Origin of the sequence: Exiguobacterium sp. s146 (assembly GCF_018618415.1) — a bacterium.
Lineage (GTDB): Bacteria > Bacillota > Bacilli > Exiguobacteriales > Exiguobacteriaceae > Exiguobacterium.
Map to the genome: position 1 here is coordinate 1 of NZ_JACSMA010000006.1, position 90,852 is coordinate 90,852.

Below are 90,852 nucleotides of genomic sequence, written 5' to 3' on the forward strand. Positions count from 1 at the left end.
CTCTTGAAAATGACGAAGCTTGCGCTTCATTCAAAAATTGTAAAACTTATTTTTGCCTCATCGTTCAGTTTTCAAAGTTCGTCTGCCGCGCTTGGCGACTAAATGATAATAACATTTATCGTTATTGTGTGTCAACCACTTTGTTCACATAGTTGTAAGCATCGCTGGCAACAGAGATAACTATAGCATCCCCTTCTACCAGATGGCAAGCATTATTCTAAAAAAACTTTAATTTTTTTCCATCCTCTCCATTTTAATTCTTTGGTTTCGAGAAGGGCATTATTCCCTGTTGGCGAATACACATTAGTACCAACGTAAAGAAGGTGACACCCGATGCTTCAACTGCAGCCAAAGAAACGATCGAACCTGCGCATATGGGCAGGAACCCAGTATTACACACTAAAACGCCAGGCTCAATGGATAACGGACGGGAAACAGTATACTACTCAACGAAACACCAAACCGTTGCCTCATCTCATCCAGGAGCACCGCACCCCACTCTACCGAAGATTACGCGACGTCGATCTCGAGATGCAACAGAATAAAGTCATCAACCTCAACATCGCCATCAAACAGTTAAACGGCATCATCGTCTCTCCGAACGAAGTCCTCTCCTATTGGAAAACCATTGGACGACCAACCAAGCGAAAAGGCTATGTGGACGGAATGATTTTGCATTACGGCAAGGTCACGACTGGAACCGGGGGCGGATTATGTCAATTATCCAACTTGATTTATTGGATCACACTCCATAGCCCCCTCACCGTGACCGAGCGTTACCGCCACAGTTATGATGTCTTCCCAGATTCACGAAGAGATCAACCATTCGGGAGTGGGGCCACATGCTCCTACAACTATTTAGACCTTCAAATCACCAATCAGACTGCACAGACGTTTCAACTCCTTCTATATATAGAGGGGGATTATCTCGTCGGGCAATGGCGGTCCAATATTCCACCAACCGTTCAATATAAGATATATGAAGAAAACCATCACTTCACGAATGAATGGTGGGGCGGAACCGTTCGGCATAATCAAATATTCAGAAGCGTGCTCTCGCAAGATGGCACGTTCATCCGAAATGAGTTCATCACAGAAAACCATGCCTTAACTATGTACGACCCCTTCTTGCCAGAAAACACCGCATACAAAAAAGCCGACTCATAAACCGAGTCGGCTTTCGTTTCATTACGCGTGTGGCAAGAATATAAAGTAAGCCAAGAAGATGACCAACATACCGTACATGATTGGGTGAATCTCTTTCGTCTTCCCTTTCGCAATCATCATGAGCGGATACAAGATGAACCCGAGCCCAATCCCCGTCGCAATCGACGAAGTGAGCGGCATCATCAGAATCGTCATGAATGAGGGAATCGCGATTTCTAACTTTCTCCAGTCGATATCGAGCAATGCTGAAGCCATGAGCACTCCAACAATAATCAATGCCGGGGCTGTGACTGCCGATGTAACGACTGCCAAGAGCGGTGAGAAGAAGAGCGCCAATCCGAAGAACAAACCTGCGAATACAGCTGTCAATCCCGAACGACCACCGGCCGCTACACCTGCTGACGATTCAACATATGACGTCGCAGTCGATGTTCCAAAGATTGCACCTGCCACTGTTGCTGTCGAGTCAGCCATGAGCGCCTTGCTGGCACGTGGTACTTTGTTGTCCTTCATAATCCCCGCTTGACGAGCCACCGCTACGAGCGTACCCGCTGTATCAAAGAAGTCAATGAAGAAGAACGTCAAGATGACGACTAGCATTTGGACCGTGAAGACTTCCGAGAAGTTAATGAACGCTTGTCCGAACGTCGATGACATGCTCGGCGGTGCCGAAATAATGTCCGAGATAGCAGTCGGTGTCGGTACAAGATTGAAGATCATACCGACGATTGCTGTAAGAAGCATACCGATAAAGATGCCGCCTTTAATGTTTCGAACCATTAACAAGGCTGTCACGACAAGACCGAATACCGAAAGGAGTGTCGTCCCTGTTCCGAGTGAACCGAGACCGACGAGCGTCGCTTCGTTGGCGACGACGATACCCGCATTTTTTAAACCGATGAAGGCGATAAAGAAACCAATCCCTGCCGCGACCGCCATTTTGAGTGGTCCTGGAATTGCGTTGACGACTGTCTCACGAATCCCAGACAGTGTTAACACGATAAAGAACAAACCAGAAACGAGAACACCTGATAGTGCCGTCTGCCATGGAATCCCCATGCCAAGGACTACACTGTAAGCGAAAAAGGCGTTAAGTCCCATACCCGGCGCAATCGCAATCGGATAGTTAGCGAACAAGCCCATCATAAGAGAGCCGACGAGTGCAACGAGGCCTGTTGCCACGAAGACAGCACCCGTATCCATACCAGCTTCCCCTAATACGTTCGGGTTAACGAACAAGATGTAAGCCATCGCTAGAAACGTAGTGAACCCTGCGACCAATTCCGTTTTGACGTTTGTTCCAAGCTCATTCAATTGGAAGTAACGTTCAATCCGACTTCCTGATGGTTGGTGATTTGGTTCTTGCTTGAGCTGTGTGCTCATTGATTTTCCTCCTTGGCTCGCCGTAAAACGAGAAAAGGTCCCCGATTGATAACCGGAGACCCCACGCGAAACATACAGGGACATACGTCCCCGGTCTATGTCTCGCCGTAGTGAAATCATTTAAGGTGATTTCGTAGAGACTCTCGGGCCATATTCCCGATATTATACGGCAAAATAATTTTTAATTGTTCGGATATGATAAGAACGTTTTTATCTTAACAACGGCGAAATTGAATGTCAACAGAAATAACGGATTTTAATCAATTGTATTGCTTTAATGTTCGGATTTACCAAATAAAAACAGAGGGGATGGTTCCCCTCTGTTGGTTATTCCCACTCGATTGTCGCTGGTGGTTTCGATGTGATGTCGTACAGGACGCGGTTGACGTGACTGACTTCGTTGACGATGCGAACTGAGATTTTCTCGAGTACATCCCATGGAATGCGAGCCCAATCTGACGTCATCCCGTCAATCGATGTGACGGCACGGACGCCGACCGCATAGTCATACGTCCGCTCGTCGCCCATGACACCAACTGAACGAATCGGTGTAAGCACTGTGAAGTATTGCCAAATGTCACGTTCGAGACCGGCTTTCTTCACTTCTTCGCGTAGGATTGCATCTGACTCACGCACGATTTCGAGTTTTTCTTCAGTGATTTCGCCGAGGACACGAATGCCAAGACCTGGTCCCGGGAACGGTTGACGCCAAACGATATAGTCCGGTAACCCGAGTTCAGTCCCGAGTTCACGTACTTCATCTTTAAAGAGCGTGTTAAGCGGCTCAATCAATTTGAAGTTCATGTCTTCCGGCAGTCCACCGACGTTATGGTGCGACTTGATCGTTTGAGCCGTATCCGTCCCACTCTCGATGATATCCGTATAAAGCGTACCTTGGGCGAGAAAATCCATGTCCACAAGTTTCGACGCTTCTTCGTCAAACACGTAGATGAACTCGTTGCCGATGATTTTACGCTTTTGTTCCGGGTCTGAAACGCCGGCGAGTTTCGCCATGAAACGATCACGCGCGTCAATCTTGATGACTTTCATGTTGAAGCCGTCTGCGAACGTCTTCATAACGCTGTCCGCTTCGTTTTTACGGAGCAAACCGTGATCGACGAACATACACGTCAACTGGTCGCCGATGGCGCGATGAACGAGCGCTGCGACAACCGACGAATCGACGCCGCCTGACAACGCGCAAAGAACTTGCTTGTCGCCGACAATCTCGCGAATCTTCTCGACTTCGATGTCGATAAAGTTCTCCATCGACCATTCACCTTTGGCACCACACACTTCATAGATGAAGTTTTTCAAGATGTCGTTACCATACTCAGAGTGACGGACTTCCGGATGGTACTGGACGCCGTACATTTTGAGGTCGTCACTCTTAATCGAAGCGACCGGACATGACGGGTTCGTCCCATCGACGATAAATCCTGGTGGAGCTTCCATGACGAGGTCGCCGTGGCTCATCCACACCGTATGTTCTACTGGGAGACCCTTATAAAGAGCCGACGCTTCCGGTGTCGAGAAGAGAGTCGCTTTTCCGTACTCACGATGCGCCGCTCGTTCGACCCGTCCACCGAAGTGATGTGTCATGAGCTGCATGCCGTAGCAGATTCCGAAAATCGGAATGCCAAGTTCGAAAATTTCTGGGTCACAGCGATAAGCGCCTTCCGCGTACACACTGTTCGGTCCACCCGAGAAAATAATACCGGCCGGAGCCAGTTCACGAATCTCAGCAGCGGTCATCTTGTGGGAATGAAGCTCACTATATACACCAAGGTCACGCACGCGACGTGTGATCAACTGGTTGTACTGGCCTCCAAAGTCGAGCACCAAAATCATCTCTTGTTCTATTTTCACAAAACCTCCACCTTTCTGCCTTCTTCTCAAAAAAAGAGCGAGCTTCTCCTACGGATTCACCAAACCGAAGAAGAAGCACGCCCTTTTCTGTGTATACGAAACGTGCTCCTTCATAGTCGGTCCATTTACGGTGGTCCGGTAGAGACTCTCGCGCCAATTCGCGAGTATATACGAAGGAATGCTGTTCAATTATCTAACTAATGCGTCTATCTTACTGTATGCATCCACCTACTTCAACTCATAATTCGACGAATCATGATTTTCCAATATTCTTTATATTTTGAATTCGGCGTTTTTTCAGCATAGATACTTTGTTCAAACAATCGGGTCAATCTCGTCATTTCCGTTGATTCATAATACGCATCGACCTCTGCAGCGAGTTCGGATGGCGTGCGTCCGTCGACTTTGAAACCTGCTCCACGAAGCCGTTTGACCAAATAGCGATGCATGGCGACGAGTCGATTTTCGTTCAATGGACGCCGTGTCCACCAGAGCATCATGACGAAGCGTTCAATCGATTTGTGGTTCCATACAAGAATGGCGACCGTAAAGACAATCACAATCCAGCCCCACACCGGCATATTCCAGTTTTCCGTCGCCGGCTCTCCTGAAGTCACATCATCGAGTGCCAGCTCTTCTTGTGGACGGTTCGTCGGCTCGTCGTCTTGCGACGCTTGTGGATCGTTGGCCGCTGGATCTTCTGCGTTCGCTTCATCCTCTGTCTCGACTTGAAGCAAGTTGGCATCCGAGAAACTGATGGTCGCCTCGAGCGGGACCCAGCCTGCTCCCTCGACGAAGTATTCCACCCAAGAGTGGGCATGGCGGTTTCGGATGGTGTACTCTTCTTCCCCTTGGATAATCCCGCGTGCATCACCCATCGTGAAGCCTTTAACCCAACGCGTCGGGACCCCGCTCGCCCGAAGAAGGACGGCAGCCGAGGTCGAGAAGTTGTCGCAGTAGCCAATTAATGTATCGAACAGAAATTGATCGACGTAATCCGTATCACCTTCCGGGACGGCCACATCTTCCGTGTTGTATTGGAAATCCCCAGATCGGAAGTAGGTTTGAACTGCTTGCGCCTGGTCATACGGCGTCTCGCTGTCGCCCGTGATATCGGCCGACAAGTCTCGGACACGTTCGGGAAGCGAGTCCGGTAATTGTAGGTACGCCTGTCGCTCTTCTTCCGTCAATGTCGTTACCGGTTCATTCAACGCCAGTTGTTCCTCTGTGAAGGAAGGGACACTGTAACGAAGTTGAATCGTCTGAGGAGTCGTTTGTCCGTCATTGTCGAACACGATTTTCCCGGATGGTCGGATGTGGATCGTCTCATTCGGAAACGGTTCTTCGATATTCCCGACTCGGAACTGAGTGCCGTTTTCCGTCTCGGTCGCCTGCGGATACTCTCCGCCATACGGGACGAACGTCTGGCGCCGGTCAAATCGGAGCAATGCCTGTTCCGGCGTCGTATCGACAGCTTGATCGACAAGTTGCCCACGGTTATATTCGGAATCGAGGACCGGGGACTCGACCCAACCTTTCCCCGTATAAATCTCTTTTGATTCGATGCGCCAATAGCGTGCCGGCACTCCACGGGCGATGAAGACGATGCCGTCGTCTTGCTCAAACGGTCCACCGAGTTGTTCATCGTTCACCCCATAGCCGACACGGCCGCTGCCTGAACCTTCATCGTTCACCGCGTTTTGGAAACTCGTCGTCAAACGGTCGGACCAATCGCCTTCGAGCGTCGGGGACACGCTGGCGAGCGCCAACACGACTGAGGCGAGGAGCGCGATGCTGACATAGCGGACGAGCGACTTGCTCGGGCTTTTCGCCAAGTCGGTGACGAAGAGCAACAGAAGCGACGCTAAAATCGCCAGTAAAATCTTCCCTTCCCCGTCATAAAGCGTCCATGTGTCAAAGTAAGCCATCAATCCGAGCGTCGAGACGATCATCCCAAGTACGAAGCCGTAGCTCGGACACGTGCGCCCGACAAGAATAGCGAACAGCACCCCGATCAGCGCCATCGCCGAGAAGAAAATCGCTTCTTCCGGCAAAGCCCCGCTCAGTACCCCGCTCAAATCGTCTAACCAAAGACCGAACCAATCTAGAATACTCCCGTGGTACACGTATAAGACGATAAAGAAGTTGAAGACGACCACGCCGATAAAACCATACCAAGGCAATAAGCTCGCAAACATCGGAACGAGAAGCAGGAACAAGAACGGCCAGTTAACATCAAATGTCGTACTGCCCACAATCGGCTCGACCCAAAATGACAACAAGTAGGCGGCAAGCGCCGTATAGACGATTCGTTTCAACCATGCCGTCATGTCGTCACCTCGTTCGCCGTGTACAAGTGGTAGCTGCCTTGTGTCTCATTCATGACCTCACGCACCCATTTCGTCTCGAGCGGGCTAATCAAAATTAAGTTCCCCACTTCTTGCGGTAAGTTGCGTTTGACCCGTTCAACGAGGCGTCCTTCTGGTTCCGGTGTAGCCGTCAGCAAGTAATGACCGACTTCGGCGCTTTGGTCCGGCAAATGGAATAGACGGACCTGCTCTTCGATGACATACAGTTCGAACGGCAGATTTTTCCGCTCGAGCTGTCGGATGGCACCGACGAGAAGCGACAACGAACGTTCGAACGCTTCTTCATGTCCGGCCATGGTCGACGGGACGAAGACGAGCGACAGTTTCTTCTCCTGTTCTTGGTCGAACGTTTTCGTCATCAAGTTCCCACGTCGAGCCGATGCTTTCCAATCGATTCGACCGATGCGGTCACCGGCCGCATACTCACGGACACCGCTCGTCGTATTGGCGACCTCGGTATATATCCGCGTGCGACGATACTGTTCACCTCGACCTCCGACTTGTTCGTCACGCGGCAAGTCGAACGGAAGTTCAGCAGGCGAGACTTCGACGACCGTCTCGAGCCGCAACGTCCGTTTGCGGTCAAACAGGCCGAACACGTCTCTCACGTGAAGGACCGTCCGATCGAACACGTGAATACCGCGGCGAATTTGCTCGATTTCATAATGGACCGTCTCCGTCCGTCGAAAGAAGCGGTCGACCGGGGTAACAATGACGTCCGTCGATGATGCAAGTCGCAGTGGCGGTGTCTCCTCCAACGTGACGACCCCGATGAGAAACGGGTATTTGCGCTCCACTTGCAGTTCTACGTCCATCGTTTGGCCCGAGACGAGCCGTTTCGTCGTCACACGTCGTGACACGTTCGCGGCTGTGACCGGATAAACCATGAAAATCGTCCAATAGGCGGCCAGGACAAAAAATGACCACCAGAGCGTCGACGCGACGATACTGCCTTCAATCCGGGCGAATGCGTAAAGTCCGAATGCCGCCGCCCACACAAGGAACAGCTTCATCCAATTTTTCATACTTCTTTGACCTCACGATCCATCGGTACCGGGAGTGAGTCGAGCCAGCCTTTGACGAGCTGTTCAGCCGTCTTGCCTTTATATCGCGCTTCGGCCGTCAATAGGATCCGATGGCCGAGCACACTGCCGGCGAGCGCCTTCACGTCATCCGGCAACACGAAGTCGCGGTCGTGGATATAAGCCCACGCTTGTGCCCCTTTCATTAAAGCGAGCGTCGCCCGTGGGCTGCCCCCGAGATACGTATTTGGGTCGTTGCGCGTCTCGTGAATCAAACGGACGATATATTGTTTGACGGCACTCGAGACGTGGACGTCACGCACTTCCCGTTGCATCTGTTCGACTTCTTGCTTCGTGATGACACTTTGCAACGCCTCGAGCGGTTCCGCCTTTTCAAATCGTGTCAGCAGCGCAATCTCTTCATTGAAAGACGGATAGCCCATCTCGATTTTAAGGAGGAATCGGTCCAGTTGCGCTTCTGGGAGCGGATACGTCCCTTCATGCTCGATCGGGTTTTGCGTCGCCATGACGAAAAACGGGGACGGCAAGATTTTAACTTCCCCGTCTACGGTCACGCTACGTTCCGCCATCGCCTCAAGCAGGGCCGATTGCGTTTTCGGAGAGGTTCGGTTGATTTCATCGGCCAAGACGATATTGCCCATCAATGGGCCTGGCCGATATTCGAACTCTTTCGTCTTTTGGTTGTACATCGAGATTCCGGTCAAATCAGACGGTAACATGTCCGGCGTGAACTGGACCCGTTTGAAATCCAAATCGATGGCTCGACTGAACGTCCGGACGAGCATCGTCTTCCCGACACCCGGGACATCTTCTAACAACACGTGCCCTCCGGCAAGTAAAGCAGTCAAACTTTTTGCGATGACATCTTCTTTTCCGACAATCACCGTCTCAATGGCATTGATAATCGATTGAATGGCTGGACGATATGACATAGCCGACTCCCCTTTTTTTCTCTGATCGCTGACGCGTTAGAAATTAGAATGTTCTGACTTTATTGTGACACATTCCGACTCTCGTGTGAAAGAAAACCATCATGCCAATGGGCTTTCCGTTCTTTACCCGAAAAAAGACGCCTTGTCTCCGATATGAGCAGGCGCCATTGCATTTATTTTGGGCGTTCGATTTCGAACGATTCGCCGAGCGTCGCGTAGAAGTTACCAGCGAGTCGACTCACCGGCCCCAAACGTTCGGCCTCGATACGTCCGGCTTCATAAAGCACCGGGTCAACGTGAAACCGAACGACTCGCGCAATCAATAAGTCGGCCGTCACTTTTCCGTCATGCTCGATCGGGACATGGTGATGCAGTTTACACTCCATCCGAATTTTGGCTTCATGCACACCAGGCGTCTCGATGACATCACTCGGAGCGGTCGTGAACGTCGTGCGCTCGAGCTCACTTTCCGTCGGTCCTAAATTGGCCGCCGTCTCGTTGATGAGCGCGACGTTCGTCTCGTCGACGATATGGATGACGAGTTCTTCGGTCGTTACCGCATTACGGGCCGTATCTTTCATGACACCGTTCTTCCGTTGAACCGACACCGATAACAGTGGCGGCTCGGACGACACGATGTTGAAGTAACTAAATGGCGCAGCATTAATCGTCTCGCCGTTTCGGGTCGTCACAAATGCGATCGGTCGTGGTACGACACTTCCAATTAGAAATTTGTACGTGTCTCGCTCGGTTAACGCGGATGGTTCAATCGATAGCATAATAGCACCTCTTCCTTAGTCATTCCTTCCCTTTCAAACTAGCCTTTCCACTTCATCCCTGTCAATCAGAAGCATATTTGAATGTGTAGGATACGGAAATCTCGGGTATAACCGTCTAGATATCACATTTAAATAGAGAATCTTTAAGAACACCTTATCTGAGCAATTCGGTGTTCATCAGATTTATCTTTCTGTATATTGCCGTTATACGACGATGGAATTGGAGATGGTTTTTAGTTAAGGAAGGAAGTAGAGAGTATTATGAGCAAGTGGGTTGAACAATTGAACAGTCGTCAAATTCTCGGCATCCTATATGGAGTCTGTATCGCCAGTCTCTTTTTAACGGCGATCGGCGCATGGTTCGTTCGGGACGATAACGTGTCACCGACCGAACTTCTGACATTGCGTTGGATTTGGATGACCGGGCTAGTCATGTTTATCACTGCTATTTTATTAATTGGACGTCCTATGATTACACGAATGATCAGTCAAAACGAAAAGATGCATGCAAAGCAAACGGAGATGCAAGCCGTCCTCGAGGCGTCAAAACAAAATGAGATAAAACTACAGTACCGGAACGAGTTGATTGAAGTGCTCGCTTCCAAGGAGTCATTACTCGACTATTCGGCCGTCATCGAAAAGATTGTCTGGCTGACCGAAGCCGAGTTCGGGGCTGTACTGCTCGTCAAAGACAATGAAATCACGTCTGTCGTACCGAAAGGGATGACCGCTGAGCAACAAGAAGATTTGAAAGTACAGTCGCTCTTGCTCAAGCGCGTGATGATTTCGCGCACGCTTGAGGCGAGTTCGAAAAAGGTGGCCGATCAGCTTCACGGTTACCCGCACTATATCCACGAGACGGTCATTCCAGTAAAAGATCCGTCAGACGGGACGATGATGGGTTGCTTGTATTTGGCCTGTTACGATGAACCGTTCGATGCGAGTGAAACATCCGAGTTGAACGCGTTCGCGAACCAGTTAGCGATTTCACTTTTACGGACGCGACTTTACCGCCAGATGCAACAAGACCGGAAAGAGACGGCACAACTTATCAACTCGGTGCGCGAAGCGATTCTTTATTTTAACTATGAAGAAGACACGATTGTCGGTAACCGCGCCTTTATCCGCATGTTCGGTGAACTTCAATTCGAATACGCAGGCTACGAGGAACTGACGACGTTATCGATCGACATCGAACAGTTTGCCGAACGCGTTGACCAACAAGATCTCTTCATCAGTTATATCAAACGCGTCTTCGACCAAGAGCCACCGGAAGACGGCTTGTCGATTTCAATGGACCAAGGCGATTGTTTCCTCCAAGTCTATGCCGAGAGTATCTACCGAGATAGGAAGATTCACGGCACGATGCTCGTCTTGCGCGACGTGACAGCCGAGACTGAAATCGACCGCATGAAATCAGAACTTGTCTCGACAGTCTCTCACGAATTGAGAACGCCACTGTCATCCATCTACGGATTCACAGAGTTGATGCTCGAGCGTGACTTGAAAGAGAGTCGTCGCGAATTGTACTTGAAGACGATTCATGATGAGGCGAAACGTCTTTCCTACTTAGTAAACGACTTCCTCGACCTTCAAAAAATGGAGGCTGGAAAGCAGACGTTTGAGTGGGAGACGGTTGATTTGCTCGAACTCGCTCGTGATAGTCTCAACTTTTATCAAGAGACGACCGACACGCATCACCTATATTTAGATGCTGATGTAGGACAAGACTTTAAAATCGAAGCCGACTTGGAAGGGATGCGGCAGTTGCTCGGTAATTTACTCAGCAACGCCATCAAGTATTCACCAGAAGGCGGTAACGTTCTCGTATCACTGGAACGATTGGAAGGTCAAGTCGTTATGAAAGTCCGGGATAACGGGATGGGAATTCCGTCATCGGCGCTACCGAACTTGTTCGGCAAGTTTTACCGGGTCGACAATTCAGACCGACGTAAAATCGGAGGGACAGGGCTTGGTCTCGCCATCTGTAAAGAAATCGCGAAAGCGCATGACGGACATTTACACGTTGAATCGATTTACGGGGAAGGTAGCACATTCATCTGCGAATTGCCGATGTCAAAAGAAGCAATTCATCAATGAACACGACCGGAGTCGTTCCGGTCGTGTTTTTTACGCAGAAGGCTCTATTTTTTGCAGGAATGTTTTGGCATAATCTAGAAAAAGAGTGAGAAGGTAACGTCGATGCACCCTTCTTATTTTTCTCACAGGCTAATTTCAGAAAAAGAGCTATACTAGTAAGGAAGAGACAGACAAGATTGGAGGTCATGAAGTTGGATCACCGCGACCCACCGTTTTCAGAACTAGGCGACTTTAAACAATGGGGACGTTTTGATATAAACGTGCCACTTCAAGGCGGGCAAGCTGAACTACAAGCTGCCGTATCGATTGTTCGACATCATATTCCTTTGCGGTTGGGTGGGTTTTATATCATCGCAAGTGAGGATGGGATTTTGCGAAGCGGGTCACATGATGCCAATTTGCAAAAACATATCATTCACCTGCTCCAACAAGTTCAAACGGGCCACGTGGAAGACGAAGCATTGATGAACGAACCGATTTGGACGATTCATTATTTCACCACTCCATAAATGACAAGAGACGATTCGGGCGTCTCTTTTTTTGTGCAAAAAAAGAACGCCTGTGGAGGCGTTAATCTGCTTGGGAGCGTATAGATATAACTTTTTCGTAATATTCGGTAGCAAGTTTATATTTACCATTTTCTCTAAGTTCACGCGCCAGCCAAAGAGCATATTTTTCAATATAAACGTAATCGTCGTAGAGTTCGAAATATTGAACTGCCTTTTTTAACGTGTTAATCAATTTGACTTTATCTTGTTCTTGATAACAGTTTTTATAGATTTCAAAATGATGATCAAATTCTTCTAAACCTTCTTTATCGCCTTTTAATTCATACCCCTTGTGGAGCCAATTTAATATTTCACGTTTATCATTATAATTCGTGTAGCCCTCGATTAAAGACAGTACGCTAAATAGTTTACTTTTAACTTCAATCTTATATTCAAAACTGCGCATAAAGTACTCGAGTGCTTTTTCTTGGTCTCCGAGAGAAGAATAAACTTCCCCCATATTGTTGTAAAGCATACCATTATAGTTTTTTAAATCTGTTGCACTTATAACCTTTACTGCCCGTTGATAGTAGGAAAGCGCTTCTGAGAACCTCTTTCTCCGCTTGTGTGATAACCCAATTAACAAATGACATTCTACAATTCGTTCTAAATAAAAGTGATCTTGAAAATAATCAAGACCGATTTTGACATTTTCAATAGCCTGTAAGTAATCTGCACATCTATAATAAAGTCCGCCCATAATATACCGCATATCAGCGACTTCCCAGTCAGGAATTCCTGTATTGATCATTTGTTCGTTCAATCGTTCCAAAGCCTCTAAACCTGCTTCTTTTTCATTTGCTTGAAATAATTTAAGACATTTTAGCAAGTCATATCTGAGCATGTTATCACGGTCTAACTGATCTTCTATCCACCCGATTTCTGTAAAATATCTACCTTCTCTACCTGGCATTACGTCAAATCTAGCTAGGACTAGTAATAAACAAATGTATACTTCCTTTGATTGATTCACCACTTGGTTAGAAAGATATTTCTCCACTTCTTTTTGTTTGTCTATATCTTTCCTAGTTAAAATTGCTTCTTTTAGTAGCCCTTGAATTTCCAATCTCACTTTCTCTATTTGTTCACTTAAGTCATAGTAGAGTGGAACATCAATACTTAACCTCTCAAATATCATTTCTAGTACTTCTTCACTAGGAGAAGTTTGATTGTTTTCGATTTTGCTCAAATAAGAAATCGAACAAACTCCTCTGGCTAGTACCGATTGCTTCATATTCCTACGCATCCGCTCGATTTTTATTAAGTTACCGTAGTTATATTCCATCTTATGCGATAGCCCCTTCGTCCTAATATCCAATGGTTTTTTATATAATTTTTAGCGGAAGTGCAAGTAATCAGGAAACTTTATCTAGAAATCCATTAAAAAACGTGTTTCTCGGCTCCGATTTTCCCAATCAACAACAGTTCGATGGGCGTATTATTCATGATAAGATTTAACTATAAACAGCTAATAACAATGTGATTATTAGGTATAAGGAATCAGCTCAAGTATTTCCAATAAATAATTCATTTATTATGGAGGTGAATACGACAATGGGGAAATTAAATTTTTTGCTCGCTGAAGATTACATTAAACCTAAAATCTATTTTCAATCTAAACAAACACCTACATTTAATGCATCTTATTCGTACGCTGATCGCAATCAGTTTGAGGGGTTAGAGCATTTGACCCAATTGTTATTTTCATCTAAAGGATTCATTATTAATGCATTTCAAATCGATTATTATCAAACTTTGCCACAATTAATTGCCAGAACTCTAAAAGAAAATCGTTCTTACAAAAAACTATACATTCTTGGACCTGAACTGTCTCTCTCTATTCTAAAGCGCAGTTCAAAAACCGTCTATGAGAAACACTTTCAAGAATTTGGATATATCAATGTGGAACGAGAATTTCAAGGAGTTGTTCGCCAATGCTTAGCTTTATTGCAAGAAGGTCATATCTTATATATTCTTCCGGAAGCATCGATTTGCTGGCGACCAGAAACTTTTCAATCATTAGAGAACCAACTTTCTCCTCTATGTAGCACATTACTCAGTCAAGAAGCACATGTTCCAATCTTATCCTCTTCTACCAAAGAAGGATCTGATAAAGTCGTGTTACATGAACCGAATGTACCACAACAATATGTAGGAGATTTGGAGTCACGTGTTTACCAACAATCAGAATCGGTATATAATTTACTAGAATCTCCAGTTTCTGACTACTGAGTATCATCATACTAGGAATTGAAGCTTTCAACACAATATTATTTTTTAACGGAGGGATTCAGCATGAAAAAGATTACAGGTCTATTATTCATCGTAGCAGCAGTTTTATTACTTGGCAGCTCGATCAAACCAATGGGCGAAGAACTACCACGCCTCGGAAAATTTGATGTACAAATTCAACCATTCGGCGAAGAACTCCCACGTCTAGGTAAACTTACAGTACCAGTAAAGCAATTTGGTGAAGAATTACCTCGTCTTGGAAAAGTAGAAAGTACAATCAAACCGCTTGGCGAAGAACTTCCACGCCTCGGATAATTTTTTCGAAAGAGACGCCCTCGTGCGTCTCTTTTTTATTTCCGAAACCCTGGAAATAATCCTATCGAAAAAAAGTCAAACAATTTACATATTAACCTCCATTTTTTTCTTGTTTCCTTATATAATAACGAAGACATGATGACGATTTCATTTCACAGCTACTTCACCCAACTATGAATAAAGGAGCGGATCTCGATTGAACCAAACGAAATCATCTTGGAACTTGAAACTGTTGCTTAGCTCTTCCCTTGTCATTGGTGGCATGGCCGTCGCCCCATTCGACTTGACGCCGACCGGTTTCGAATCGAGCCGAGTCGAAGCTGCATCTACATACACGACGACCGCTAACTTGAACCTTCGCTTGAGTGCCGCTACGTGGAGTCCGATCCTCTTGACGATCCCAAACGGGGCGACCGTCAAATATGTCAGCACGTACGGCTCTTGGTATAAAGTCAGCTATGGGGGCAAGACTGGCTACGTCGCTTCACAATACGTGAAAGTCTCGACTGCCTCGACGATGACGCCGAGCTCAGCCTCATACTATAAAACGACAGTCAATTTGAACATGCGCTTAACGGCTGCCTCATGGAGCACGGTTTTGACGACAATCCCGAACGGCGCCACAGTGAAATACGTCAGTCGTTACGGCTCTTGGTATAAAGTCAGTTATAACGGAAAGACTGGGTACGTCGCTTCGCAATACTTAACTGCTACGGGAGCCCCGACTACGACGACTTCTACCACGTCATACCAAACGACGGTCAACTTGAACATGCGTTTGACGGCAGCCTCATGGAGTACGGTCTTGATGACCATCCCGAACGGTTCCACTGTTAAGTACGTCAGCAAGTACGGCTCGTGGTATAAGGTCAGTTACGGCGGGAAGACGGGCTACGTCGCTTCCGAATACTTGAAGCCAGCCACAACGACGACACCGACGACCTCCACCGGTACAGGCCGGACGATTGTCATCGATGCCGGACATGGCGGGAATGACCCCGGTGCTGTGTACGGATCAGTGTACGAAAAAGTTATCGCTTTCGATATCGCCGCACGTCTCGCGAGTACGCTCTCGAATACATATGGCTATAACGCACGGATGACACGCTCGAACGATGTCTACTTGTCGCTCGCACAACGCGTCGAATTGACAAAATCGTATAAAGGTAGCGCCTTCGTCAGCATTCATAACAACTCGTCGACGAACACATCTTACCATGGTCATGAAGTTCTCGTCCCGACTGGTGAAAGTTATACGACGAACCCATACATCTCGGCCAGCCGCAGTTTAGGCGCCGCCATCAACCGTGAGCTCGGTGTCCGCATCCCAACGATTCGTAACCGTGGCGTGAAATACCAAAACGTTTATGTCGTCGGCAAGAACAGCGTTCCATCAACTCTTGTCGAATATGGTTTCATCAGCAACTCGAACGACCGCTCGCACTTGACGAGCACGACATACCGGCAACGGATGGCAGATGCCACCGCTTCTGGGATTCATCAATTCATGAGCACTTATAAATAAGCAAGAGACCTGATCGCATGCGATCAGGTCTCTTTTTCACTGGCGGGGCAACGCCAAATCTTATGATGCGCCCCAGGCCCCCAATAGTGCTCAATCGTTACGAGCGGCGGACCGAGTTGCTTCTCCCAATAGGCTTGTGACGTCGGAAAGCCGGCATCTAAATAAAACGCCGCTTGACCATTTTCCACGAGCTGCCGTCTCAAGTTGTCAATCAGAAAACGACCGACACCTTGTCGTTGGGCCCCGGGAGACACATACATACATCCGATTTCAGGAACGTCCGGTTCGATGTCGACGTGGGCGGTAATGATGTCGTTCGGAGGTAAAATCGCGGCCGTCCCTACGATGACGTCGTCTTGAATCACCACGAAAATTTGAACGGTCTCGTCCTCGAAACTGTCTTGGACGGTCGTATTCAGCCGCCCTACTTCCTCATCCAACAAATCGGCATCCTCAAACTGTTCTCGCCGAATCAAATCACTCAGACTCTCCATAAACAGCCGTTGGAGCGACTTTACATCTTCACGTTCGAGCGGGCGAAAGTTCAATCTGTCCACTTCCCTCTGGTCCTGAATGATACGTGCTAGTCTTTACCCGCGTCCGGTTCTGGCGTAACGTTCGGTTGATGCGATCCTTCCACCGCTTCAAGCTGCTCCAGATGATCATACCCGAGATGTCCGTGTGTCTGCCAGATCAGGACGATTGCGGTCGTGACAAGCAACAACGTCAAATGGAGAAAACCAATCGGGAACACGCCTGGATCCATCAACGGAATGAGTGCGAATGAAACATTGAACATCGTATGAAGCAAGAAGACGGACCACAAATTCATCGTTGTGACATTATAGAGCCAGGAGATGATAAACGTGAAGGCGAGAATCGCCATCGCATATGCCCAAAAAGGAATCAGCGCTTGCCCGGTCCCGCCCATGAAAAAGAGCGGAGTATGCCAGACGGTCCATATCCCTCCTACAAACAGGCTCGCCTTGATTGGTGTCGTCTTTAATTGAAACGCATCGAGCAAATAGCCGCGCCACCCGTACTCTTCTTGAATCGTCCCGCCTATGAACAACATGTAAACGAAGATCGGCAAGATAAGCCACGTACGCTCAAACAGCAAGGCACCTTCTCCATCGGACCACCAGTAGGCAATCAGGAAAATCATAGGGAGGAACAACAGACCGAATGCATAAAATCTGCCGGCCATCCGCCACTCGAAGCCTCGCTTCCATAACGTGATGACGCCTGCCCAACCGTTCTCACGGAACGCCATATAACTACCGGCAAGACTTGGACCGAACGCTCCAATCAGCACAATCGCCTCAATTGGCAACCGGGTCCCGATATATAGTCCCCACCACGCCAGCCATGAGAACCCGAACGCGATGAGGAGAAATAACATGATGTCTTTCTTTGTCGGAATCAATCGTCTCTCCTCCTTCTATCCGTAGTTTACCCGCTTTCCGAACGACTTCCCTATTTCATACAAAAAATATTTTCACTGTGGGAAGCAAAATGATAGATAGACTTTTGTTTTCCAAGGTATAATTGAAATTACAACAAAAATAACATTTCAGAGCGAGGTATATATGGAACCAGTCGTTGAACACTCGATGAGTCACAACCTGTTTCTTGTGATCCTATCCTATCTGATTGCCGCCGTTTCCGCTTACGCCGCCATCGAACTGGCGCGACGTGTCAATTCAGCGAACCGTTCCGTCCAAAACGTCTGGATTGTCGCTGGTGGCGCGACGCTCGGTCTCGGTATTTGGTCGATGCACTTTATCGCCATGTTGGCCCATGAGGTATTGCGACCGATCACCTATTCGGTCCCACTTGTCTTATTATCTGTCGTCATTGCCATGGCCGGCTGTATGTTCGGCTTCTTGATTGTCTCCCGTCGCACGACCCGTCCGGCTCTGATCGGTGCAGGTTTTGTCATGGGAGGCAGTATCGCCAGTATGCATTACGTCGGAATGGCCGCGCTCCAAGGCGTCACGACTTCCTACAATCCATGGTTGGCGGCGCTATCAATTTTGATTGCGTTCGCTGCATCGCTCGTCGCCCTATGGATTGGGTTCTTTTCGAAGTACACGCAGAAAAAGATGCACATCGAATTGAAAGTGTTCTTCTCCCTCTTGATGGGTGTCGCCATCTTCGGGATGCATTTCGTCGGCATGTTAGCGGCGACGTTCACGTTCGTCGAGACAGACGGACCGTTCGCGAATGCGATTGAGCCTTCGTTACTCGCATGGCTCGTGAGCGCGATCACGATTCTCTTGTTCGCCATCTTCTTCTTATCACTCACGATTGACCGTCATTTGCGCAGACGGGACTTCATTCAAGCAACGATTCTTGACTCAACGACAGATGCGGTCGTCACGACGACAAAAGATGGAATGATTCAATATGCGAACACAGCGTTTTATCGCTTGTTCGACCAAGTCGAGAAGGATGCTTTCTTCCAAGACTTTCATCCGTCACTCACCATCAATCAACCATTTTATGAACCGAGACGCGTCGATCTCGGTGACCAAACGATTGAAGTGACGAACTATCCGCTTAAAGGGGAAACGATGGACCAGGTACTTTGGTTCATGCGCGACGTCTCAGAAACGATCGCCTCACAGCGCCTCGTCGAACATATGGCGTATCACGATACGCTCACGAATTTGCCGAACCGGCATAAACTTGAACGGATTTTGGCCGAACATATTCAAATCCAAGATCCGGTTGCTTGCCTCTACATCGACATCGACCGTTGGCGTTTCTTGAGCGATATGCTTGGACATCACGGCTCGGACGAACTGACGATGCAAATCGCCGAGCGTCTGCAAGTGACGATTCACCCGGATGATATTTTGACACGCGTTGGTTCATCCGAGTTTATCATCTTGCTGTTCGACAAGCGGAGCACGCTTGCCAAACAAAAAGCCGAGAAGTGTATCAAAGCGATCTCGCAACCTTTCAATATCGATGGGACGACTGTCGAACTAACGATGAGCGCCGGCATCAGCCATTATCCGAACGATACGACATCGGCCGAGGAGCTTGTGCAGTACGCTCGGCTCGCCGTCCACGAATCGAAACGTACTGGGAAGAACCAAATCAAAGAATTCGAAGACGAGTCGAAACATCAAATCCTGCGCACCGTCGAAATCGAGAAGGCACTCGCACAGGCGCTCGACCGGAATGAGTTTTCACTCGTGTACCAGCCGAAAGTGTCACTGACGCAGAACCGGCTCGATGGCGTCGAGGCGCTTCTCCGTTGGAACAACCGCGAGCTCGGTCACGTTCCACCGGACGACTTCATTCCGATCGCAGAGAACACCGGCCTGATTCACCTGATCGGCAGTTGGGTCATGCGTGAGTCGTGCCGGGCCTGGGTCCGCTGGAAGAAATCCGGCGTAAAACCGTTCATGCTTTCGGTCAACGTCTCCCCGCTCCAGTTCGCTCGGGAAGATTTCGTCGAGTCGCTTCAGGCCATCTTGGATGAGACCGGCATGGACCCGATGTTCCTCGAGCTCGAGGTGACGGAGTCGTCGATGCTCTCATACGAAGAATCGACACGGGAGAAACTTACCCAGCTCCATCAGTTCGGGATTTTAATCTCACTCGACGATTTCGGGACCGGCTACTCATCGTTCCGTCAATTGCGTGAACTTCCGGTCCAAGTGTTAAAAATCGATCGCTCGTTCATCGTCAACTTGTTCACGGATCGCAACCAAGAAGCCATCGTCCGCTCGATGATTCAACTCGGTCATAATCTAGGCATGAAAGTGCTCATGGAAGGTGTCGAGACGTCGGATCAGCTCGAATGGTTACTGAACGAACAGTGTGATTACGTCCAAGGCTATTACTTCAGTCGTCCACTTCTGGAAAAGGACGTCGTGAAACATGTCAAATCGGTCACAACGTACATCGAGTTCGGAAAAACACGCGCTTAATCAGACTGTAGCCCCTGCGCTACAGTCTTTTTTGTATGCAAAAATTCTCCCATGCCACTTAGGCACAGGAGAATTGGTTTACGAGACTTGCGCTTTCTCTTGCTCGCGAATCAACTGGTATTGTTCGAGGATCAGCTTCGTCAGTGTATCCCCCTCATGCAACTGAAGGTATTTCTCCACTGTCGAGACGATGCCATCCTCTTCAATCGAGAGGTAGAGTTCAGAAGATTCTGAATCATCAGGGTTGTAATAGGTCAAGGCAGCGGCAATTCCATAGGCCAGTTCATTCGGTTCGATGCCGTTATCGATAAGTTCACGGGCCGGTTTGACGAGCCGGTCACTCGGTCCGAGCTTGCGGATCGGGGAACGGGCGACGCGCGACACTTCATCTTTCAACTTCGGATTCTCGAACCGTTTGATGATCTTTTGAATGTATCGGCTATGTTCTTTCGCTTCAAATCCATATTTTTCGAGCAAGAGCCAACCGGTCTCATACAATGCCCCTTGGACGACTTGGCGGACGCGGCGGTCTTTAAGCGCCTCGTCAATCGTTTCTTTCCCGAACAAGGAACCGATGTACGACGCGATGGCGTGACCCGTGTTGACCGTGAACAGCTTCCGCTCGATGTATGGACCAATCTCGTCGACCCACGTCACACCTTGAAGCGGGGGCCGCTCGGCCAATCCTGTCGTCTCGATGACCCACTCGTAAAACGTCTCGACCTCGACGAACAGTGGATCTGCGTGTTGCTGGAGCGGGACAATCCGGTCGACGGCCGCGTTCGGGAACGAGACGTTCGCCGTCCCGACACCGCCCGATGTCTCGATTGCTTGATGGAGTGATGCGCTACCGCCAATCATATTCTCGCAAGCGATCACATACACCGGGGCATACGTCTCACGGTCACGGAGTCCTTCGCTGATGAGTGGTGCGACTTTCGGGAGAAGCGTCGGTCCGACCGCCGTCGTGACGAGATCGGCCTCCGCGATGAGCGCGATGACGCGCTCCGGGTCAGTCAAACTATTGACGCCGCGAACCCGGTCGACGACGACGTTGTCGACGCCTTCTTCGGCAAATCCGACTTCATAGAACCGCTTGTCTTCTAATGCTTGGATGACCGTATCGTTAATATCGACGAACGTGACTTCGTAGCCGCTCTGATTGAGCAACAACCCGATAAAGCCCCGTCCGATATTCCCTGCCCCAAAATGTACAGCTTTCATTACGCCACCTCTTCCATGAATAGCGACAAAATCTCTTCTTTCGTCTTCGCCTGCACGAGGCGCTCGACGTTATCTTCATCTGAGCAGATGATCGCGATTTGGGACAGGAGTTCCAAATGTTCGTCATCCACCCCGGCAATCCCGATGACCAATTTCGCCGTCTGGCCACCAAAGTCGACGCCTTCCGGCACTTGGAGGATAGAAATCCCCGTCTTTTGAACGGCGGATTTCGCTTCCTCAGTCCCGTGCGGAATCGCGACGTGGTTCCCGATATACACGCTCGAGAGCGCTTGTCGTTCGTGCATCGCTTGAACGTAAGCCGGCGACACGCAGCCGGCTGCTTCTAACACGTGACCGGCCGCGTCAATCGCTTCGGCCGACGTGTTGAACGATTGGTTGAGTCGAATCATCTCTGTCTGAATGAATGGCATTTTAGTTCCTCCTATACCTTAACCCTTGTCTCTGTCTGCTTCTGTTATGAGATTTTGCTACGTTCGGCTTTAATTTCTTCAATCAATTGATCGTAATAGTCCGCGTTCAAGAAGTTCGTGACCGAACGATGAATCGCATCCGGCACTTGTGCCTCGGCCCGGTCCGTCAAATCCTCATGGGTGATGACGAATTGGGCATCTTTCGGCAATTGGCTGATCGATGTGTTCGTGACTTTGATTGGCAAGTTCGCCTTGTTCACTTTATTGCGAAGCACTGACGCGCCCATCGCACTCGAACCCATCCCGGCGTCACAAGCGAAGATGATGTGATCGACTTTGTCGAGACGGTCGTGGACGAGAGCCGACGCATACGACTGCTTGCCTTTCATCGCGCTGACGTTTTGCGTCGCTTCTTCGAGTGACACTTCTTCAGCTGCGCTTGATTTCAAGATGACGCTCGCCACAGCGAACGTGACCGCTGCGGACAAGAGAATCCCCGCAATCAATCCAACGTAAGAACCGCGTGACGCCATCGCGAGAATCGCGAAGATACTACCTGGTGACGCTGGTGCGACGAGACCGACATCGAACAAGACGAATGTGAAGACCCCGGTTGCGCCCCCTGCAATCATTGCAAGAATCAAGATCGGTTTCATCAAAACGTATGGGAAGTAAATCTCGTGAATCCCACCGAGGAAGTGAATGATGGCTGCCCCTGGTGCTGTACGTTTGGCCGCACCTTTGGCAAATACCATATACGCGAGCAGTAAACCAAGACCTGGTCCTGGGTTTGCTTCAAGTAAGAACAAGACCGATTTCCCGGCGTCCGCCACTTGATCGACACCAAGCGGGCTCAAAATCCCATGGTTAATGGCGTTGTTCAAGAACAAGATTTTCGCTGGCTCGATGAATAGACTTGCGATCGGCAACAATTTCGCGCCGACAATCCAGTCGACACCGGCTGCCATGACTTTATCGAGGCCGCTCATGATTGGACCGAACACCTCGAAGCCACCAATCATGAGAAGACCACCGATGATTCCGACCGAGAAGTTGTTGACGAGCATTTCAAATCCAGCTTTGACTTTGCCTTCGATGAGACGATCAAACTGTTTAATGACATATCCGCCGAGTGGACCCATGATCATCGCACCGAGGAACATCGGAATGTCCGTCCCGACGATGACCCCCATCGTGGCGAGCACCCCGACGACTCCGCCTCGTACGTCGTGAATCAACTTACCGCCGGTGAACCCGATTAAGAGCGGTAACAGATACGTGATCGTCGGACCGACGAGTTCGGCTAATTTTTCATTCGGCCACCAACCTGTTGGAATGAAGAGAGCTGTGATAATCCCCCAGGCAATGAAGGCACCGATGTTCGGCATGACCATCCCGCTCAGGAAACTCCCGAACCGTTGTACTTTGACCCGGACACCGCCCGGGCTTGCTTGCGCATTCGCCATGTATAAAACCTCCAGTCGTTAATTGTGAAAGGTAGATTGTTGTCGTGTAGCTAACCGGTTTGTGCTCTACACCTGTATTGTAGTCTCAGCGTAAGCGCTTTCTCAATTCAATCCAGTTCATACTTTGGCAACATTTCGTGCCAAATAAAAAAATGACCACGGCGGGTCATTTTTCGTGCAACGTCTCTTGAATCAGTTTCTTCATACATTCATGGAGCAACAGACGCAGTTGTTGCGTTGAACCGGTACTATATACCTTCATATGTTGTTCGCTCTCAATCAACGATCCGCTGACGGCACTGAGGAACTGGAGCTCGACATCTTCCGCCTCTTCCGGTGCGAGCAGGACGAGCAGACGTGACACCGGCTCAGTCGATTGATCCATCATCAGAAGTGGAATCGACTGTTTCAAATCGAACGCGAACACACTCGCCCGCTCGATTGACGCATGACGTCCGTGGAATAACGCCAGCTTCGTGCCCGGAATCCCGAGACCGGCCACTTCATGACGCCGGAGCAATCGGGCCGATAACTGGATGCCGCTCTGGACGAGACCCCGTTCTTCGAGGTGTGTCCCGATATCGAGCAAGATATCTTCCAATCGGTCGCTATTATCGAGCGTGACGAGGTCGAACTGCCGGTCCATCCGTTCAAACGTCTCGACGAGGGCACCGAGCTCGTTGAAGTCGAGCATCGTCGAATGACTCTTCCCTTTCGTCTGGAACGACTGGGGGAGCGACAACAGCAAATGACGGACGCGTTGCACTTCCTCGTTCGTCAACAACGGATTGACGATAAGCGTCGGCACCGACAGCGGTGGCAACGGGACGGTCGATAGGATGACGTCATAGTCGTCGAGTCGATGCTGCTCGAGCCCGAACAACGAGGAGTTGACGACGTCTTGCATCTCTGGAAACTCCTGCTTCACCCGGTTGACGAGCATCTTCGAGGAACCGAGACCGGCCGAACAGACGACGAGAGCCCGATATTCCCGGCGCCGGACCGGTTTGACAAGCGCGGCGGCGAAATGCATCGCCCAAAAAACGGTCTCTTCTTCCATGAACGTGTTCGTCCCGAAGACGATATCGGCCGCCTGTTGGATGGCCGATCGTAAATGCGGATAGTCACGGTCGATGTGAGGACGGACCGTGTCCGTATCGGGAAGTGCCTGGGTGTTCATGCTCGATAGGATGTGGGCAAGGAGCCCTTTCTCGAGCGCGGCATCGTCCGTGAAGGCGAACCGGTGGATGAGCGAGACGTGATGAATCAATTTATGGACGCGAATCTGCATGACCCAGCGCTCTTCTTCATCTTCTTTCATTTGTTCTTTTAATGACCGAAGCCGATTCGCTTCCTCGGCGAACCAGACCCGCTCCGCCATCGAGAACGGTGTCCCGAGCGCCGTCTCCATATCGAGCGCGACTTTCAAATAATCGTCCGAGCGCCCTTTCGTGTAAATCTCTAGGAAAAAGCCGGCGTCCAGACGGGCTTGTTGCACGCCATAGGCGAACGTCACCCGCATGATCGTCCGGTCGTCCATCCGTTCATACGGATGTTCCTTTAGATAGTCATAACCGTCACGGAGCGCCTCGAGCATGACATCACACGGAACGGTCTTTAAAAACGCCGGGATATAGTCATCCTCCCCGCGCACGAAGCGATAGAATGCGAGCGTGTCCCAATGGGCGAGAAGCGCATTGATCATCAGCTTCCGCTTCTCGGCTTCAAGGCCGAGCACTCGGGCCCCGACCCCTTTCTTCCGCTCGACTTCAAGATGATACTCGTCGAACCAACGATCGAGTTTCTCAAGGTCTTGTGTGAGCGTGCTCGGGGAGACGTGCATCTGTTTCGCGACCGCCTGCAGTTTGAGCGTGTCTTTTTCAAACAGAAGCCGCCAGGCGAGCTCGAAGATGCGGTCCTCCGCCGTCGGAATCGCCTCGGCCGACAAAATCAAGTCTTCGCGCAGCTGTTGCTTCGCATCGGAACGACCGATGAGACTGAGACCGTGCCCGCGCTGCCAAGCGAGTTCCAATTCGAACTCGCGCAAGACGCCCTCTAGCAGTTGACGCTCCCGTTGAATCGTCCGCTCAGACAAATTGACCGCTTGCGCGATTTCTGCGAGCGGTGTCGACGTCTCCGTTGCCAATAGATGTAGTAAAATCGAGCGCTCCCGGGCGCTCCACTCATGTTTCATATCCATTCACCCATTCCTCGACGAGTTGTCGATATTCCGTGAGCGATAACATGTGTCTGACCGAGCGAACGTGCGCGGTCGGATGATCGATCGTCGCTGTCCCGGCTTGATAGATAATCCAATCGACGTCTTCTGGGACGTCCCGAGGCGTGCCGTGTTGAATCACACACGACAATTTTCCCGAACACGCCTCGGCAAACAGTTTCGCTGCCATCGCGCTCGTGACGAACCCGCATGGACAAGCAATATATACGTTCATGTCAGACCTTCTTTCATCGCTTATCTTTATCTAACCATACGATGCAACCGCTTACTCTACCTACTATTTTGCTTGTTGGCAAAGATATCGGCAAGCAGTAAAAAGCACCTCTCTGTTTTAGAGAGGTGCTTAGCAATCAATCAGCTTATTCGACCGTCACCGATTTCGCCAAGTTGCGCGGCTTATCGACGTCACAGCCACGCGCGAGCGCGGCATAATACGCCATGAGTTGAACCGGTAGCACCGTGATGAGCGGCGCGAGAATCGGTTCGACGTGCGGCAGGATGAACTCGTCATTCTCATGCTCGACGCCTTGCATCGAGATGATACATGCGTTCGCACCGCGGGCGACGACTTCTTTGACGTTGCCGCGGATGTTCAAGTTCGTCTTCGGTTGCGAGATGAGCGCGATGACCGGCGTACCATCTTCAATCAAGGCGATCGAGCCGTGTTTGAGTTCTCCGCCCGGATACCCTTCCGCTTGGATGTACGAAATCTCTTTTACCTTGAGCGCGCCTTCGAGACAGACCGACGCATCAAGTCCACGTCCGATGAAGAACGTGTTCGGTGTCGTCTTCAAGTAACGGTCCGCCAAATCTTCGAACAGCTCTTTTTGCGACATGATCGAGTCCATGATTGTCGCGACACGCGCGAGTTCTGGCATCAACTCGAACGGCAATTCTTTCCCGTTCGCGCGGGCGATGTCATAGGCGAGAATCGCGAGCACGGCGATTTGGGCCGTGTATGCTTTCGTCGATGCGACTGCGATTTCTGGACCGGCATGGAGGAGCATCGTCTCGTTCGCTTCACGTGAGAGTGTCGAACCTGGTACGTTCGTCATCGTCAGTGCCTTATAGCCGCGCTTCTTCACTTCAACGAGGACGGCTCGGCTGTCGGCCGTCTCTCCAGACTGCGACAAGAAGACGAAGAGCGGACGTGAACTTAAGAGCGGCATGTTGTAGCCGAATTCCGATGAGACGTGGACCTCGGTCGGGATGCCGGCAATCCGCTCAAGGATGTCTTTTCCGACGAGCCCGGCGTTATAGCTCGTGCCACAGGCGACGATGTAGATGCGGTCGGCTTGCGAGACGAGCGAGCGCACGCCTTCCGTGAGTTCGATGTCACCGTTCTCGTTCTGGTAGTGCTGGATGATGTTGCGGATGACGGCCGGTTGCTCGTCCATCTCCTTCAACATGTAATGCGCGTACGTGCCCTTCTCGATGTCTGACGCATCGATCTCGGCCGTGTACGGCGCACGCTTGAGCACGTCTCTGTCGAGTGTCTTAATCGTCGCCGACTCGCGTGTCAAGATGACGATCTCGCCGTCGTGGAGCTCGAGGTACTGGTCCGTCACCTGGAGCATCGCCATCGCGTCAGACGCCACGACATTGAACGTGCCGTCGCCGAGTCCGACGAGGAGTGGTGACTTGTTTTTGCCGATATAGAGGCGTTCTTTATCTTCCGAGTCGATCATCGCGATCGCGTACGAGCCGTGGAGCTCAGACAACGTCTTGCGGAACGCCGCCTCGACGTCGCCGAGTTCGACGAAGTTCTTCTCCATCAACTGGACGATGACTTCCGTGTCCGTCTCAGAGAGGAACGGCACATCAAGTGTCGCCTTGATCTGCTCGTCGTTCTCGATGACACCGTTGTGGACGAGCGTGAAGCGACCCGTCGTGCTCTGGTGCGGGTGGGCGTTCGGTACGCTCGGTACCCCGTGTGTCGCCCAACGTGTATGACCGATACCGATAGCCCCTTCCGCTTCGTCCGGTACGATGTCACGAAGTGCGGCAATCCGGCCGACTTCCTTGAACACATGGACATCCTCACCGACGAGCGCGATGCCGGCCGAGTCATAGCCTCGATATTCGAGCTTCTCGAGCCCTTTCAATAAAATCTCTTTCGTTCCAACTTGACCAATCATTCCTACAATTCCACACATACAAAAATCTCCTCTATATTCGATTTCTCGAAAAAGGAAACGGGCTTTTTAGAGTGCTGTCAATGTGCTCTCGTTTGTCCGTCCGGTCACCCGAACGTTTTAAAAGAACACTTTTAGTCGTGACAGGCGACTAGAGAGCATCCGCCGAAATTTCGATCACCCTCGTCCTCGTCAACTCCGCAGAGTTCTGGCGCTTTTGTTTCATATCCAGCCGTTTCTCCAGATACCCCTTCATGCTAGCGGTTCTAGATGTAAACGAATAGTGATTTTGTCACAACGTGCTTCAATACTTTTTTACTGTTCATGTAAAAGTCACCACTTTCACTAAAAAGCTACTTTTTTTGAACAGGCTTGTCCCGGCGAGCTCGTTCGGGCATGATGGAAGTATCTATTAGATGGAGTGGAGGAATGGCTATGAATATCGTCTTTCTCGTCATCGGCATCATCTTATCGACCGCATCGAAATGGCTACAATTTGAAGGACAGAGTGAGATTGGGGATTTACTTGTGTTCCCCGCTGCTTCGTTTTTGGCGCTCGCGCTCATGTTCAGCTTCCCGTTCTTTAAAGAGTGGTGGGACGACCCATCGCTCCGTCCGAAAGCGTATCGCTTTGTCGGGTTGGCTACTGCAGGCGTGTTGTCCTTTCAACTGTTCGCCTGGCTCGTCTTTGGACAAGGGGAATGGCTCGGGGCGCTGTTTCTCGTTCCGTTCTTGGTTTGTCTCTACTTCGTCATCCGTACGTTCAAATAAAACAGGGGAAGCGCTCAAGCGCTCCCCCGTTTTTATGTGATGTCGAAGTCGACGAAAAACCCATAGTGATCACTCGGCAACACGTCAGTGACGGACGTCTTGCCAAACATGTCCACGTTTGAGATGAGCGGGACATCTTCGACACAACGCAACAATATCCAATCATAGCGCGCTGGTTGTTTCAGCAAGGCATCCTGCTTCAAATACGGGTTATGTACATAGTCCAGTGTCGGCTCATCCCCACCACGATGACACGTAGCGACATCGATCCAACGATACTCAGTCAAGTAACGATGAATCTTCGAACGTGGGTCGTCATTGAAGTCCCCGCATAACAGTTCGTAGCGTACTCCTTCCCCGATCCATTCGCGAACCGCCTGGATTTGCGCCTCCCGGATGTCCGGCGACCGCCAATTCAGATGGACGTTCGTCAACCCGAACGCGTGCTCTTCCACTTGAAACGTCACCCGCATCGCACAGTAGTTCGCTTCTTCGACATCGTGGTGCCAAATCGCATCATGCGTATCGAGCGGAATGTTGCTTAAGATTGCGAGTCCTTCATCGGGTGAGTCCGGATAGGCGAGAAACACGCAATTTCGATAACCCGTCTCGTTGGCGATCTGCTTGGCTACACTGATGCCTCGCTCCCCGTCCATATAGGTTTTGACTTCTTGAAGCGCTAGCACATCGGCGTCAATCGCCTTCACCGTCGCACAGATCGATGCAATCCGCTCGGACCAACATGTCGGATTGTTCCAGATGTTGAACGTGGCAATCCTCATGCTCGTTCCCCTTCTCTGCTCTCACGCCGCAATAAAAACTGTTCGCTTTCTTGAAACTGTCGAATCGTCCGGTTCAACTCACCGCCCGTGTTGTCTACATAGTAGCGGTCCGGTGCACCCGAGCTTAAAAACTCGTTCCGTAATATGATGACCCGCTCCCCCATCTGTGAATCCGCCGGTCGGTGCTGATCGCGTTGGACGTGAACGTCTTGATCCGCCCATAAGATGACGTAGCGCACCTCGATGCCTTGCTCGATCCAGTGCGCCGTGTAGCGCTGCACGTCTTTCCAAAAAGCGACCCAATCCACGACGACGTCATAACCGGCCTCCACAAAGTTCTCGGTCAAGGCGACGATGTTTCTCCACACCAGGTCGTTCGCTTGCTCTGACTCCCACGGTCTTTCACGACCCGAGACCGCCATATGACTGATGTCGTCACCCGACACGTAGGCACTTTTCTTCATATCTTGAGCGAGCCGTCGCGCCGTTGTCGACTTTCCGACGCCAGCAGGTCCCGATATAATCCATACTTTTCTTGCCATCCGTACTTCCCCTTTCATATAGAAGAGGAAGCCCCTAAGCGCTCCCCCACTTTTGTTCTTCTTGCAATTCGGCTTCCGTGACATAATTGTCATCGAGTTGAACCATGTGCCGCTCGTACAGACGATGCTCGAGAATAGCAAGTACGTAAGCTCCTAGCCCAATCAAAGCGAACGTTTGAAGTGAAATCAAATCCGTGAACAATGCGTAAACCCACACTAGGAAGAATGGTAGCGTCACAAGCCCAAAGATGGAGTTGAGATGGATGAGCCGCTTTGCTGCTTCCGACTTTAAAAACTGCTTTTTGATGTTCTCACGTAGCCACATCTTGCGAAAATCGGGCAGCCCCGCCGCGACGCTGAGAAATATGACTGTCATTGGTGATAGCCAATTGTATTCTAATGAGAAAAAGAGAAGCGCGGCCAACACTGCTGACAAGAATACTTGTGTGGAATGCTTTCTCTGGTCGAACGCCGTCAATTCACGCATTTGGCTCCGTTTATCCATGACTTTGCTCCTTCTCGATGTCGCGGGCTTCGCGAATCAGTTTTAAATCTTCTCCCGTCAAATAATGACCGTCATGCTTTTGGATGATGCGGTCGAGCCATCTGCCGAAAAAGGCAGCTCCCCAAAAAAAGGCTTGCGACAACAAGAACGCCTGGAACGTCTGCGGTTGTGTCGTATCATAGAATACGACGATCCCGTAATATCCGATCGCACTAAACCCAATCAAATAAATCGTGAACCGCAGCGTGAGCAGCTTTCGTGCTGTTTCGTTTTTCACGAACCGAAGCCACATGAGGAATCGAGTCGTTTCGATGCTGAGCAACATAGCAAAAATCGCTACTAAGAACACTAGGAAAAACGAATCGGGCATGTCCCAGTACGATGCGTAAACGAGCATCCCAACGATTGCAGAGACAACGAAGACACCAAAGCCCCAACCGGTCCACTTTTCAAATCGAAGGATCGTATCAATTTGTTGTTTTGATTGTGGTGACAGTTCCATTCAACTCATCCTCTCGATGACTTCATCATATGTCGGTATATCGGGATCATATTGTTTCAATTGACGCGCAATGATGCGGGAACGATATTTTTCAGTCAAGCCCCAAACCCCAAATAGAAATCCAATTCCAAATCCAAGCGACTCCGTTGTGAGCAAGGTCGTCATGAACGTACCCATCAGTATTGCGCTAATCCACGTGTCCGCGTATTCGACTTGCAACCACCGTAAGCTTTTCGGATGCGTCGAGAAGTGCCGAAGGAGGCGGTATTGTGTATGCCCCATGAAAATCAGAAACAGCGCCACGGACCACATTAAAGGAATCAACAACATCTTTTCGAATAGAAGGGCCACAATCGTAAATAGGATATAGAGGACTAGTACTGGTACACCGATTCGTCGGATTCGCTTCACCCATCGGACTTCTTGTTGAATCTGATTCTCCATCCGCTCACCCCCTCAGCTGTTCATATGTAGGACGCCACACATCCTCTTCTTTCATCCGCTTCTCGATTCGCATCGTCAGCCATCCGGCCACGCCCACAATCAGAACTCCACCGATATATGCTGTATTCGACTCTAGCAGCTTCTCCCCATTGATGGCGATAAAAAAGGCGACCGTATTCAAGCAGTCACTTCCGATTTGTCGGCGATAGAGATGTGACAATTGCGGATTCAACGTCCGCCGCATCCGGTAACGCTTGACGTACATCACATTGATGGGGACGAGCATAAGCCCCGTATAAACGATGCCCCAATCCAAACTGTCCGTCCATATCGTGACGGGAATCACGATGACGAGAAACACGCCTAAAATCCCAAAAATCAGTTGGTGGAATGCGCGAAACCAGGCGCGCTCCGCCTCTACTCGACGATTCTTCATTTCACTTCCTCCAACTCAAGGGCGCGTAACATCGGGTCATGAGCCTGTAGCGCCCGGTTCAAACGACGCGACACGACCTCGGCAATCACTCCCCAGATAACGACGGCGAACGCCCAATAGAGGTTGTCTCGACTAAAGATCAAGAGACCGCCGACCATGATAATAAGTACGCTCGTGTTCACGATGTCGTATCCTAACTGCCAGCGGAGCATCTTTTTAGCGACAGGATTGACCAGAAACGACCGTCTCATCCGATATTTCGCCACGTCCGAGACGAGCAGGGCGATTCCGACGAGACCGAGCGGGACAGTCATCCACGTCGTCTGTCCAACGAACATCAACGCGAACGTCAGGATGACCACCACCAATAAGACGTACCCGATGCGTGTATGCCGTTGCTTCCATTCTCGTTCCCGTTCCATTCGAACTGATTGTGCCATATCCTTCTCCTCCTCAACTCTTCTCCTTTTCTATACGAAACCCTTTCAAATTTGTTTCGCCATTTTCAAGGATTCTCTTCACAATCGTTCGACGTTTTTCAACAAATGCCGAAGGATTGTCGTCCATCAATCTATAATTTCTGATATACTGATGGCGTATTCATACCTACAAATTTTGTTGCGAAAGGTGCAGAAAATCATGGGTCCAAAGTATAAGCAAGTCGCTGAACAGATTGAGACGGATATTATGAATCACGTCTATCAACATACGAACAAGCTCCTCACCGAGGAGGAATACGCCACGAAATACGGCGTCAGCCGCAACACGATCCGAAAAGCGATCGAGATTCTTGTCAATAAAGGCTACGTCTATCAAGTGCAAGGGAGCGGTGTCTTCGTCCGTGACCATTATATGAGCGATTATGTGAACCTCGAGAAGTTGCAAGGTCTCACGAGTGACTTCAGTGGACGGAAAGTCGAGACGTGCGTCCTAGATTTCGAATTGACGACAGCGAACGATGAAGTGGCCGAGCGGATGAAGTGTGATATCGGCACACCTGTCTATTACGTCAAACGCCTTCGTCTCGTCGATGACCATCCGTTCTCGGTCGAGGATTCGTATTTCCGGAAAGACCTTGTCGTCTATCTCGATCGGAACATCACCGAGAAGTCGATTTACAACTACTTCCGCAACGACCAAAAACTCGCCATTGGTTTCGCCGATCGTGTCATTTACGCCGACTTTTTGAACGCAGAAGATGCCAAACTACTCGGGTTGAACGAAAACGATCCGGCCCTCCTCGTCGACAACACCGTCTATTTGACGAACGGTCAAATCTTCGACGTATCGCGCTCGACACATCATTTCCGCCATGTGAAGATGCTCAAAGTCTCAAACATCAAGTCCTAAACGCGCTCGAGAGATTGTTCTCGTGTGCGTTTTTTTATGTTCGCATTTCGGGCAAAAGAAAGGGTTTATATGTAAGCGGTATCGTACTACTATCATCTTGTAGAATTTATACCTATGAATTTTGGTTATCCGTACAAAAAGGAGAGATAATATGGTTTCTGAAACAATTGAAATTACTCCCGAAGATATCTTCGGTTTAATCGTCCTTTCAGGCGACGCGAAAGCAAGCTACCATCATGCGATGCTGTTGATGCAAGAAGGCAAAGCAGAAGAAGCGGCTGAAGCGGTCAAAGCTGCTGACGCGACATTAAAAGAAGCACACGCCATCCAGACGAAATTCGTCACACTCGAGGCACAAGGGAAAACGGCTACGGTCGGAGTCCTCATGGTGCTCATGTCAGTCATGTGGTGGTGTGGAATTCACGGTACTGCCATCCTCAGGGGGATTATGGGACCACTCCTTACAGCAAACGCGCTTTAAAACCAAGTGCTCATCGATGCGGGTGAAACACTCGTGGCCGGTGAGAACGCGAAAATCGTTACCATCCAATTCCTCGATTTCTTCACGAAGTTCGGTGGATCAGGAATCACAATCGGTTTCATCATCGCGACACTCATCGTCGCCCGTTCGGCTCACTTGAAGCAACTCGGTAAGCTCTCGCTTGCACCAAGTCTCTTCAACATCAACGAGCCGGTCATCTTCGGGATGCCGATTGTGTTCAACCCGATCATGTTCGTACCGTTCGTCATCGTTCCTGCCATCGCATCGTTCATGGTGTACTTCTCAATCCTTTGGGGCTGAGTCGACCCGTTCAACGCGCTTCAAGTGCCATGGACGACACCACCGATTATCTCTGGTTTCTTAATCGGCGGATGGCGTGCAGCGCTCTTGGAGATCGTGACAATCGCGATGGCCGTTGCCGTCTACCTCCCGTTCGTTCGCATGCAAGACCGCGTCTCGTACGGTGAAGAATTGAAAGCACAAGAAGACGAAGACAAAGCGTCAGCCTAAGCAAATAACGACAGCCCTTCTCAGCGATGAGAAGGGCTGTTATATTTAGGAAAATGAGTATGAGAGTTGGTACATAGATGAAACGAAACTATACGGTTGCGTTCTGCTTACTGATGAGCGCCTCGTTCCTTGCCGGTATCGCCTTCGAATCTGTCATCCCGTTCGTGTTCGGAGTCGCCTTTCTGTTCGCAGCTGGCATTCAAGCCAGAAAAGAAATCATTCATTAACAAGCTGCCAGCCTATTCATAGCGCTGGCTGCTTTTTCGGTTACAACTCTCGGATCGGGTATGCGTCGGCGATTGCCTGTAAACCTTCTAAAAAGCGCGCCACATGGTCCACAGACGTCCCAAACGTGAACGCAAGCTCCTCAGACTCACCTTCAAGCGGATGCTCTAGATGGCCTCGTACGTCCACTTCGTCCCCATCCCCATCCCTTCTCGTCACCGTCAAGCTGACGAACGGTTCTGTCGGCTCAAACTCAACTTCGGATACGTCACCCGCTACGAATGACTCGAACACTCCTATGTAGTGAGCTACGAGCAGGCTGTCGAGCATGACGTCATCGAACGTGATGCGATGGTCCGGCATATGGAGCCCGACCCAATTTCGATGCCAGGCCGCGTCATGGACGTTGTCAGCGTCCGGATAGGCATACGCGTAGCTCTCAATCGTCACATCACATGACTCGTCACGCGACATCAGTTTGGCGATAGCCATCGTTATCCGTCCTTCCTTAGCGAATAACCGTCAATCTCCTGCAGACGCATCCGTTTCTGATCGACGGCCGCGTGGACGATAACGGTCACCCCTGGGTTGAGTTCCATCATTTTCTTGATTTTCGTCAAGTCGTCCCCTTTAATCTCGACGGGCAAGATGAACTCCCCTTCCTTCAAGTGAATGAACTTGATCTTACCTTTGTCGTCATAGCCTGTCACTTCGTACGTCGCGTATTCACGTTTCATCAACATCTCCCCTTCTTCCGAATCAATCTCCACACCGAGATCACAAATTTCCCGTTCCCGTTCAATCCGTTTGTCCCGTTCCATCAGTCCTCTCACGCCTAAAAAAGAAGAGAACAACACAATAAAGATCATGAGGACATTCGAATAGACAAACCCATAGAGCAAACCGTACATGAACCAGCACAGCAACGACATCATCATAAGCGTGGTCGTCTTACCCTGTTCCCTCTCTTGATCCGTTCTATGGTGTGACGCCATCATCCGTCCTCCTCTCCATATTTCATACGTTCCCCGCTTGAATCGGTTCCACACAAAAAATCCATCCCTGTAGCGGCAGGGATGGATTCATCTTACGCCTCGACGCTATCCGCGTGTTTGGCTTTATGGTCCGCAATGACGCCGGCGTACCATTCCGCGCTGTTTTTCCAGACGCTGTGGAGACCCCATGTTGGAAGGACGTAAGAGAAGACTTGTGTCTCCACTTCTTTGCCCTCTTCTTTCACTTTGATCGGCTTCGACATCCCTTCGAACCAAGATGGTGACCATTCTGGAGCGAGTGCCGTGTATTGTTTCTCACGAAGCTCCTTCGCGTAGTCCATGTAGTTGATCTTGTCTTCTGTCAAGACGAGTTCGTTCTTGTCGTTTACCCATGCTTCTGGGTTCGCGCCTTGTGAGAACCAACGAATCGCGCCTTCGTCCGGGAACATTTTGTAGCCTTTTTGCTTCATCTTCTCTGCAACTTCGAAGACGCCGTCCATCGAGCTCATCATGTTGCCGATTTCAGCCGGATCGTCCGTACCGAGCACTTCTTTCGCTAAGCTACGTTTGTAGTAGACGCCACCTGGTGTCGTTTGCCACGAAAGCGCGCACGTTGCCATCTTTATCTTTCCCGAGGTCGAAGACGTAAGGGATGTAATCGTTTGAGATATCGTCGACGTTATAAGGCTCCTCTGAAAGGTTTTCCCAGTATCCTGCGTCAACCCATTGCTTGAGGAACGCGATTTCTCCTGTGAAGACATCCGGTGCCCCAACGCCGCTTTCAAGTGCCGGCTTAAGTTTTGTCGGATAGTCCGCGATTGGAACGATTGTCAATTCAACCTTAACGCCGTTCTGCTATTCGTATGTTTTGATTGGCTCTTTAAGCTCGTCCGTGAACGACCAAACTTTAAGTACGTCGTCTTTGCTTGATGATTCTGAAGATCCTTCGTCGTTTGAGCATGCGCCCAAGACGCCGACTGATAGTGCTCCGATAGAGAGTAAGCTAACGAATTTTTTACGCATGTGTGAAAAATCCTTTATAAGTGTTTTGTAGAAAGCGTTTGCAAGAAGAGGTAAATATTTGTCGAAAGCACTTTCGAAATTGTTCAAATAAAATATCGAAAGCGGTTTCGATTTAGGGTGAATGATTTTCGAAATCGCTCTCTTCTCTCCAGTCCGCTGAAGCTAACAGAGCGACTTCGAAAGATCATCGTGACTTGTTTACTTTTTGACCGGCGCGCAGGACGCCCGTTCAATCAAGCGGACCGGGATGACGCGTCGTTCCGTGCGTCGTTCCGTGCGTCGTTCTTTGGCCGTCATCTGTTCAATCAACAGTTCGGCCGCCGCTTCCCCGATTTCGTCTGTATCTTGACGAATCGTTGTCAGCTTCGGTGTGATGTACTTGATCATCTCGATATCATCATACCCGATGACCGAGATGTCCTCTGGAACCCGGAGACCATGTTCATGGACGGCTTCGATGGCCCCTATGGCCATTTGATCGCCTGCGACGAAGACAGCCGTAGGTGGAGATGAAAGCTGTAGCAGTTGCTCCATCGCTTGTTTACCTTCTTCGACCGAGAAGAACCCCGCGTTCACCAAATATCCTGGTTGAATCGGTAAATCGAGCGCGTGCATAGCGAGCTCATACCCTTTCACCCGGGCCGCCCCAGCGTCAATCGACGAATCTCCGGCGATGTGAGCGATGGCGCGATGGCCTAACTCATACAAGTAGTTCACAGCCATGCGAGCACCTTCCGTGTTGTCCGAGTAGACGACGCTACAGTTGGCGCTGTCCATGTCGACGACGACGAACGGGATGTCGCTTTGCATGAGCTCTTGGACTTGCTCATCCATCCGGTCCGAGCAAATGACGACGATGCCGTCGACCGCTCGATGTTTAAAGTGCTCGAGATAACTCATGTCACGATTGCGGAGGTTCCGTGAGGCGAAGATTAAATCATAGCCATGTTCCTCGGTGGCGTGACGGAAACTTTCGATGATGCCGTTGAAGAATGGATGCTTCATTCCGACTTCGTTCGCTTCTGAGAACATGACCCCGATCGCCCACGATCTTTTCGTCGATAACGACTGCGCGTGTGCGTTCGGCAAGTAGTCCATCTCAGCGGCAGCTTGTAATATTTTGGCTCTCGTCTTTTCACTGACGTCCTTATAGTTGTTCAACGCTTTGGACACGGTTGTGATCGAAAAGCCCGTCTTTTTCGCTAAATCATAAATCGTACCCATGTCAGTCTCCTCTTCCCGAAAGCGCTTTCGGTAACTTGATTGTAGCGCATGAATTTGTAGGAATCAATTCTTTTTCGTGGAATATTTTGAGATTTCTATTCGTAAAGTGTTTCTTCTATATTACTGCATCCAAACACTTTTTGTCGTCAGTGTGTCCGTGTATACAACCAAACGAGATTCGTAAATTTCTGGACTTCTGTCTCCCCCGTCACCCCTTTGAACAACCGTTGGAACGGTTTGAGCAATTGTTCGATAACGATTTTACGGAGACGGTCTTGATGCAGCTCATACGTGATCGCCTCAAACAAATCCGCTTGTTCTTCGGTCATCTTGACGTGTGCATGAATCCGTTCCGCCATCTCAATCAACTCGTCTTTCGTGACGAGGTTTTTATCCGTCGTGCCACGCATCTGGTCGACCGTGACCGGATTTAAAATATGCTCGTTCGTCTCGACCATGCGAGCTGCCATCTGCTCGACGTAGGCGTACAAGTTCCGAATCAGTTTTTGAATCGAATAGGCCGTGTTCGTGATGCGGAGCGTGAACAGGATGTGTTGCAACATCCCGTTGAAGAGCACGGTCAACTCGACCGAATACGGACGAATCTCCTCCCCGATAATCTCAGTCAAACGCATGGCGAGCCACTCAATCTCATAGACACGGTGCTGCAAGACGAGCTTCTTCAGTTCGGGCTCGTTCGCCGACATGATCGACTCGAACAAAGCGTGGAGATTCCGCTCTTCATTCAATTGAATGAGAATCGAAATTTGCTCGATAAAGACGTCTTTGTCCCGCTTGTCCCGTCCCATCTGCATCTCGATGCGGCGTTGCCCGGCATCATAGCGCAAGTTTTCGAGGATGTTGGCGACACAGTCCGTCTTCGAGGCAAAGTAATTGTAGAACGTGCCTTTCGAGATGTTCGCCCGCTCAATGATTTCTTGGACCGACGTCTGTTGCACCCCGTTCTCAATGAAGAGGTTCATGGCGACATCGGCGACTTTTCGTTTCTTATCTTTCATATCATTTCCTGCTCCGTTCTGTTTCATTTATAGATTCAGTATATCATTTTGAACTGATAGTACAAAATGGTTGATTTATTTATACGACGGGTATAAAATCATCACATCGACACTTACTAGTATATAACTATTCAGAACATAAAGGAGCAACTCGTATGAAACCAGAATTCCAAAAGAAACCGCCATATCTCATGCTCGCGGTCCTCTTTGCGGGGGCGTTCATCGCCTTCTTGAACAACTCATTATTGAACGTCGCGCTCCCATCAATCATGGTCGATTTGGAGATTGCCGACTACTCGACCGTCCAATGGCTCGCGACGGGCTTCATGCTCGTGACAGGTGTCCTCGTCCCTGCATCCGCCTACTTAATCACTCGGTTCTCAAACCGAAGCCTCTTCATCACCTCGATGGCGATTTTCGCTGTGGGGACGGCCATTGCCGCTTTCTCACCAAACTTCGGGATGTTACTCACGGGTCGGATGATTCAAGCGGTCGGTGCCTCGACGATGGGTCCACTCTTGATGAACGTCATGCTCGTCAGTTTTCCACGTGAAAAGCGTGGAACGGCGATGGGCATCTTCGGGCTCGTCATGATCTCAGCACCAGCCATCGGGCCGACGCTCTCTGGTTATATCGTCGAGTATTATGACTGGCGCGTCTTGTTCGAGATGATTCTCCCGCTCGCCATCATCGGGCTCGGTCTTGCCATCTGGAAAGCCGAGAACGTCATGGTCCAAAACAAGGACCAATCACTCGACTATCTATCACTCGTCTTGTCGACAATCGGTTTTGGTGGCGTCTTGTACGGTGTCAGCTCAGCGAGTTCAGACGGTTGGGACAACCCGATCGTCTTGGCAACGATGATCGTCGGATTCGTCGCATTGATCGCCTTCGTCATCCGTCAGCTCAACATGGAGAAGCCGCTGCTCGACCTTCGGGCATACAAATACCCGATGTTCGCGCTCGCCTCAATCATCGCGATGGTCAACGCCGTCGCCATGTTCTCGGGGATGATTTTGACACCTGCCTACGTCCAGAGCGTTCGCGGCATCTCGCCGCTCGACTCAGGGCTCATGCTGTTACCGGGTGCCATCATCATGGGAATCATGTCCCCAATCACTGGGAAACTGTTCGATAAATTCGGACCGAAGTTGCTCTCAATCACGGGTCTTACGATCACAGCCATCTCGACGTACATGCTCGCCAACGTCCAACTCGACTCGACGTATACGTATATCGTCTTGACGTACACGCTCCGCATGTTCGGGATGTCGATGGTGATGATGCCGATCATGACGAACGGTCTCAACCAGTTACCGACGAGCCTCAACCCGCACGGAACGGCCATCAATAACACGGCCCAACAAGTGTCGGGTGCAATCGGGACAGCCGTACTTGTCACAATCATGAACTCGGTGACACGGACGGAAGCCGAATCGCTCATGACCGGCGTCGACCCAGCTACACTCACCGAGAGTGCGATGGGCGCGTTGACGCAGCAAGCGCTCCTGTCTGGAATTCAGTATTCGTTCTACGTCGCGCTCGGGATGAACATTTTGGCGCTCGTCCTCGCCTTCTTCGTGAAGCGCGTCGATGTGAAGAACCAAACGTTTGCCGAGGATGCTTCGAACGAAGAACTCAAAAAAGCGAACTAACACACAAGCCGTCCTGTACATACAGGGCGGCTTGTTTTTTCGTTTATCCTTTTGTAAAACTCAAATCGTGCCGACTCGGATGTTCCGGGTCGAGCTGGCGAATCTTGCGTTCGTAATACAGCGTCGTCGCCGCCTGACCTGCAATCGCACCGAAGAAAATCATCATCCATAAGAATAAATTTGACTGGAAACCATTCTTGAACAACAGGCAGAACCCGATCGCCCCGAACAACGAGAGCGCGTTGCGGCCAAGATACGTGCGACGAATGAACTTCTGGACGGACGGTTCGGCTGTCAACCGTTGCATGAATCGACTCTCACGCCACTCCAGATAAATCAGCACAACGAGCGCCGCTAAGAAAGCAACTGCATAACCCGTTTTAAATTCGTTCATGACCAATAACGCAAATGAGAGTCCGACCGCGATGACAACTGATACATGCAATGGCATCCATCTTTTTTGATACGATTGAATCGAACGCATGCGTGCTTGTTTCTCCATTCGTAATCACCTCACTTCTATCTTACGTAGGGAAACGAGTTTTTGTTCCCTTAAAAGTTGGAAGTTTGTATCCGATTTTTATGGCACAGTTTACTGTTCAATCCGTTGTTTTTTCATTTCACTCTCTTTACAGTCACATACTCTTGCAACAGGAAATTGATTCTATCCTCTTGATAAGATTGCACTTCTTGAGACGCTCCCACATACTCCTCGTGTTGCGGATGAGACAGATTATTTAAGATGTCTTGAATCATCTGATTTCCAGCCATCCCGCCCACGTCTTCAAATGGCGTCTCCCCTTCCCACTCTGTCACCATCGGATAAGGATACGGATAATCGTCAATGACTTTCTCAAGCGTTAGTTCGTGTCGCCAGTCATCTCCGTAGTCATACGTATAGTATAGTGTCGGATTCGATTCGATGACGGCCGGCAACTTCACGTTCTTCATCTGACGAATGGATAATTGCCGATACATCTCATAAATCTGTTGTTAAAATGCTTCTAGTTGCGGCTTTGATTTAAAGTAAGCTAACCGAGCCTTATACTCTTCGACCTCGTCTGAGGATAAGACGAACCGGAACGTCGGCTTTCGTAAATCATTTTCAAACTTTGCCAAGTGGGAGTCGTCCCACAACATGACAATTTGAATCGCGTCATGGAGACGTTTGAAGTTCGTCTCGGCCGGGATGATAAAGCGCCGCCAGACCGGTGTCGGGCTGTCGAGCAGTTGAATGTGGAACTGATACGCGTTGAACATAGATTCGATTCCTCCTAGTTTTGTTTCGGGTTCTTCTTTTTCCTGATCGAGGTTCTTCCTGTTTCAAAAATACCCGACTGAATGGAAACTCGTTACTTAAAAAAACGCCTTGCGAAAGAAAATACATAAATTTGGATGATTCCTTCTCTTTAATCAAAATGAAATAATTTAAAAACCTAATATATGGTATTATTTGCATAGTTTATTTGTTGATTATGGGAGGAACAAAGATGAGACACATGTTCGTTTATTCGTTAGGAATTGCTATAATCCTATTTTCGTTGATTCTATCCATGCCATCGGTTTCAGCTGCGTCAAAAAAAGAAAATCGTGCTATTATGGGAACATCAGCATTAACACCTCAACAGATGGCGGACTTTGTCAAAAAGAAAAATCCGAGAAACGTCCGGCTTCAAACTGTGACCGTCGAAGAGCTCGCCAAGCTGTTCGTCGTCATCGGCGCAAAAGAAGGTGTCCGTGGCGATGTCGCGTTCGCGCAAGCGTTGAAGGAGACCGGCTATTTCAGTTACAAAGGAGACGTCCTCCCGAGGCAACATAATTACGCGGGCATCGGAACGGTCGGTAACGGGGTAAAAGGTCATACGTTCCGCTCGCCTTTCCAAGGCGTCACAGCCCATATTCAGCATCTGAAAGCATACGCTTCGACAGACAAACTGAACATGAAGCTCGTCGACCCTCGCTTCCGTTACGTAAAACGAGGATCCGCACCAACATGGCCCGCCCTCCAAGGCAAATGGGCGATGCAGCCGAGAGGCAACTATGGCAACGACGTCCTTTCTATCTACAAAGAGATGGAACGAACAAAACTTCGCGTCGCCAAAAAATGAACGACCTACCATGACTTACAGGGGTGAAAGATAGTGACTTGCAAACAAGTACGATTGTTTAGCGGACTCGCGCTTCTCGTATCAGGCGTCGTCTTGCTACTCAAACGCTGACCAGCATTCGGGCATCTGCCCGGATGCTTTTTTGTCACCTACAATAAAGGAGGTGCGACCGGGATTCATAAAATCAACTTGAGTGTCATCGAGACAAACGAAAAAGCCGTCGCACTCTATGAGCGTTACGGCTTCGAACAGGAAGGCAGATTGCGACACGACAAGCGACTGCGTGACGGTCACTACTACGATACGATTTGGATGGGTCGTCTGAACGGAATTTGAGCCTCGCGCTCGAATCCCGTTTTAATGTCCCCGATACTTCCCAAGCGCGCGCAGATTGAGCACGTAGAGCACCCCGGCGTAGACAACGAGGCCGAGTACGTATCCCCAAATCCCAGCAAACCCGCTCCCATACACCATCACTTCTTTAATCGCCGTCGCCCCATAGAAAATCGGCATGACGTAACTCAAGTTGCCGAGCCCGTATGGAATCAAGTCGAGCGGAATCAATCCCGAGAAGAACACTTGCGGAATAATCGTGAACGGGATCATTTGGACGACTTGGAGCTCTGAACGGGCGAACACCGAGATCGTCGCCCCGAACAAGACGGCCGTCCCGGCCATGAGCAGCATGACCAACATGACCCAGCCGATATTCCCGAGCGACGTCAATCCGAGCACATAAATCGTATACAGCACGATCAAAACGGATTGGACGATCGCGAACACGCCATACCCGAGCGTATACCCTAAGATGACCTGTCCCCGTTTGATCGGGGTCATGAGGAGCCGTTCGAGCGTCCCCCCACTCCGCTCTTTGACGAGCGCCATCGCCGACAGGATAAAGACGAAAAAGAACGAGAATAACGACAAGAACACATAGCCGAATGAGTCGAACGTCGACTGCCCTTCTTCCCCGTACACATAATTCATCTCGATATCCGCCGCCGGATTCAACGTCGACAGCGCCGCTTGAATCTCTCGTACCGCTTTCGAGGATTTTGTCGACGGTTCTCGGAGCGTGATGACGGTACCTGCTTGCGTTGCTTCAAAGACGGCATCGACGTCGGCATTCTCCTCTAAATAGCCAAACGGATTGGTGATCGTGTCCAGACGCACTTCGAGCGTCTCGGCTTCGAACGCATCGACGAGCTGGGCAGGCACGTTCTCCTCGACCACGACGACCGGCACGTAATCCGAGTCGCCGAGCAGGAAGTAGACGAGCGTTAAAATGAGGAGTGGGGCAATCAAAATCAAGGCGACGCTCCGCTTATCGTTGAGCGTCTGGAAAATGACGCGTTTCGCCAAGTTACGCATGAGTGCCTCCCTCTCGCCCGGCGATGAGGAACAGTTCCTCGACGCGGCCGTTCTCTGTCTGTTCCAACAGACGCGGCACCGTGTCGTAAGCAATCAAGCGGCCGTTATAGATGAGCGCGGCCCGGTCACACTCGAGCACTTCGTCCATGACGTGCGTCGAGACGATGATGGTCGTCCCATTCGCCCGAATCGCCTGGAACTGATCCCAAATCTGACGGCGCAGAATCGGATCGATGCCAACGGTCGGCTCATCTAAAAATAAGACGTCCGGTTGATGCAGGATGGCGATGGCGAGCGACAACCGTTTCTTCATCCCGCCCGAGAAGTGGCGGACGAGTTTTTTCCGGTCGGCTGTCAAATCGACGAGGGTGAGCACGTCCGTGATCCGTTGTTGCAGCTTTGCCTTACCAAGCTGATAGATTGAACCGAAAAATGCGAGGTTCGCCTCGGCCGATAAGTCGTCATACAGCCCGTCATTCTGAGGCATGAACCCTATATTATGAAGCATGTTCATGCTTGGCATGTCCGTCTCACCAATCCGGATTGAGCCCGCGTCCGCTTTCAACGAACCAATCATGAGACGGATGAGCGTCGTCTTCCCAGAACCTGACGGGCCGAGCAGACAACAAATGTCTCCCGAGTTGATCGTGAAGCCGACCTGCTCAATCGCCATTTGGTCGCCGAACGCTTTAGTCACGCCTTGTAGTTGAATATCCATCGCTGACTCCTTCTTCTTGTGCCGTTGTGATGTTCCGTATAGTTATAGTATAAGCCCTCGCGGATATGCTCAACAATCGACATTTCGCCGATTGGGAACAGGGAAAATCCAACCGCTACACGAAGAGTTTGATTATTGACCCGTGTGAATCGAGGACACAAATCACGTCATCGTGCTCCGTTGTGCTCGGACATGGATAATCACCCAAGCATTCGGGTATGTATACGAAGATAAAACGCTAGCCTAGAACGTTCATCGAGTTCGTTCCAACCGAATCCGTTTAGTAAATGGAATGCACATAAAAAATACATATCAAGAAAGAGGCGGGACAAGCATGCAAGATGTGAACAAGTCTGTGATTGTGATTGGTGGAGGGCTCGGGGGAATTTCGGCGGCCATTTCACTCGCACAAAAAGGATACGACGTCTCCTTATACGAAAAGAACGACCATATCGGCGGGAAAGTGAACCGGCTCGAACAAGACGGCTTCGGTTTCGACCTCGGGCCGTCGATTTTGACGATGCCACAGATTTTTGAGAAGCTGTTCGCAGGTAGCGGCAAGCGGATGGAAGACTACGTGCCGATTAAACGGCTCGACCTCGAGTGGCGCTCGTTCTTCCCGGACGGCACGGTGCTCGACTTATATCATGACTTGGACGTGATGGAGCGCGCCAATCCGACATTGTCTCGGAAAGACATGTACGAGTATCGCGAGCTGTTGAAATATGCGGAGCGGATTTACAACACGACAGAAAAGGCGTATTTGAAAGAAGGGTTCGAATCGCCGCGCGAAGCGGTCGCGAAGAACGGTCTGTTCTCGACGTTGTTCGGCTTCGATTTGACGTCGACGATGTACGACGGCATCGCCAAACGGATCAGCAACCCGCACCTACGGACGATGCTGTCGTATTACGTGAAATATGTCGGCTCGTCGCCATACAGTGCACCGGCCGTCCTCAATATGATGATTTACATGCAGCACGCCCAAGGCTGCTGGTATGTCGAAGGCGGCACGCATAAACTCGCGGAAGGATTGACGAAACTCGCGGAAGAGATTGGCGTCCAGCTCCATACCGGTCAAGGCGTCGTCCGCGCGCACACGCTGAATGGTCAACTGACGGCCATCGAACTTGAGGACGGAAGGCTCCGCTCGGCTGACTATTTCGTCTCGAATATGGAAGTCATCCCGTTCTATCAAAAGATGGTCGAAGCGGATGACCAATTCGTCGACAAGCTCGTCGAAAAATATGAGCCGGCCAGTTCTGGCTTCGTGCTCCATCTCGGCGTGAACAAAGAATATCCAGCGCTCGGCCACCACAACTTCTTCTTCTCAGAGAACTTGCATGAACAGATGGACAAGATTTTCGAGCAGCACGAGTTGCCGGACGATCCGACGATTTATTTGGTGAACGTCAACAAGACCGACCCGACACAGGCACCGCCTGGGCACGAGAATATCAAGATTTTGCCGCATATCCCGTATATCCAAGACAACCCGTTCACACCAGAACAGTACGCCGCGTTTGAAGAGCGCGTCCTCGACAAGCTCGAACGGATGGGCTTGGACGGCTTGCGGGAACATACGGTGACACGCGACGTCTGGACGCCGCACGATATCGAGCGGACGTATGGTTCGGACCGAGGCGCAATTTACGGCACTGTCGCCGATAAGAAGCGAAACGGCGGCTTCAAACACAAGAAACAGAGCGAGCTATACGACAACCTCTACTTCGTCGGCGGCACGGTCAATCCCGGCGGCGGCATGCCGATGGTGACATTGAGCGGCCAACAAGTGAGTGACAAGATTGCGAAGCGTGATGGGGTCACAACCCAATGACCGACTCGTTTTGGGAACGACACCGCTTCAAGTTTTATACAATTGGCATGGTCATCTGCGGAATTTTGGTGGGTATGTTTTCATAAGAAAAAGCATCTGACGTCGCGTCAGATGCTTCTTTTAGTTGCGTGTACTCGATTTTCCGACAAGCAGTTTCAATACAACTAAGATTCCGCCTAACACGACCGCATAGGTAACAAGCGACCACAACATGTCCAATACTCGTAAATCCATCGAACTCCTCCTTATTTGAGCTGACGTTTCGCTTCATCGCGATGCGCCGTTCGCAACTCATGATTCGTCACGTGTTCCGGGTCAATCAATTCAATCTTCCGATTCACCCACACCGACAAGAAAATGAACGGAATGAACAACGCGAGCAACATACCGGCGAACACGAGCAGCGACCCTTCAATCGTCCAGGCGATGGCGATAAACACGCCAAGCAAGAGGACGTTCGCCAGCACGATCCCAAACTCGAGACGGACATACTTCTGATAGCGCGCCTCGTCATTGAACGTGCGTAACAACTTCATCCGATGCCAGGCCCGATATAGACTCGGCAATTGCGTCGCCATGATGATGACGGCAAACGTCGTCACATTGATTTCTCGGGTGAAGATGAAGGCAAATGCAACCCCTAATATCGCAAGTGTGAGCAGGAGTGCCGTCCGATTCACCTTCCGCTCGTTCTCGACCATTAGTTTCAGTCGTTCGTTCTTGTTAATCATATGTATGTCTCCCATCATGATGTCTTTCGTTTTTCACGTTCGATTTGCGCTTCGCCGAGTTCAGTCGCTGTCACATGTTCCGAATCCATCTCTTTCAGCTCGCGATCGATTCGAAAACGAAGTGCCAAAAACGTGATGAGGCCGACGATGATGACGATGGAGAAAGTGAGGAGCGTGATCCAGCCTAACATCGTACTCGCGACCACTAGCAGAAGAAACACGAGGTTCCCGACGGCCAATCCGAATTCAGATCGGACTTTCTGTTAGTAGCGCGGATCCTCGTTGAACGTAAGCAACAGCTTCATCCGATGCCAGCCTTTATATAGCACAGGGATCTGTCCGGCCAAAATGATGGGCAACAGCAAGAGGACGTCCGTCACCCAAAAATACACGATGAATAGCGCCAGGAAGCCGAGCATCGGATACCACGTCTGTTTTTGTCGCTTCTGCTCGTTCTCAAGCATCTGTTCGAGTCTTACGTTATGGTCAACCATCCAATCCTCCTCATCAAATCTCATTACCTTCTTTTACGAAGGAATCGAAGAAAGGTTTCATTCGAACGGAATGTCATGCTCTACGATATATTTTGTCTCCTCGTAACTTTGTTTACTGAACGAGTCGTCGTTCTGCCGCAGCGCCTCAAAGAAGGCTTCGATTGATGCGTCATCTTGAAGCTTTCTCATAAGTATCAAATGTTGCATCGTACAGATTGCCGTGACTTGAAGCGTCTCATCTTTCATCCACGTTAGCAATTCCTTGACGAGCTCGTCTGTACCAAGCATGTCTACTCCATTCAACCACGTGTTTGCACCCTGCGCCTTTTCAAGCTTATCTGTGCTATACAGTTGCCGTCGAGCGTAATCAATCAACATTTCACCCTCAGCGAGTCCGATGAACGGCTCATACTCGACCGTCGTGAGCGCTTCGGTGAACTGCTGGAACGAGTCGAACAAGATATCAATCTGTTCGGTGTCCGTATCGATGAAAGCGATGTTCGGATGAGGCCCATCTCGGTAATCAAACGCGAGGAAAAAGTGCCCGTCCCCGGCGAACGCAATCAATCGCTCATCCTCGACGCCCCATTCCTTCAATAACGCCTTCGATTCGATCAGCCCTTTATGTAGTCCGACCCCGGCAATCGAGTCGACGAGGGCGATATCTTCAAGCCCGTTCCATATAACCGGCAAATCGCGCTGTTCGACATATCCCCCGTTTTGGACACAAATCATCTCAAGGTAATCCATCGGTAGTTTCACTCCGAGTCGTGTCTCCACTTCGTTCAATACATCTTCCGTTAATGTGGGTAACCGGTTCGGGTCGTCTGGTGTATCGTTCCAAATAATCATTGTTCCCCTGCTTTCTTCACTAGCCTTATTTCTGATCCCAACTACGCTTCAACCGCTCCCGTTTTGTGAATCCAAGCAAACTGTCCGTGACATGCTCGTGATCAATCCGAAGCAAGCGAGAATCGAGCCATGTTTCGATCACTAACATCCCTGCAATCAACGTTGCTGACAGTCCGCTGAACATCGACAACGCGAAGAATCCGGATACGTATCCAAACATCAGACCGAGCATGCCCCACAACATTGCAATCGCGATGACGCCTTTCGCCCGAATTAACCGTTGATAAGAGCGATTGTCATTGAATGTCAAAAGTGTGCGCGTCTTCTGCCACGTGATAAAGCTGAATGGAACAGCGGTCATCGTAAAAAAGAAGAACAAGGCAAGCAGGGGCAACGATGCGTTGGCGTAAATCCACCACCCTAGTCCTAGTCCGGCCGCAGCCGCCCATAACAATCTAAAGACACCTTTTTTCGGACGCTTCTGTAACTGTTCGATTCGTTCTTCCCGTGTCACCATCATTTGTTCCTCCTTGAAACCAATTCGGACCGTTTACCGTACATAGGAGTAGCATACCAATAATTAGGAGGTATTTCGATGGATATTCTGATTTTAGTCGTCCTGCTCGGTATCGTCGGCTTTATTGTGACTCGCTCTTATACCATTTATCCGTCCTCGTTCGGAGACCGCTCCCCCGCCCAACCACGTGCCTCGTTCACGACAAAATGCCCGCATTGTCAAGCCGTCGTTAAGCGGCAGGAACACGGGCAGACTTGTTCAACTTGTCGGAAATCGTTTTAACCAACTTGTTTCGCTTTTAGGTGGGCCGTCTCTCTCTTCCCACTCAATTGAAATAACAATACGCCGCCGACAATCAATACGATCCCAAGCGCTGTCTTCCATGTGAATGGGATGGCTTCTAACCCGAACCAGCCGAGCGTGTCCCATAAGAGTGCGAATAGGATTTGCGATACCATGACGATGGAGATGGCGTGGCTCGGTCCGAGCTGTTGGACGCCTTGCGTCACGCTCATGACGACGCCGACGCCGATGATGCCGCTGAACCAATACCACGTCTCCATTCCCGTGACGGCGAACAGACCAAATCCTTCACTGATCAACCCAACGAATAGCGACGCCAAAAATCCGAGCGCGAGCACGAGCGTTGTTGTCGCCCACGCCCCGACCTGCTCTTTCACTTTCGCGTTGAACGTGTTCTGCACACAGACGAGCATGCCTCCCATGACCGCAAGCATCATTCCAAGTGCCATGATGTGTCCTCCTCATTCATAAATACTCTCCCCGGCAACAGCAATCAACCTGTCCCGGTCCATGATGGTGATGTGGCGACGGTCGCGCGCGATCAATCCCGCCTCGACGAACCGTTTGAGCGTCCGATTGACGTGACGATAGCTCGTCCCAATCAAATCAGCGATATCGGTCAACTCATCGACCGTCGACCCGAGCGTCGTCTCTTCCGGCGTCATCGACAACAGATAGCTCGCGAGTCGGACATCGACCGGATAGAACAAGTTGAAACTCATCGACTGCGACTTCATCTCAAACTTCTTCGTGATTCCTTCGAGCAAATAGCGAAGCCAGGTCACGTCGTCCTTGGCGTGACGGTCAAGGTCATCAAAGCGCACGACGAGCATCTCGACCGGTGTGACCGCCTCGACCGTGTTCAAGAACGGCGTGCGACGGATGTATTCAATATCGCCAATCAAGTCGAGCGGATATTTGAACGACAAAACGAGCCGCTTCCCAGCTGCCGATGTATGGGATACGCGAATCTTTCCGCTCACAAGAAAATGGAGCTGTTCCGCCTTTGCGCCTTGGGTACAGATCACCTCACCCGGTGTGTAACGGACGAGCTTAAGTTGAGGTCGGATGGCTGATGGAAGCACCTCATCAAGCCCATATCGCTTCATATAATGGTCAATCTGTTCCATCACGTGTCATCCTTTCAATACGAGAATCCCGACAATCATCATAATGACACCTAGCAGTTGCGTCCGGTTCAAGTCACGGCGCAACATCCCGAACCAACCGCGCCAGTCAATGACGAGCGCGAGGGCGAGCTGGGCAATCAAAAATAATGAGATCGTGAGCGTGACACCGAGCTCATGTACGGCCGTCATATTGCTGAACAAGATGAAGGCAGCGAACGCGCCCCCTGACAAATAGAGCGGTTCGACGCGGCGCATGCGGACGTACGTCCGGTCGCGAACGAGAAGCATGATGACGAGCGCGACGAGAAATCCTGTCAACTGCGTGAGCGTGGCGGCCTGCCACGTCCCGATACTTGAACTGATGCGAGCGTTGGCGACGCTTTGCAGCGTCAAAAAGAAGCCGCCGCTGATGGCGAACAGTACTCCGCGCATGATCTCTTCCCCCTTACGATAAACGAATCAACATGATCCCGATGACCATGACGAGTAAACTGACGAGTTGAATCCCGGTGACCGGGTTCTTCGCGGCCCCGAACCAGCCGAAGCGGTCGATGAGCAGACTTCCGCACAGCAAGCCGACAATGACGATGACGACGGCGATGCCGGTCCCGACCATTGGCACAATCAACACGTTCCCACCGATGAACAATGCCCCGATGATGCCGCCGAGCCAAATCCACCACGGCTGACCACGTAGCCCGCGCCATTCGACGCTCGGCCGCAAGACGAGCAAGATGAGCAGTAACGTGACCGTCCCGACGACGAACGAGACGAGCGCCCCTTTCAAAGCCGATTCAAGCACTGTTCCCAAATAGCCGTTAATGGCCGTCTGTGTCGCGCTCATCATCCCGGTCCCGATTCCGACGATACGCCAGACGTTCAAATTGCCGGTTCCCGTCTGCGATGAGGCGACGAGTTTACCACGGCGACGATTAATCCAGTCCGTCAGTGCGACCGTCCCGACGACGCCGAGCAACACGAGCAAGGCCCCGAACACGCGCCACGGCGTGAGGACGTTGTCGGCCGAGTTGAACCAACCGAAGTGGTCAATCAACAGTCCCATCAAAATCTGTCCAAAAATCGGCATGATGACAGTCTGAACGCTACCGAGCCTCGGGAACAAGAGGATGTTCCCCGTTAAAAAGATGACCCCCAACAAGCCGCCCGACCACATCCAAAGCGGCTCTGCTTGGAAGATGGACGATTCAATCCCGAACGATTGTCCGGTGAGTAATAACATAAGTGTTAAAAAGGTCGTCCCGATGGCGAACGACAGGAACGACGCGACGAACGGTGACCCGACGATGGTGCGCAGACGTGAGTTCACGCTCGTCTGCATCGGCAACAAAATCCCGATGACGAGTCCAATTACAATGGCTAACATAGTCTCTTCCTCGATTCTCTATATACTGTGTACGTCTCCAGCTTACTCCTCACACACTTTAGCATAAAGGACCGATGTCCTGAAATGTGAAAAAGACGAGTTCCGATAATCAGGAACTCGTCTTTTGGTGTGTATGGCGCTCAGTTTTCGCTTCGTCGAACATCCGATTCGTGACGTGCTGTTGATCAAATGTCAGAACGATTCGGTTGACCACGCGTGAAAACACCATCCCACCAATCGTCCCCGTCATCAAGATGGTCATGAGCGGCCAAATCGTGAGAAGATCGGTGTGATACGCAGCGAGCAGACAAAGGAACAGCAAAAAAATGAACCATTCGACAATGAAATCACTATAAATCCAACGCCGATAGCGAGGATCTGGATTAAACGTCAGCAATACTTTCGTCTTGCACCACGTGACACACAATTGTGGTAAGTACACGGCAAAGAGGATAAGCGGTAAGTAAATCGATGTCTGATACGAGATGAACGCGACGGCGATGAGGTTGAAGAACAGACCCCAGTAGCGCCAATGCCACGTCGCATCCTCATGCGCGAGCAATCGCTCGATTCGTTCTTGTTTCATCAACATGTTCATATCAACCCATTCGCCGTTGCCAATTCAGAGCGGACCGGTTGAGCTGCATCTGCGCTATGGACAGTTTCATTGAAGCGTTTATACAGAAGCGATAGCAGGACGGCAATCCCAATGATGAGAACCCACGTCCACCAAGGGGCCACCAGTTTATAGCATGTCACGCTACCGAGGATGAAGGCGTACCACCCGCTTAACACCCAGTAGACGCTTCGCGTCGCGACTTGCGCTTTTGGTTCCGTAGACAGGTCGGCGAGCGCCTTGCCTTCTTTTATTACATATACAATCGAACCGATTGCGAATATAGTCATCAAACCTGCCCATGCCCACCATAGTTGATCGGCGAGTAACGTGACAAACAATAGTCCAGGGACAGGAGTGAATAGCATGTCTCGTCGCCGCTTCTTTTGCTCACGGTATCGGTTCATTTCGTCAATCCGTTGTTGTTTCGTCATACGATTCCATTCCTTTTCTAATCATTGATTCCGTCAAGTCGACGCTTCAGCTTCTCACGATTGGCTTTAGCCAGCATGTTTGACGTGACGTGTTCCGGGTCGAGTTTGAGCAGTTTTCGATCCATCCACAACGGCAACAACACAGACGGTGGTGCCCCGATGACCATCGCCCACATCAACACGTCCGGATGAATCTGCCCCGTCAAAAACAGGGTGATGAGACTGAACAACGTGAGGAAGGTAGCTACCAAGATAAAGAATTGTCCTTTCACGAGACGCCGATATGTCCAGTCGTCATTGAACCGAAGATACAGGACGGTCTGTTTCCATTCGAAAAACAGTGTCGGCACAAGACTGGCCACCGCAATCATGCCAGAATACGTCGTGTGCATCATGAAATAAAGCGCGCTCACAAAGATGACGACACTGCTTCCAATCATGAAACGACGATACGTCGTGTAGATTTGTAACAATGCCTCAGTCCGGGTTTCTCGATCCATCTCATCCCTCCTCAGTCTCTAACGTTGTCGAGCCGTATCTCACGAAGCATCGGATGCTCCGGATCGATGTTCATCAACCGCTCGTCTTGCTTTCGGATCAAACGATACCCGACATAGATGACACCGACCGCTACACCTAATATCCACGCGTATGTCCACCCTAGCTTAAGCGTCAGGGCAAACGACAAAAGGAAAAGGACGAACAGCGCAAAGACGAATCCGTTCCGACGGACGATCATCGTTTTGGCTTCCTCTTGCTCGGTCAACTCGGTCTCGACTCGATTCGCCTTGAAGAAGATTCCGCCTAATAGCAACAGACAGACGAGCGCTCCGGCCACGTACCAACCGTTCCATGAATCCGACTCGATCAATCCGACGAGACAAAACACCATTGGAAACGTGAGCAGACTTTGGAAAACGGCCGTCTTCACATTCGCTTTATAAATCAGATTGATGCGTTCTTGTTTGGTCATCAAATCCCCCCTTAAAAACTTTCCTGCTTGACGTCTCGACGCGTCGGTTGCTGGGGATCAATCAGCTTTACTTTCTCGTCAAGTAACCGCTCGACAATCACTAGCGCTAACGCTGTGAAGGAGAAGATGAAGAATGGGACCCAACTGATTGTTTCGAGCTTCATGAGCAACGGGAAAAACAAACAGATAAAGACGACCATCATGTAGTCGAACACATATTGGATATGGATGACCTGCTTCGCTCGAATGTGGTCTGTGAAACTGCTCATGAATCGACTTTCTCGTCCAATCATCACGCCGTATATCAGCAACGATGCAATCATCAAACTGCCATACAAGATTGATCGTGTCTCGGTTTGTAAAAAGAAAAAGAGTAATACTCCTATTGGAATCGCAAAGCCAAGTCGTACGAGAAGCCATTTTCGGTTTGCGGTAACCATTTGCTTCGAACGCTGATGTTTATTCATCTTGTTCACCTCTTATCTCACTATACGATTTTCACAGAATAAAGTTCCGTTTTTTTACAATTGTTTTGTAACTGCCTACTCGCTTGACGGGAAAGTCACTACGCCTTATAGTTTAGTTAACTTAACTATATTAAAAGACAGAAAGACTGAGGTTTTCTTTATGAATTTGCTACAAAATCTACGCTTCGTATTCACGTGGTTATCCGGGATGACGCTCACGCTCGGCTTCTCGATTTTCTTCTTGAGCGTATCGTGGCTTACGATTGACGTGTTACAACAGCCGGCTTTGCTCGGGATTATCATGACCGCCGTCTCGTTGCCGCGTGTCGTGATGATGGTGTTCGGCGGCGTGTTCGCCGACCGATTCCAAAAGAGTCGCCTCTTGTTTTTGACGAACCTCGGGCAAGGTCTTCTCATGGTCGCAGTCGTGGCACTACATCTTGCGGACGCGTATTCGGTGTCCGCCTTGATCATGATTTCCATCGTGTTCGGACTCCTCGACGGCATGTCCTATCCGGCGTTGTCTTCCTTGATCCCTTCGCTCGTCAAACAAGAAGAGTTGCAGCGTGCCAACTCACTTTTCCAAGGAACGCTCGAGCTCATGTTCGTGTTCGGTCCGTTCCTCGCCGGGGCCTTACTGACATGGGGTGGCTTCGGGCTCAGCTTCGGGACGGCAGCCGTCTTGATTTTCATCGCGGCTATCTTGATTATGCCGCGCTTGATTCGCGACTCGATTCCCCTAGCCCGTGCCATGTCGCTCGGTCACGTCATCGTTGATTTGAATGAAGGCATCCGTTACGTCTCGAGCACACCGATTTTACGGAGCGGGACGTTATCCATCGCCATCGTCAACCTGTTCGTCATGGGACCGCTCATCATGAGCATCCCGATCCTCGTCGGTGCTCAAGACGGGACGGCGTTTGACTTAAGTTTGATTGAAGGGGGCCTCGCCGTCGGGACGTTCGTGGCGAGTTTTCTCGTCCTGTTGTTCCGCTCGGTCCATCGTGGACGCTTCGTCTTCCGCGTCCTGTTTTTGACGATTGGGGCATTCTTCCTCTATACGCAGGCCCAGTCCATCACGCTCCTCGCCTTGGCTGCGGCCGCGAGCGGATTTATGTTGATGCTCGTCTATTTGCCGACGGTCACGCTCATGCAAGAACATAGCGACCACGACAAGATTGGACGTGTCATGAGCATCATGGCGCTCGCCGCATCCGGGTTAGAGCCGATTGCGTTTGCGGTCCTGTCGATTTTGGTAGCCTTGGCCGTACCGATTCAAACGTTACTCATCTCGTTTGGTATAATCGGATTAGTATTCAGTATCGTGTTATACGTGCGGAGCCAGACGTTCCGTGACACGCGATGAAAGGAGAACGACGATTGAACGACACACGCAAACAGCAAGTCATCGAGATGTACCGTCAAATTGACGAGCTCGACTTGTTGTTCACTAAATATTTTACCGAGTTGAATGAATTCGAACTCAGTTACCAGCAAGAACAGATGTTACTCCTGTTCAAACGACAAGACACTTGGACGACGACGGAGATTGCCACAAAGATGAATATCTCGAAGAGTGCGGTCAGCCAAGTGCTCAAAGTGCTCGAGCAACGCGGCTTCGTCCAAAAAGAGAAGAATCCAGACAACTTGCGCGAGAGCTTCATCCGGCTCGGACCGATCGGTATGGAGTATTCGAAACAAATCGATGCAATCGAAGAGCGGCTCGCCGAAGAGATGTTCTCCGTGCTTGAAGATGTTGAGATGACGATGATCAATCGCTCACTCGCGCTGATGATCCAAAAGTTCAAATGAAAAATGCGCATCGTCCCTGACTCGGGAAGATACGCATTTTTTGGTTAGAGTTGCTCGACGACACGTTCCGCTGAACGGAGCACGCCTTCGAGATGACCGCCGAACAAGGGGTCCGTCTCCGTCCCAGCGAGTGAGAGCCTTCCTCCCCATACTGAATCGAGCGTGATTGGCTGATAGACGGGAAATTCAGTCAACGGTTCCCTGTCTTGAACCGTGGCCGTCTGCCGGTCACTCGACCAATCGACGTAGTAGATGTCACGCGGATGGCGCGCCTCTTCCCCATATAGACGGACGAGCTGGTCGATGACGAGACGATTCAATTCGTCCCAGTCGAGTACCGAGCGTTCAGCAGCAGACAACCGGAAAAAACCGAATAACGCGGCAAGTCCGTCCGGCTGCGAGGCATCATGAATCTCTTGCAACAGACCGGCCCAACTCATGCCTTGACCGGATAAACCGTTGTCTCGCCAAAACGGGCGGTCGTAGACGGCGAGTACTTTTGCCTGCCCGGCCATCCAGGTCGGCGTGTTTGCCAGCTTCGCCTTCGTCGTCTCAGACAGTTCCGGTTGAAACGAGATGTGTGAGACGAGTCGCGGTGGAATGGCTAGGATGACGTGACTGAACGCATGGGACCCTCCCGTTTCGAGTTCGATGGATATCCCGTCCTCAATCTGTTGAATCGAGGTGACCGCAGACTCGAGTTGAATCGTCCCGGCAGGCAATGTCGCCGCGAGCGCCGTCGACAAACTGGCCATGCCACCGACGAGTCGCATCGATGGGATTGTATGGCCTGGCGGGAGCGTATGGCGTTCGATGACACCGAACTGCCGCTCGAGCATCAAGTCTCCGGCCGTATATTGTGAGAACGCTTGAAGACCAAGTTGGTCGATCAGTTGCGTAATCGTCGTCTCCGTCTCTGGCCAATACCAGGTCGGACCGAGGTCGAAGCCATCATGACTCAACACCCGTCCGCCGATGCGGTCGCGTGACTCGAACACGGTGACGTTATAGCCTTTCTCGATGAGGAGCGACGCGGCATACAGTCCGCTCACACCGGCTCCGATAATCGCAATTGATGGATTCATGAAAAAGCTCCTTCTTCGCATGTAGTGCTCCTATTATACTGAAAAAGACGAATACACATAATTTGGGCGCACTGCTCAGGAAAGGGCGTTACGACTTGAAGCGTTTCTTCTATTACGTCTTATTTCCTTACATCTTATTAATGCGAGGATTATATCGATTTATCAAAACGGAAAGTACAATGTCTTATGCATTCATGCTGTTCTTTGTCCCCGTCCATGTCCTCATCATCGGATATGGCCTCCAAGCGTCACGATTTCTAGAAACCCTTTTCGTGCTCTATCTCTCGGCAGGATTGTTTACCCCGATGTGTTACTTCGAATCGGATGTCGTAAGAAGGCGTACAAAACTTGGATACATCCAACTCGATGAAACCAAATAGCAGGTTGAAACGTACTCTATTTGTATAGCGTACGTTTTTTTAGTGCCTCACAATGATCGAATACGTTCGCACCACTTGTTAGCATTTGAAAGACTTCGAATTTCATGAGTTACATAGGAGGAAAAGAATGGACTTCTTATTTGTTTCACTGTTCAGTTTATTAGCGATGATTGTACCACTCGCTTTGCTCATCACGGCCATCGTGATGGTCCTGAAGTTTATGAAGCGGCACGAGCAACGTGCTCATGTACGACTTGAATTAGAACGTCAAGCCGCCGCCGATCAACGACAACAGTTCGCTGTCTTGATGGAACGCCTCGACCGAATTGAAGAGAAGGTGGAGGCAATGAAGTGAGTATGACACAATTCCAGCCATGGACGAAACAACTCCTCGTCATAGCCATCATTGGCGGCTTTCTACTGCTCGCCTCCGTCATCTGTCAACGGATATTCCATACGTCTGAGATTCATCTCTTGATTGAAAAGGCGGACGAACGACAGCTCAGTTATGAGTTAATCATCCATAACTCGCTCACCAATGCTTACAGGTTCGATATCATCGATGATTAAATCGAAAGGAGTGTTTGAATGGATTGGACCACAATCATGTTGATTGCTTCATTGATATTGAACGGGTTCTTCCTCAATATCATTTCGCGACAAGCGAAGGATATGAATGCATTGAAACGAAAACAACTCCATACCGAACCAATCGTGCAAGATGACGAGTTTTATGCGTCCATCAAAGAAAAAATCGATACGATTGGCGTGATTCCAACCGTGAAATTCTTGCGTGAGACATATGGATTGTCGCTGCTTGAAGCGAAACAGTTGGTTGATCGCGTAAATGAAAAGGAGTAGCCCGCGCTACTCCTTTTTGACTGCCTTTATTTTGGAAAGAAACCGACTTTTCCCTGAGCATACACTTTATGTGTCACATGCTCCGGGTCAAGTTCGCCAAGGCTTCGATCGAGCCGAGACGACGCAATGATTCCGATTCCGGAGAGTCCCGTTGCAAGCACCAACAAACTGATTTGTTCCGGGTTGAGCAGGAGTGTCAGCATCAACACCACGTAGGCTCCAATCAGCCCAATCGCTGTCCACCCTTCAAGACGCACAAGCCGCTTGTAGGCGGCAGACGAGTTGAAGCGTAGCAATGTGTTCGTCCGGGTCATTATTTTCACGAGACCGACAGATGGGAATACGAGGAGGAACCAGATGAATTCAGCGAGACGATGTTTGTCAATGATATCAAAATCCCACTGACTCCTGTGATCAGTGCAAATAACGCGATTGCCTGACGGGGCGAGCGTTTGAAACTTCCAAATAAATGTCATCATTCCACCCCACGAGTCGCATCGAAGATGGTGACGTCATAGCCTTTCTCCATGAGGAGCGACGCAGCATACAGTCCGCTCACGCAGGCTCCGATAATCGCAATTGATGGATTCATGAAAAAGCCCCTTCTTTCTATATGGTGTTCCTATTATACTGGAGAAGACGAATATACATAATTTGGTTACGCCGCTTAGGAAAGGACTTTACGATGTGAACCGATTCTTCTATTATCTTTATTTCCCATTCATTTCGTTGATGTGTCTATTGTATCGGTTCATCAAAACAGAAGTGATGATGACAGTTGCATTGATTGTCATAGCTTTCCCATTGATGTTTTTAGTATTGGATGATTTCTTTCCACTGCCACTCTATTTGAAGACATTTGCTTCGGTTTATATCTCAACGGCCATGTACACACCGTTTCATTATTTTGATTCGGAAGTCAGACGGCGACGCACCAAACCAGGATATGTTCCGCTCAATGAACGGTAACGTCTAAGAAAGGATTTACCAACATGTCCAATACAGTTAAGACGTTACTTTATCCATTTATTCAAGGTATTCGTCTTTTTTCCCGATTACGAAAAGGAAAGGCTTTAATGTATCTCCTTGCCTATATCGTTGTGTTCACATTTGAAGTCCTTTTATTTTTTAGGATGATTTATCTACCTGAATCACTTCGATTTTTGATCATCATGTACATCATGGCAGGTATGATTTTTACAGAATTTCATTTTGAAGACTATGCAGTCAAAAATGGAACATCTTGAACAAAACGATACGTGACAAAAAGATACGTGACAAAAAGGAGTAACGACAATGGAACTCGCAATCCTCTCATTTCTAAGTTTGTTCATGTCATTCTTACCGATTTTATTAATTCTCATATTTGTCATAGCGATTATTCGATATACACAGCGGCAAGAAAAACGTGCGATTGAACGCCTTGAAGCCGAGCGCCAAGCGGCCTTACTTCAAGAAGCACAATTCAATGTGCTGATGGAACGCCTCGACCGAATCGAAGAAAAACTAGAAATACATAATTGATATCAGCTTCATTGCCGAGATAGACAAAAGGGAGTAGCACGTGCTACTCCCTTTTGACTACCTTTATTTTAAAAGAAGCCGACTTTCCCACGCTCATACACTTTGTGCGTCACGTGTTCTGGGTCAATCTTCGCAAGCTTTTGATCAATCCTAGAAGAGACGACCCATCCGATTACATAGAGACCCGCTGCGGCAACACTTAAACCGACCTGCTCGGGATTTAAGAGCGTTGTCAGCATCAACAGACAATAGAGTGCAATGAGGCCCATCGCCACCCAAAACTCAAGGCGAACTAGTCGCGTGTATTTAGGGGACGAGTTGAATCGCAGTAACGTGGTCGTACGTGCCCAAATCTTAACGAGAAAGATGGAAGGAACAAAAAGCACAAACCAAATCAGTTCAGCAAGCTGCCGTTCCTCGCTCATCAATAAAATGAATCCAATGGCTGTGACCAAGGAAAACAGAAGTGCCGCCTGTCTTGTCGAGCGCTTTCCTGAGCGATAGAGTTGTTCAAATCGTTCGCGTTGAATCATATTCGGCTTCCTTTCTGACGATTCCTTCGTTTATATTCAAATTGACTGTCATACAAAGAAAAGAGGGTGTTCATGAATTCTGCACAAACCGAAGTCTTGGTTTACTTCCGACTGTTAGCCGATGATTTCTCAATCGAAGACGTGACAAATCGGCTCGGATTAACCCCTACCGAAACATTTGAACGAGGCGATAAGAGTACCTACTCGTCTCGTCCTCGTGAATATACATCATGGTCACTCGGTACCGGCTATCAACCTTCACTCGATGTGAACGAGCAACTGCAACAGATCATTGCTCAACTTCGTGGCAAAGAAACAATTTTAGATAACATTTATAGCACGTACGATGACATGCAAGCGCGATTCATCATCGTAATCGTGATGGAAGACGGACAAACACCTTCGCTTGCGTTTGATTTGGAGACCATTCAATTCGCCCATCGGATCCGTGCCGAGTTCGATATCGACTTATATGCGAACCCGTATGAAGAGGATTCATACTTCAAAGACTGAATTTATAAAATGACCATTCATTACTTATACCCGAACCATCTCCGCATTTATTCGACCGCCTTAAACGGAACCGGTGACGACAGGTTGATAAGCGACGATGGCTGGCCGTATGCCATCGATTCATCGATGAACGTCTCGAGCGTGCGCACGTTCTCCGTCACCACTTTGACCAAGTAGCTGTACTGTCCGGCGAGACGATGGCATTCCATCACGCTCGGTTGTTGCCGGCAAAACTCGCGGAACGCTTCACACCGTGTCGTGTCGTACAAGATGAAAGCCGTCACATGCTTCCCTAACTTTTCAGGATTGACCACGGCACGATACCCGGTGATGACTTCGCGTTCTTCGAGCCGCTTCAACCGTTCATTCGCAGCAGGTGTTGATAAGCCAATTCGCTTCCCGAGCTCCGTGACAGAAATTCGCGCGTTCTCTTGCATCAAGCTGACGATATGTCGATCAATTTCATCCATTTCTGTCCCCACTTTCAAATCGTAAGTTGTGCGTCCAATCTTCCGTTCATTTTAAGGAATCACGCATACAACTCCGTTGATCTCTTATGTAATCGAACCTGTCTCCCCGCTACACTTAAGGTAACGTTAACAAGGGGGAAACAGACATGAAGCAAAACACAGTCGTACCATTATTGATTATCGACGTCCAACAAGCGTTCCACGATCCGAGTTGGGGCAACCGGAACAATCCGATGTTTGAAGCAAACACTGCACGTCTCATCTCGACTTGGGAAGAGGCCAATCAACCAATCATCTACGTCCAACACGTCTCACAAGTGTCTGAATCGTTATTTTACTTCCAGAAGGACGGTCATTTGTTCCAAGACTTCATTCGTCCATGCGAACAAGACACCATCCTCACCAAGCAGGTCAACAGCGCCTTCATCGGTACGAACCTGCAAGAGCTTCTCGAAGCGTATCAAGCGAGATCCATCATCGTCACAGGATTAATCACGAACCACTGTGTCGAGACGACCGCCCGCATGGCCGGCAATCTCGGGTTCGGACCGATTGTTGTATCCGATGCGACGGCGACGTTCGACCGTCGTTCATTGAGCGGTTCATTGATTCCAGCAGATGTCATTCATGACGTCTCCCTCGCCAACTTGAACGAAGAGTTCGCGGACATCCAAACGACGGATGAGGTCATCGCGATGATTCAGACGAAAGCAGTACAGTCCCAGTAACGGGCTGTCCTGCTTTTTTTCTTAATGTTAATACCGTACCTAGTTCCTGTAACATCATTCAGCAACTTCTTCTTTATAGCCACTAATTAAAAATGGAATCTTTAAGTTCGCAAGTTTCATCAAGAAATCAGGTTCAAACTCTAGTTTCACATCAAGATGATAGACGACACCTAAATCTATATAGATATCATCGGCTCCACAAGAGCGAAGCGTATCGATATGTTCCGTAAGGGTGTCCACCATCCAAAAGAGTCCGATATACGGATTTTCCATCTGTTGAAATTCCAGTGGTGGTTCAAATGACGCATCGCCGTACGTAGCAATCCGTTTTCCTATGCGCTCCATCTCTCCGACTTCGGTCTGGGTATAAAATTGAATGCCTGTTTTCTCCGATGCGACGCGAGGTGAGAAATTCTTTCCGGTTAAATGGCAAGGAATCATAAATTGATCTGGAGGATACCTTACGAGCGTTTCACTCATGATTGTGGACCCGGATATTTGACCGCATTTTTCTCGAGCTTCTCTTCAATTGCCTGCGACACATCAATCCCTGCCGCATGAGCAAACGTCAGCGCGTAGATGAGGACATCCGCGAGCTCTTCTTTCATCTCGACGTGTTTCGTCTCGAGCGCTTCTTCGCTCGACACCCATTGGAACAACTCCAACAGTTCGCTCGCCTCGAGCGATAACGATAATGCCAAGTCTTTCGGGTTATGGTGGAACGCCCAATCGCGCTCGTCTCGGAATTCAATTACTTTGTCCATCAGTCGTTGTATTTCGTTCATATCTGTACCTTCTCTCTTTGAATGAGTAACAGCTTATCTCGCAACGCTTGATTGCTCGCATATAAGTAAAGTCCTCGGACGCCTCGCTTCATCAACACATTAATCGAGTTCAAGACAATCTGTTCTTTCGCCAACTCGACATCTTTGAAACCGTCAATCCCAGCATAGGCACCCGTGTCTTTATAAAGATTCGTGTCGATTGCCAAGCAATCCTTCGTCTCATCGTAGGTGACAGAAGGACCTAACACGACGCCGACGTAGTTCAAATCAAAGCCTTGAATCGTATAAATCGACCCGGCCTCAGCAATCGTCTCTGACTTCTCGGCCCACGTCGTTTTTCCACCGGTCGTATTCCATGGCATCTTATACTCCCCGTTCGACTCACAGACGTAATACGTTTCCCCGTCCTTTTTATGAAGATAATCGAACGTCGACACAACTCGGCTGAGTCCATGTTTCTGATCTTGTTCGATAATCATTTGATGCATCGCTTCCAACGTTTCAAAAATGCGTAGGTCATAATCTCGAGATTCCGGAAAAGCCTGTATACGCTTAGCTTTGAAGGCGTTGATCCAATCGATGACATCCTCATCTGCCTGCATACGAAACTGATTCGTCAGTTTATATGTTTTCAAACACTTCGCTTTTTGTTTATATCTCTTTAATACACTTTGGTCCCACCGGCTCTTCAGCTTCAACACTTGGTCTTGGTCGAAGATGACAATGACAACTTTGGCGATCTTCATCAATTCTTCGAGATGATTTTCTGCCCGAAAGTTGTTGTATGCATCTGACTTCGTCAATAGAAGGTGCGCCTCGTCGACCAAGATGATATCGACCTTCTTATCTTTTAACTTGTTAAGGAGCGGCGTCGGTTTGACGAAATTGACAGCCTTCAAGTGTTTGACTTGTTTGGCAATCCCTTTATACGTCTTTAGCATCTCCTCATGATTGACGACCAGATAGTTCTCCGTTTGATACAGCTTCGAACCCGCTTCATTCGTTCGCGCCTGAATCGTATTGAAGATGGAGCTCAGTACAACACTCTTGCCGACACCGGCCTCGCCTTCGATGACATATAAGTTTCCATATGTATCATCGGGCTTCGACTCCGTAATCCGTGTCTCACAGAACTCGAGCACACTCTCTTTTAAGTCCATTTGCTCCACAGATAGTTCTTTGAAAGGTGACAATTTGAAGATGTCTTTGTTCTCGATGGCATGCAGGTCGTTTTCGACGAGCCCGTTCTTATGTAGCGCACCCCATAACTCAGGAAACAGCTCATTGTCATAGAACGATTTATTGTAGTAGTTGTGCGTGAAGTCGCTCACCGTCTTGCTTTTGTTTTGTAAGGTGTACTTCTCGTCCCCTAAAAAGTAGTTAATCAACTTCGTCTCAAGATGGAACGTCGCCGACCGATTGAACGTCTCATGCTTCACGAGATTGATTTGGTCTACATTTTTCCGATCAGCTTGTTTCAGCTTCAGATGCTGTTTCATGCGCTTTTGGAAATGGACGGTCTCTCCGATATACGCTTCCTTCTGTCCGTTCAAAATATAAATCACCGGATAGTTCAAGTAATCAGCTGTCCGATCAATCTCATCTATACTCGTTTTATCAAAATCTAAAGGAATGACCTCAATCATCTTCACCGACACACCCTCATCTAATTTCAAATTATCTCCAGTCTAGCATAGCCTTATTCCAATTCATTACTCAAGTCTTCTATGAATCAATGGTATAATCCCACTAAAAAGGGAGGGATTTGGTGCTTACTTTCGACAACGTCTCTGTTCGCCAACAAGACACGCTCATCCTTGAAAATATCTCCTTCACCATCAATCCAGGCGAAATCGCAGCTATCCATTGCGGCGTCACTTCCCGGGAAATATTATTCGCGCTATTGACGGATGCACACGCGAACTACTCCGGGAACATGGATACAGGGAACCATACGCTCTCACTTTTCTCCATCCGTGACGGGTTATATGACCGTCTGACGGTCAAAGAATATTTGCATTTCACGCATACGCTTTACGAATCGACGGAATCGCTGGATGCCGTCCTACAAACCGTTCAACTCACCCCATACCGGAACAAACGATTGAACCGACTCAGCTTGTCGCTCGTCCGGCGCGTTCAATACGCGGCACTACTGCTACATAATCGCGACATCTATGTCCTCGAAGAACCGGATCAAAATGTCGATCAAGAGACGCGGCACTTGTTCGCGACCGTCTTAATGCAACTGAAGCAGCAACAAAAAGCCATCCTACTCCTGACAAGCAACATGGAGAGCGCCCTTTTCGTCACATCGACCGTCTATCGCATCGACCATCGACACTTGCGCCTACTTGATGTGGAACCGGATGAACCGGATACGAACGAAGACGTCACGCCAGAGGTCATGCACGTCCGCTTCGAGAAGATTCCGACGAAAGTGAACGAGAAGATCGTCTTGCTCGATCCACCGGAAATCGACTACATCGAAAGTCAGGATGGCCAATCCGTGCTGCACAGTCAGTCCGAGCAGTTCCCGAGCGCCTTCACGATGAACGAGCTCGAGGCGCGTCTGACGCCGTATGGTTTCTTCCGTTGTCACCGATCGTACATCGTCAACCTTCAACGGGTGCGGGAAGTCATCACGTATACGAAGAACAGTTTCAGCCTCGTGCTCGATGATGCGGCGAAGACGACCATCCCGCTCTCGAAGACGAAAATGGCCGAATTGAAGACGATGATTGGGCTGAAATAGGCTCCATTCACCGTCCGATTCGCTCCATTCAGTCCTCAAGAAGCGCCATTTATGGCCATTCTAATGCGCCCCACTCTTCCTCTCGATATGATGTAAGCATGAAATACGACATGACCAAGGAGGAACGAGCGATGCAGGATATTATTACCGTGAATCAATTGAAAAAGCTGTTCGGGAACGAAGAAGCGTTACGAGACGTGACGTTTTCTGTTAAAAAAGGAGAGGTATTCGGGTTCCTCGGACCGAGTGGATCCGGGAAGACGACGACCATCAAAATTTTGACGTCGCAACTCTCCCAGACGTCAGGTGACGCCACCGTGTTCGGCGTGCCCGTCTCGGAGTTGAAACAAGAACAGTATCGGAAGCGGATTGGTGTGTTGACCGACAACAGCGGCCTATACACGCGCCTCTCGATTGAAGAGAATCTGCAACTCTATTGCGACCTGTATGACGAACCGCGTTCACGAATCGATGACGTACTCCAGATGGTGAATTTGGCCGGGGAACGCAAAAAACGCATCGCCGCGCTCTCACGCGGGATGCTGCAACGGGTGACACTGGCTCGGGCGTTGTTGCATGAGCCGGAACTATTGTTTTTAGATGAGCCGACGTCCGCGCTCGACCCGGTCAACTCGCGTCATATTTATAAAGGGATTGAACGGTTGAAGGCAAAAGGGACGACGATTTTCTTGACGACGCACGACATGAACGAGGCAGAGGAACTATGCGATCGCGTCGCCTTCTTGCATCAAGGAGAGATTCAACTGCTCGACGCCCCAAAACAATTGCGCCGGAAATATGCGAACGGCTCGATGCGCGTCGAACTGCATGACGGGGAAACGGTTGACTTGAAGCAAGGAAAAGACGGGGCCGACTGGCTCCATGCACAGATGCGCGACCAAAATATCGCGGCCATCCATTCGAACGAGCCGACGCTCGGGGACATCTTTATCGAAGTGACGGGGAGGAAATTATCATGACATTTTCAATGAAACGGGCACTCGCCATTTTCCAGAAAGACTATAAAGACTTGTCGCGGAACTTATTCGTCTCCTCGACGTTGATCATGCCATTGTTCTTCGCCGTCTTCTATTCACAACTCGGCACAGAAGGCATCGACATCACCTATTTCATCATCAACATCACGTTTAGTCTCGTCGCGACGTTCGTCCAGTGTGCCTTGATTGCCGAAGAGAAAGAAAAGAACACGCTCCGTGGATTGATGTTGTCACCGGCGAGTACGCTCGACATCTTGCTCGGAAAGAGCGCGCTCACGTTCGTAACGACACTTGTTTTGATTGCAGCGTGCGCCTTTATCATGGGATACAGCCCTGCGAACCTGCTCGTCATCTCACTTGCCTTGATCATCTCGACGTTCTTTTATATCGGGATTGGGACGATTCTCGGATTGATGACGAAGACGGTCATGGAAGCCTCACTCATCGTCATGCCGGCGTTTTTCTTCTTCTCGTTCTCACCGATGTTGTTAGCGTACGAGGACCGCTTCTCCATTATCGGTCTCCTCGAGTACTTGCCGAACATCGTCTTGATCGACCTCGCGCATCAAATCGAGGCGGGGGCTGGACTCGGCTCTACATGGGTGGAGCTTGTGATACTGTCCGCCTGGGCGCTCGTCGTGTTCGTCGGAAGTATTGTGATGTATAACCGGAAACAGACGGACTAAAAGCGACGATATTACTCGTCGCTTTTTTTGAAACGTTCTTTTAAATCCATTCCATAAAGAACTATATATAAAAGACACGACGGTAGCACGGTAAACAACTGCACCTTTCTACGAAACCCTAACCCCTCATCGTGAATCCCATAATCGATGGCCCAATACGCTAAACTAATGGATAAGCATAACCCTAGAAATTTAATCATCTGTTTGCATTCTAATCGTGATCACTTAATTTGATCCAAAATAGGATGAACGGAACGAATACGAGGCTTAAGTATCCCAAGGTCAATAAACTTTGTGTTTCAGCAGAAATGAATTGTTTTTGACCACAGTTTGGACAGTCTTTTCCGTTCGTAGAAAACCCGAGTGCCAAAACTTCTTTGATTCTCCACTTATAGTGACAATTCGTGCAACGTGGCGCCACAATGCCATCTCCCTTCTTCTATCTACCTGTACGTCAATACCACTACTCAGGTTCCATTTTTAGCAACCACCTTTTTAAAACTCTATAAAAAAACCACCCACCAGCTTTCGCTGATGAATGGTTTTCGTTAAAGCGTATGACTTACATCATTCCGCCCATTCCACCCATGCCGCCCATGTCAGGCATGCCGCCACCAGCGCCTGCTGGTTCTGGCTTGTCTGCGATGACTGCTTCCGTTGTGAGGAACATAGCTGAGACAGATGCTGCGTTTTGCAGCGCTGAGCGCGTCACTTTCGCCGGGTCGACGATTCCGTGTGCGATCATGTCGACGTACTCGCCTGATGCGGCGTTGTAGCCGATGCCGACCGATTCGTTCTTGAGCTTCTCGACGATGACCGAACCTTCTTCACCCGCGTTTTCCGCGATTTGACGGACCGGCGCTTCGAGGGCACGGAGGACAAGTTTCACGCCTGTCGCTTCATCCGCTGTCACTTCAGAAAGAAGTGCACGAACGGCTGGGATGACGTTGATGAACGCCGTACCGCCACCTGCGACGATGCCTTCTTCGACTGCTGCGCGAGTCGCGTTGAGCGCGTCTTCGATGCGGAGCTTACGTTCTTTGAGTTCAGTCTCTGTCGCTGCGCCGACTTTGACGACGGCTACGCCGCCTGCGAGTTTCGCGAGACGCTCTTGAAGTTTCTCACGGTCGAAGTCAGACGATGTCTCTTCGATTTGGTTGCGAATCGTTTGAACGCGTGCTTTGATTGCCGCTTCGTCCCCAGCACCTTCGACGATTGTTGTCGTGTCTTTCGTGACGACAACTTTCGATGCGCGTCCGAGCTGTTGAAGCGTTGCCGACTTGAGCTCGAGGCCGAGGTCTTCAGTGATGACTTGGCCGCCTGTGAGCGTCGCGAGGTCTTCGAGCATCGCTTTACGACGATCGCCGAAGCCTGGTGCTTTGACCGCGACCGCGTTGAACGTACCACGGAGCTTGTTCAAGACGAGTGTCGCGAGTGCATCGCCTTCGATGTCTTCTGCGACGATCAAGATCGGTTTCCCTTGTTGCACGACTTGCTCGAGCACTGGGATGATCTCTTGGATGTTCGAGATTTTCTTATCGGTGATCAAGATGAACGGGTTGTCGAGAACTGCTTCCATCTTGTCTGAGTCTGAGATCATGTATGGCGAAAGATATCCGCGGTCGAACTGCATCCCTTCGACGACATCGAGTTCAGTCGTGAAACCGCGTGACTCTTCGATTGTGATGACGCCGTCGTTGCCGACGCGCTCCATCGCTTCAGCGATCAACTCGCCGACTTCTTCGTCCGCTGCCGAGATGGCCGCGACTTGCGCAATCGCTTCTTTCGACTCGATTGGTTTCGAGATGAGCTTGAGCTCTTCAAGTGCACGACGGACGGCCTTGTCGATCCCTTTACGGAGGATCATCGGGTTCGCGCCCGCTGTCACGTTTTTGAGCCCTTCACGGATCATCGCTTGAGCGAGGACTGTCGCTGTCGTCGTACCGTCCCCTGCGACTTCGTTCGTCTTCGACGCGACTTCGGCAACGAGCTTCGCGCCCATGTTTTCGAAGTGGTCTTCGAGTTCGATTTCTTTCGCGATCGTCACGCCGTCATTCGTGATGAGCGGTGAGCCGAACTTCTTCTCGAGGACGACGTTGCGTCCTTTCGGTCCGATTGTGACTTTTACCGCGTCAGCGAGTGCGTCGACACCGCGAAGCATCGCGTGACGTGCGTCTTCTGAGAATTTGATTTCTTTTGCCATTGTTCATTTCCCCCTAAAAAAGTTTTTGAAGAATGGTGAGTCTTAGCCTACGATTGCGAGAATGTCGCTCTCTCGAACGATTAAGTATTCTTTGCCTTCATGCTTCACTTCGGTACCCGCGTATTTCGAGTAGATGACCAAATCATTTTCTTTGACGTCGAGCGCGATCCGCTCACCTTGGTCCGTGACGCGGCCAGTACCGACTGCGAGGACGCGTCCTTGTTGCGGCTTTTCTTTCGCCGTATCAGGAAGCACGATGCCTCCGATCGTCTTTTCTTCTTTCTCCACGACTTCGATGATGACGCGATCGCCTAGTGGTTTTAACATAGAAAAAACCTCCTCCGAATATGAATGATATATCGATGAATCGTAAGTTTTAGCACTCATCAAAAAGGAGTGCTAACACTGATTAGTTTAGTATGAGCTGATTGAAAATGCAAGCGGGAACATTAAAAAAATGCTTCCACTCGCGGTCAAGAGACCTTATTTGATACAATGGTCAAAAGGAACGTTGACTCTTAGAAATAAGGACGTGTTGAATTGGCTACACTAAACTCAAACCAATCGATAAATACCCGTTTTTCAATGGCACCTAACATTCGGATTCGGCATATCATTCCGATTTTGCTATATGCGTTTGTTCAATTCTTTCCGGTATTGATTAGCGAAGTGCGTCCCGAGTGGATCACGCCGACGTCAACTGGGCTCTGGTTTGCCATCGGGTTCAGCTTGACGATCGTCATCTCGGTCTTCTTGCTCTGGCCCGACTTGAAGCTGTATAAGCAGCAAGGCATCCAGTCAAACTTGAACGACACGGTCAAATGGATCGGTCTCGGGATCCTCATGCAGTACGGGCTCGTCATCGTCGCCAACTTGATTGAGACGTGGATCTCGGGTGACGTCATGGGGTCCCAAAATACCGAACAGATTGCGGATATCGTCCGACTCGTCCCGGTCATGACGCTCTCAGTCGTCTTACTCGGACCGATTATGGAAGAGATTTTGTTCCGTCACATCTTGTTCGGCAACTTGAGCGCCCGCTTCGGGTTCTGGATCGCGTTTGCGGTCAGCTCGCTCTTGTTCGCGCTCATCCACGGTGACAACAAGATTCTCGTTTACGTGGCGATGAGCTTCGCCTTCACGGTCGCGTATGCCAAGACGCGTCGCTTGATCGTGCCGATCGCGATTCACGCGTTTAACAATGCGCTCGTCATGGTCGTATTATTCTTAATGTAGAAATGAGGTGGCATTGATGCCGCGACACTTAAAAGTGATGTTTTTGTTCAGTCTCTCATTCGGGATTTTGTTCACCGTCCTCGCCTACTACTCGGTGCAAGAGTACGGCTTCAGCTTCTGGACGTACTTCATCATCGCCGTAGCCGCGTATGACTTCTTCAAGGTGTATCAGATTTTGACGCTCGCCCGAAAAGCGAAAAAAGAAAAGACCGATAAATCGGCATAACAAAAAGACCAAGCGCGCAGCTTGGTCTTTTTTACATGCGAATCACATTCGACGTATCGCTCGGTTCGTCTCGATACGCGCTCCGGATGAACAATCCGTTGAGCGTCAAGCCGATACCTAGAACGAGATAAATCATATCCCACAACGGCACGCGTGGCTCATCAAAGAAAATGACACTGATGATAAACACGAGCATGAGCCCCATACCGAACCATGTCACGAGTGACTGGTTGACGGCGGCACGAATCGTCGCATTCGTTTCTTTATCGAGTTTACTCAATTGCTGTTCATAGTAAGTCGATAACGTGACACCGAATCCAGTCACAGCCATCCACACCACTTCCCCGTTCCAAAAGCCCAGTCCAAACAAGATAGGCCATCCGATCAATAAAACAATAAACCACTTTCGAGTCAGCTTCATTTATTTCCCTCTTTCCTTACGATGGAATCCATAGTTTCGCAAAATCAAAATAGCCGAAGATATCGATACAGACGTCCTTCAACTCGACCGGGAACGGGATTGTCCGCTCCTCGTTATAGAGCGGGATGAAGTATGATCCTTCTTTCAGCTCGCGCTCGATTTGTTGATGCAGCGGCAACCAGTCCTCGAACGGTAGCTGCACCCGCTCCGTCATCCCGTCGATATGACGCAAGAGTCGACGCGGCGGCGCGTACGTGATCGCTGTACACATGATGAAGTCCTTCTATTCTCCTGTGAGTAACACTCTCTGTTCTATTCATGTTTTCGTCTGACATCAACCATAAGAAAAACGATGAGGCGTGTGCCACATCGTTCTTCATATTAATTCAGTTCGGTTTCGAGGGTTGTTTCCGGCATGAAGAACCAAAGTCCAATCCCTTTTAATCCACATACGAACGCCAACCCGTAATACATGAGTGCTTCAAGCGAGTAGGTCAACGTATCCATGAAGAACGAGACGAAGAGTCCAATCACCAAGGCGACGATAACACCTCGTAAGGCCAATTCACTTGATTCGCGCCCGACGGCCCGAGATGCTTCCTCACCAAGTGTCGCCGCGACGTCACGGCGCCACGCATAAAACAGAGTCGCAGCCAGCGCCAACGTCATATCGGGCACGTTTCCACTTAAGACATCCATGATGGTGAGCCCAAGCATGATGAACATCCCGAGCTTCAATGCATCTTCATTTGTATAAGTCACTCGAGGTTTCAAGGGCTTGTTCATAGGACGATGAACCCCACCGTCAACAGACCATATACGAAACCGAGCACGATGACACTGATGGCAATCGATTTATATTGCGGATACTTATGTAAGACGACCGCTCCGGCGATCACGTGAATAAACGCGACGATGAACGTCACAATCGCAAAACCCATTCGGTATTCCTCACTTCCAAAAATAAATAATAGAAAATCATGGGAATTCATCCGTTTCCCGGTACAATAAAGACTGCATTCATTATATCAATTTTTGGAAAGAAGGCACATCACATCATGAATTATTCACGTACCGATTTATCGACAGAGGAAATGCTCCTCGTCAACAGCGAAGTCGAGAAAAAGAAACGTAGTCTCGTCGTCGCGTACTTGCTTTGGTTCTTCCTCGGCGCGTTAGGCGCACACCGCTTCTACTTCAAAAAAACAGGGACGGGCATCGCTATGCTCTTGATGGTCGTTTTGACGATTGGTTTCGGTGCCATCATCACAGGTATTTGGGCGCTCGTCGACGCGTTCCTCATGCCAGGCTGGCAACAACGCGAAGTCGAAACGATTGAGCGCGAGACGATCGAGTCGTTGAAAACTCGTTCTGAACGTCAAGCTGCCTTTTAACGTCCAAGACGGTCACGCCAACGCGTGACCGTCTTTTCTGTTAGAAACTATTCTCTTTCAAATAAAACGCGAAGTTCCGGTGCTTCCGTTCTTTCGTCGCGTAATGGATCCATAGCCACGCGAGCGACTCGAGCTCACGCGCCAACTTCAAGTGCCGGAGCGTATGGGCGTCAAAGCCGATTTTCGAGGCGAGGTCTTGGACGGCCCGGACCGACTCTTGCTCGTCTCCGGCGATGAACATCATCGACATGTTCGGATTCTCCAAGTTCTCGACGCCTGTCTGATTGAACGCCTTGACGATTCGGACGTGTGGCGCAAGCTCCTGCAGATGCTCGGCCCCCGATTTCCCTTCCGGCCGCTCGATCGCATCAAACTCTTTCGCGATCGGATTCGTCACATCGATGACGATTTTATCGTCCAAGTCCCGAAGCGATTGAATCAAATCGACGGCTGCCGCGAACGGCGTCGTCAACAACAGGATTTGCGCATTCGACGCCACTTCCTGCAGCGACATCGTCCCTTCTCGCTCTGACCGTGTCCCGTACAACACCTCATAGCCGACGTCCTCGAACTTGCGTCCGAGTGTCCGGCCGACTTTCCCTGCCCCTAAAATACCAATCTTCATGTAGTCCGACTCCCCTTCACAGTTCTTCGTCTGTCCGTGTCACCGTACCGCCAAGTTCAGCCGCCAGTCCATCGAGCACCGAGTGATCGAACTCTTCCCCGATTGCCATCACCCCGGTCTATCCAGGCTCGATATTCCCGACCGTCCGTTTGAACGTCTCTTGAATGCTTTGGACGTGCTTCAAGTCTTTCGTTCCGCCAATCAAACCGCCCGTGAGCGTCCCGAACAGAATCCCGAACGGTCCGCCGAGAATCCCCACCGCCATCCCGATCAAAGCGCCATTCGTCGATTTGTTCGTCGGCGTCAGTTGAACCGCATCTTCAAATGAAAATGCTCCGTTGTCCTCACGTTTGATGACGACGAGTTCTTCGAACCCGACAAGCCCTTCGGCGTGATACTTTTTCAGCTTGCTGAACGCTTGATACGAGATGGACTCCTCCGGAAACGTGAACGTGACGATATGGTACGGTTATTTTTCCTTCTTGGCCATAGTGGCTCCTCCTTTGACAGGACCAGGTGACACATCAGCTTTCTCTTACCCCTTCCCCGGCTTCAGACGAAAAAAACCTAGTCCATGGACTAGGTCGTGGGTGGTCGTTTCTCATTCAGCTCGTAATGCGAATACGGGATGCAAAGCGGCGTACCGTAGAGCGGATCTTCCGTCACGACGACTTTCAAGCCGAACACGTCCTGCATGAAATCCTCGTCGACGACATCGTTCGGACTACCTTGCCGATAGACGTTGCCCCCTGCGAGCGCGATGACATGGTCGGCGTAGCGACAAGCGAGATGCAAGTCGTGGAGCACCATGATGATCGTCTTGCCCTCTAACCGGTTCAACCGGTACATCAAGTCGAGAATCTCGATTTGGTGCGACATGTCGAGGTACGTCGTCGGTTCGTCGAGGAGAATCGTCTCCGACTCTTGGGCCAAGGCGAGCGCAATCCAGACGCGTTGCTTTTGCCCACCCGATAAGTTGCTGACGAGGGTGTCCCGAAGCGAGACCGTATCCGTGAAGGCGAGCGCCCGCTCGACGGCCCGTTCATCGTCTTCCGAGTAGCGCTTGAAGAACGTCTGATATGGATAACGGCCGAAGCGGACGAGTTGTTCGACAGTCAATCCGTCCGGTGCGACGTTCACTTGCGGCATGAACGCCATAAGCCGGGCCGCTTCTTTCGCCCGATACGCATTGAGCGGCTTGTCCCGGAACGCGATCGTTCCACCGAGCGCGTCCCGTTGCCGGGCCAGCGTCGACAAAAGCGTCGACTTGCCGCATCCGTTCGCCCCTAACAGCACGGTGATTTTGCCATGAGGAATCGAGAACGTCAATCCGTCGAGCACAACCTTCTGTTCATAGCCGATGGCGACTTGTTGTAAATCAAATGTATTCATCTCATGCTTCCTTTCATCATCCGGCGAAGTAAATAGAAGAAGTACGGTGCGCCGATGACGGCCGTCATGACGCCTGTCCGCAACTCATACGGATAAAAGATCGTCCGCGCCAGCACGTCCGCCAAAACGACAATCGTCGCCCCGACGAGGAGCGTCGCCCAAATGTACGGCAACTTCAAGCCTTGGCGCGCGATGTGCGGGGCCATCAGTCCGACGAAGCCGATCGCTCCGACGAACGCGACCCCGATCCCGGCGAGCAAACACGACAACAAGAGCGTGCCCCGCTGTGTGCCTCGGACCGGCACACCGATGCTCGTCGCGACCGCTTCGCTGATGTGGAGCGGACGGACGTGGCGTTCAATCAAGAAGGCCGCGAGCAAGAACAGGATTGCGAGCGGCACCATGATTTTCAGTTGGTTCCAAGTCGCCGCATAGACGGTGCCGGTGAGCCATTGCTGAATGTCGTTTTTCCGGTACACGTTCGAGGCGAGCATCATGAACTGAACGATGCCTTGCGAGAAGATGCTAATCCCGATTCCAATCAACGCGAGCCGGACCGGCGGGACACCCCGTTTCAATAAGTAAAACAAGAACGCACCGACCGTGAGCGCCCCAGCGAACGAAGCGAACGGGATATAGGCGAGCGGGACGGACAGTTGGTTCGTCCGCTCATCGGTGAAGACGGTGAAGAACGTCGCCGTCGCCACCCCGGCCCCGCCGACGATGCCGAAAATTTCCGGTGAGGCGAGTTCATTCTTGATGGTGAGCTGTAATAAATGACCGCTGACGGCGAGACACGCACCGGCCGTGATGGCCATCAAGACACGTGGCATCCGGAACTCGAATACGACGAGCTCGGCGAACGCGTCACCCGAACCGAGGAAAAGCGACCCGAGCGACGACGGGGTCAAGAATGTGTCACCAATGGCGAGCCCCAAATAGAAGGCAATGAACAGACCGGTAAGGAGCGCGACCGCAAGCACAATCTCCCGTTTCCGGAGCGTGAACGAGAACGGGCCTTTGCGAAAACTGTATGATTTCATGATTTAAAGACTCCTTGTCTGGCGCTGACTAGATAGATGAAGAACGCGCCTCCGATGACGGCGAGCACGACGCCGACGGTCACTTCCCGCGGGAATAAGATGAGACGACCGAAGATATCGGCTGATAACAACAACACACTCCCGAGGAGCGCACTGCCGGCGAGCCGAGCGAAGAACGCCGTACCGAACATATAGCGTGCAAGATGCGGGGCCAGCAAGCCGACGAAAGCGATGGGACCTGCGAGCGCGACCCCGAACGCCGACAAGACGACGGCGAGCGTGACGGCAACGAACTTGATGACACCGACGTTTTGGCCGAGCGACCGGGCGACCTGGTCACCGAGCGACAACGTCTCAAGTTCTTTACTGATGAGGAGGACGCAAAGACTCGCGACGATCATCCACGGCAACAACGTCGTGACGAGTTCGAGCGAGCGGCCCGCGACCGAGCCCGTCAACCAAAACAGCACCTCATCGAGCGCCCCTTCCTCGTAGGCGATAATCGACTGCGTGAACGAGCTGAACAGCGCCGCGAGCGATGCCCCGGCGAGTGTCATATACATGACGTTGCCCCCGTTCGCGCTGAGGAGATAGACGATGACCCCGGCGATAAAGGCTCCGACGAGCGCGGCCGATGTGAACGAAGCGATGCTGCTGAAGCCGAACAACGTCACAAGGACGATGGACAGGCTCGCACCCGCGTTGACCGCCAAAATGTCCGGGGACGCGAGCGGGTTGCGGGTCACGAGTTGGAACAGCAACCCGGCGAGTCCGAGGACACTGCCGACGAGAAGCGCGACGACGGTTCGCGGAATACGATTGTCGTTGAGCGCAATCATCGCTTGGGACGACGCATCCGTCCCGAGCGCGAGCACGTCTTGATGGCCGACCGGGATGACCCCGACTCGGAGACTGATATAACTCAATATAGGTAATGCGATGATCAAGGCGAATAGTTTGATCCATGGTTTCATCATTTGCTCACTTCTTTCCTCTCCTACCATAGCAAAATCTCGCTGTCAGAAAAAGGGGTTGACAGTGAGAATCATTATCAACTATAGTCAGGGAGGAAATCTTATTAGACAGAGGAGACTTTATACATATGAAAAAGTTTGTATTAGCACTACTCACGCTCTGCCTCACGGTCGTCCTTGCTGCTTGCGGCGGGTCGGACGAGACGAGCAACTCGAACGAGTCAGCAGAACAAGAAACGCGCACGGTCGAGCACGCCATGGGCACGGCTGAAGTGCCAGTCGAACCGAAACGTGTCGTCGTGTTGACGAACGAAGGGACCGAGGCGCTCATCGCCCTCGGCGTCAAACAAGTCGGCGCCGTCAAATCATGGAACGGTGACCCGTGGTACCCGCACATCGAATCAGAGATGACAGACGTGACCGAAGTCGGGACGGAGAGCGAGGTCAACCTCGAAGCGATCGCGAAACTCGAGCCAGACCTCATCATCGGGACGAAACTTCGCCAAGAGAACATCTATGACAAGTTGAACGCCATCGCGCCGACGGTCATGTCGGAGACGCTCAAAGGCGACTGGCAAGAGAACTTCGCACTCTACGCGAACGCCCTCAACCTTGAGGACAAAGGAAACGATGTCTTGGCAGACTACGAGCAGCACGTCGAAGACACGAAAGCCGAGCTCGGCGACGCTGTGAACAAAGAGCTCTCGGTCGTACGCTTCCTTCCTGGCGCATCACGCATCTACTTCACGGACAGCTTCTCAGGTGTCATCTTGGGCGACGTCGGCATCAAACGCCCGGCATCACAAGACCGTACCGAGTTTGCGGAAGAAATCACGATGGAACGCATCCCGGAGATGGATGGCGACCATATCGTCTACTTCACATACGGTGGAGCGGACGGATCAAAGACAGCCGAAGAGTGGCAGTCGAACCAACTTTGGAAAGACCTCGACGCCGTCAAGGCGGGCGAAGTGACCGAAGTGAGCGACGACACGTGGAACACGTCAGGCGGCGTCTTGTCAGCCAACGAAGTGCTCGACGAACTCGTCACCATTTTGAAATAAGCGAAAGCGCGCCGAATTGGCGCGCTTTTTGCTGAGGTCATATGGTAAAATTTTCATATCACACTGAAGATAGGAGCCACACTCATGCAACGTCCACTTCGCAAATCTGCCACGAACCGCTCCCTGTCCGGGGTCTGTGGTGGCATCGCCGAGTACTTCGACCTGTCGCCGCTCGGTGTCCGCCTGCTCTTTTTGATTGTGCCGGGGAACGTCCTCATCTACATGATTCTCGCCAACTCGATGAAGGACGCCCCACGCTATTTATAAAAAAACTCGGAAGCCGCGGCTCCCGAGTTTTTTTATGCGTTGACTTTATCTTTCATCGCCTCGAGCGCCCCACTGTTGATGAAGTGCCATGGCTTGTTGTAATGCGGTTGGAAGAAGAAGTCGACATAGGCGAGCTCTTCGACCGTCATCTCGTTTTGGATGGCGAGCGACAACGTGTTGACTGCTTGTGTCATATCCGCTTTCGAGAGCACTTGTCCCCCAACGACGCGATGTGTGCCGATTTCATAGACAAGTTTGAACTGGACCGGTTCAGCCGTCGGCATGAACTCCGGACGGTACGCATCCTCAATCACGACGCTCTCGACATCGAGACCGAACAGGCCGGCCGCTTCTTCCGTCAGACCTGATGAGGCGATGTTCCAATCATACAGGCGAAGACCCGACGTCCCTTGCGTCCCTTGGTAACGGACACGCGGTGTGATCAAGTTCTCGGCGACGAGCGTCCCCATGCGGACCGCGTTCGTGGCGAGCGGGATATAGGCGTGTGTGCGCGCCGGGTTGTAATAGACGGCACAGCTGTCACCTGCGGCGAAGACGTCCGGGTTGCTCGTGCGCATATACTCGTCGACGATGATCGCGCCGTTGCCGAGCATGTCGACTTGGCCTTCGAGCAGTCCTGTGTTCGGGCGGAAGCCGACACAGAGGATGACGAGGTCGGCCTCAAACTCACCTTTGTCGGTCACGACGTGCGTGACGTTCCCGTCTGTCCCACGGAACGCTTCGACCGTCTGGCCGAGCTCGAGGTCGATGCCGCGTGACGTCATGTCCGTCTCGAGTTGATCCGTGAACGACTTATCGAGATACTTGTTCAAGATGCGATCGGCGCTATCGATGAACGTGACGTGTTTGCCGTACACTTCGAACGCCTCGACGAGCTCGACGCCGATGTAACCGGCACCGATGACGGCGATGTTCGTCGCATCTTTCGCCCGCTCGATGATGCGCTGGGCGTGGCCATAGTTTTTGCAGAGCTCAATCCCAGTCATCTCGATGCCCGGAAGCGTTGGGACAATCGGCCATGAACCAGTCGTGACAATCAACCGGTCGAACGTGTCGTACACGTCTTCCCCTGTCTCGAGGTTTTTCGCATGGACCGTCTTCGCTTCCGTATCGATGTTCAACACGTCATGCTTCATGCGCATCGTCGCACCGAGTTCTTCGAGTTCGGTCGGTGACGCATAGAAGAGCTCTTCGGCACGTTTGACGACACCGCCGACGTGAAGGGCAATCCCACACGAGAGGAAGCTGACGTTATCGTTGCGCTCATACACCGTGATATCTAGATTGTCGTGCTTGGCGAGTAATCCTTTGACAGCTGCTGTTCCTGCGTGTGTACATCCGATGACTGCGATTTTCATATGGTTGTCTCTCCTTTGAGTGTTAGGCAAGTTAGTGTTTGTGATAAATATCACATTTACTTTCTGAACTTAGTGTACTATTTCACAAGAAGGTTTGACAACCCCTTTGCTCACTTTTTCACGTAATTTTGTCTAAAGTTTGAACGGCTCGTGTGACGACAAAAAACCGCTCCGCGACCGGAACGGTTGGTTCATGAATTCGTCGTGCGTCTTACTTTAAACCATTGATAGATGACGACACCGATATAAGTGAGGAGACCGATTACGTACAGACTGAAGCCGATCATAATCCAGCCCAGCGCGTCCCAACCGCGAACGAGGACGATTCCGATGATACAAGATACGTATCCCACGGCGAGCAACGTCAACGAGAAGACGAACCTTCGCTTAAATCGTGACTTCAAAAAGCTTAGCACGGCAATCAATAGAATCGTCGTCAACACACCGATGATGATGAGTTCATCCCCATAGTACTCCCCAGCCACAGCTTCTCCCCCTGCATTATGTTTAAGTAGTTTCATCGTATCACGTCAGGCCCTTGCTATCTTGATTATGAAATATGAAAAAGCATCGTCCCTTCCAGGAACGATGCTCACTTCTCATTCATTTGTTTCATCAAATCGACTTGCTCTTTCACCATCGCCTCTTTCTCACGTCGGAGCACGCCCCGATACGTGATGCGGGAAATCGATAAACTGATCTCGTACAAGAAGAAGAGTGGCAGTGACACCATGAGGTGCGACGTCAAATCCGGCGGCGTGATGAACGCGGCGACGACGAACAAGGCGAAGTACGCATACTTCCGAATCGATGAGAGGAAGTACGGTGTCACGACACCGATGCGCGTCAAGAACATCGTCACGACCGGCAACTGGAACAACAATCCGAACGGGATCGTCAGTTGCAACAAGAACGTGAAATAGTTCGACGCCCCGATGATTTGTGTCAGCCCGAGGTCTTGCCCGAGGTCCGTCGAGATATCGAGGACGAGCGGGAACAACCAGTAATAGGCGAACGCCAAACCGACGAGAAACAAGATGAAGATGATCGGAATGTACGCGAGCGTCGCTTTCCGCTCATTCGGATGCAGACCAGGTGCGACGAACGCCCACAGTTGATACAGTAGAAACGGACCGGATGCGACAAGCCCGATGACGAGCGCCAAGTTCAAGTAAATCATGAGCGGGTCCGCGACCCCAAAGGCGTTCAGTTCGAGCCCTCGTTCGACGAGGTCCGCCTGCAGATAAGCGAGCACGTATTTGACACTCGGCAAAGCGATGAGAAAGAAAGCAAAGACGACAAATGCCGACAGCATCAGTCGTCTCCGCAGCTCTGTCAAGTGATCGGACAGTGCCCGTTCTTGATCAGGTTGATGATTCATGATTACTGCTCTTTCTTCTCAAGTTCTTTCTTATCTTTCTCGTCATGTTCGTTCATCATACCGTTCGTGGCATTTTTGAACTCACGGAGCGTTTGTCCGGCGGCGCGTCCGAATTCAGGCAATTTCTTCGGCCCGAAGATGATGAGCGCGACGATGGCGATAATGAAGATACTTGCTCCCCCAGGAATACCGACGACGAGCAACGATGATAGTAATTCCATTATTGATGGACCCCCTCAGCAGATGGATAGTGTTGCATAAAGTAAATGAGCGACTGGAGTTCGATCGACAAGTCGATATGATGGACGCGGACCGTATCCGGCACCGTGAGTCGGGCCGGTGTGAAGTTCAAGATGCCTTTGATCCCGAAGCGGACCAAGTCGTCCGCGACAGGCTGTGCATAGGCAGATGGCACCGTTAAAATGGCGACGTCAATCTTGTTCTGTTTCATAATCTGTTCCATCTCATCCACGTGATGAATCGGGACACCGGACATCGTCGTGCCGACTTTTGTCTCGTCTGCGTCGAACCCGACGACGATATGTGTGTTATTGTTTTTAAGGAAGTTATAGTTGACGAAAGCTGTCCCAAGATGACCAACCCCGACTAAAGCGACGTTCGTAATCTCGTCCTGATTCAGTGTCTTACGGAAAAAGTCTAACAGATACTGTACGTTATAGCCATATCCCTTTTTCCCGAGCGCACCGAAGTACGAAAAATCACGACGGATCGTGGCCGAATCGACCTTGACCGCCTCGCTCAGTTCAGCAGAAGAGACACGCTGTTTTCCTGATGAATGTAGGCTTTGGATAAACCGATAGTATAGTGGCAACCGTTTGGCTGTCGCTTGCGGAATCTTTGGTTCGTTTTGACTCAACGGAAAGAGCCTCCTTTTTACGACGCGTTTCAAACGAATCTAATTTCATACACCTTGATTGTAAACGAATTCACATAACCACTCAACGAATATACCTGAAAAGACTAAAAAATACAGTATACTAAATAGAGAGAAAGGGGTTTTTTCACTTGATCCTACTGCAAGTCAATAACTTATCCAAATCGTTCGGCGTCGAGCCGATTTTAGAGAACGTCAAACTCGAGATTCAAGAAGGCGAACGCGTCGCGCTCGTCGGCCGCAACGGTGCCGGCAAGTCGACACTGCTCAAAGTCATCGCCGGGGAATACAACTATGACTCTGGCGATATCATGAAACCAAAAGACGTGACCATCGGCTATCTCGCCCAAGATTCAGGGTTAGAGTCAAACGAGACGATGTGGAACGAGATGCTCACCGTCTTCACCGATTTAATCGAACAAGAGAAGACGCTCCGTCGCATGGAGCAAGACATGGGCAGTGAACGTATCTTGAACGACCCGGTCGCCTACGAGCGCCTGCTCACCGCCTATGATGAAGAGCAGCACACGTTCAAGGATCGTGGCGGATATCAGTACGAGGCGACGATTCGTTCCATCCTTCACGGGATGCGGTTCTATCCGGACGACTTCGAACGCCGCATCGATACGCTCTCCGGCGGACAGCGGACACGTCTCGCTCTCGCGAAGATGCTGCTCCAAAGTCCAGACCTGCTCATTTTGGATGAGCCGACGAACCACTTGGACATCGAGACACTCGGCTGGCTCGAGAAGTATTTGAGCGGCTATAAAGGCGCCGTCCTCATCGTCTCCCACGACCGCTACTTCCTCGATCGCGTCGTATCGGTCGTCTATGAGCTGTCCCGCCACCGCAGCCGTCGCTTCGTCGGCAACTACACGAAGTACCTTGAACAGAAGGCTGCCATTTACGAGCAAGAGAAGAAGCAGTTCGAGTCGCAACAAGAAGAGATCGCCAAGATGCAGGACTTCATTCAGCGTAACATCGCCCGGGCGACGACGACGAAGCGGGCCCAGAGCGTCCGCAAACGTCTCGAGAAAGTCGACCGGATGGAAGCGCCGGACGGTGATGAGCGCAGTGCCGTCCTCTCGTTCTCAATCAAACGTCAAAGCGGGAACGACGTATTGAGCGGCAGCGACCTTGCCATCGGCTATGAAGAACCGATCGCCCAACATCTCCGCTTCCAATTGCAGCGCGGCGAATCGGTCGCCCTCGTCGGCCCGAACGGAGTCGGCAAATCAACGCTCCTGAAAGTGTTGACGAAACAACAGCCGCCCCTTACCGGTGACATCCGCTACGGCACCGGCGTCGAAATCGGCTACTACGACCAGGAACAACAAAACTTGTCGGACGCCAACCGTGTTATCGACGAGATTTGGAACGACTGGCCGCTCATGCGCGAACAAGAAGTGCGGAGCCTGCTTGGACAGTTCCTGTTCAGCGGTGACGACGTCATGAAACGTGTCCATGAATTGTCGGGTGGGGAACGGGCCCGCTTGACGCTCGCGAAACTAAAGCTCGAGCAACCGAACTTGCTCATCTTGGATGAGCCGACGAACCACTTGGACCTCGATTCGAAGATGATTCTCGAGAACGCCCTCGTCGACTATCCGGGCACAATTCTGTTCGTGTCGCACGACCGCTACTTCATCGACCGGCTCGCGACGCGCGTCTTAGAGATCACGCCGAACGGCATCGACGAGTATCTCGGCGATTATTCATATTACGTCGAGAAGAAAGAAGAACTCGAAGACCTGGCCCGACTCGCCCGCGAAGAGACGAAACAAGTCATCGTCAAGAAGCAACGCGCCGACAAGGAACAGCAACGCGAAGAACGCCGGATGAAACAACGGATCGAGGAAATCGAACTCACGATCGAACAACACGAGGCGCGTCTCGAGGAAATCGAACAGCTGTTGTGTGAACCGGACGTCTTCAACGACTTCGCCCGGGCACAGGAACTGTCGACCGAGTCCGACGCGACGAAAGAATCGATCACGGCACTGTACGCAGAATGGGAGGAGCTCCATTCATGATGCGATTCCGTGCGATGCGAATCGAATGGATGCACGCCTTCCTGACTGGCCTCGCCTATATCGTGCCGACGGGGACGGAATTCGTATCCGAACTGATTCGCGGGGAGCCGACGGTCGTCCCGTCGTTCCTGTTTTATTTCTTGCCGGTCGTCATCGGCTTCATCATCCAGACGTGGAGCGGAATTGTGATCAGCTTGTTGAGCGGCCTGCTCATGAGCACGCTGTTCATCCGTATCGTCGTCTGGCCGGTCGATGTGACCGTGCACAGCTTTTATGCCCCGGGCTCGGTGTGGGGACATTTTTATCAGTCGACACTCCTCATGTGGGTGCTCGCCCTGATCGTCTTCATCGTGAGCTGGGTAAACATGTGGTACAAACAGAACAAACATCATCCGGACGTATAAAAAAGGGAAGCCCCTCTCCAACATGGAGACAGGCTTCCCTTTTAACATTTAGAAATAACGTAGCGGTTGGAATCCGCGTGTGTGGAAGTCGAGCTTGAGCCCGTCTTCCGTGATGAAGAAGACATATTCGTTCGTATCGACATCGCGGACGAACACTTTATAGAACGTGAGCGTCTCTTCGTCGTTCGTCACATACTTCGCCTCATGTGTCGAGATGACTTGCGCGAACAGTTGCTCTTCGTCAAACTCGTTGACGATGTCCTCAAACTTGGCCGCTTCCGCTTCGGTCGCTTCACGGCCCGGGGCGATCTCGTAATAGGCGTCGCTCGCTTTCGGTTGAACACCGAGGTTCCGGTCGACGACGATGACGCTCTCGATGTCTTGATCGTCTAGGCTCTTATAGCCGTACAACGTCTCGACGAGCGTGTTCTCGCCCGTGACCCGGCCGATGCCTTCGAGCGATTCCGCTCCTGTGAGTGACCGGACACGTGTCGCTTCCGGTACGATTTCTTCTTGATAGGCAATATTATAAGCGCGGATAATCTCCCGTACTTGCAAAAACGTCGCGACGACGAGCAGTACGACCAGACCTCCAATGATGATGCGTTTCGTCATGTCTCTATTTCCCCCTAGACTGTCATGCTCTCTTCTAAGGATAACCCAGGAACCGCATTCATCGCCAGTGTATCGCGCTTGCCGCGCACATACGCGTGATGGGCCGCGACCCCGATCATACCGGCGTTGTCTCCGCATAAATCGAGCGGCGGGATGACGAGGCGGATGCCTTCGCGGTCCGTCGCTTCTTGAAGCGCAGCACGGAGTCCGCGGTTGGCCGCGACGCCACCCGCGACGAGCAGTTGTTTCGCGCTTTTTTCTTTTACGGCACGAATCGCTTTCTCGACGAGCACTTCGACGACGCTCGCTTGGAAGCTGGCCGCCAAGTTTTCAGGGATGACCGTCTCCCCGCGTTGCTCAGCATTATGGACGGCGTTGATGACCGATGACTTGAGACCACTGAAGCTGAAGTCAAAGCTGCCAGCTTCGAGCCGGACCCTTGGGAACTTGTACGTGTCTTCCCCGTTGGCCGCAAGACGATCGATGGCCGGGCCACCTGGGTAAGGCAGGCTGAGTGTCCGTGCGACTTTGTCGTACGCTTCTCCAGCCGCATCGTCCCGTGTCTCTCCGATGACTTCGAACACACCGTGCTCGGGCATATAGACGAGTTCCGTATGTCCGCCTGAGACGACGAGACAGACGAGTGGGAACTCCATTTCTTCGACGAGGTCGTTCGCGTAAATGTGCCCGGCGATATGGTGGACGCCAATGAGCGGTTTACTATGGGCGAACGCGAGCGCCTTGGCCGCACTGATCCCGACGAGCAACGCCCCGACGAGACCTGGTCCTTGCGTGACCGCGACCGCGTCGACGTCTTGCATCGTCACGCCAGCTTCACTGAGGGCGTCATCGATGACGTAGGTGATCCGTTCGACGTGGTGGCGCGAGGCGACCTCGGGCACGACCCCGCCGAACCGTTTATGGCTTTCAATCTGGGACGAGACGACGTTCGATAAGAGCGTCTTGCCGTCACGCACGAGCGCGACCGACGTCTCATCACAACTCGACTCAATCGCGAGAATGAGCGATGTGTTCATTCTGATTCACTTCCTAACTTCGCCCAGTAAATATAGGCGTCTTCATTGTTGTCTTGATAATATCGTTTTCGACGTCCGGCATTTTCAAAACCGAACTGTTCGTATAGTTTTTGGGCACCGATATTCGAGACGCGCACCTCTAATGTGAGCGCGGCGAGCGACTTCGAACGAGCGAATTCCACGAGTTGCGTCAAGAGCAGATTGCCAATCCCTTGACCGCGATATTCCGGTAAGACGGCGATGTTTGTGATGTGTCCTTCGTCCACGATTTGCCAGACGCCGACGAATCCGACGACGCGACGTTCATGGACGGCGACGAAATAGACGGCCTGCTCATTTTTGAGCATCTCGTTCATGAACGCTTCTTTCGTCCACGGGATGGCGAACGAGGCCTCCTCGACTTTCGTGACTTCCTCGACGTCGAGCCAGTTCATGCGCCGGATTTTAATATCAGCCATTGTTCTGTCCCTCGAGCCATTTCGCTTCCGCTTCAGCAAGACGAAGGTACTCAGGCTCAAACGCGTGGACATCGTCCGTCGCGTCACCTAACGCGACGAGATCGCTCGCTCGGCCGTAACTATGAGCGGCCGGCGCTTCGGTATAGTCGTAAGAAGCGAGCACGTCACGGAACGGCTCGACGTCGCCGACGACGACGAATGGTTCGGTCATGTTGGCTTCAAGCCAAGCGGCGACCGAGGCATGGCAATCCGGCGTCACGGCCTCGTTCTGACGGTAGTGGCCGATATACGCATTGCCACGGCGGGCGTCGATGAGCGCGACGACCGGGAGCTCCGTGTTCGGTGCCGCCGCCATGAGGCGGAGCGCCGAGACGCCGACGAGCGGGAGTTGAAGCGTGTAGGCGAGCGTCTTCGCTGTCGTTACACCGATGCGGATGCCCGTGTAAGAGCCGGGTCCTGTCGTCACGACGATGCGTTCAAGCTCAGTAGGTGTCCATTTGACAGCAGTCATGAGCTGTTCAATCATGGGCATGAGCGTGACAGCGTGGTTCTTTGAGACCATGACCGTCGCTTCGGCTTGAATCTGACCGTGTTCACTCAAGGCGACAGACAGACGAGTCGTCGCCGTATCAATCATGAGTTGCTTCATGCGAGCACCTCCTTCACGAGTGCATCATAGGCGTCGCCGACGGGTGCAAACGTCAGTTGACGTTCCTCGTCGCCGATCCGTTCGATCGTGATAGCGAGCCGCTCCGTCGGAAGCGACGACTCAATTAAGTTCGACCATTCGACGATGGCGACCCCATCGCCGTTGATGTATTCTTCGAGGCCAATATCGTCCCCTGTGTCTTCGAGACGATAGACGTCCATATGATAGAGCGGCAACCGCCCTTGATATTGCTTCATGATCGTGAACGTCGGGCTGTTGACGTTACGCGTGACACCGAGGCCTTTCCCAAAGCCTTGGGTGAACGTCGTTTTGCCGGCACCGAGGTCTCCGTTCAACGTTATGACCGTCCCAGCTTGGACAAGTGTGGCCAACTTCTCTGCCACTGCCTGCGTCTCGGCCGCGGAATGGGTAATCAATGTATACATGATGTTTCTCCTTTAGTCGGTTCTAGCGATACGTACTCATTGTACACTCAATTTTATGCAAAAAAAAACACGAAACGTCATCGTTTCGCTATCTCATTTAAAAAATTGGTTGCGGGGGCTGGATTTGAACCAACGACCTTCGGGTTATGAGCCCGACGAGCTACCAGACTGCTCCACCCCGCGACGACATATGAAATTAAATAAAAATTGGTTGCGGGGGCCGGATTTGAACCGACGACCTTCGGGTTATGAGCCCGACGAGCTACCAGACTGCTCCACCCCGCGATGGTTTGAATTGTTTCGACATCCTCTATAATAAGTGAAGTAGTTATAACATGCAACCTTTTTCTTCATGTTTTTTCAGAATTGGAATCGGGAACATTTAAGGGAGTGTAATTTATAAGAGAAAAGGAGCGCGACCGTCATGTCGAAATGGGGTAATCGCTTTAAAAAATGGTTCTTTTCCGAACTGGACGCATCCGTCTATTTTCACACCGTCCCGTTCATTCCGAACGAGACCGTTCACGGAACACTACGGGTGTTGAACACCACTTCGCATGTCGTGCGCCTGCAAGAATTGACGCTTAATTTTTTGACGACGTTCAAAGACATTACGCTCGAAGGAAATGAATTCAATCGTGAAGCGGATCTTCAAGAAGTCCCAATCGTGTTATCGGCTGTGCTCGAACCAGGTGCTGAAGAGCATATTCCGTTCACGTTTGATTTGACGATGTACGCCCCATCGACCGCAGGGGCACCATACAGCGTGGAAGCCACTGTCTGGGATACGGACGGAAAGCGGGTCTGGTTCGATGTCATCGAGAAAGTCGAAGTCGAACCGCTCCCTGCCTTGAAACGTTTATTACAGGCGACCGAACATGCCGGGCTCGAGCTCATGTTCGTCCGCAACGTCATCGACCCGATTGGGGAAGAGCGACCGTATCCGTTCGTCGAGAAATATGGATTCAAACCGGTCGGTGATTGGGCCGATGAGTTTGAGGTCGTCAAATCGTTCTGGCGGGTCGATGAAGATGGGGTCGACGTCTATTACTGGCTCGACAATATCGAGAAGCAACGCACACTCGAGTCGATTGCAAATGACGTCACGATGCGCCATCGCTCGCTCACATGGGACCAACTCGAGCGCGAGCAAGACCGCCTCGGACTCGGGATTCAAGAGACGTTACGCAGCCATCGCTCATCATGAGTGGTGGCTTTCGATTGTCCAAACATCGTTACTCGTCGAGACGATCGTTTGGAATTTTTCGCGCTGCGGGTGCATGAACAGCTCGTATTGGAGTCGTCGCTCATCGTGCGAAGCTTTCAAATAGGCGAAGTCCATCCCCCGTTCCCCAACATCCCGGACGGAGCGCCGCGCAAACTCGCTATCGCTATCGCTATATAAATAAACCGACGCGTCCCACCAATTCGATTCAAGGAACGCGACGCTCATCCCTTCAACAATGGTGATTCTTTTTGTCGGATCGATCCACGTTCGTTTCAGGTATGGGACGTCAATCGTATAGAATCCAATCCCTTCACGTACCATGCGCACGTCACGTTCTAGCGATAACAGATGGTGCGCGGACGGATGACAGGTCGTCATCTTATAATGATGTGCCTGCCCGTCAACCGTGTAGTCGAGCATGGCACTTTTCCGTAACGTCGAGTCCGTGATATACGGGTCGGTGTTAATGTAGTTCACGTCCCCAAGACGCGCTCGTAAAGCGTCAGCGAATGTCGACTTCCCCGCACCCCCGTGCCCTGATATGCCAATAATCGTGCGGTGCTCGCGCTTGGCCTGGGCAACAATTCTATCAATCAGTTCATTCATACTGCCCCCCCTTTTGATACACTTTATATAGAAAGGAAGTGTACCAATCTGATGTCAACTTGTCCATTTTGTCATCCCCAGCTTGACCCGTCTCAGACGATTGTCGCCGAGAACGAGACATGCTACTTCTTGATGCACGACCGTGAGCAGGACGTGCTCGTCGGCTCTGGCGTCATCGTCCCGAAACAACATCGCGCAACGACGTTCGACCTCACGCCTTCGGAATGGCACGATACATATGTATTGCTTCACGAAGCGAAGTCATTCCTCGAGGAGACGTATGGCCCTGACGGCTATACGCTTGGTTGGAATGTGGGTGCCGCTTCAAATCAAACAGTTCCGCATGCCCATTTGCACGTCATCCCACGTTACGCCGACGGACCGCACGCGGGTAAAGGATTACGTCATTGGTTGAAACGACCAGAATGACCAAACAGCTCATCGTATGAGGATGAGCTGTTTTCGTTTCGTTTCGGTTTCTTCAAGTTGTCGCTCCAGCCGTTCCACTTCTCTCGTCATTTTCTCGATGAGTTGAGTGATTTCACGGTCAAGACCTTTTACCTTGTCGAGCGAATCATTGATTCGTCCATGCATCGTCCACTCGGAAAAGATATCATCGAGGAAGTAGTCAGCGAATTGAATGAGCGAACCGCGTTCAATGTGTAAGCCGCTGACAACTCCTTTCACATCAGCCAATTCCCGTGAAAAGCGTTCCAACGCAGCTTGAAGTTCATGCATCTTCCGTTCCGAAGCATCGATGGCGTCATGTTTCATTGCAGTTGCAATCAATCCACCTCCAAAGAACGTATCATACGTCGACCAACCTTTCGCACTATCGAGATGTTTGAGTGTTTTGGAGATGACCGTTCGCGCTGAGTTCCCGGCAACGATAGCTTCTTTATATTCAACAACTAACTCGGTCATTTTCACCTGTTGATCTGTGAGGCGATATAACTCTTCCCTAATAGTAGAATCTTGCTTCAAACGAGTTTCCTTCTCTTTTATGAACGTTTCCCATTCCGCGTCAATTCCATTATAGGTCTCAAACGTCTCATATAAGTCACGACGCTCAAGCGCTAACTCATCCAACATCGCCTCATGTTCCCGTAACTTCAGTTCGGCCCGGGCCGCCTCTTCTAATTCAATCGTTTTTTGTTCGTTGAACGTTCCCCGGAGCTTGCGCCACGCGTTGACGAGCGAGAATGAATCTAAGTCGTAGACGTCGCGCTGTTCTTTCGTAAACGAATTGAGAAGTTGCTTGCGTACAGCTTCATGTTCAGCAATTTGTTTGTCGAGTGTTTTTAGTTTACGAGCAAGTCGGTCCCGTTCTGCCATCCTTTGTTGTAAGTCTTGCTGCTGTTGGTGAAAATAAGTCATAGATGATTTCTCCTTTCGATTTCCAAGAAGGCTTCAGCATTATACGTTCTGATATTTTTCTCTTTTCTATACGAAAGGACTTCTGGAAAGTTTCAGTTCAAACCACAAAAAAAAGACGACCAAGCATTTGCTTGATCGTCTCATATGGCCTGGCAACGTCCTATCCTCACAGGGGGAGACCCCCAACTACTTTCGGCGCTGAAGCGCTTAACTTCCGTGTTCGGCATGGGAACGGGTGTGGCCGC

The 90,852-nt window shown here is 50.6% G+C and carries 114 protein-coding genes, 2 tRNA genes, 1 rRNA gene, 1 pseudogene and 2 riboswitches; of the genes and pseudogenes, 38 read left to right on the forward strand and 80 right to left on the reverse strand.

What is annotated here, in order from left to right:
* Positions 1–333 precede the first annotated feature (333 nt).
* Positions 334–1,167 carry a VanW family protein gene (locus KNP83_RS13605; protein WP_214762943.1) on the forward strand — a complete coding sequence of 278 codons (834 nt, stop codon included), beginning with the start codon at positions 334–336 and terminating at the stop codon, positions 1,165–1,167.
* 21 nt (positions 1,168–1,188) lie between these two features.
* On the opposite strand, the gene KNP83_RS13610 is transcribed toward KNP83_RS13605, so the two are convergent.
* From KNP83_RS13610 to KNP83_RS13635, 6 genes are all read right to left on the reverse strand, one after another.
* Positions 1,189–2,550, reverse strand: a complete 1,362-nt coding sequence (locus KNP83_RS13610) for an NCS2 family permease (protein ID WP_251139395.1) — start codon at positions 2,548–2,550, stop codon at positions 1,189–1,191.
* A gap of 88 nt (positions 2,551–2,638) precedes the next feature.
* Positions 2,639–2,740: riboswitch (purine riboswitch) on the reverse strand.
* A 137-nt stretch (positions 2,741–2,877) separates the two neighbouring features.
* On the reverse strand, positions 2,878–4,401 hold the full coding sequence (gene guaA, locus KNP83_RS13615; RefSeq protein WP_251139408.1) for a glutamine-hydrolyzing GMP synthase: 1,524 nt from the start codon (positions 4,399–4,401) through the stop codon (positions 2,878–2,880).
* A gap of 111 nt (positions 4,402–4,512) precedes the next feature.
* Positions 4,513–4,613: riboswitch (purine riboswitch) on the reverse strand.
* Between the two features lie 39 nt (positions 4,614–4,652).
* Positions 4,653–6,749 carry a transglutaminase domain-containing protein gene (locus tag KNP83_RS13620; protein WP_214762945.1) on the reverse strand — a complete coding sequence of 699 codons (2,097 nt, stop codon included), beginning with the start codon at positions 6,747–6,749 and terminating at the stop codon, positions 4,653–4,655.
* Positions 6,746–7,813, reverse strand: a complete 1,068-nt coding sequence (locus KNP83_RS13625; RefSeq protein ID WP_214762946.1) for a DUF58 domain-containing protein — start codon at positions 7,811–7,813, stop codon at positions 6,746–6,748. Before KNP83_RS13625 ends, KNP83_RS13620 begins: the two co-directional genes overlap by 4 nt.
* Positions 7,810–8,763 carry an AAA family ATPase gene (locus KNP83_RS13630; RefSeq protein WP_214762947.1) on the reverse strand — a complete coding sequence of 318 codons (954 nt, stop codon included), beginning with the start codon at positions 8,761–8,763 and terminating at the stop codon, positions 7,810–7,812. Before KNP83_RS13630 ends, KNP83_RS13625 begins: the two co-directional genes overlap by 4 nt.
* Before the next feature lie 173 nt (positions 8,764–8,936).
* The gene (locus KNP83_RS13635) at positions 8,937–9,542 is read right to left on the reverse strand and encodes a flavin reductase family protein (protein WP_214762948.1); all 606 of its coding nucleotides are present in this window, start codon (positions 9,540–9,542) and stop codon (positions 8,937–8,939) included.
* Positions 9,543–9,803: 261 nt separating this feature from the next.
* On the opposite strand from KNP83_RS13635, the gene KNP83_RS13640 reads away from it, so the two are divergent.
* Together KNP83_RS13640 and KNP83_RS13645 are read left to right on the forward strand one after the other, a co-directional pair.
* A complete protein-coding gene (locus KNP83_RS13640) occupies positions 9,804–11,642 on the forward strand; it encodes an ATP-binding protein (protein WP_251139396.1) in 1,839 nt (612 codons plus the stop codon).
* Positions 11,643–11,833: 191 nt separating this feature from the next.
* Positions 11,834–12,151 carry a hypothetical protein gene (locus KNP83_RS13645; RefSeq protein WP_125318027.1) on the forward strand — a complete coding sequence of 106 codons (318 nt, stop codon included), beginning with the start codon at positions 11,834–11,836 and terminating at the stop codon, positions 12,149–12,151.
* A gap of 61 nt (positions 12,152–12,212) precedes the next feature.
* On the opposite strand, the gene KNP83_RS13650 is transcribed toward KNP83_RS13645, so the two are convergent.
* Entirely contained in the window at positions 12,213–13,475 is a 1,263-nt protein-coding gene (locus tag KNP83_RS13650) for a helix-turn-helix domain-containing protein (protein ID WP_214762949.1), read from the reverse strand.
* A 269-nt stretch (positions 13,476–13,744) separates the two neighbouring features.
* Here KNP83_RS13650 and KNP83_RS13655 point away from each other — a divergent pair, with 269 nt between their 5' ends.
* From KNP83_RS13655 to KNP83_RS13665, 3 genes are all read left to right on the forward strand, one after another.
* Positions 13,745–14,422, forward strand: a complete 678-nt coding sequence (locus KNP83_RS13655) for a hypothetical protein (RefSeq protein ID WP_214762950.1) — start codon at positions 13,745–13,747, stop codon at positions 14,420–14,422.
* A gap of 63 nt (positions 14,423–14,485) precedes the next feature.
* Complete coding sequence (locus KNP83_RS13660) at positions 14,486–14,737, forward strand: hypothetical protein (protein ID WP_021065171.1); 252 nt, start codon at positions 14,486–14,488, stop codon at positions 14,735–14,737.
* 196 nt (positions 14,738–14,933) lie between these two features.
* The gene (locus KNP83_RS13665; protein WP_214762951.1) at positions 14,934–16,262 is read left to right on the forward strand and encodes an N-acetylmuramoyl-L-alanine amidase family protein; all 1,329 of its coding nucleotides are present in this window, start codon (positions 14,934–14,936) and stop codon (positions 16,260–16,262) included.
* Between the two features lie 23 nt (positions 16,263–16,285).
* Here the strand turns inward: KNP83_RS13665 and KNP83_RS13670 are convergent, their stop codons facing one another.
* Together KNP83_RS13670 and KNP83_RS13675 are read right to left on the reverse strand one after the other, a co-directional pair.
* Complete coding sequence (locus tag KNP83_RS13670; protein WP_214762952.1) at positions 16,286–16,810, reverse strand: GNAT family N-acetyltransferase; 525 nt, start codon at positions 16,808–16,810, stop codon at positions 16,286–16,288.
* 35 nt (positions 16,811–16,845) lie between these two features.
* Positions 16,846–17,688 (reverse strand): type II CAAX endopeptidase family protein, encoded by an 843-nt coding sequence (locus KNP83_RS13675; protein ID WP_214762953.1) that lies wholly within the window; start codon positions 17,686–17,688, stop codon positions 16,846–16,848.
* 163 nt (positions 17,689–17,851) lie between these two features.
* Between KNP83_RS13675 and KNP83_RS13680 the strand changes: the two genes are divergently transcribed.
* Entirely contained in the window at positions 17,852–20,209 is a 2,358-nt protein-coding gene (locus KNP83_RS13680; RefSeq protein WP_251139397.1) for a bifunctional diguanylate cyclase/phosphodiesterase, read from the forward strand.
* Positions 20,210–20,287: 78 nt separating this feature from the next.
* On the opposite strand, the gene KNP83_RS13685 is transcribed toward KNP83_RS13680, so the two are convergent.
* From KNP83_RS13685 to glmS, 6 genes are all read right to left on the reverse strand, one after another.
* Positions 20,288–21,433, reverse strand: coding sequence for a mannitol-1-phosphate 5-dehydrogenase (locus KNP83_RS13685; RefSeq protein WP_214762954.1), 1,146 nt, complete (start codon positions 21,431–21,433; stop codon positions 20,288–20,290).
* Positions 21,433–21,864 (reverse strand): PTS mannitol transporter subunit IIA, encoded by a 432-nt coding sequence (locus KNP83_RS13690; protein WP_214762955.1) that lies wholly within the window; start codon positions 21,862–21,864, stop codon positions 21,433–21,435. The genes KNP83_RS13685 and KNP83_RS13690 overlap by 1 nt, the downstream gene beginning before the upstream one ends.
* Before the next feature lie 44 nt (positions 21,865–21,908).
* Entirely contained in the window at positions 21,909–23,330 is a 1,422-nt protein-coding gene (locus KNP83_RS13695) for a PTS mannitol transporter subunit IIBC (RefSeq protein ID WP_214762956.1), read from the reverse strand.
* A 166-nt stretch (positions 23,331–23,496) separates the two neighbouring features.
* Positions 23,497–25,530 carry a BglG family transcription antiterminator gene (locus KNP83_RS13700; protein WP_214762957.1) on the reverse strand — a complete coding sequence of 678 codons (2,034 nt, stop codon included), beginning with the start codon at positions 25,528–25,530 and terminating at the stop codon, positions 23,497–23,499.
* The gene (locus tag KNP83_RS13705; RefSeq protein ID WP_214762958.1) at positions 25,514–25,783 is read right to left on the reverse strand and encodes a PTS sugar transporter subunit IIB; all 270 of its coding nucleotides are present in this window, start codon (positions 25,781–25,783) and stop codon (positions 25,514–25,516) included. Before KNP83_RS13705 ends, KNP83_RS13700 begins: the two co-directional genes overlap by 17 nt.
* 145 nt (positions 25,784–25,928) lie before the next feature.
* Positions 25,929–27,725 (reverse strand): glutamine--fructose-6-phosphate transaminase (isomerizing), encoded by a 1,797-nt coding sequence (glmS, locus tag KNP83_RS13710; protein WP_214762959.1) that lies wholly within the window; start codon positions 27,723–27,725, stop codon positions 25,929–25,931.
* Positions 27,726–28,139: 414 nt separating this feature from the next.
* Between glmS and KNP83_RS13715 the strand changes: the two genes are divergently transcribed.
* Positions 28,140–28,475 (forward strand): hypothetical protein, encoded by a 336-nt coding sequence (locus KNP83_RS13715; protein WP_214762960.1) that lies wholly within the window; start codon positions 28,140–28,142, stop codon positions 28,473–28,475.
* A 32-nt stretch (positions 28,476–28,507) separates the two neighbouring features.
* Here KNP83_RS13715 and KNP83_RS13720 read toward each other — a convergent pair whose 3' ends face one another.
* Genes KNP83_RS13720 through KNP83_RS13750 form a run of 7 tightly spaced genes read right to left on the reverse strand, consistent with a single transcriptional unit; the run spans position 28,508 to position 32,126 of the window.
* The gene (locus tag KNP83_RS13720) at positions 28,508–29,257 is read right to left on the reverse strand and encodes an endonuclease/exonuclease/phosphatase family protein (protein ID WP_214762961.1); all 750 of its coding nucleotides are present in this window, start codon (positions 29,255–29,257) and stop codon (positions 28,508–28,510) included.
* Positions 29,254–29,799 (reverse strand): P-loop nucleotide/nucleoside kinase family protein, encoded by a 546-nt coding sequence (locus tag KNP83_RS13725; protein ID WP_214762962.1) that lies wholly within the window; start codon positions 29,797–29,799, stop codon positions 29,254–29,256. Before KNP83_RS13725 ends, KNP83_RS13720 begins: the two co-directional genes overlap by 4 nt.
* A 34-nt stretch (positions 29,800–29,833) precedes the next feature.
* Positions 29,834–30,304, reverse strand: a complete 471-nt coding sequence (locus KNP83_RS13730) for a hypothetical protein (protein ID WP_214762963.1) — start codon at positions 30,302–30,304, stop codon at positions 29,834–29,836.
* Complete coding sequence (locus KNP83_RS13735) at positions 30,297–30,806, reverse strand: hypothetical protein (RefSeq protein ID WP_214762964.1); 510 nt, start codon at positions 30,804–30,806, stop codon at positions 30,297–30,299. Before KNP83_RS13735 ends, KNP83_RS13730 begins: the two co-directional genes overlap by 8 nt.
* Positions 30,807–31,250, reverse strand: coding sequence for a hypothetical protein (locus KNP83_RS13740; RefSeq protein ID WP_214762965.1), 444 nt, complete (start codon positions 31,248–31,250; stop codon positions 30,807–30,809).
* Positions 31,251–31,254: 4 nt separating this feature from the next.
* Positions 31,255–31,686: a hypothetical protein gene (locus KNP83_RS13745; protein ID WP_214762966.1), complete on the reverse strand. Its 432-nt coding sequence runs from the start codon at positions 31,684–31,686 to the stop codon at positions 31,255–31,257.
* On the reverse strand, positions 31,683–32,126 hold the full coding sequence (locus KNP83_RS13750) for a hypothetical protein (protein WP_214762967.1): 444 nt from the start codon (positions 32,124–32,126) through the stop codon (positions 31,683–31,685). Before KNP83_RS13750 ends, KNP83_RS13745 begins: the two co-directional genes overlap by 4 nt.
* 199 nt (positions 32,127–32,325) lie before the next feature.
* On the opposite strand from KNP83_RS13750, the gene KNP83_RS13755 reads away from it, so the two are divergent.
* The 5 genes from KNP83_RS13755 to KNP83_RS13770 all read left to right on the forward strand — a co-directional run bounded on the left by KNP83_RS13755 (position 32,326) and on the right by KNP83_RS13770 (position 34,275).
* Positions 32,326–33,036, forward strand: a complete 711-nt coding sequence (locus KNP83_RS13755) for a GntR family transcriptional regulator (RefSeq protein WP_214756894.1) — start codon at positions 32,326–32,328, stop codon at positions 33,034–33,036.
* A gap of 151 nt (positions 33,037–33,187) precedes the next feature.
* A complete protein-coding gene (locus KNP83_RS13760; protein ID WP_251139398.1) occupies positions 33,188–33,517 on the forward strand; it encodes a PTS lactose/cellobiose transporter subunit IIA in 330 nt (109 codons plus the stop codon).
* Between the two features lie 6 nt (positions 33,518–33,523).
* Entirely contained in the window at positions 33,524–33,838 is a 315-nt protein-coding gene (locus KNP83_RS15100) for a PTS transporter subunit EIIC (protein WP_353048573.1), read from the forward strand.
* A 24-nt stretch (positions 33,839–33,862) separates the two neighbouring features.
* Complete coding sequence (locus KNP83_RS15105; RefSeq protein WP_251139399.1) at positions 33,863–34,048, forward strand: hypothetical protein; 186 nt, start codon at positions 33,863–33,865, stop codon at positions 34,046–34,048.
* Positions 34,049–34,125: 77 nt separating this feature from the next.
* Complete coding sequence (locus tag KNP83_RS13770; RefSeq protein ID WP_214762968.1) at positions 34,126–34,275, forward strand: hypothetical protein; 150 nt, start codon at positions 34,126–34,128, stop codon at positions 34,273–34,275.
* 40 nt (positions 34,276–34,315) lie between these two features.
* Here the strand turns inward: KNP83_RS13770 and KNP83_RS13775 are convergent, their stop codons facing one another.
* From KNP83_RS13775 to KNP83_RS13795, 6 genes are all read right to left on the reverse strand, one after another.
* Entirely contained in the window at positions 34,316–34,765 is a 450-nt protein-coding gene (locus KNP83_RS13775; protein ID WP_214762969.1) for a WapI family immunity protein, read from the reverse strand.
* A gap of 2 nt (positions 34,766–34,767) precedes the next feature.
* The gene (locus tag KNP83_RS13780; protein ID WP_214762970.1) at positions 34,768–35,268 is read right to left on the reverse strand and encodes a hypothetical protein; all 501 of its coding nucleotides are present in this window, start codon (positions 35,266–35,268) and stop codon (positions 34,768–34,770) included.
* A gap of 92 nt (positions 35,269–35,360) precedes the next feature.
* Positions 35,361–35,888 carry a hypothetical protein gene (locus KNP83_RS15110; protein ID WP_251139400.1) on the reverse strand — a complete coding sequence of 176 codons (528 nt, stop codon included), beginning with the start codon at positions 35,886–35,888 and terminating at the stop codon, positions 35,361–35,363.
* Complete coding sequence (locus tag KNP83_RS15115) at positions 35,830–36,102, reverse strand: type 2 periplasmic-binding domain-containing protein (protein ID WP_251139401.1); 273 nt, start codon at positions 36,100–36,102, stop codon at positions 35,830–35,832. The genes KNP83_RS15110 and KNP83_RS15115 overlap by 59 nt, the downstream gene beginning before the upstream one ends.
* A gap of 387 nt (positions 36,103–36,489) precedes the next feature.
* On the reverse strand, positions 36,490–37,515 hold the full coding sequence (locus tag KNP83_RS13790; protein WP_214762971.1) for a LacI family DNA-binding transcriptional regulator: 1,026 nt from the start codon (positions 37,513–37,515) through the stop codon (positions 36,490–36,492).
* A 146-nt stretch (positions 37,516–37,661) separates the two neighbouring features.
* Positions 37,662–38,534, reverse strand: coding sequence for a TetR/AcrR family transcriptional regulator (locus tag KNP83_RS13795; RefSeq protein WP_214762972.1), 873 nt, complete (start codon positions 38,532–38,534; stop codon positions 37,662–37,664).
* 155 nt (positions 38,535–38,689) lie between these two features.
* Between KNP83_RS13795 and KNP83_RS13800 the strand changes: the two genes are divergently transcribed.
* Positions 38,690–40,189, forward strand: coding sequence for an MDR family MFS transporter (locus KNP83_RS13800; protein WP_214762973.1), 1,500 nt, complete (start codon positions 38,690–38,692; stop codon positions 40,187–40,189).
* A 43-nt stretch (positions 40,190–40,232) separates the two neighbouring features.
* Here KNP83_RS13800 and KNP83_RS13805 read toward each other — a convergent pair whose 3' ends face one another.
* Positions 40,233–40,691 (reverse strand): hypothetical protein, encoded by a 459-nt coding sequence (locus KNP83_RS13805; protein ID WP_214762974.1) that lies wholly within the window; start codon positions 40,689–40,691, stop codon positions 40,233–40,235.
* Positions 40,692–40,804: 113 nt separating this feature from the next.
* Positions 40,805–41,449 (reverse strand): annotated as a pseudogene (locus tag KNP83_RS15120) (plasmid pRiA4b ORF-3 family protein).
* Between the two features lie 338 nt (positions 41,450–41,787).
* Here KNP83_RS15120 and KNP83_RS13820 point away from each other — a divergent pair.
* The gene (locus KNP83_RS13820) at positions 41,788–42,297 is read left to right on the forward strand and encodes a glucosaminidase domain-containing protein (RefSeq protein ID WP_251139402.1); all 510 of its coding nucleotides are present in this window, start codon (positions 41,788–41,790) and stop codon (positions 42,295–42,297) included.
* A 174-nt stretch (positions 42,298–42,471) separates the two neighbouring features.
* Positions 42,472–42,633, forward strand: coding sequence for a GNAT family N-acetyltransferase (locus KNP83_RS13825; RefSeq protein ID WP_483297903.1), 162 nt, complete (start codon positions 42,472–42,474; stop codon positions 42,631–42,633).
* A 21-nt stretch (positions 42,634–42,654) separates the two neighbouring features.
* Here the strand turns inward: KNP83_RS13825 and KNP83_RS13830 are convergent, their stop codons facing one another.
* Positions 42,655–43,668 (reverse strand): ABC transporter permease, encoded by a 1,014-nt coding sequence (locus KNP83_RS13830; RefSeq protein WP_214762978.1) that lies wholly within the window; start codon positions 43,666–43,668, stop codon positions 42,655–42,657.
* The gene (locus tag KNP83_RS13835) at positions 43,661–44,386 is read right to left on the reverse strand and encodes an ABC transporter ATP-binding protein (protein ID WP_214762979.1); all 726 of its coding nucleotides are present in this window, start codon (positions 44,384–44,386) and stop codon (positions 43,661–43,663) included. The genes KNP83_RS13830 and KNP83_RS13835 overlap by 8 nt, the downstream gene beginning before the upstream one ends.
* A 334-nt stretch (positions 44,387–44,720) precedes the next feature.
* Here KNP83_RS13835 and KNP83_RS13840 point away from each other — a divergent pair, with 334 nt between their 5' ends.
* Entirely contained in the window at positions 44,721–46,223 is a 1,503-nt protein-coding gene (locus KNP83_RS13840; protein WP_214762980.1) for a phytoene desaturase family protein, read from the forward strand.
* Between the two features lie 245 nt (positions 46,224–46,468).
* Here the strand turns inward: KNP83_RS13840 and KNP83_RS13845 are convergent, their stop codons facing one another.
* The 5 genes from KNP83_RS13845 to KNP83_RS13860 form a co-directional block, all read right to left on the reverse strand.
* Entirely contained in the window at positions 46,469–46,954 is a 486-nt protein-coding gene (locus tag KNP83_RS13845) for a hypothetical protein (RefSeq protein WP_214762981.1), read from the reverse strand.
* 14 nt (positions 46,955–46,968) lie between these two features.
* The gene (locus tag KNP83_RS15125) at positions 46,969–47,145 is read right to left on the reverse strand and encodes a hypothetical protein (RefSeq protein WP_251139403.1); all 177 of its coding nucleotides are present in this window, start codon (positions 47,143–47,145) and stop codon (positions 46,969–46,971) included.
* A gap of 72 nt (positions 47,146–47,217) precedes the next feature.
* Positions 47,218–47,448: a hypothetical protein gene (locus KNP83_RS15130; RefSeq protein WP_251139404.1), complete on the reverse strand. Its 231-nt coding sequence runs from the start codon at positions 47,446–47,448 to the stop codon at positions 47,218–47,220.
* Between the two features lie 57 nt (positions 47,449–47,505).
* Positions 47,506–48,300 carry an SMI1/KNR4 family protein gene (locus tag KNP83_RS13855; RefSeq protein WP_214762982.1) on the reverse strand — a complete coding sequence of 265 codons (795 nt, stop codon included), beginning with the start codon at positions 48,298–48,300 and terminating at the stop codon, positions 47,506–47,508.
* 25 nt (positions 48,301–48,325) lie between these two features.
* Complete coding sequence (locus KNP83_RS13860) at positions 48,326–48,817, reverse strand: hypothetical protein (protein ID WP_214762983.1); 492 nt, start codon at positions 48,815–48,817, stop codon at positions 48,326–48,328.
* A 78-nt stretch (positions 48,818–48,895) separates the two neighbouring features.
* Between KNP83_RS13860 and KNP83_RS13865 the strand changes: the two genes are divergently transcribed.
* Positions 48,896–49,099 carry a hypothetical protein gene (locus KNP83_RS13865; RefSeq protein WP_214762984.1) on the forward strand — a complete coding sequence of 68 codons (204 nt, stop codon included), beginning with the start codon at positions 48,896–48,898 and terminating at the stop codon, positions 49,097–49,099.
* Here KNP83_RS13865 and KNP83_RS13870 read toward each other — a convergent pair.
* The 9 genes from KNP83_RS13870 to KNP83_RS13910 form a co-directional block, all read right to left on the reverse strand.
* On the reverse strand, positions 49,096–49,569 hold the full coding sequence (locus KNP83_RS13870) for a DMT family transporter (protein ID WP_214762985.1): 474 nt from the start codon (positions 49,567–49,569) through the stop codon (positions 49,096–49,098). The two genes, KNP83_RS13865 and KNP83_RS13870, sit on opposite strands and share 4 nt — an antisense overlap.
* 12 nt (positions 49,570–49,581) lie before the next feature.
* On the reverse strand, positions 49,582–50,250 hold the full coding sequence (locus tag KNP83_RS13875; RefSeq protein WP_214762986.1) for a Crp/Fnr family transcriptional regulator: 669 nt from the start codon (positions 50,248–50,250) through the stop codon (positions 49,582–49,584).
* Positions 50,251–50,256: 6 nt separating this feature from the next.
* A complete protein-coding gene (locus tag KNP83_RS13880) occupies positions 50,257–50,682 on the reverse strand; it encodes a DMT family transporter (RefSeq protein WP_214762987.1) in 426 nt (141 codons plus the stop codon).
* A gap of 13 nt (positions 50,683–50,695) precedes the next feature.
* On the reverse strand, positions 50,696–51,634 hold the full coding sequence (locus KNP83_RS13885) for a DMT family transporter (RefSeq protein WP_214762988.1): 939 nt from the start codon (positions 51,632–51,634) through the stop codon (positions 50,696–50,698).
* Between the two features lie 109 nt (positions 51,635–51,743).
* The gene (locus tag KNP83_RS13890; protein ID WP_214762989.1) at positions 51,744–52,226 is read right to left on the reverse strand and encodes a hypothetical protein; all 483 of its coding nucleotides are present in this window, start codon (positions 52,224–52,226) and stop codon (positions 51,744–51,746) included.
* 2 nt (positions 52,227–52,228) lie between these two features.
* On the reverse strand, positions 52,229–52,684 hold the full coding sequence (locus tag KNP83_RS13895) for a hypothetical protein (protein ID WP_214762990.1): 456 nt from the start codon (positions 52,682–52,684) through the stop codon (positions 52,229–52,231).
* Between the two features lie 17 nt (positions 52,685–52,701).
* Positions 52,702–53,184 carry a hypothetical protein gene (locus KNP83_RS13900; RefSeq protein ID WP_214762991.1) on the reverse strand — a complete coding sequence of 161 codons (483 nt, stop codon included), beginning with the start codon at positions 53,182–53,184 and terminating at the stop codon, positions 52,702–52,704.
* 11 nt (positions 53,185–53,195) lie between these two features.
* Positions 53,196–53,657, reverse strand: a complete 462-nt coding sequence (locus KNP83_RS13905) for a hypothetical protein (protein WP_214762992.1) — start codon at positions 53,655–53,657, stop codon at positions 53,196–53,198.
* Positions 53,658–53,668: 11 nt separating this feature from the next.
* Positions 53,669–54,124 (reverse strand): hypothetical protein, encoded by a 456-nt coding sequence (locus tag KNP83_RS13910; RefSeq protein WP_214762993.1) that lies wholly within the window; start codon positions 54,122–54,124, stop codon positions 53,669–53,671.
* 160 nt (positions 54,125–54,284) lie between these two features.
* Between KNP83_RS13910 and KNP83_RS13915 the strand changes: the two genes are divergently transcribed.
* Complete coding sequence (locus tag KNP83_RS13915; RefSeq protein ID WP_214762994.1) at positions 54,285–55,490, forward strand: MFS transporter; 1,206 nt, start codon at positions 54,285–54,287, stop codon at positions 55,488–55,490.
* A gap of 14 nt (positions 55,491–55,504) precedes the next feature.
* Positions 55,505–55,936, forward strand: coding sequence for a MarR family winged helix-turn-helix transcriptional regulator (locus KNP83_RS13920; RefSeq protein ID WP_251139405.1), 432 nt, complete (start codon positions 55,505–55,507; stop codon positions 55,934–55,936).
* Between the two features lie 44 nt (positions 55,937–55,980).
* On the opposite strand, the gene KNP83_RS13925 is transcribed toward KNP83_RS13920, so the two are convergent.
* The gene (locus KNP83_RS13925) at positions 55,981–57,021 is read right to left on the reverse strand and encodes a flavin monoamine oxidase family protein (RefSeq protein ID WP_214762996.1); all 1,041 of its coding nucleotides are present in this window, start codon (positions 57,019–57,021) and stop codon (positions 55,981–55,983) included.
* Positions 57,022–57,528: 507 nt separating this feature from the next.
* Here KNP83_RS13925 and KNP83_RS13930 point away from each other — a divergent pair.
* The 3 genes from KNP83_RS13930 to KNP83_RS13940 are packed head-to-tail and all read left to right on the forward strand — an operon-like array spanning position 57,529 to position 58,262.
* Positions 57,529–57,756 (forward strand): hypothetical protein, encoded by a 228-nt coding sequence (locus KNP83_RS13930; RefSeq protein WP_214762997.1) that lies wholly within the window; start codon positions 57,529–57,531, stop codon positions 57,754–57,756.
* Entirely contained in the window at positions 57,753–57,971 is a 219-nt protein-coding gene (locus KNP83_RS13935; protein WP_214762998.1) for a hypothetical protein, read from the forward strand. The genes KNP83_RS13930 and KNP83_RS13935 overlap by 4 nt, the downstream gene beginning before the upstream one ends.
* 18 nt (positions 57,972–57,989) lie before the next feature.
* Positions 57,990–58,262 carry a hypothetical protein gene (locus KNP83_RS13940; protein WP_214762999.1) on the forward strand — a complete coding sequence of 91 codons (273 nt, stop codon included), beginning with the start codon at positions 57,990–57,992 and terminating at the stop codon, positions 58,260–58,262.
* A gap of 26 nt (positions 58,263–58,288) precedes the next feature.
* On the opposite strand, the gene KNP83_RS13945 is transcribed toward KNP83_RS13940, so the two are convergent.
* The gene (locus KNP83_RS13945) at positions 58,289–58,738 is read right to left on the reverse strand and encodes a hypothetical protein (RefSeq protein WP_214763000.1); all 450 of its coding nucleotides are present in this window, start codon (positions 58,736–58,738) and stop codon (positions 58,289–58,291) included.
* Positions 58,738–58,854: an NAD(P)-binding protein gene (locus KNP83_RS13950; RefSeq protein ID WP_214763001.1), complete on the reverse strand. Its 117-nt coding sequence runs from the start codon at positions 58,852–58,854 to the stop codon at positions 58,738–58,740. Before KNP83_RS13950 ends, KNP83_RS13945 begins: the two co-directional genes overlap by 1 nt.
* Positions 58,855–59,558: 704 nt before the next feature.
* Between KNP83_RS13950 and KNP83_RS13955 the strand changes: the two genes are divergently transcribed.
* On the forward strand, positions 59,559–59,786 hold the full coding sequence (locus tag KNP83_RS13955; RefSeq protein ID WP_214763002.1) for a hypothetical protein: 228 nt from the start codon (positions 59,559–59,561) through the stop codon (positions 59,784–59,786).
* Between the two features lie 68 nt (positions 59,787–59,854).
* On the opposite strand, the gene KNP83_RS13960 is transcribed toward KNP83_RS13955, so the two are convergent.
* Entirely contained in the window at positions 59,855–60,319 is a 465-nt protein-coding gene (locus KNP83_RS13960; RefSeq protein ID WP_214763003.1) for a hypothetical protein, read from the reverse strand.
* A gap of 72 nt (positions 60,320–60,391) precedes the next feature.
* On the opposite strand from KNP83_RS13960, the gene KNP83_RS13965 reads away from it, so the two are divergent.
* Positions 60,392–60,832, forward strand: a complete 441-nt coding sequence (locus tag KNP83_RS13965; protein WP_214763004.1) for a DUF4279 domain-containing protein — start codon at positions 60,392–60,394, stop codon at positions 60,830–60,832.
* A gap of 47 nt (positions 60,833–60,879) precedes the next feature.
* Here the strand turns inward: KNP83_RS13965 and KNP83_RS13970 are convergent, their stop codons facing one another.
* The gene (locus tag KNP83_RS13970) at positions 60,880–61,302 is read right to left on the reverse strand and encodes an Lrp/AsnC family transcriptional regulator (RefSeq protein ID WP_214763005.1); all 423 of its coding nucleotides are present in this window, start codon (positions 61,300–61,302) and stop codon (positions 60,880–60,882) included.
* A gap of 146 nt (positions 61,303–61,448) precedes the next feature.
* On the opposite strand from KNP83_RS13970, the gene KNP83_RS13975 reads away from it, so the two are divergent.
* Complete coding sequence (locus tag KNP83_RS13975; RefSeq protein WP_214763006.1) at positions 61,449–62,030, forward strand: cysteine hydrolase family protein; 582 nt, start codon at positions 61,449–61,451, stop codon at positions 62,028–62,030.
* A gap of 54 nt (positions 62,031–62,084) precedes the next feature.
* On the opposite strand, the gene KNP83_RS13980 is transcribed toward KNP83_RS13975, so the two are convergent.
* Genes KNP83_RS13980 through KNP83_RS13990 form a run of 3 tightly spaced genes read right to left on the reverse strand, consistent with a single transcriptional unit; the run spans position 62,085 to position 64,461 of the window.
* On the reverse strand, positions 62,085–62,510 hold the full coding sequence (locus tag KNP83_RS13980) for a hypothetical protein (protein ID WP_214763007.1): 426 nt from the start codon (positions 62,508–62,510) through the stop codon (positions 62,085–62,087).
* Positions 62,507–62,815 carry a nucleotide pyrophosphohydrolase gene (locus tag KNP83_RS13985; protein WP_214763008.1) on the reverse strand — a complete coding sequence of 103 codons (309 nt, stop codon included), beginning with the start codon at positions 62,813–62,815 and terminating at the stop codon, positions 62,507–62,509. The genes KNP83_RS13980 and KNP83_RS13985 overlap by 4 nt, the downstream gene beginning before the upstream one ends.
* Positions 62,812–64,461 carry a DUF2075 domain-containing protein gene (locus KNP83_RS13990; RefSeq protein WP_214763039.1) on the reverse strand — a complete coding sequence of 550 codons (1,650 nt, stop codon included), beginning with the start codon at positions 64,459–64,461 and terminating at the stop codon, positions 62,812–62,814. Before KNP83_RS13990 ends, KNP83_RS13985 begins: the two co-directional genes overlap by 4 nt.
* A gap of 122 nt (positions 64,462–64,583) precedes the next feature.
* On the opposite strand from KNP83_RS13990, the gene KNP83_RS13995 reads away from it, so the two are divergent.
* From KNP83_RS13995 to KNP83_RS14005, 3 genes are all read left to right on the forward strand, one after another.
* A complete protein-coding gene (locus tag KNP83_RS13995; protein WP_214763009.1) occupies positions 64,584–65,570 on the forward strand; it encodes a LytTR family transcriptional regulator DNA-binding domain-containing protein in 987 nt (328 codons plus the stop codon).
* Positions 65,571–65,701: 131 nt separating this feature from the next.
* A complete protein-coding gene (locus KNP83_RS14000) occupies positions 65,702–66,550 on the forward strand; it encodes an ABC transporter ATP-binding protein (RefSeq protein ID WP_214763010.1) in 849 nt (282 codons plus the stop codon).
* Complete coding sequence (locus tag KNP83_RS14005) at positions 66,547–67,254, forward strand: ABC transporter permease (protein WP_214763011.1); 708 nt, start codon at positions 66,547–66,549, stop codon at positions 67,252–67,254. The genes KNP83_RS14000 and KNP83_RS14005 overlap by 4 nt, the downstream gene beginning before the upstream one ends.
* Before the next feature lie 562 nt (positions 67,255–67,816).
* Here the strand turns inward: KNP83_RS14005 and groL are convergent.
* The gene (groL, locus tag KNP83_RS14010; RefSeq protein WP_214763012.1) at positions 67,817–69,457 is read right to left on the reverse strand and encodes a chaperonin GroEL; all 1,641 of its coding nucleotides are present in this window, start codon (positions 69,455–69,457) and stop codon (positions 67,817–67,819) included.
* Between the two features lie 42 nt (positions 69,458–69,499).
* The gene (groES, locus tag KNP83_RS14015) at positions 69,500–69,784 is read right to left on the reverse strand and encodes a co-chaperone GroES (protein WP_021065365.1); all 285 of its coding nucleotides are present in this window, start codon (positions 69,782–69,784) and stop codon (positions 69,500–69,502) included.
* A gap of 258 nt (positions 69,785–70,042) precedes the next feature.
* Between groES and KNP83_RS14020 the strand changes: the two genes are divergently transcribed.
* Both KNP83_RS14020 and KNP83_RS14025 read left to right on the forward strand, forming a co-directional pair.
* On the forward strand, positions 70,043–70,693 hold the full coding sequence (locus KNP83_RS14020) for a CPBP family intramembrane glutamic endopeptidase (protein ID WP_214763013.1): 651 nt from the start codon (positions 70,043–70,045) through the stop codon (positions 70,691–70,693).
* A gap of 16 nt (positions 70,694–70,709) precedes the next feature.
* Positions 70,710–70,919, forward strand: coding sequence for a YdiK family protein (locus tag KNP83_RS14025; RefSeq protein ID WP_021065367.1), 210 nt, complete (start codon positions 70,710–70,712; stop codon positions 70,917–70,919).
* A 31-nt stretch (positions 70,920–70,950) separates the two neighbouring features.
* On the opposite strand, the gene KNP83_RS14030 is transcribed toward KNP83_RS14025, so the two are convergent.
* From KNP83_RS14030 to KNP83_RS14045, 4 genes are all read right to left on the reverse strand, one after another.
* Positions 70,951–71,250 carry a hypothetical protein gene (locus KNP83_RS14030; protein WP_214763014.1) on the reverse strand — a complete coding sequence of 100 codons (300 nt, stop codon included), beginning with the start codon at positions 71,248–71,250 and terminating at the stop codon, positions 70,951–70,953.
* Positions 71,251–71,356: 106 nt separating this feature from the next.
* A complete protein-coding gene (locus tag KNP83_RS14035) occupies positions 71,357–71,611 on the reverse strand; it encodes a hypothetical protein (protein WP_214763015.1) in 255 nt (84 codons plus the stop codon).
* Positions 71,612–71,721: 110 nt separating this feature from the next.
* Positions 71,722–72,102, reverse strand: coding sequence for a hypothetical protein (locus tag KNP83_RS14040; protein WP_214763016.1), 381 nt, complete (start codon positions 72,100–72,102; stop codon positions 71,722–71,724).
* A gap of 20 nt (positions 72,103–72,122) precedes the next feature.
* Complete coding sequence (locus tag KNP83_RS14045) at positions 72,123–72,281, reverse strand: hypothetical protein (RefSeq protein ID WP_021065374.1); 159 nt, start codon at positions 72,279–72,281, stop codon at positions 72,123–72,125.
* Positions 72,282–72,398: 117 nt separating this feature from the next.
* On the opposite strand from KNP83_RS14045, the gene KNP83_RS14050 reads away from it, so the two are divergent.
* Entirely contained in the window at positions 72,399–72,734 is a 336-nt protein-coding gene (locus KNP83_RS14050; protein ID WP_214763017.1) for a TM2 domain-containing protein, read from the forward strand.
* A gap of 40 nt (positions 72,735–72,774) precedes the next feature.
* Here the strand turns inward: KNP83_RS14050 and KNP83_RS14055 are convergent, their stop codons facing one another.
* From KNP83_RS14055 to KNP83_RS14075, 5 genes are all read right to left on the reverse strand, one after another.
* Complete coding sequence (locus tag KNP83_RS14055; protein ID WP_214720080.1) at positions 72,775–73,359, reverse strand: NADPH-dependent F420 reductase; 585 nt, start codon at positions 73,357–73,359, stop codon at positions 72,775–72,777.
* A 118-nt stretch (positions 73,360–73,477) separates the two neighbouring features.
* Positions 73,478–73,624, reverse strand: coding sequence for a hypothetical protein (locus KNP83_RS15135; protein ID WP_251139407.1), 147 nt, complete (start codon positions 73,622–73,624; stop codon positions 73,478–73,480).
* Positions 73,625–73,938: 314 nt separating this feature from the next.
* On the reverse strand, positions 73,939–74,751 hold the full coding sequence (locus KNP83_RS14065; protein ID WP_214763018.1) for an ABC transporter ATP-binding protein: 813 nt from the start codon (positions 74,749–74,751) through the stop codon (positions 73,939–73,941).
* On the reverse strand, positions 74,748–75,794 hold the full coding sequence (locus tag KNP83_RS14070) for a FecCD family ABC transporter permease (RefSeq protein WP_214763019.1): 1,047 nt from the start codon (positions 75,792–75,794) through the stop codon (positions 74,748–74,750). The genes KNP83_RS14065 and KNP83_RS14070 overlap by 4 nt, the downstream gene beginning before the upstream one ends.
* On the reverse strand, positions 75,791–76,771 hold the full coding sequence (locus tag KNP83_RS14075; RefSeq protein WP_214763020.1) for a FecCD family ABC transporter permease: 981 nt from the start codon (positions 76,769–76,771) through the stop codon (positions 75,791–75,793). The genes KNP83_RS14070 and KNP83_RS14075 overlap by 4 nt, the downstream gene beginning before the upstream one ends.
* Before the next feature lie 125 nt (positions 76,772–76,896).
* On the opposite strand from KNP83_RS14075, the gene KNP83_RS14080 reads away from it, so the two are divergent.
* Complete coding sequence (locus tag KNP83_RS14080) at positions 76,897–77,832, forward strand: ABC transporter substrate-binding protein (RefSeq protein WP_214763021.1); 936 nt, start codon at positions 76,897–76,899, stop codon at positions 77,830–77,832.
* 84 nt (positions 77,833–77,916) lie between these two features.
* On the forward strand, positions 77,917–78,099 hold the full coding sequence (locus tag KNP83_RS14085) for a PspC domain-containing protein (protein ID WP_058765577.1): 183 nt from the start codon (positions 77,917–77,919) through the stop codon (positions 78,097–78,099).
* A 32-nt stretch (positions 78,100–78,131) separates the two neighbouring features.
* On the opposite strand, the gene KNP83_RS14090 is transcribed toward KNP83_RS14085, so the two are convergent.
* The 5 genes from KNP83_RS14090 to KNP83_RS14110 form a co-directional block, all read right to left on the reverse strand.
* Positions 78,132–79,478: an FAD-dependent oxidoreductase gene (locus KNP83_RS14090; RefSeq protein WP_214763022.1), complete on the reverse strand. Its 1,347-nt coding sequence runs from the start codon at positions 79,476–79,478 to the stop codon at positions 78,132–78,134.
* Between the two features lie 191 nt (positions 79,479–79,669).
* The gene (locus tag KNP83_RS14095) at positions 79,670–79,963 is read right to left on the reverse strand and encodes a hypothetical protein (protein WP_214763023.1); all 294 of its coding nucleotides are present in this window, start codon (positions 79,961–79,963) and stop codon (positions 79,670–79,672) included.
* 107 nt (positions 79,964–80,070) lie between these two features.
* Positions 80,071–80,859 (reverse strand): twin-arginine translocase subunit TatC, encoded by a 789-nt coding sequence (tatC, locus tag KNP83_RS14100; protein WP_214763024.1) that lies wholly within the window; start codon positions 80,857–80,859, stop codon positions 80,071–80,073.
* Between the two features lie 2 nt (positions 80,860–80,861).
* A complete protein-coding gene (locus KNP83_RS14105) occupies positions 80,862–81,080 on the reverse strand; it encodes a twin-arginine translocase TatA/TatE family subunit (protein WP_021065382.1) in 219 nt (72 codons plus the stop codon).
* Complete coding sequence (locus tag KNP83_RS14110; RefSeq protein ID WP_029596207.1) at positions 81,080–81,736, reverse strand: redox-sensing transcriptional repressor Rex; 657 nt, start codon at positions 81,734–81,736, stop codon at positions 81,080–81,082. The genes KNP83_RS14105 and KNP83_RS14110 overlap by 1 nt, the downstream gene beginning before the upstream one ends.
* 149 nt (positions 81,737–81,885) lie before the next feature.
* On the opposite strand from KNP83_RS14110, the gene KNP83_RS14115 reads away from it, so the two are divergent.
* Positions 81,886–83,787: an ABC-F family ATP-binding cassette domain-containing protein gene (locus KNP83_RS14115; protein WP_214763025.1), complete on the forward strand. Its 1,902-nt coding sequence runs from the start codon at positions 81,886–81,888 to the stop codon at positions 83,785–83,787.
* A complete protein-coding gene (locus tag KNP83_RS14120) occupies positions 83,784–84,191 on the forward strand; it encodes a hypothetical protein (RefSeq protein ID WP_214763026.1) in 408 nt (135 codons plus the stop codon). The genes KNP83_RS14115 and KNP83_RS14120 overlap by 4 nt, the downstream gene beginning before the upstream one ends.
* A 48-nt stretch (positions 84,192–84,239) precedes the next feature.
* Here KNP83_RS14120 and KNP83_RS14125 read toward each other — a convergent pair whose 3' ends face one another.
* The 7 genes from KNP83_RS14125 to KNP83_RS14155 form a co-directional block, all read right to left on the reverse strand.
* The gene (locus tag KNP83_RS14125) at positions 84,240–84,806 is read right to left on the reverse strand and encodes a hypothetical protein (protein ID WP_214763027.1); all 567 of its coding nucleotides are present in this window, start codon (positions 84,804–84,806) and stop codon (positions 84,240–84,242) included.
* A gap of 14 nt (positions 84,807–84,820) precedes the next feature.
* Positions 84,821–85,843 (reverse strand): tRNA (adenosine(37)-N6)-threonylcarbamoyltransferase complex transferase subunit TsaD, encoded by a 1,023-nt coding sequence (tsaD, locus tag KNP83_RS14130; RefSeq protein WP_214763028.1) that lies wholly within the window; start codon positions 85,841–85,843, stop codon positions 84,821–84,823.
* Positions 85,840–86,301: a ribosomal protein S18-alanine N-acetyltransferase gene (rimI, locus tag KNP83_RS14135; RefSeq protein ID WP_214720076.1), complete on the reverse strand. Its 462-nt coding sequence runs from the start codon at positions 86,299–86,301 to the stop codon at positions 85,840–85,842. Before rimI ends, tsaD begins: the two co-directional genes overlap by 4 nt.
* Positions 86,294–86,950, reverse strand: a complete 657-nt coding sequence (gene tsaB / locus KNP83_RS14140; RefSeq protein ID WP_214763029.1) for a tRNA (adenosine(37)-N6)-threonylcarbamoyltransferase complex dimerization subunit type 1 TsaB — start codon at positions 86,948–86,950, stop codon at positions 86,294–86,296. The genes rimI and tsaB overlap by 8 nt, the downstream gene beginning before the upstream one ends.
* Complete coding sequence (gene tsaE / locus KNP83_RS14145; protein WP_214763030.1) at positions 86,947–87,396, reverse strand: tRNA (adenosine(37)-N6)-threonylcarbamoyltransferase complex ATPase subunit type 1 TsaE; 450 nt, start codon at positions 87,394–87,396, stop codon at positions 86,947–86,949. The genes tsaB and tsaE overlap by 4 nt, the downstream gene beginning before the upstream one ends.
* A gap of 106 nt (positions 87,397–87,502) precedes the next feature.
* A tRNA-Met gene (locus KNP83_RS14150) sits at positions 87,503–87,579 on the reverse strand.
* A gap of 25 nt (positions 87,580–87,604) precedes the next feature.
* Positions 87,605–87,681: transfer RNA gene (locus KNP83_RS14155), tRNA-Met, on the reverse strand.
* A gap of 139 nt (positions 87,682–87,820) precedes the next feature.
* On the opposite strand from KNP83_RS14155, the gene KNP83_RS14160 reads away from it, so the two are divergent.
* Positions 87,821–88,603, forward strand: coding sequence for a sporulation protein (locus tag KNP83_RS14160; protein ID WP_214763031.1), 783 nt, complete (start codon positions 87,821–87,823; stop codon positions 88,601–88,603).
* Here the strand turns inward: KNP83_RS14160 and KNP83_RS14165 are convergent.
* Positions 88,598–89,230, reverse strand: coding sequence for a uridine kinase family protein (locus KNP83_RS14165; RefSeq protein ID WP_214763032.1), 633 nt, complete (start codon positions 89,228–89,230; stop codon positions 88,598–88,600). The two genes, KNP83_RS14160 and KNP83_RS14165, sit on opposite strands and share 6 nt — an antisense overlap.
* Positions 89,231–89,281: 51 nt before the next feature.
* Here KNP83_RS14165 and KNP83_RS14170 point away from each other — a divergent pair, with 51 nt between their 5' ends.
* Positions 89,282–89,659: an HIT family protein gene (locus KNP83_RS14170; protein WP_214763033.1), complete on the forward strand. Its 378-nt coding sequence runs from the start codon at positions 89,282–89,284 to the stop codon at positions 89,657–89,659.
* 9 nt (positions 89,660–89,668) lie between these two features.
* Here the strand turns inward: KNP83_RS14170 and KNP83_RS14175 are convergent, their stop codons facing one another.
* Together KNP83_RS14175 and rrf are read right to left on the reverse strand one after the other, a co-directional pair.
* Entirely contained in the window at positions 89,669–90,607 is a 939-nt protein-coding gene (locus tag KNP83_RS14175) for a hypothetical protein (RefSeq protein ID WP_214763034.1), read from the reverse strand.
* 147 nt (positions 90,608–90,754) lie between these two features.
* Positions 90,755–90,852, reverse strand: a 5S ribosomal RNA gene (gene rrf, locus KNP83_RS14180); the annotation flags it as partial.

Bases quoted from the DNA above. Each gene is read 5' to 3' on its own strand.
- KNP83_RS13865 (WP_214762984.1), top strand. From the start codon at position 48,896: ATGGATATTCTGATTTTAGTCGTCCTGCTCGGTATCGTCGGCTTTATT.
- KNP83_RS13755 (WP_214756894.1), top strand. From the start codon at position 32,326: ATGGGTCCAAAGTATAAGCAAGTCGCTGAACAGATTGAGACGGATATT.
- KNP83_RS13880 (WP_214762987.1), bottom strand. From the start codon at position 50,682: ATGCGCGGAGTACTGTTCGCCATCAGCGGCGGCTTCTTTTTGACGCTG.
- KNP83_RS14120 (WP_214763026.1), top strand. From the start codon at position 83,784: ATGATGCGATTCCGTGCGATGCGAATCGAATGGATGCACGCCTTCCTG.
- tsaE (WP_214763030.1), bottom strand. From the start codon at position 87,396: ATGTATACATTGATTACCCATTCCGCGGCCGAGACGCAGGCAGTGGCA.
- KNP83_RS15130 (WP_251139404.1), bottom strand. From the start codon at position 47,448: ATGGTTGACCATAACGTAAGACTCGAACAGATGCTTGAGAACGAGCAG.
- KNP83_RS13625 (WP_214762946.1), bottom strand. From the start codon at position 7,813: ATGAAAAATTGGATGAAGCTGTTCCTTGTGTGGGCGGCGGCATTCGGA.
- KNP83_RS13760 (WP_251139398.1), top strand. From the start codon at position 33,188: ATGGTTTCTGAAACAATTGAAATTACTCCCGAAGATATCTTCGGTTTA.
- KNP83_RS14005 (WP_214763011.1), top strand. From the start codon at position 66,547: ATGACATTTTCAATGAAACGGGCACTCGCCATTTTCCAGAAAGACTAT.
- KNP83_RS13860 (WP_214762983.1), bottom strand. From the start codon at position 48,817: ATGGTGACACGGGAAGAACGAATCGAACAGTTACAGAAGCGTCCGAAA.
- KNP83_RS13660 (WP_021065171.1), top strand. From the start codon at position 14,486: ATGAAAAAGATTACAGGTCTATTATTCATCGTAGCAGCAGTTTTATTA.
- KNP83_RS14080 (WP_214763021.1), top strand. From the start codon at position 76,897: ATGAAAAAGTTTGTATTAGCACTACTCACGCTCTGCCTCACGGTCGTC.
- KNP83_RS13845 (WP_214762981.1), bottom strand. From the start codon at position 46,954: ATGATTAACAAGAACGAACGACTGAAACTAATGGTCGAGAACGAGCGG.
- tsaB (WP_214763029.1), bottom strand. From the start codon at position 86,950: ATGAAGCAACTCATGATTGATACGGCGACGACTCGTCTGTCTGTCGCC.
- KNP83_RS13900 (WP_214762991.1), bottom strand. From the start codon at position 53,184: ATGGATCGAGAAACCCGGACTGAGGCATTGTTACAAATCTACACGACG.
- KNP83_RS14020 (WP_214763013.1), top strand. From the start codon at position 70,043: ATGGCACCTAACATTCGGATTCGGCATATCATTCCGATTTTGCTATAT.
- KNP83_RS13775 (WP_214762969.1), bottom strand. From the start codon at position 34,765: ATGGCTATCGCCAAACTGATGTCGCGTGACGAGTCATGTGATGTGACG.
- KNP83_RS13735 (WP_214762964.1), bottom strand. From the start codon at position 30,806: ATGGAACTGTCACCACAATCAAAACAACAAATTGATACGATCCTTCGA.
- KNP83_RS13930 (WP_214762997.1), top strand. From the start codon at position 57,529: ATGGACTTCTTATTTGTTTCACTGTTCAGTTTATTAGCGATGATTGTA.
- KNP83_RS14175 (WP_214763034.1), bottom strand. From the start codon at position 90,607: ATGACTTATTTTCACCAACAGCAGCAAGACTTACAACAAAGGATGGCA.
- KNP83_RS13890 (WP_214762989.1), bottom strand. From the start codon at position 52,226: ATGTTGATGAAACAAGAACGAATCGAGCGATTGCTCGCGCATGAGGAT.
- KNP83_RS15125 (WP_251139403.1), bottom strand. From the start codon at position 47,145: ATGTTAGGCTGGATCACGCTCCTCACTTTCTCCATCGTCATCATCGTC.
- KNP83_RS14000 (WP_214763010.1), top strand. From the start codon at position 65,702: ATGCAGGATATTATTACCGTGAATCAATTGAAAAAGCTGTTCGGGAAC.
- KNP83_RS14025 (WP_021065367.1), top strand. From the start codon at position 70,710: ATGCCGCGACACTTAAAAGTGATGTTTTTGTTCAGTCTCTCATTCGGG.
- KNP83_RS13855 (WP_214762982.1), bottom strand. From the start codon at position 48,300: ATGATTATTTGGAACGATACACCAGACGACCCGAACCGGTTACCCACA.
- KNP83_RS13620 (WP_214762945.1), bottom strand. From the start codon at position 6,749: ATGACGGCATGGTTGAAACGAATCGTCTATACGGCGCTTGCCGCCTAC.
- KNP83_RS14050 (WP_214763017.1), top strand. From the start codon at position 72,399: ATGAATTATTCACGTACCGATTTATCGACAGAGGAAATGCTCCTCGTC.
- KNP83_RS14170 (WP_214763033.1), top strand. From the start codon at position 89,282: ATGTCAACTTGTCCATTTTGTCATCCCCAGCTTGACCCGTCTCAGACG.
- KNP83_RS14065 (WP_214763018.1), bottom strand. From the start codon at position 74,751: ATGAATACATTTGATTTACAACAAGTCGCCATCGGCTATGAACAGAAG.
- KNP83_RS13695 (WP_214762956.1), bottom strand. From the start codon at position 23,330: ATGGCGAATGCGCAAGCAAGCCCGGGCGGTGTCCGGGTCAAAGTACAA.
- groES (WP_021065365.1), bottom strand. From the start codon at position 69,784: ATGTTAAAACCACTAGGCGATCGCGTCATCATCGAAGTCGTGGAGAAA.
- KNP83_RS13690 (WP_214762955.1), bottom strand. From the start codon at position 21,864: ATGCCATTCATTCAGACAGAGATGATTCGACTCAACCAATCGTTCAAC.
- KNP83_RS14160 (WP_214763031.1), top strand. From the start codon at position 87,821: ATGTCGAAATGGGGTAATCGCTTTAAAAAATGGTTCTTTTCCGAACTG.
- KNP83_RS13700 (WP_214762957.1), bottom strand. From the start codon at position 25,530: ATGGATATGAAACATGAGTGGAGCGCCCGGGAGCGCTCGATTTTACTA.
- KNP83_RS14035 (WP_214763015.1), bottom strand. From the start codon at position 71,611: ATGTGTACAGCGATCACGTACGCGCCGCCGCGTCGACTCTTGCGTCAT.
- KNP83_RS14045 (WP_021065374.1), bottom strand. From the start codon at position 72,281: ATGGGTTTTGCGATTGTGACGTTCATCGTCGCGTTTATTCACGTGATC.
- KNP83_RS13970 (WP_214763005.1), bottom strand. From the start codon at position 61,302: ATGGATGAAATTGATCGACATATCGTCAGCTTGATGCAAGAGAACGCG.
- KNP83_RS13725 (WP_214762962.1), bottom strand. From the start codon at position 29,799: ATGGCAAGAAAAGTATGGATTATATCGGGACCTGCTGGCGTCGGAAAG.
- KNP83_RS13605 (WP_214762943.1), top strand. From the start codon at position 334: ATGCTTCAACTGCAGCCAAAGAAACGATCGAACCTGCGCATATGGGCA.
- KNP83_RS13750 (WP_214762967.1), bottom strand. From the start codon at position 32,126: ATGGCACAATCAGTTCGAATGGAACGGGAACGAGAATGGAAGCAACGG.
- glmS (WP_214762959.1), bottom strand. From the start codon at position 27,725: ATGTGTGGAATTGTAGGAATGATTGGTCAAGTTGGAACGAAAGAGATT.
- KNP83_RS13895 (WP_214762990.1), bottom strand. From the start codon at position 52,684: ATGACGAAACAACAACGGATTGACGAAATGAACCGATACCGTGAGCAA.
- rimI (WP_214720076.1), bottom strand. From the start codon at position 86,301: ATGGCTGATATTAAAATCCGGCGCATGAACTGGCTCGACGTCGAGGAA.
- KNP83_RS13975 (WP_214763006.1), top strand. From the start codon at position 61,449: ATGAAGCAAAACACAGTCGTACCATTATTGATTATCGACGTCCAACAA.
- KNP83_RS13840 (WP_214762980.1), top strand. From the start codon at position 44,721: ATGCAAGATGTGAACAAGTCTGTGATTGTGATTGGTGGAGGGCTCGGG.
- KNP83_RS13875 (WP_214762986.1), bottom strand. From the start codon at position 50,250: ATGGAACAGATTGACCATTATATGAAGCGATATGGGCTTGATGAGGTG.
- KNP83_RS14125 (WP_214763027.1), bottom strand. From the start codon at position 84,806: ATGACGAAACGCATCATCATTGGAGGTCTGGTCGTACTGCTCGTCGTC.
- KNP83_RS13885 (WP_214762988.1), bottom strand. From the start codon at position 51,634: ATGTTAGCCATTGTAATTGGACTCGTCATCGGGATTTTGTTGCCGATG.
- KNP83_RS13740 (WP_214762965.1), bottom strand. From the start codon at position 31,250: ATGGAGAATCAGATTCAACAAGAAGTCCGATGGGTGAAGCGAATCCGA.
- KNP83_RS13905 (WP_214762992.1), bottom strand. From the start codon at position 53,657: ATGACCAAACAAGAACGCATCAATCTGATTTATAAAGCGAATGTGAAG.
- KNP83_RS14105 (WP_021065382.1), bottom strand. From the start codon at position 81,080: ATGGAATTACTATCATCGTTGCTCGTCGTCGGTATTCCTGGGGGAGCA.
- KNP83_RS13960 (WP_214763003.1), bottom strand. From the start codon at position 60,319: ATGATTCAACGCGAACGATTTGAACAACTCTATCGCTCAGGAAAGCGC.
- KNP83_RS13720 (WP_214762961.1), bottom strand. From the start codon at position 29,257: ATGAGGATTGCCACGTTCAACATCTGGAACAATCCGACATGTTGGTCC.
- KNP83_RS14030 (WP_214763014.1), bottom strand. From the start codon at position 71,250: ATGGCTGTGACTGGATTCGGTGTCACGTTATCGACTTACTATGAACAG.
- KNP83_RS13800 (WP_214762973.1), top strand. From the start codon at position 38,690: ATGAAACCAGAATTCCAAAAGAAACCGCCATATCTCATGCTCGCGGTC.
- KNP83_RS14085 (WP_058765577.1), top strand. From the start codon at position 77,917: ATGCAACGTCCACTTCGCAAATCTGCCACGAACCGCTCCCTGTCCGGG.
- KNP83_RS15135 (WP_251139407.1), bottom strand. From the start codon at position 73,624: ATGGCGGTGGGGATTCTCGGCGGACCGTTCGGGATTCTGTTCGGGACG.
- KNP83_RS13685 (WP_214762954.1), bottom strand. From the start codon at position 21,433: ATGAAAGCTGTACATTTTGGGGCAGGGAATATCGGACGGGGCTTTATC.
- KNP83_RS13940 (WP_214762999.1), top strand. From the start codon at position 57,990: ATGGATTGGACCACAATCATGTTGATTGCTTCATTGATATTGAACGGG.
- KNP83_RS13610 (WP_251139395.1), bottom strand. From the start codon at position 2,550: ATGAGCACACAGCTCAAGCAAGAACCAAATCACCAACCATCAGGAAGT.
- KNP83_RS13910 (WP_214762993.1), bottom strand. From the start codon at position 54,124: ATGAATAAACATCAGCGTTCGAAGCAAATGGTTACCGCAAACCGAAAA.
- KNP83_RS13655 (WP_214762950.1), top strand. From the start codon at position 13,745: ATGGGGAAATTAAATTTTTTGCTCGCTGAAGATTACATTAAACCTAAA.
- KNP83_RS13805 (WP_214762974.1), bottom strand. From the start codon at position 40,691: ATGGAGAAACAAGCACGCATGCGTTCGATTCAATCGTATCAAAAAAGA.
- KNP83_RS14090 (WP_214763022.1), bottom strand. From the start codon at position 79,478: ATGAAAATCGCAGTCATCGGATGTACACACGCAGGAACAGCAGCTGTC.
- KNP83_RS13640 (WP_251139396.1), top strand. From the start codon at position 9,804: ATGAGCAAGTGGGTTGAACAATTGAACAGTCGTCAAATTCTCGGCATC.
- KNP83_RS13955 (WP_214763002.1), top strand. From the start codon at position 59,559: ATGGAACTCGCAATCCTCTCATTTCTAAGTTTGTTCATGTCATTCTTA.
- KNP83_RS13635 (WP_214762948.1), bottom strand. From the start codon at position 9,542: ATGCTATCGATTGAACCATCCGCGTTAACCGAGCGAGACACGTACAAA.
- KNP83_RS15110 (WP_251139400.1), bottom strand. From the start codon at position 35,888: ATGGCAACGTGCGCGCTTTCGTGGCAAACGACACCAGGTGGCGTCTAC.
- KNP83_RS14070 (WP_214763019.1), bottom strand. From the start codon at position 75,794: ATGAAATCATACAGTTTTCGCAAAGGCCCGTTCTCGTTCACGCTCCGG.
- KNP83_RS13715 (WP_214762960.1), top strand. From the start codon at position 28,140: ATGAATATCGTCTTTCTCGTCATCGGCATCATCTTATCGACCGCATCG.
- KNP83_RS13950 (WP_214763001.1), bottom strand. From the start codon at position 58,854: ATGAATCCATCAATTGCGATTATCGGAGCCTGCGTGAGCGGACTGTAT.
- KNP83_RS13650 (WP_214762949.1), bottom strand. From the start codon at position 13,475: ATGGAATATAACTACGGTAACTTAATAAAAATCGAGCGGATGCGTAGG.
- KNP83_RS13745 (WP_214762966.1), bottom strand. From the start codon at position 31,686: ATGAAGAATCGTCGAGTAGAGGCGGAGCGCGCCTGGTTTCGCGCATTC.
- KNP83_RS13945 (WP_214763000.1), bottom strand. From the start codon at position 58,738: ATGACATTTATTTGGAAGTTTCAAACGCTCGCCCCGTCAGGCAATCGC.
- KNP83_RS13990 (WP_214763039.1), bottom strand. From the start codon at position 64,461: ATGATTGAGGTCATTCCTTTAGATTTTGATAAAACGAGTATAGATGAG.
- guaA (WP_251139408.1), bottom strand. From the start codon at position 4,401: ATGATTTTGGTGCTCGACTTTGGAGGCCAGTACAACCAGTTGATCACA.
- KNP83_RS13820 (WP_251139402.1), top strand. From the start codon at position 41,788: ATGGGAACATCAGCATTAACACCTCAACAGATGGCGGACTTTGTCAAA.
- groL (WP_214763012.1), bottom strand. From the start codon at position 69,457: ATGGCAAAAGAAATCAAATTCTCAGAAGACGCACGTCACGCGATGCTT.
- KNP83_RS13965 (WP_214763004.1), top strand. From the start codon at position 60,392: ATGAATTCTGCACAAACCGAAGTCTTGGTTTACTTCCGACTGTTAGCC.
- KNP83_RS13830 (WP_214762978.1), bottom strand. From the start codon at position 43,668: ATGCGTAACTTGGCGAAACGCGTCATTTTCCAGACGCTCAACGATAAG.
- KNP83_RS13770 (WP_214762968.1), top strand. From the start codon at position 34,126: ATGAAACGAAACTATACGGTTGCGTTCTGCTTACTGATGAGCGCCTCG.
- KNP83_RS14075 (WP_214763020.1), bottom strand. From the start codon at position 76,771: ATGATGAAACCATGGATCAAACTATTCGCCTTGATCATCGCATTACCT.
- KNP83_RS13925 (WP_214762996.1), bottom strand. From the start codon at position 57,021: ATGAATCCATCAATTGCGATTATCGGAGCCGGTGTGAGCGGACTGTAT.
- KNP83_RS13795 (WP_214762972.1), bottom strand. From the start codon at position 38,534: ATGAAAGATAAGAAACGAAAAGTCGCCGATGTCGCCATGAACCTCTTC.
- KNP83_RS13730 (WP_214762963.1), bottom strand. From the start codon at position 30,304: ATGGATAAACGGAGCCAAATGCGTGAATTGACGGCGTTCGACCAGAGA.
- KNP83_RS13790 (WP_214762971.1), bottom strand. From the start codon at position 37,515: ATGGGTACGATTTATGATTTAGCGAAAAAGACGGGCTTTTCGATCACA.
- KNP83_RS13780 (WP_214762970.1), bottom strand. From the start codon at position 35,268: ATGGCGTCACACCATAGAACGGATCAAGAGAGGGAACAGGGTAAGACG.
- KNP83_RS13705 (WP_214762958.1), bottom strand. From the start codon at position 25,783: ATGAACGTATATATTGCTTGTCCATGCGGGTTCGTCACGAGCGCGATG.
- KNP83_RS13980 (WP_214763007.1), bottom strand. From the start codon at position 62,510: ATGAGTGAAACGCTCGTAAGGTATCCTCCAGATCAATTTATGATTCCT.
- KNP83_RS13915 (WP_214762994.1), top strand. From the start codon at position 54,285: ATGAATTTGCTACAAAATCTACGCTTCGTATTCACGTGGTTATCCGGG.
- KNP83_RS14055 (WP_214720080.1), bottom strand. From the start codon at position 73,359: ATGAAGATTGGTATTTTAGGGGCAGGGAAAGTCGGCCGGACACTCGGA.
- KNP83_RS13835 (WP_214762979.1), bottom strand. From the start codon at position 44,386: ATGGATATTCAACTACAAGGCGTGACTAAAGCGTTCGGCGACCAAATG.
- KNP83_RS14165 (WP_214763032.1), bottom strand. From the start codon at position 89,230: ATGAATGAACTGATTGATAGAATTGTTGCCCAGGCCAAGCGCGAGCAC.
- tsaD (WP_214763028.1), bottom strand. From the start codon at position 85,843: ATGAACACATCGCTCATTCTCGCGATTGAGTCGAGTTGTGATGAGACG.
- KNP83_RS13630 (WP_214762947.1), bottom strand. From the start codon at position 8,763: ATGTCATATCGTCCAGCCATTCAATCGATTATCAATGCCATTGAGACG.
- KNP83_RS13680 (WP_251139397.1), top strand. From the start codon at position 17,852: ATGGAACCAGTCGTTGAACACTCGATGAGTCACAACCTGTTTCTTGTG.
- tatC (WP_214763024.1), bottom strand. From the start codon at position 80,859: ATGAATCATCAACCTGATCAAGAACGGGCACTGTCCGATCACTTGACA.
- KNP83_RS13985 (WP_214763008.1), bottom strand. From the start codon at position 62,815: ATGAACGAAATACAACGACTGATGGACAAAGTAATTGAATTCCGAGAC.
- KNP83_RS13870 (WP_214762985.1), bottom strand. From the start codon at position 49,569: ATGGCACTTGGAATGATGCTTGCGGTCATGGGAGGCATGCTCGTCTGT.